The sequence below is a fragment of the Deltaproteobacteria bacterium HGW-Deltaproteobacteria-4 genome (assembly GCA_002841765.1).
Taxonomy (GTDB): domain Bacteria; phylum Desulfobacterota; class Desulfuromonadia; order Desulfuromonadales; family UBA2197; genus UBA2197.
On record PHAV01000009.1, the window covers coordinates 1 to 115,343 of the forward strand.

Here is a 115,343-nt window from a genome sequence, read left to right on the forward strand (position 1 = left end):
TGGAAATCGGCACTCAATCAGTTTACGATCATCTTCGGCGACAGGATGCCGACTTATTAACCGACAAACCCATTTACACAAAATCCTTTACAGGCCCTAAGAAATACAGATCTACCTTCAACCCCTGTTGTAATTGCTTTATATCTTTCTGTATTCCCTTTCCTTGAAGATCAAGTTTCGAGCATTTCTTTTCTGCACTTGCTAGAAAAAATTGAACAACAACGTATTGGTAGCAAAGGAGGATCACCTCAAGAAGCGTTTTATAATAAGCAGCTGATCCTTGCTCAATTCGCACAAAAGTGCTTAATAAATAAACGTATATACTTAACTGAAGCTGAATCTCATAGTATAGTTGAAAATTTTTATAAAGAAAAATCTCTTAGGGTCGATGTTGAAAAATTCTTTAGAGATTTAATTTTATCAGGGCTGCTTCAAAAAAATGAAAATGGGTACGAATTTTCGCTATTTGTATTTTACGATTACTACATAGCAAAAGCTTGCGAGAAAGAAATATTGAAAGTTGAAGATGTTTACAATGAAATACATTGGTACATAAATTTAGGTCAAGCGATGGCTCTTCTTTCAGGTATGAAGAGGTCAAGTTTTTCACTTATTTCGAAAGTTATTAACGACCTCGAACCTCACTTCGTTGGTTTTGAGAACTTTGATCTTTCTAAGCTAGATGAATATATTAACCACCTTCTTTATAATCCTGCTGAAGACAAGAGCCCAGAAGAAATAATTGAAAAAGATCTCGAAAAAGAAATTAATTACGATGAAGACGATAAAAGTTTTCATGAGCAGAAATTACATTACAGGCAGCAAAGATTTGATATTGAAAAGTTAAATATAAATGCCGATAATCTTCAAAATATTAGTGTGAAATGTTTAGTATTAAAAACATTGTATAATTGTTTCAGAAATTTAGAAAATTTGCAAACGGAAGAGAAACTGGTTGTTTTAGATAATATTCTAGATTTTCATATAAGCTGCAATATAAGTATGATTGATTTTTATAAAGAACTAGTTGGTGATGAAGATTTTGATTCACTTATCGCATACCTGACAACTATCGGCGGAGTAAATTTTTTCTCAAAAAATATTGGAAGTCAAAGCTTAGAAATTCTAATCCGTCAATTTATTAACTCAACTCAGAACGACTTCAAAAAATTGTTACTCGTATTATTATATGGAGATTTGCGACTGCCTAGATATGGACAAATAATTGAAACGTTTATAAATGAAACAACTTCACGTGCCGGTGTAGAAATACTTTATTACAAGATTAGGGGACTAATTACATCTCATAACAGCCTTACAATACCGAAATCTCTTATTTCTGCGTTTAGATCTGCATTCCAAAAGCGAGAAAACACATGGTCTTCAGCTAAAAAAGGCACTAACATTAATGATAGATTTGTTAAAGTACTGCAAGCTGCAAAAAAGGATCATCTAATTGCTTACAATAGTGAGGCACACTTGATCACTCTTAACAAAATTGACTAAAAAGTGAGTCTATGGTGTCAGAGCTACACGGCCTGTTGCGAGTCTGTAAATTGAACTGTGTATCTGTTCCATGAGAGAGTAGGGGAATTTCCCGCTCAGGAGCAGAGACGATGGCGATCAAACCAGACCAATTGGACGAACTTTTAACCGACTGCAAGACCCCCGATGATGTCGACAAGCTCTATTCGCAGTTGCTGAGAGGAGCAAGGGGGACGTTCTTTGCTAATTTGCTAACTTCACCCCCGTAATACCCAGAGGCACAAAAGAGCTCAGTCTAGAATGGCGATAGTTTAAGGACGCGCAGCAACGGCAACCCCTCGTATTTGGCAGGGCACCCAATTCCGGGGACATCAAACAAAATAGCCCTTTGTTTTTAATCTGACCCGGTCCTTCCCACTATTTCCTACTATAAAAAAACCGCCCGGATGGCTGCTGCCGTCGGGCGGTTCGTTCGTCAACTGTGAATATCCGGCATGACCCCTCTGCCGTTATCCCGCCAAAATCGCATTGATCTTCTCCATGACTTCATCTAGAACCGCTTTCGCAACTTTCCCCTGCTTTTCCGCCCTCCGTACCTGCCAATCGAGACTCTTCACCTGATCGGCCAAAATAACCCCGCGGATCTTGGCAATCCCGGCTACGGCGACCTCAAAGGGATAGCCCTTCACCTGCGAAGTGATCGGGCAGCAGAGCATCAGGCCGGTCTTGCCGTTATATTTCGCCGGAGAGAGGACGAAAGCCGGTCGACGCCCGGCTTGTTCATGTCCGGCCTGCGGGTCAAAATCGAGCCAGACCACATCGCCCCTTTCCGGAATATAACCCGCCGGGCTCACCACTGCTCCCTCCCGACCGATTTGCCGGTCGCAACCTCGGCATGAAGATTCTCCGTCGTCACTCCGGCCAGGAGGCTGTCGAGAGAGAGCCCCTCTTTTCTGGCTGACTTGATAATGATCAAATTATCTTCCCGGACGATTTCGATCGATGAATCAGCTTCAATGCCGCACTCCTCTGCGAGTCCTTTCGGTAAGCGAACTGCCAGGCTGTTGCCCCACTTCTGCGCTTTAGCAAACATTTTTCACCTCAACTTTCCCGACTTTCGCTACGGAGAATATCCCAGTGAAGAAAAGTGTAGCATTGTAGACACATTGTATCAACAGATAATTCACAACCAAAGCGCAGCTGCGGTGAACCCGTTGCGTCCACGACGTTGAAGCTATAGAATCCCCACCGACACCTCAAAAAACATGCTAAACTCACCGCAATTCCCAAGGAGTCAACCAATGAAAATCGTCATCGATCCGACCAAGTGCAAGGGGAGCGGCGAGTGCATCAAGGTCTGTCCGCAGAAGGCCATCACCAAAGTAAACGGCATTGCCATCCTCGACGAATCGCGCTGCGATTTTGACGGGCTTTGCATCCCCGCCTGCCCGCACTCCGCCATCAGCTTCGAAGAGTAAGGAGTTCGATCCGTCAGGACGGACGGGTCGAACCCCGGAAACGGAGAACCGATGAAGGCATGGCAGCCCAATCAATTCCCCTACATCAAGAAGCTCACCCCTGACTACGAGCGCGCAATCACGCAGCTGCCGCTCCTCAACATCGACTCACTCCTCATCCCCTCCCCTTACATCGACTACGACCACAGCTTCGTCTGGGACGAAAAACAGTACAACGTTGCGCGCTAACTCGCTTAAATCCGGGAGTTCTACCCCTCCCGCTTCTTCCGCCCCTTCCCTGCCTCTATCTTGACTTTGACGCCTTCTTCATGCTACTTGCACGGCTACAAATCAGTCCTTTTTCAGGAGCCCGTCATGAATAAAAAACTCTACATCCCCGGTCCGGTGCAGATTGCTCCCGACGTTTATGAAGCGATGTGCGCACCGATGATCGGCCACCGCATGAAGGAATACGCAGTGGTGCATAGAAGCGTTACCGATCAGCTCAAGGCCCTGCTCAACACGACGGAGCCGGTCTTCCTGTCGACCTCCAGCGCTTTTGGCATCATGGAGGGGGCGGTGCGCAATCTCGTACAGAAGCGCTGTGCCAACTTCAGCAACGGCGCCTTCAGTGCCAAGTGGCACGACGTCACCAAACGCTGTGGCCTGGAGGCCGATCACTTTGCCGCCGAATGGGGGCAGCCGGTGACGGCGGCGATGGTCGACAGCGCCCTGGCGACCGGCAAATACGACGCCATGACCCTGGTCCACAACGAAACCTCCACCGGCGTCCTGTCACCGCTGGCCGAGATTGCGGCGGTGATGAAGAAATATCCCGAGGTCTCTTTTATCGTCGATACGGTGTCATCGATGACGGCGGTCCCCATCGACTTCACCGCCCTGGGGATGGATGTTTGTCTCGCCGGGGTGCAAAAGGCCTTTGGCCTTCCCCCCGGACTGGCGGTCTGTGCCGTCTCGCGCCGCGCTCTCGACAAGGCCAAAACCACCCCGAACCGCGGATACTACTTCGACTTTATCGAGTTTGAGGAGAACGACCGCAAGGATAACACCCCGAGCACGCCGGCGATCAGCCTGATCTTTGCTCTCGATCATCAACTCAAGAAGATCTTCGCAGAAGGGTTGGAAAACCGCTACGCCCGCCATCAGGCCATGGCCACAGCAACCCGCGCCTGGGCTCTGCACCACGGCTTCACCCTCTTTGCCGCGGCGGATGCTCAATCTGTAACTCTGACCTGTATCCGTAACGACGATTGCACCGATCTTGAGAAACTAAAAAAGCTGGCGGCAGCCCGTGGTTATGCCATCGATAACGGTTATGGCAAGATCAAGAATCTGACCTTCCGTATTGCCCACATGGCTGATTACACCATGAGGGACATGACCGAGATCTTTACCGTTCTTGACGAGCTCCTCCCCGCGGCCCGAAACTAAATTCCAAAGAGAAGAAACCAAGACAAGACACAGAAAAGGCGACCCGCAAGGGTCGCCTTTTCTGTTGTAAACGTTTCTTTGTTATTATTTAGTGGCCGCGACGGTTTGTTTGCTCCGCCACCTGGATACGAACCAGGGCACGCTCCAGAGAGGCTTCCATCTGGGAAAACTCGACATCTTCCGGCGACAAGGATTTCATCGCTTGCTCTGCCCGGCTCAGGGCTTCTTTTGCCCGCGCCAAATCGATCTGGTCGGCGGCTTCGGCCGTCTCAACCAAGACTGTCACCTTGTCATTCTCGACTTCGACGTAGCCCCAGTTGACCGCCACATGAAAAAGATCACTCCCTATGCGATAGGTGAGTTCACCAATCTTGAGGGTGGTGAGCAACGGCGTATGTCCCGGGAGAATACCAAACTCACCCATAGAACCCGGCGCCGTAACTTCATCTACATCTACGGCCAGAACCTGTTTATAAGGCGTGACCATTTCCAATCTCAGCATTTCAGCCATGTACGTGATCCTTTATCGCAGCGGGGGATTAAACCCGCGCTTGTGATAATTTAGGCCGCGAGCTTGCGGGCCTTTTCCAGGGCCTCTTCGATGGTACCGACCATGTAGAAAGCCTGCTCGGGGATGTCGTCATATTTGCCGGCAACGATCTCTTTGAAACCGAGGATGGTATCCTTGAGCTCGACATATTTCCCCGGTGAACCGGTAAAGACCTCGGCAACATGGAACGGCTGGGACAGGAACTTCTGGATTTTACGGGCGCGGGAAACGACCAAACGGTCTTCTTCGGAGAGCTCGTCCATCCCGAGGATAGCGATGATGTCCTGAAGATCCTTGTACTTCTGCAGAACATACTGGACCGAGCGTGCAACCGCGTAGTGCTCATCGCCGATGACCAGGGGATCAAGAATACGGCTGGTGGAGTCGAGGGGGTCAACCGCCGGATAGATACCGAGCTCGGCAATCTGGCGGGAAAGAACGGTCGTCGCATCCAGGTGGGCAAAGGCGGTGGCCGGCGCCGGGTCGGTCAAGTCGTCAGCCGGGACGTAAATCGCCTGGACGGAAGTGATCGAACCTTTGTTGGTGGTGGTGATGCGCTCCTGCAGCTCGCCCATCTCGGTGGAGAGGGTCGGCTGGTAACCGACCGCCGAAGGGATACGGCCAAGGAGAGCCGAAACTTCCGAACCGGCCTGGGTGAAGCGGAAGATGTTGTCAACGAAGAAGAGGACGTCCTGGCCTTCGGCATCGCGGAAGTACTCGGCGACGGTCAGACCGGAAAGGGCGACGCGGGCGCGGGCTCCGGGGGGCTCGTTCATCTGCCCGTAGATCAGGGCGGTCTTGTCGAGAACGCCGGAATCCTTCATCTCATGCCAAAGGTCATTCCCTTCGCGGGTCCGTTCACCAACGCCGGCAAAGACCGAGAAGCCACCGTGCTGCTTGGCGATGTTATTGATCAGCTCCATGATCAGAACCGTCTTGCCGACGCCGGCGCCGCCAAAGAGGCCGATCTTGCCGCCGCGGGAATAAGGAGCGAGAAGGTCGACGACCTTGATGCCGGTCTCGAAGGCTTCAATTTTAGTCGACTGATCGACGAACTCTGGAGCGGGGCGATGAATCTCCCAGGTCTCATCCGTGACGACCGGACCAGCCTCGTCAACCGGCTCGCCGACGACATTGAGGATACGGCCGAGAGTACCGCGACCGACGGGCATGGAGATCTGCTTGCCGGTGTCGATAACGTCCTGACCACGAACAAGACCATCGGTCGAATCCATCGCGATGCAACGCACGGTATTTTCACCGAGGTGCTGGGCAACCTCGACAATCAGGTTCCATTCGGTCGAACCGAGGGAAGGGTTGGTCACTTTCAGAGCGTAGTAAATCTCCGGAAGCTTGCCAGCTTCGAACTCAACGTCGATAACTGGACCGATAACCTGGGTAATTTTTCCTTTATTCATGATAAAGCGTTCCTCCTTTGTCCCACCCGCGCACGGGCGTGAGTCAACGTTTGTTTACTTAATCGATTCGGCGCCGGAGATGATCTCCATAAGCTCTTTAGTTATTGCAGCCTGGCGTGCACGGTTGTAGATCAGGGTCAACTTGCCGATCATCTCGGACGCATTCTTGCTGGCGCTGTCCATGGCACTCATGCGGGCGCCATGTTCACTGGCCGACGATTCGAGCAAGCCGCGGAAGATCTGGACCTCGACATTCTTGGGAAGAATCGCGGCCAGAACTTCACTCCGCCCCGGCTCGTACAGGTACTCGGCAACATGCGTGTCTTCTTCAACCGTCATCGGCACCACCGGCAGGAGCTGATTGATCGTCACCACCTGGGTCATGGCACTCTGGAACGCATTAAAGATAAAAAAGACGGCATCATAGGTCTCGGCCGTGTACTGGCTGACGACCTCTTCGCCGATCAGCTGCGCAGTCGCGTAGGTGATTTTACCGGTAACATTTTCGTAGACCTTAACAATGTTCATGCCGGCACGATGGCGCAGATAATCACGCCCTTTCTTACCGATGATCATCAGGTCGTAATTGTCGAAACCCTGCTCGTTGGCGCGAATAAAGCGCTCGGCGGCTTTGGAGACGTTACCGTTGTAACCACCGCACAGGCCGCGATCCGAGGTCAGCAATACGACCAGAGCCCGACCCTTGCCCCGCTCCATGAGGAGGGGGTGGGCCTGCGCTTCTTCACGCAGCGCCAGAGAGCCTAGCACCTGCTGCAACTTATGTGCGTAGGGACGGGCAGCGACCACGGCGTCCTGGGCCCGGCGCAGCTTAGCCGCCGAGACCATCTTCATCGCCTTGGTGATCTGTCGGGTATTTTTAACCGACACGATCCGTTTTTTTATTGTTTTAAGATTTGCCATCGTTCCGATCCCTCAAGGTATTGGGCTTAGGCGACAAACTGCCCCTTGAAATCCTCCAGGGCGGCCTTCAACCGGGCTTCGATGTCCGCGTCAATTGCTTTCTTCTGGTTGATATCAGAAAGGATAGCGGCATGCTGTGCGTCCATGAAGGAGACCAACTCTTGCTCGTAACGGCCAACCGACGTCACCGGATACTGATCAAGATAGCCGTTGTTGGCGGCATAAATAACCAGAACCTGCTTCTCGATCGGCAGCGGACGATACTGCGGCTGCTTGAGGATCTCGACGAGACGGGCGCCGCGATTGAGCTGACGCTGGGTGGCGGCGTCGAGGTCGGAACCGAACTGGGCAAAAGCGGCCATCTCGCGATACTGGGCAAGGGCGAGACGGAGGGTACCGGCCACCTGCTTCATCGCCTTGACCTGAGCTGAACCGCCGACGCGGGAGACCGAGAGGCCGACGTTGATCGCCGGACGGACACCGGAGTAGAAAAGGTCGGTTTCGAGGAAGATCTGACCGTCGGTGATGGAGATAACGTTGGTCGGGATGTAAGCAGAAACGTCGCCGGCCTGGGTCTCGATGACCGGCAGGGCGGTGATACTGCCGTTGCCGAGCTCGTCGTTGAGCTTGCAGGCGCGCTCTAGGAGACGGCTGTGCAGATAGAAGACGTCGCCGGGGTAAGCTTCACGTCCGGGCGGACGACGGAGGAGGAGCGAAAGCTGGCGATAAGCGACGGCCTGCTTGGAAAGATCGTCATAGATGATCAGCGCATGGCGGCCGCTGTCGCGGAAGAACTCGGCCATGGTGACGCCGGTGTAGGGGGAGATAAACTGCAGCGGCGCCGGGTCGGAAGCGGTGGCGGCAACAACGATGGTGTAATCCATGGCGCCGTAATGCTTGAGCTTGTCGACAACCTGAGCCACCGTCGAACGCTTCTGACCGATAGCGACATAAACGCAGATAACGTTCTGCCCCTTCTGGTTGATAATGGTGTCAAGGGCAACGGCGGTCTTGCCGGTCTGGCGGTCGCCGATGATCAGTTCGCGCTGGCCGCGGCCGATCGGGACCATGGCGTCGATCGCCTTGAGGCCGGTCTGCATCGGCTCATGCACCGATTTACGGGCGACGATACCGGGGGCTTTAACTTCGACCTGACGGTAGGTGTCGGTCTTGATCTCGCCGAGACCGTCGATGGGGTTACCGATACCGTCGACAACGCGACCGATGAGAGCTTCACCGACCGGAACCTGGACGATACGCTCGGTCCGCTTGACGGTGTCGCCTTCTTTGATGTGGTGGGATTCGCCAAGGATGGCGGCACCGACGTTATCTTCTTCAAGGTTGAGGACCATCCCCATGGTGTTGCCGGGGAATTCGAGGAGCTCACCGGACATCGCCTTGTCGAGGCCGTAGATACGGGCGATACCGTCACCGACCGAGATGATCGTTCCGGTTTCGCTGACCTCGACTTCGCGCCCGAAGTTTTCGATCTGCTGCTTGATAATTGCGCTAATTTCTTCGGCTCTGATTTCCATGGACTTGATCACCCCTTATTTAGAGTTTCTTCAATACGTTTAAGTTGAGTGCGAATACTGCCATCATAAACCTTACCGGCAAACTCCGTCTTCAAGCCGCCGAGGAGGGCGGGATCGACCTGCACTGCCAGCTCGACGCGCTTGCCGGTCTTGCCCTCCAGCCCTTGCCGGATCAACGCCAGCTCAGGGGCGGAAAGTTCGGCCGCCGAGGAGACCTTGGCGCGGAGAAGACCGGAGAGCTCATCGGCAAACTGCCGATAGTTGCTTTCGATCAGACCGATATATTTCATCCGGTTTTTGGCGACGAGCAGGCCGATAAAATGACGCATGCCGATGGAGAGCTGCATCTTTTCGGCAAGATCACCCATGATCGCCGACTTCTTTTCCACCGGCAAAGTCGGACTTTCCAGAAGCAGACGCAGCATGTCGTTCTCGCTTACAGTCGTACTGACCTGGGCAAGCTCATCTCCGTACTGCTCTACCAGCTTCTGCTCGGCGCTGATTTCCACCAGGGCGCGAGCATATCTACGCGAGAGGGCGCTGATGCTCAATGGAGTTCTCCTACCTTGGACACATATTCATCGACCAGACGTGCCTGGTCGCCAGCTGTCATCTGTTTCTTCAGCAACTCTTCGGCGAGAGTGATGGCGAGACGGCTCGCTTCCTGCCGCAGTTCGGTGCGGGCGCGGAGGATTTCGCTCTCGGCGGTCTTTTCCGCCTCAGCGGTAATCTTCTGGGCCATCTCCCTGGCATTGGCCAGGATCCGCTCCCGTTCCAATTCCCCTTCACGACGAATCGACAGACTCATCTCTTCGATCTCGGCCGCAGCCTTGCTCAATTTGCTGTCGTATTCGGCAAACTTGGCTTCCGCTGCTTCGCGCGCTGCCACGGCATCGCTCAGCGCTTTTTCGATACCTTCACGGCGCCCGGCCAAGCCATTACGAATCGGCTTGGTCAGAAAATAGACGAGAAGACCGATCATCAAAGCAAAGTCGAGAATACGCCAGGCGAAATCTTTGGCAACGGCGCCGCTGTCAGCGTGACCGTCCCCTCCGGCAGCACAGGCAACGCCCGCCGAAAGCGCGACCAGAACCAACGCCGCCGCTATCCGCCCGATTCTTTTGTCTTGCAGATTCGCCATTATAGAGCCCTCCCGAGAATACGCGAGGCAACCTGGGTCGCAATGGCATCAACATCACTGCGCAGCGCCGTCCGGGCTGAGTCAGCCTCTGCCGCCACACGCACCTTTAATTGCTGCAGCTTCTCTGTTGCCACCTGACGAGCAGCGCCGAGAATCTCGGCCTCCTCTTGACTGGCAGCCGCGCGCAGAGTCGCCCGCTCTTCATTCCCTTTGACCCGCGCTGCCTGCAACCGTTCCTGGTAGCTGGTCATCTTCTCGTCGATCTGCTGCTGCAGACCGCGCGCGTGCCCGTGATCGCCCTCAATTGTCTCTTTACGCTTGGCCAGAACCGCGCGCAACGGGCGGTAAAGCACCGTATTGAGGATGTAGAGCAGAAGCAGGAAGTTGAAGATCTGTAGTCCTAATGTCCAATCAACTTTGATCACCGATACACCTCGAATCTGTCAGTCTGTACCACCAAACCGGAGAAGAACTCCCCGAGCAGGGCCCTAAAGCGGTGCATAGCTAACACAGCGCCTGTCTCTTGTCAAGAAAGTTTCTTCTGCGACTTGTCGAAAAAAGGGGGGATTGACCGGCGAAAATGTTGATTTCCTGCGGGTCTTCATCGGTGGCGACCACATTAAAATCTGCGGCTAAAGGGCGCTTTTCACTGGCTGGGAGGCTTTAAATACTTCTCATCCGCGGCCTGCTCGACCAAGCGGTAGATTTCCGCCAGCGGCCGCTTTGTCGCTTCCGCCAGGGTGCGACAGCTCTCAAATTCAGGAGTGACCCGCAGCAACTCCTCCCCGTCAAAGATCAATTTCACCACCGCGTCGCCGCAATCCGTCATGACTACCCCGGCTTCGCGGCGCAGCTTGAGCCGTTCGCATTCGGAAAAGCGCACACCGATGGCGCTGCTTTCGCGGAGGATGAGGCGGGCGAGCTGCTTCTGCTCCGCCGGCCGGGAAACAACGGTGAGGCGCGTGCCGGGACGGTTCTTCTTCATCTGCAGCGGACTGTAACCGACATCGAGGGCACCGGCGGCGAAAAGGCGCTCGCTCAGGTAGCCGAGGAGCTCGGGGCTGGAATCGTCGAGATGGGTTTCGATCACCGTCACCTTGTCGCGCCCGTCCGTACTGGCGACGCGGCCAAGGCAGCCGCGCAGCAGATTGGGACGATCGTTGGAGTCGCGGCTGCCGACACCGTAACCGACCTGCTCCAGAGTCATGGCCGGGAAGGCACCGAAGCTGGCAACTTCAGCAATAATCGCCGCGCCGGTCGGCGTGATGAGTTCACTGTCGCTATCGTCGGGGCGCTGTGGCCAGCCGCGCAGCAACTCCAGTGTCGCCGGCGCCGGCAGGGGATAGCGGCCGTGCGCGCTCTGCACTATCCCGGTCGCAAAGGGGAGAGCGCCGCAGACAATCCGCTCCGCGTGCAGGGCGACCAGTCCGGCAGCAACACCGACAATATCAATGACCGAATCGAGGGCGCCGACTTCGTGGAAGTGGACCTCTGCCACGGCAACGCCGTGTACCTTCCCTTCTGCCTCGGCGAGACGATGGAAGATCCGCCGCGCCAGTTCGCACACCGGTGCAGCTAAAGACGAGGTGGCGAGCATCTGATCAATGTCGCGCCAGGAACGGTGATGGTGCTCTTCGTCGACAGCAACCAGGGCGCGGCAGCCTTCGATGCCGCAACGCTTTTCCCGCTGCCAGGCGAGACGCCAGCCATTCAGGGGGAGGCAGCGCAACTGCGCTTCGATCTGGCCGGGTTCGACGCCGAGGTCGACGAGGAGGCCGAGAAACATATCGCCGGAGGCGCCGGAGAAGGGGTCGAGGTAAAGGATCATGCGGTGCTCTCCCCCCGGTTGATGCGGGTGGCGGCATACGCCGCGCCGAAACCGTTGTCGATATTGACGACTGTCACCCCGCCGGCGCAGGAGTTGAGCATGCCGAGGAGAGCGGCGATTCCGCCGAAGGCAGCGCCGTAACCGACCGAGGTCGGCACGGCTATGATCGGTGCCGGCACCAGACCGCCAACCACCGAGGGGAGCGCTCCCTCCATGCCGGCGACGACGATGATCACCGCTGCCTGGCGCAACTTTTCGCTGTGAGCAAAGAGGCGGTGAATGCCGGCGACGCCGACATCGCTGAGCTCATCGACCTGGTTGCCGAAGAGGCGAGCGGTAATCGCCGCTTCCTTCGCCACCGGAAGATCGGAGGTTCCGGCGCAAACCACCAGCACCGTCCCCCGCCCGGTCGCAACAAGCGGCTGCTGGAGGACAACAAAGGTGCGCGCCAGGGGGTCGTATTCCCCCTGCGGATAAGCCGCTTGCAGGATGCCCCCCTTCTCCGCGGAGAGGCGGGTGGACAGGACATTGCCGCCATGCGCGATCATCCGGCCGACAATGGTCAGCAATTGCTCGGAGGTCTTCCCCTCGCCGTAAACGACCTCGGGGAGGCCCTGACGCAGGGTGCGGTGATGGTCGATCATCGCCACCCCGGCATCCTCGAAAGGGAGATTGCGCAGCTGAATGAGGGCAGCGTCGACATCGCAGACGCCGGTGCTGACGGCGGTGAGAAGGTCCTTGAGCTGTTCTGGGTGCATGGCGGCACTCCTCGTTATTGCTTTTCCGGGCCACGCGGGCGACCCACCGGGTCACCCCTACGGGGACAGATCAACGTTGTAGGGGCGACCCGGTGGGTCGCCCGCTTATTTCCTCACGCCGGTTCCAGCCCCGCAAATTTAAGCAGCAGCTTCTTCGGGCCGACGGAGTTAAACCAGACCGTCACTTTGCAGCTCTCGCCGCTCCCTTCGATGCGTCGCACCACCCCGACGCCGAACTTGAGATGGCGCACCTTGCTGCCGATGCGCAGCCCTTCTTCGGCTTCAGCGACGTGACGCACCGAATCGCTGAACTCCTCGGCTTCTTCCACCGCCGGCAGCGGCTGATCGAAGAGGGAGGCGAGATTGTGCCCGGCCTGCTTGTGCAGCGGTGATTGTCGCCGCCCACGCTCGATGACGCTGATCGGGATATCGCTGAGAAAGGAGCTTGGCGGATTAAACTGGTAATCGCCAAAGACACGGCGCTTGCGGGCATGGACGAGGTAAAGCTTCTCCATCGCCCGGGTCATGCCGACGTAACAAAGGCGACGCTCCTCTTCGAGCTCTTCACGCGACTCGCTGGAGCGCGCCAGCGGGAAGAGCCCTTCTTCCATCCCGGCCATAAAGACCACCGGATATTCGAGCCCCTTGGCAGCATGGACCGTCATCAGTGTCACCCGGTCGAGGCTGCCGTCGTAGCTGTCGAGATCGGTGACCAGGGCGACATCTTCGAGGTAATCGACCAGTGTCTTCTCCTGGGCAAAGCGCTCCTCCATGCCGGTGAGGAGCTGCTGCAGGTTGTCAAGGCGATCTTTCGCTTCTTCGCTCCGCTCGGAGAGGAGGGCCGGGCCGTAGCCGCTCTCCTCAATGATGATGCTGGTCAGCTGCGGATAAGGGAAGTCCGCCAGCTTCGTCCGGAAGGATTCGATCAGGGTGATAAAGGCCTGTACCTTGCCACCGCTGCGGCCAAGCTCACCACGCTGCAGCGCCAATTGGCAGGCGGGAAAGAAGCCGCCGGCTTCATCCTGGAGAGCGGCGATGCGCTCCACTGTCGTTGTACCGATCCCCCGCGCCGGGACATTGATAATCCGCCGCGCCGCCAGGGAATCGCTGGGGTTAATGAGAAGGCGCAGGTAAGCAAGGATATCCTTGATCTCCATGCGGCTGTAGAACTTGACGCCGCCGAACATGACATAAGGAAGGCGCTCCCGCACCAGCGCTTCTTCCAGGGAGCGCGACTGGGCATTGATGCGGTAAAGAACGGCAATATCGCGGAGATGGCGGCCGGAAATCCGCAGCTTATTGATCTCGCCCGCGATAAAACGCGCCTCTTCGAGATCATCAGGGAGGGGCTCGATGATGATCGGATCCCCGGTCGGGTTCTCCGTCCACAGGCTCTTCCCCTTGCGCCCGACATTGCGGGCGACGACCGCCCCGGCGGCAGCGAGGATGTTGCGGGTCGAACGGTAATTCTGCTCTAAACGGATGGTGACGCTGCCGGGATAATCGACTTCGAAGTTGAGGATGTTGCCAACCTCGGCCCCGCGCCAGCGGTAGATCGACTGATCGTCGTCGCCGACGACGCAGAGGTTATGATGGCGGGCGGCGAGGAGACGGACGAGCTGATACTGGATGGAGTTGGTATCCTGGAATTCATCGACGAGCAGGTAGTGAAAACGCTCCTGCCAGCGACCGAGAATCTCGGGATGAGTTTTAAAGAGATTGACGGTGAGGAGGATGAGATCACCAAAATCGAGGGCATTGGCCTGCTTCATCCGCGCCTGATAAAGCTCGTAGACCTTGGCGACCTGCTCGCCGTAAAAGTCGCTGCGATCAAAATCCGCCGGGAGGAGGCCGCGGTTCTTGGCACTGTCGATTGCTTGTGCCGCTCCCCGCGCCTTGAGGGTGCGCTCGCTGATATTGAGCTCAGTCAGAACCTCCTTGAGGAGGCGCTCCTGATCCTGATCGTCACAGATGGTAAAGTTGCTTTGATAGCCAAGAGCACTGATCTCGCGCCGCAGGATGCGCACGCAGGCGGCATGGAAGGTACTCACCCAGAGTTCGTCCGTCCCGACTAACTGCTGCACGCGCCGCTTCATCTCTGCTGCCGCCTTGTTGGTAAAGGTGACGGCGAGGATGCGCCAGGGCTCGACCCCCTGGACACGGATGAGGTGGGCGATGCGCTGGGTTAGGGTGCGGGTCTTCCCCGAACCGGCGCCGGCGAGGATAAGGAGCGGCCCGGCGCCGTGCAACACCGCCTGGCGCTGCTCCGGATTAAGGCCGGCGGTGAGTTCAGCAGTAGTCATGTTGTCTCTCTTCCAGCGAACGGGCCATCAGCGCCCGATTATAAGCAGAGATCATATCCCGGCGCGAGATGATGCCGACCAGGCGCTTGCCGGTGAGGTCGTCGACGACCGGCAGCTGTTCGATATTCCGATAACCGATCTTCTGCATCGCCTGATCGAGGTTGTCTTCTTCGAGCACCGTCGTCACCTCCAGGGTCGCTAACTCCTTGACGACGACGATATCCATGAGCTCCTGCTCGAAGACCACTCCCATGAAGTCCTGCACCGAAAGGATACCGGTCAACTCGCCATCGCTATTGACCAGGGGGAAATTGGTCGACCTGGTGGTGCTGAGATATTCGGTGAACTGGCGCAGGGTCATCCCCTCAGGGATCGACTCGACGGTGGCGGTCATGGCGTCCCTGACAGTGAGGGATTTCATGATGTTCTGCTCTTTGCCGGCACGTAGATCGATCCCGGCTCGCGCCAGATCTTCGGTCTCCAGGCTCTCCTTGTTAAACTGACGACTGATCGTGGTGCCGATCACGCAGGTGATCATGATCGGCACTATAACATGATAGGAAGAGGTAATCTCGAAGAGGAGGAAGATCGCCGTCATCGGCGCATGCGTCGCCGCCGAGAGGAAGGCCCCCATGCCGATCAGGGCATAAGTGCCGGGGGAGGAGGCGAGATGCGGGAAGAGCGCGCGGGCGCCATGACCGAAAGTGCCGCCGATTACCGCGCCGATAAAGAGAGAGGGGGCAAAGAGACCGCCGGGGAGACCGGAACCGATGGTAACCGAAGTCGCGACCGCCTTGATCAGGACCAGCCCGACCAGCACCAGCCAAATCCCCTCGCCATGCAGGACAGCTTCGATAAATTCGTAGCCGTTACCGAAGACCTGGGGAAAGCCGACGCCGATGATCCCGACCAGCATCCCGCCCAACACCGGCTTGGCTAACATTGGCAGGCGCAGGGCGGAAAAGGCATCCTTGATGCGGAAGTGGAGCTTGATGAAAGCGGCGGCGAGACAGCCGACAATGACGCCAAGGCCGGCATACAGGAGCATATCCCAGGGGGACTGGACGATATAATCCGGAATAACAAAGGCCGGGGCATTGCCGAGGAGGGCGCGGGAAACGACAGTACTCATGCCGCTGGCGATGACGATCGAGGTAAAGCTCGACATCTCGAAAGTGGAAAGGAGAACGATCTCATGGGCAAAGAAGACCCCGGCAATCGGGGCATTGAAGGTCGCCGCCACCCCGCCGGAGACACCGCAGGCGAGCATCGTCTTCAAGCGGTCGCCACTCATGCCGAAGAACTGCCCGGTCTGGCTGCCGATCGCCCCGCCGATCTGGGCAATCGGTCCTTCCTGTCCGGCCGAACCGCCGGTGCCGATGGTGATGGCGCTGGCCATGCCGCGGGTGAGGATGGTGCGGAGCGGCACCTTGCCGCCGCCGAGATTGACCTGGGCGAGAAAACGGGAGAAGCCGAACTGGAGATCCTTTTTAAAGTAGATCCAGAAGGGAATCATCAACAGTCCGCCGACCATCGGGAAGAGGATGGCGAGGAGACGCCCTTCCCACAGCCCGGCACTGTCAAGACCAAGGAGCCGCCCCCCCTGAAGCACCACCAGCCAGTTGAAGAATTCGATGAGTCTTTGAAAGGCATAATTGCTCAGACCGGAGAGGAGACCGATGACGACGGCAATCGTCGTCATGAAGGTATTTTCGCTGACCTTGAGGCGGCTGAGGAGGCGCAAGGCCTGGCGTTGCAGGCGCAGGAAGGTGCGGCGCGGGCGCAGCATTTGTCTCTTGAGATCGAATAAATTCGGGATATTTGTCATCGTTGCGCCTTTTTTCTGCCTGTGACTTACGGCTGAAAGAGCTCCATCTGCTCCCCCGGCCGGGTGCGACGCCGGTTGGGGGCGGCTTCGACGCTGGTCAAAAAGCCGGTGGGAATTTCTTTGAGAAAGCGCGAAGGGATCGACGGACCACTGCTGCGACTGGCAGCAGTGGAGAGGATCGCCTGATTTCTGGCGCGGGTGAGACCGACGTAGAAGAGGCGGCGCTCCTCCTCGATGTCGTTGTTGCCGCTCAGGGTGGCGGGGAGGAGTCCTTCTTCGAGGCCGGGGAGAAAGACCACCGGGAATTCGAGCCCCTTGGCGGCGTGCAGAGTCAACAGCGCCACCGCCTCACTGCCGGCATCGTAGATAGTGCCGCCGGCGTTGCGCCGCAGATAGTCGGCAAAGGTATTGATGTCACGGCCAAAAGTGCCGGCAAGGTCAAGGAAGCGCCGCAGCTGCGGATCATCAACCGCGCCGGACAGGAAAGTGCGGTGCCCCTCCAGGGCCGTGGCGATGCCGAACTGGCGGGCCTGGGCGACAAAGAGGGGGACGAGATCACTGAGCTCGGCAATTTTCCGGGCGATGACGGTTGGCAATTCCAGGGTGCGGGCGATGGTGAAGAAGTCGCCGGCCAGGGGGAAGGCGGCCGCTACTTTGTCAATATCAGCAGCTGTCAGGGTGCCGAGGGAGCGCAGCAAGGCGAGACCATCGCTGATCGGGCCGTCGCCGCTTGCCATTTGCAGAAAGTGATAAAGGCCAATCAGCGACGGCGCCATATAGAAAGGGGGAACGCCGACCTGCTGGCAGGGGATGCCGCGGCGCTCCAGAGCGGTGAGGAGCGGTTCGGCCTGACGGCGCGAGCGGACAAGGATGGCGATCTCGGCAAAGGAGTGGCCGCGCCCCCCCTCCTCCCCGCCCCGTCCGCTGTAAAGGGAGAAGCTCTCGATGCCGCCGACGAGTTCTTCGATGCGGCGGACGATGAACTCCGCCTCGGCAGCGGCGCTCGGCGTCGTCGCGACTTCGATAACACCGCTGTGACTCTCCTCTGCCTGCAGGACCAGCCCGCTCTTCTGGCGGTTGTGGCTGATCAGGGCGGCGGCGGCATCGACAATCGCCCCGGCACTGCGGTAGTTGCGAAAGAGCTGCAGCCGCGTCGTCTCCGGGGCGCGGCTGAAGTCGAAGAAGAAGCCGGGATCGCTGCCGCGAAAGCCGTAGATCGACTGGTCGGGGTCGCCAATGGCGAAGATGCGACAGGTCTCGCCAAGGCGGCGGACCAGCTCGTACTGACCGGCATCGAGATCCTGGAATTCGTCGACAAAGAGCTGCAGCACGGTTTCGCGCACCTCATCGTCAAAGTCGCTGTTGCGCTCAAGCTCCGCCAGAAAGGTCGGGATGACGCCGTCGAGATCGATGGCCCCAAGCTGCACCAGTTCGGCAAGATAACTTTGCAGATCGGGGTGCGGCAGGGCCGGAGCGTTGGCCGCCCAGGCGCTGAAGTGTTCACTGATCGCCGTCGCCAGGGTCTGGTGCTCCTGACGGCGGCGCTCCGGGAAGAGGGCGTAGAGCAGACGGAGACGCTCGGCCGGTCCGACGACCAAAAGCTGCGGCTTCTCGCGGCGCAGCCATTCGAGACAAAAGGCGTGGAAGGTGCCGACAAAGAGATCTTCGGCGTCCCGTCCGGCCTGCGCCACCAGCCGTGCGCGCAGCTCTTCCGCCGCCCGGTTGGTGAAGGTGATCGCCCAGAGGGTCGCCGGATCGGCACCGGCCTTGAGCAGAGCCCCGAGACGTTCGACCAGAGTGTAGGTCTTGCCGGTGCCGGGGCCGGCGGCAACCAAAACGTGGCGACTGCTGCAATGGATCGCCACCTGCTGCTCCAGGTTCGGCCCGGCCGGGGCGACGGCCGCTGCGGCGGCGAGAGTGGGCAGAGGCGGCGCCACGAACGGTTCGGGGAGCGGCTTCTTCTTACGCCGCGGCCGGGGGGGATCGTCCCCGAAGAGGGAACTCTGACCGGCAAGTTTTTCAAGCTCACCTTCGGCAAAGACGCGGATGACGCCGAATTCGCCGTCATAACCGGCTTGGCGGATCACCTCACCGCGACGCATCCGTTGTACCGCTTCGCCGAGGAGGGGCGACCATTCGGCCAGCGCCGCTACCGGCGTGTGGAGAAGGAGTTCAAACTCGGCTCCAAAGCGGTTGATCGCCTGCCCGTACTGGCCCTGCGTCTCTTTGGCAGTCGATCCGAGGCCAAGGATTTCGCCAAGAATTTCCGGCAGAGGGATGAGGCTGTGAACAACCGGGGCCGTTGCGGCAAAGAGCGGCAGATCGCGGTCGGCGAGTTCGAGGACGCGGTTCTGCACGCCGATCGTCAACGGCTTGCCACAGACCGGACAGAGATTGTTGCGCTGCCGGGATTCGTGCGGGTCAAGGCAGATGTTGCAGGAACGATGACCGTCGGCGTGGTACTTCCCTTCTTCGGGAAAGAATTCGATCGTCCCGGCAAAAGTATCGCGGTGATTCGCCTTGAGGGCCGCGCGCAGGGAAAAGAAGTCGTAACCGGTGGTGAAGAGGTTGGCTTCGCGGCCGAGCTTCCCCGGGGAATGGCAGTCGGAGTTGGAGATCAGGGCAAAGCGGTCGAGGGCCGAGATCGTCCGGTTCATCGCCGGATCAGAGGAGAGACCGGTCTCCAGGGCAAAGATGTGCTCGCTGAGATCGTCGAAACATTCCTCGACCGAGTCGAAGCCGGAACGGGAACCGAACAGCGAGAACCACGGCGTCCAGATGTGGGCGGGGACGAGAAAGCCTTCCGGGGCGGCTTCGAGGACGATTTCAAGGAGATTGCGGGAGTCGAGACCAAGGATGGGGCGGCCGTCCGATTCGATATTGCCGATAGCGGCGAGACGGGTATTGATCCGCTCGGCGGCCGCAAAGTCGGGGACATAAAGGAGATTATGGACCTTGCGGGTGGCGCCTGCGCGCTTGTAGATGGAGCTCACCTCCGCCGAAAGGAGGAAGCGCACCGGCGTCTGCGGCGGGCGCACGCCAGGGAGGAGTTCGGGGATGCGGCTTTCGTCGCGCAGGCGGAAAAGGCCGGGCTCGGCCGGTTCGAGCTCTTCTTTCAAGCGGCGGAACCAGCCGGGGTGGGTAAAGTCACCGGTGCCGATGATCTGAATCCCCTTGATCCGCGCCCACGCCGCCAGACCGTAAAGGTTGCTGTCGGGGCTGGTGGCCCGGGAAAAGGGCGAATGGATGTGCAGATCGGCGATGTAATTCATTACTCCACGGTCACACTCTTGGCGAGGTTACGCGGCTGATCGACGTCGGTCCCCTTGAGGACGGCGACGTAGTAGGCAAGGAGCTGCAGCGGGATGGAAGTGAGGATCGGCATGAGCTCGTCACTGCTCGCCGGGACAAGGAGGATCGCTTCGGCTTTATCGGAAAGGTCGGCGACACCATCGGCGGTGGTGACAACGATCACCCGGCCGCCGCGCGCCCGCACCTCTTCGAGGTTGGAAACGACCTTCTCGAAGGTGGCATTCTTCGGGGCGATCACCACTACCGGCAGCTGCTCGTCGATCAGGGCGATCGGACCGTGCTTCATCTCGCCGGCAGGATAACCTTCGGCATGGATGTAAGAGATCTCCTTGAGCTTGAGGGCGCCTTCGAGGGCGATCGGATATTGATTGCCGCGGCCGAGGTAGAGGAAATCCCGGGCATTCATGAAGGCCTGCGCCACCTTTTCAATGTCGCTATTGAGCTCCAGAGTCTCTTCGATGAGGCGGGGGAGCTGCACCAGATCAAGGAGGAGGGCGCTGGCCTCAACCGTGCTCAGGGTGCCGCGCGCCCGGCCGAGACGGACGGCGAGAAGGGTGAGCGCAACGAGCTGGGTGGTAAAGGCCTTGGTCGAAGCGACGCCGATCTCCGGCCCAGCGTGGGTGTAAAGGGCACCGTCCGCTTCCCGGGCGATCGACGCTTCGACGACGTTGCAGAGGGCGAGAGTGCGTCCCCCCTTCCCCTTCGCTTCACGCAGGGCAGCAAGAGTATCAGCGGTCTCGCCGCTCTGGCTGATGAGGACGGTGAGACTTTGCGGCGTGACGATCGGATCGCGATAACGGAATTCACTGGCGATATCGACCTCCACCGGGATGCGCGCCAGCTTTTCGATCAGGAATTTGCCGACCAGCGCCGCATGCCAGGAGGTGCCGCAGGCAACAATATACAGGCGTTCGAGACTCTGCACATCGGCGTCCCCGAGGCGCAGGCCATCAAGAAAAGTGTCGCTCTGCTCATCGACAATCCGCCCGGCCAGGGTATCGGCGATGGAACGGGGCTGCTCATAAATCTCCTTGAGCATGAAATGGCGATACCCCCCCTTCTCCGCCATTGCCGGACTCCAGGTAATGGTCTTGGCGGCGCGCTCGACCAGGGTGCCGTCAAGGCGACTCATCTTCATCCCAGCTTCGCTGAAGACGACCATCTCACCATCTTCGAGAAAGATCATCTGCCGGGTGTGGGACAGAATTGCCGGGATGTCGGAAGCGACAAAGTATTCACCTGCGCCGAGGCCGACGACCAGGGGGGAGCCGACCTTGGCGGCAATAAGGAGATTTGGCTCCTGCTCGCAAAGGATGGCGACGGAAAAGGCGCCGCGCAGTTCGGTAAAAGCCGCCCGTACCGCGTCTTCAAACGAGCCAAGGGTTTTGTAACGCTCCTCAATGAGGTGGGCGATGACCTCGGTATCGGTCTCGGAAAGGAAAATATGCCCGCACCCTTGCAGCATCCCTTTGAGTTGCAGGTAATTTTCGATGATGCCGTTGTGGACGACGACGATGCCGCCGGCACAGTGGGGATGAGCATTGGTCTCGGAGGGGCGGCCGTGCGTTGCCCAGCGGGTATGACCGATGCCACGGTTGCCGTTGGCCGGCGCGGCCTGGAGAACTGTTTCAAGATTGATCAACTTCCCTTCGGCGCGGCGAATTTCGATCTTGCCGCCGTTGACGAGGGTGGCAATTCCTGCCGAGTCGTAGCCACGGTATTCGAGACGACGCAAGCCGTCGATAATGATGGGGGTGGCATTCTGCTGGCCGATATATCCGACAATACCGCACATGGGTGGTTATCCTTAAAAGGTCTTTTCTTCGCAGGGGCGCCCCTTGTGGGTGCCCTAAAAGCGGGCACCCACAAGGGGCGCCCCTACCAATGAATCATTTCTTCTGCTGCTTCGCTCGCTTCTTCGCCGCCCACCCCTCGATCACCCGCTGGTCCGTTCGCGACAGAGCCAGGGCATCGGGGGGGACATCCTTCGTGATCGTCGAACCGGCGGCGATAAGGCTGCCGCTGCCAATTGTCACCGGCGCAATAAATTGGGTATCGCTGCCGACGAAGACATCGTCGCCAATGGTCGTACGGTATTTGTTCACCCCGTCGTAATTGCAGGTGATGGTGCCGCAGCCGAAGTTGACCCGCTCGCCGACCTCAGCATCGCCGATATAGGTGAGGTGGCTCGCCTGGCTCTTCTTACCGAAGCGCGCCTTCTTGGTCTCGACAAAGTTGCCGATCTTGTTGTCGCCGAGGAGGATCGTCCCGGCACGGAGGTGGGCCATTGGACCGATGGCGCAGCCGACACCGATCTCGGAACCCTCGACAATCGATCCCGCTTTAATGTGGACTCCTTCAGCAATGCAGGAATCGGTGATCATCGCCCCCGGTTCAACGATGCAATTGCCAGCCACCTTTGTCGTCCCGCGTAGATGGACGCCGGGATGAATAATGGTGTCGGCGCCGATCGTGACGCCCGGTTCGATGTAAGTAGCAAACGGATCGACAATCGTCACCCCGGCGCGCTGATGCTGGCGATTAATCCGCTGCCGCAGCAAACCATCGGCTTCGGCGAGCTGGACTCGATCATTGATCCCCATCGCCTCCTCCCCTTCCGCCGCCGCCAGAGCGCAGACCTTCCTGCCGGCACTCCGGGCCAGCGCCAAAACATCGGTGAGGTAGTATTCGCCCTGGGCGTTGTTGCAGCCGACCTGACTCAGAGCCGTAAAGACAAAGGGAGCTGCAAAGCAGTAGATCCCGGTATTGATCTCCTGCAGAGCGCGAATCTCCGGGGTGGCATCCTTCTCTTCAACGATGGCGACAACCTCATCACCATCCCGCACCACCCGGCCATAACCATGGGGATTCTCCAGGGTGGCGGTGAGGACGGTGACACTTGCCCCCTGGCCATGATGATAATCGAGGAGCTGCGTAATCGTTGTCGCCCGCAGCAGCGGTACATCACCGCAGAGGAGGAGAATCGTGCCGCTGAAGTCGGCCAGGGCCGGCTGAGCGCAGAGGAGCGCATGGCCGGTGCCGAGCTGTTCGGCCTGCAGGGCAAAGGTGACGTTCTCCGCCGCCAGAGCGGTCTCCACTGCTTCGGCACCGTGGCCGACAACGAGGACCGTCGTCGTCGAGCCGAGTTGTCGGGCGAGTCGAACCGGATAGTGGATCAATGGTTCACCGCACAGGGGGTGGAGGACTTTCGACAATGCCGATTTCATCCGCGTCCCCTTGCCGGCGGCAAGAATGACCGTTGCCAGTGACTTCATATGTTCCCCTTAAAGCATACTTTGTGGACTGAGAAAGAAAAGATCTGACATTATCGATAAAAAGGGGGCTAGCGTCAATGAACTTTCTATTCAAAACTCGCACCGACAAGGGCGTTGTCCGTAAAAATCATTTTCTTTTCATGATGAAAACAAGTATAGTTTTTCGCTCTTTACAGGAGGGCCCCATGATCAAACGCGAGATTTTTGAACAGGAATTGAACCGGATCGAAGCCACAATCCGGGAGATCGATCAAAACTACGAAAAATATTTCGCCGGGATCGAACGCCGTCCGCCGGAAAAATTGCGTGAGGAGCTCGGTCTTGAAATCCGACGCCTTGCGAACCGTTATATCCCCCAGACCGATCTGCGCTATCGTTACCAGATGCTGGCAACCCGCTTTCACAGCTATTACGGCAACTGGGAGCGACTGATGAAGCAGATCGAGGAGGGGAAGTTTGTCCGCAAGCTGGAAAGACTCCGGGTCGGAAGCGCTCCCCCCGAAGTGACCCGCAAAGGAGAAGACATCACTCCGGCCCAGAGTGAAGCGGAACGGATCAGCGCCGAGATTGCCGCGATCAGCGGTAAGACACCGGATCGCCAGAAGATCGCCACCCTGCTGGCCGAACAGCGCGCCCAACTCAGCAGTCGCTTTACCGGTCGTGAATTCGAATTCATCGTCACCTGCGAAGACGGCAAACCAAAACTCAAAGCCCGCCCCAAGGGATAACCTCTTCATGACCGCACCACTCCCGGAGTTAATTGACATTTTCAGTGACGGCGCCTGTTCGGGTAATCCCGGACCGGGGGGCTGGGGGACGATCCTGCGCTGCGGTGACCACGAAAAAGAACTGGCCGGCTTTGCCGCCATGACCACCAACAACCGCATGGAGCTCTTTGCCGCCCTTTCCGGCTTAAAAGCCCTCAAACGTCCTTGCCGGGTGCGGGTGACGAGTGATTCCCAGTATCTCTGCAAAGGGATGACAACGTGGATCTTCAACTGGAAGAAGAAGGGCTGGAAGAACAGTAAAAAGGAGGAGGTCGTCAATCGCGACCTTTGGGAAGAACTCGATGAGCAGGCGCAGCGCCACCAGATCGAATGGGTCTGGGTGCGGGGGCATGACGGTCATGCCGAGAATGAACGCTGTGATGAACTGGCCCGCACCGCGATCGCCCGGGGCCTTGCCGCGGCAAAGTAAACCGCCCTTCTCTTTTGTAAAGAAGGGCGGCGTTTCTCTCAGCTATTCACGAACATAAGTATCGACATCCGTGGCGTGAACCATCCCCATCAAACGGGAATACTCCTCTTCGATCAACTGAAAATGATGATCGGTCGAGCGGGCATTCCACTCGTAGACTTTCTTCACCTCAGGATCAGCAATCTTCGCCGCCATAGCCCGCAATTGCTCGGCCAAGGCCTTCTCTTTATCGAGCGCCAGCAACATCGCCTTGCGCTCGGTAAAATCAGCGACCAGTTTGCCGACATTGGCAAAGGGGCCTTCGACGTCATCGCTCGTCGCGATAAAAGTCGTAAAATTATTTTCGTCGCCGCCCTCGGGATCGATTGCAAAGAAAGTATGGGCATGCTCCTTCTCTTCGCGGGCGAGAAGATTGAAAAAGTTTTTGGTCTTCTCATCCTGGCTTTGTCCAGCGCAGGCAAGATAAAAATTCATCGCATTCTTTTCTACCTTCATGGCGGTGTGAATCGCCGCAATCACCTCTTTAGTCATAATCATACTCTCCTTGTTGATGTTATTTTTTTGGTTTAAGGTCCATCCTTGCCGCTTTGGCATTAATTATACACGGATTTTCGGCAAAAGAAAGCGGATAAAAAAAGTAATAAATGACTGTGGGTGGGAGAAAAACCCGGAGCACCGGACTCTCAATACTTTAAATCGGGCCGGCAGTCCTTTCCCGGGTCTTGGTGATCTGCTGGAGAAAAACAATGATCCGCGCCGCCACCAGCGCCCGGCTATCGCGGTGAGAAGGGATCAGATGCCGCCCGGCGGGGGTCTCCGGCAGAGTAAAGAGCTCAACCGTCACCTCTGCCGAACGCACGCCGTTGGCGATCATCAAGGCGTTGCTCGTCGGAACGACTTCATCATGACTGGCGTGCAGAATCAGCAAGGGCTCGGTAATCTCTCCCAACTTTTCCGCAATAGGGTCGAGCCCTTGGATGAAACTGTGCAGCTGCGGCAGGAGGCGGACGCCACTGTAGCCCCCCCACGGCGCAATCTCTCTGGCAACAGGATTCTCAGCGGCTTTCGGCCAGCGCGGCCGGACATGTTTGAGGAAGCCGATCAGCGGCAGGCGCCAGTCGGCGGCCTCGGGAGGGAAGAAGCGATACAGATAAACCGGCGCCGCCAGAGTCACCACTCCGGCAAGATCGTAGCGCTGAGCGAGATGGAGAGCAAGGCTCCCCCCCATCGAATGGCCGATGACAACAACCCGCCGGCCCCGGCCGATCACCTCTTCGCAGGCCCGTTCGGCAGCCGCCCGCCAATCCGGAAAGAAGGTGCGGGAAAAATCGTCAATGCTGGTGGCGTGACCGGGGAGGGTGAGACGGATCACCTCGAACCCCTCAGTCTCCAGGGCCCGCGCCAACGGCTCCATCTCGACGGTTGAACCGGCAAAACCGTGAATAAGGAGACAGACGATCTTCTCCGCTACCGAGTTCGCCGCCATGACCTTCGCCGGGCACAGCACGATCAAAAAAAGAAGGAGGAATGGGATCCAACCCCGCGCTACTTGCGTCACAACATCCCTGCCCGCCATCATCCTGCCTTTCTCACGGCGATTTTTTTTGCCTTAACGCGCCGTTGCGGTTAAAATCCCCGCGTCGCCATACTTTAACCTGCCAGGAGGCTGAAATGTACTTCCCCGAATACCGTGCCCGCCGTTTGCGGCGCAATGACACGCTGCGCCGCATGGTGCGGGAAACTTTTTTGCGCCCCGAAGATCTCATCTATCCGATGTTCTCCGCCTACGGCAGTAACATCAAAAAAGAGATCGTCTCAATGCCCGGCATTTATCAGCAGTCGATCGAGCATATCGTCGCCGAAGCGCAGGAAGTTTACGATCTGGGAATTCCGGCGGTCATCCTCTTCGGGATCCCCAAGGTCAAGGATGCCGTCGGATCCGACGCCTACAGTGCGCACGGCATTATCCAGGAAACGATCCGGGCCATCAAGAAAGCGGTGCCGAAGCTGCTGGTGATTACCGACGTCTGCCTCTGTGAGTATACCGACCACGGTCACTGCGGCGTGATTGTCGATGGCGATGTCGACAATGACAGCACCCTCGATCTCCTCGCCAGGGAAGCTCTTTCCCACGCCCAGGCCGGCGCCGACATCGTTGCCCCTTCCGACATGATGGATGGCCGCGTCGCCGCGATTCGCGCCAGCCTCGACAGCAACGGTTTTTCCCAAATTCCAATCATGAGCTACGCGGTTAAATACGCCAGCGCTTATTACGGCCCCTTCCGGGACGCCGCCGAATCGACGCCGCAATTCGGTGACCGCCGCTCTTACCAGATGGATCCGGCCAACCGCCGCGAAGCCTTCCGCGAAGCCGCTCTTGATGTTGCCGAGTGCGCCGACTTCCTCATGGTCAAACCCGCCCTCGCCTACCTCGATATCCTCCGTGATATCAAGGAGCGCTTCGATCTGCCGCTGGTCGCTTATAACGTCTCCGGCGAATATTCGATGATCAAGGCCGCAGCCGCCAAGGGGTGGATCGACGAAGAGCGGGTGATGATGGAGACGCTGCTCGGCATGAAACGCGCCGGTGCCGACCTGATTATCACCTATCACGCCAAGGATGCGGCCCGGGTTCTCAAAGGCGCCTGATTTCCCCTCCCCCCCCCCCCCCCCCCCCCCCCCCCCCCCCCCCCCCGGCAGAAAGAGCTTTCCCGCCATCGCCAGCTGCGGCGGCGTACCGATCAGCAGCACCACATCCTCTTCTTGTAATTCCCAGACCGGATCAGGGTTGGGGATGACTTCCGCACCCCGACGGATCGCCAGCAAGGTTGCCCCGGAGCGGTTGCGGAGCGTCCCGGCGCCGAGAGTCTCACCCGCCAGAATCGACCCCGATGCAACGGTGAAGGTGCCGATCTCCGCACCGCTCAAAAAGCCGCTGATCTCCGCCGCAGGACTGTTGCTTTTGCTCAAAGTACGGAACATCTCATAGGAATCCTGGCGCACCGTCGACACACACTCTTCAATCTGGCTGTGCGGAATCAGATAACGCTTCAGCACCCGGGTAAAGATCTCGATGGAGGTTTCGAATTCCTCCGGAATGACATCGTTGGCACCAATCTCGTATAACGGCTCCATCTCGGCCAGATAGCGGGTGCGAACAACGATATGCAGACCGGGGTGGAGCTTGCGCGCCAGGGCGGCAACACGGCGACTGGCGGCCGCATCGGAGATGGCAATCACCAGGATCCGGGCTTTGGTTATCTGTACATGCTCCAGGACCTCGGGACTGGTCGCATCGCCAAAGACGATATGTGAACCACGCTTACGTTCGGTGGCAATGGTGTAGGGGTTGGCTTCGATCACTGCATAAGGGATGCTGTAAGCCTTCAGGACCTTGGCGAGATTCTTGCCATTGAGGCCGAAACCGACAATCACCACATGGTCCGCCATGCGAATCTTATGGCCGCCCTGCATCAGACCCCCCTTCCCCCGCACCAGTTTTCGGGGCAGAAAGCGGGTGACCTGCAACGCCACTGCCGGGCCGTATTTGAGGGCGACCGGGGTTAAAGCCATGGTCGCTACTGAGGCGGCGAGAAAGATCTGGTAAAGGTCATCAGGGAGGAGACCGCTCTTCACACCGGCCTGGGACAGGACAAAGGAGAACTCGCCGACCTGGGCCAGAGATAAACCGGCGACGATGGCAATCCGGGCAGGGATGCCGAGGAGGAGGATGGCGCCGCTGGCGACCACCCCCTTGATCAGGATGATCGCCAAAACCAGAACGATGATCAACACCGGTTTTTCAATGAAGATGCGCAGATCAAGGAGCATGCCGACGGAGATAAAGAAGAGGCTCATAAAGGCATCGCGAAAAGGGATAATATCCCCCAATGCTTGATGACTGTATTCCGATTCCGAGATCGCCAGACCGGCAATAAAAGCGCCGAGCGCCAGCGAAAGTCCGGCCAGGGAGGTGAGCCAGGCGGTACCGAAACCGACAAAGATGACCGTGAGGATAAATAGTTCGCGGCTGCGCGCCTTGACGACCTGATTGAAGATCCAGGGGACCGCATAACGCGCCCCGAAATGCGCCACCAGTACGACGCCGCCGGCGCGCAGCAGCATCAGTAAAATGTCACTCGCCCCCCCACCCTGACCGGCGAGGAAGGGGACCAGAAGCATCAACGGCACCACACACAGATCCTGAAAAATCAGGATCCCCAGGGCCGACTTGCCATGCGGCGAGTCGATGTCACCGGCATCCATCAACAACTTCATGAGGATGGCGGTACTGGAAAGGGCGAGGAGAAAACCGAAGAAGAGGGCTTGATTAAAGGGGAGAGAAAAAAGCATGCCGCCGGCGGCGACGAGGAGAATGGTGAGGACGACCTGCGCCCCTCCCCCCCAGAAGACCAAATGGCGAATACGCATCAGCTCGGTCAGGGAGAACTCGATACCGATGGTAAAGAGGAGGAGAACCACGCCGATTTCCGCCATCTGCTCGACATCATGGGTCGATTCAATCAGACGCAGGGCGTAGGGGCCGGCCAGTATCCCGGTGACGAGAAAACCGATAATCGACGGGATCATCAGTTTGCGGAAGAGGACCACCGTGATCAGGGCCAAGCCAAAGAGGATCTCCAGGTCTTTGAGAGCTTGAAATTCCATTTAATGACATACTCTTTCTCTAACAGCTCAACGGCGAAGGAGAAGTATCAGCGGTCGCGGCGCGGGACGACAACGATTCCGGACTCGGTCACCGTATAACCGCGGCGTTTGTCAGCTTCCAGGTCATAACCGATATCGCTGCCGTCGGGAATCGTCACCCCCTTATCGATAATCGCCTTCCTGATCCGGACGTGCCGGCCGATCGTAACATTTTCAAAGAGGATGGAATCTTCCACCAGACTGTAACTGTTCACCTTGCAAAGGGGCCCGAGGATAGAGCGCCGCACCGTGCTACCGCTGGTGATACAGCCGGCACAGACATAAGAATCGATATTGACGCCGCGCCGCTCTTCTTCATCAAAGACCGTCTTGGCCGGGGGATAATTCCCTTGATTGGTGAGGATCGGCCATTTGTAGTTGTAGAGATTCAGCTGCGGTGAAACATTGATCAGATCCATATTCGCTTCGTAATAAGACTCGATGGTCCCGACATCCTTCCAGTAACCGCGTTCTTCCGCCTTCATCCCGGGGATGACATTATCGTTGAGATTATAGGTATAGATGCGATCGCCTCCCGCCAGCATCATCGGAATGACATGTTTACCAAAGTCGAGATCTTCATACTTTTTCTTGCCTTCAAGGAGGACTTCTATCAGCTTTTTCGTGGAAAATATATAATTCCCCATCGAGGCAAAACAGGTATCCCGACCGGGAATCGGCTCGGGATTCGCAGGTTTTTCGTTAAAAGCCTCCACCCTGGCATCGTCATCTACCGATAAAATTCCGAAACGATCCGCATCCTCCATCGGAACTTCCAAGGCAGCGATAGTCAAATCCGCCCGATTCATCCGGTGAAAATGGATCATTTGTGCAATATCCATCTTGTAAATATGGTCGCCACCGAAAATTGCCACATAATCGGCGTCGGAGGATTCGACAAAGCGTAGATACTGGAGGATGGCGTCGGCTGTTCCTCGAAACCATTCTTCACTTTCACTGCTCGTCTCCGGCGAGATGGCAACGTAGAACTCACCGAGACCGGTCCATTTTCCCCAGGACTCACGAATATGTTTATTCAAAGAATAAGCGCGATACTGGGTGAGGATATAAACCTTTTTCAGCCCGGAATTAAAGAGGTTGGAAAGGACAAAATCGATAATCTTGTATTTACCACCAAAAGCCACACTCGGCTTGGCACGCCGGTTCGTCAGCGGACTGAGCCGTTCTCCCTTCCCGCCCGCCAGAACCATTGCAATGGTGTTGCGCCCGACATTATCCATTGAATACATAGCTGTCTCCTTGCAGGGATAAATAAAAAGTGGTCTACAGGCTTTTTATCATCTACGGTTTTATGCTACTTGGCAAGAGGGATTTAATCAAAGGATTTAATCAAAGGGAGCGGGGAGTATTGTTTGTGTGCGAGAAGAGAAAAGCCGCCACCTCACCGGGAGGGTGCGGTGGCGGCTTTTTATCAGTTTTACGGGGTCGAAGGGATGCCCGCTTCGCTCTTTTTCGATTTTTCAGCTGGCTTCATGATGACTTGACCGTTCCAGATAACGCCCTCTTCGATAATGAGACTGGGGGTTTCGACATCTCCATCAATCCGGGCGGGGGCACGCATTTCAACGCGGGAAACGGCCTTGATGCTCCCGCGGAGTTTGCCGCTGATAATCAGCGTCCCGACAATCACTTGCGCCTGAATATCGGCGGTCTCGCCGACGATCAAGGTATCACGCGAAGTGATCTCGCCGCGAAAAGCGCCATCAAGGCGGACAATTTCATCGAAGGCCATCTTCCCTTCAAAGTGACTGCCGGGACCGAGGAAGGCCTTGATCTCACCCTTTTCGAGGGCACTGTTCCGCTGTTTTGCATTATTGTCTTTGCGACCGAACATAGTTTTCTCCTTGAGCAAACGATAGCCAAAAGAATTACGAGCTGATTTTGAGTAGCTCCAGCAAACGGTCGAGATCCGGTGCCGAGTAATAAGCGATCTCAATCTTTCCACCCCGACCCTTCGGCAGGATTTTGACCTGAGTACCAAGCGCACGTTTCAGTTCGCTCGCAAGATGGAGAAGATCGGGATCTTTTTCGTTGGCCTGCTGACTGCGAAGCGGGGAGGCAACGCCGTTCTTCAAGCGTTTGACCAGTGTTTCAGTTTCGCGCACGGTCATGTTCTTCTTCAGCACATCATGGGCGGCGGTGGTGATCTGACTCGCATCTTCCAGAGAGAGGAGAGCCCGCGCCTGCCCCATGGAGAGCTTCGCTTCAATAACAAGATTGCGGACAACTGCGGGGAGGCGGAGCAAACGCAGGGCGTTGGCAACGGTGGAGCGCTCTTTACCGACCCGCTTGGCCACTTCTTCCTGGGAAAGATCAAAGGTTTCGATGAGGTTGCGATAGGCGTCGGCCTCCTCAATCGGATTAAGATCCTCGCGCTGGATATTCTCGATCAGCGCCATCTCCAGAGCAAAATCTTCACTGACATCTTTGATAACCACCGGAACTTCTAACAACCCGGCACGCTGCGAAGCCCGCCAACGCCGTTCGCCGGCAATAATCTGATAGTGGTCATCTACCCGGCGCACGACCAAGGGTTGAATGACCCCTTTTTCGCGAATCGAAGCGGCGAGTTCCTCAAGCTTGGCATCGGGGAAGGTTTTACGCGGCTGTTTATGGTTCGGTTTGATCTCTTCGATCGGACAGGAGAAATATTTACGCCCATCCTCCTGGATGGTTGTGTGCAGCAATGCCCCCATCCCTTTGCCGAGAGCGGTCTTTTTTATCATCTCTTTTCACCTTTAATGATCTCTTTAGCCAATTCGAGGTAAGCCGCCGCCCCCCGCGAAGAGATGTCGTAGAGCAGGACCGGCAGGCCGTGACTCGGCGCCTCGGACAAGCGGACATTACGGGGAACAACCGTCTCAAAAACCTGAGTCGTAAAGTGTTTACGCACTTCTTCGCTCACCTGTCGCGAAAGGTTGTTACGCGAATCATACATGGTCAGCAGAATACCGAGAAGCTCAAGCCGGGGGTTAATTTCGCGCTGTATCAACTGAATCGTCGTCATCAGCTGACTCATCCCTTCCATGGCGTAAAATTCACACTGTAGAGGAATCAAGACCGCGTCCGCCGCCGTCAGGGCATTGACCGTCAGCAGTCCCAGCGAGGGGGGGCAATCGATGATGATGTATTCGTAATCATTCTTGATTTCGGCGAGAGAGTTCTTGAGTTTCTGTTCACGCGCCAAGGCGGTGACCAGCTCAATTTCGGCGCCGACGAGATCAGTGTTGGCCGGGAGGACGTCAAGAAGCGCCAGGCTGGTGCGGACGAGAATCTCCCGCGCCGTCGCTTCGCCAATCAGGGCATGGTAGATGGTTCGTACCTGCGCCCCCTTTTCGATTCCCAGACCACTACAGGCATTGGCTTGCGGGTCCATATCGACCAAAAGGGTCTTTTTCTCGGCAACAGCCAGGGAGGCAGCAAGGTTAACGGCGGTGGTGGTCTTGCCGACTCCCCCCTTCTGGTTTGCAACGACAATGGTCTTAGCCATATTTGCCTCTGTCAGTAATTACATAAGGAGGGCAGTACGTTAACATAAACCCTCCTCACCGTTAAGAAAAAAGAGCTTCGCTCACAAAAGTTCAAGGATGATCAAGGTCCGCGCACCGTTCCCGCCGGGGAGATCAAGGTGATCGATCTTTTGTAAAGAAAACCCGGCACTCGTGAAAATTTTCTCCATTGCCATCACTTCCTTCTCCCCTTCCGGACCCTTCATGGCAATCAACCTGCCACCTGGCAGCAGAAAGGGGCGGGCAAGGCGGAGACAGTCAGGAAGAGAAGCAAAAGCCCGCGCCACCACCAGATTAAAATGACCGGCGAGAGCTGGCTCCTGTCCCAGGTCTTCGAGGCGACCATGCCGAGCGACAGCTCCGGTCAAAGCAAAGGTCCGGATCACATGCTTTTGAAAGGAGATTTTTTTTGCCACGGCATCGACACTGGTGAGGTTGAGCCCCGGCATGACCATCTTCAGTGGCAATCCGGGAAGCCCCCCGCCCGACCCCATATCGAGCAGAGTTTCATCACCGCGCAAATAAGGCAGCAGGGTCAAGGAATCGACCAGATGTTTTACCAGCGCTTCATCCCGGTTGGTGATGGCGGTCAGGTTGATACTTTGATTCCAGCGCAACAGTTCATCAAGAAATTGCAGCAATCGCTCTTCTTGACTTCTGTCGATCGTAATTCCCATCACGGCAAGAGCAGCTTGTAGCGTCATCTTCGGGTCGCCCTTTTCCTCTCCGTAACTAGCTGATATTTAAATGGAAAAAAAGAGGCTTCCAAATTTCGATTCTAAGCGCCTTTCTCTTCCCGGTGAAGGGGTGAGCTTACCCCGAAAAATGCGCTCTTTTTATCTTTTATGGAGAAGGACCGACAGGATGGCGATCGCCGCCGGGGTGACACCGGGAATCCGCGCCGCCTGACCAAGGTTGACCGGACGCACTGTTTCCAGCTTTTCGCGCACCTCGGTGGAGAGACTGGCCACCGCTTGATAATCAAAATCGACCGGGAGGGCTACGGACTCCATGCGCGCCAAACGCTGAATATCTTCGCGCTGGCGTTCGATGTAACCCTGATACTTGATCTGGATCTCGATTTGTTCATGCACCGCAGCACTGCCGAGGGCGAGCTCCGGCAGAAAACGGATCAGATCGTTCCAGGTAATTTCCGGACGACGCAGAAACTGCTCTAGGGTCGGAGCGTTTTGCAATCCCTGTAACTGATAATCTGCAAGGAGCTCGGGAGGATAACCCGAAGGGACGAGTCGCCTGGTCTTCAAGACTTCGAGTCCGGCCGCAATCGATTCTTGCTTCACCGTAAAATCGTGATAGGTCTCGGGAGCAATCAAGCCGACCTCATAACCGAACTTCCGCAGCCGGAGATCGGCATTATCTTCGCGCAAGAGAAGGCGATATTCCGCCCGGGACGTAAACATGCGATAAGGCTCACGCGTCCCCTGGGTGACAAGATCATCGATCATTACGCCGATATAGGCATCACCGCGTCCAAGAATCAAAGGCTCCCGCCCCTGCACCCGCAATGCCGCATTGATGCCGGCCATCAACCCCTGCGCCGCCGCTTCTTCGTAACCAGAGGTGCCGTTAATCTGCCCGGCATGATAAAGATTACGGATGAGCTTGGTCTCCAGGGAGGGCTTGATCTGAATCGGATCGACAAAATCATATTCGATGGCATAGGCCGGCCGCATGATTTCGACGCGCTCCAAACCGCTGAGCGAGCGATAAAAAGCCCACTGCACATCGATGGGAAGGGATGTCGACATCCCGGACGGATAGTATTCGACAGTCTCACGCCCTTCTGGCTCAATAAAGGTCTGGTGCCGCTCCTTTTCCGGGAAGCGCACCACCTTGTCCTCAATCGACGGACAGTAGCGGGGCCCCACCCCTTCGATAATCCCGGAATAAAGCGGGGAGCGATCAAGCCCTTTACGAATGATTTCATGGCTGCGCGGATTGGTGTAAGCAATGTAACAAGGAACCTGAGCCTGCTCAATCCTTGCTGTCGAGAAGGAGAAGGGCTGTGGGATAACATCACCAGGCTGCGCCTCGAGGCGCGAGAAATCGATGGTCCGCCCATCGAGACGCGCCGGTGTCCCGGTTTTGAGGCGGCCGACATTGAAACCGATTTCACGCAGCGAATCCGAAAGACCGATAGAAGGGAGATCGCCGGCCCGGCCGCCCGGATAATGCGTCAAGCCGATATGAATCAGCCCGCGCATAAATGTCCCGGTGGTGAGAATGACGGTCGACGCGCTGAAACGGACTCCGGTCTTGGTATCAACGCCGCAGACCGCCCCCTCTTCACAGTGGAGGGCCACGACTTCCATCTGTTTGAGATGGAGATTGTCGGTCTGCTCCAGAACCTTCTTCATCCGCAAGCGGTAAAGTTGTTTGTCCGCTTGTGCCCGCGAAGCGCGGACTGCCGGCCCTTTACGCATATTCAGGATACGGAACTGGATACCGGTAGCATCAATATTCTTGGCCATCTCGCCGCCAAGGGCGTCAATCTCGCGGACGAGATGGCCCTTAGCCTGTCCGCCAATCGACGGATTACAGGACATCAAAGCAATTGCATCAAGATTAATTGACAACATCAGCGTCTTCTGCCCCATGCGTGCCGCGGCCAAAGCGGCTTCGCAACCGGCATGGCCGGCGCCAACAACAATCACATCATAATGTTGGTCGTAAAGGATCACAGTTTTTTCCTGATAAGTACGATAATTATTTTACTTACAGCTGGTTAGCGTAAATGTTTCACGTGAAACAAACTATTTGCCGATACAAAAACGGCTAAAAATCCGATCAAGAATATCATCAGTCGTCGTCTCCCCGGTAATCGCTCCCAGGGCGGTCAGGACCGCACGCAATTCACAGGCAGCGAGTTCAAGAGGAGACCCATTTTGCACCAATCGTTCGAAAGAGACAAGCGCTTCCCGCGCCTGCAGCAGCGCCTCTTTGTGGCGGAGATCACAAATTAACGCCCCTTCCGCCATCTCTTCAGTCAGATCCGGGGCAAGTATTTCTTGAATTTTATCAGGTAGCAGATCAATTCCGGAATGATCGCGACAGGACACGAACAACTGCGGCAAGTCAGGCAGTGACGGAGTCACCGTACAAGGTAGATCAATTTTATTAGCGATCAGAAGGGTAGGAGTCTGCGCACAGCGCTGCAGGATCTCCTCATCGGCAGCGGTGAAACCGACCGAAGCGTCATAAACCAGCAGGACAAGATCGGCAAGGTCGAGCTTGGCAAAGGCTCGTTGCACGCCGAGTGTTTCAACAAGATCTTCACTGTCACGAATGCCGGCAGAATCGATAATACGGAAAGGAAGTCCGGACAGGACGATCGATTCCTCGATGGTGTCACGGGTCGTCCCGGGGAGAGATGAAACGATCGAACGCTCTTCCCCGACAAGGAGGTTCATCAAAGAACTCTTGCCGACATTCGGACGACCAAGGATGAGGAGAGAGGCACCGTCACGAACGATCCGCCCCTGCTCATAACTCATAATCAATCGCGTGAATTCCTGCTGCAAAAAGGTCGCGGTCACGGCGATTTGTCCTTCCTGTGCAGGGTCGATCTCATCTTCCGGAAAATCGACATAAGCTTCGATCAAGGCCAGGGTCTCCGTCACCTGATGACGCAGCGCTGTCACCAATCGGAAGATCCCGCCGTCGAGTTGCGCTACCGCCAGACGTCGCGAGGTTTCGCAGCGGGAATGGATTAAATCGACGACCGCTTCGGCCCGACTCAAATCGATCCGGCCATTTAAAAAGGCGCGACGTGTGAATTCGCCAGGGGGGGCAAGATGCAGTCCGCCCTGGATCAGGACGTCAAGAATACGACGTTGGATGATCCTTCCACCGTGACAATGAATCTCTCCGCAGTCTTCTCCAGTAAAGGAGTGCGGACCGGGGAAATAGACTGCCATGATTTCATCGACAACTTCACCTGCGGCATCGCGAAAATGACCGTGATAAAGGGTTCTGGCCTGCCATTCCTCCTTTTTTTGACTGCGTTGCACAAAGGTATTGAGCGTGACCAGGGTCAAAGGACCGCTGACGCGTAAAATAGCAATACCATATTCGCCGGGACCGGTGGCGATAGCAACGATCGTTTTATTTATATCCATGTATCATCTCAATCTACAAAAAGAGCCCTTCCGGTTGAAACGGAAGGGCTCGGAGTTCTCGGTAAAATTGACTCAGATTTTCTTCCGGTTAACGGAGAGTTGCTGGGCAATGGTTAAAACGTTATTGACCAGCCAGTAAACGACCAATCCGGACGGGAAGTTCAGAAAGAGGAAGGTAAAGACCACCGGCATGATCAAAAAAATCTTTTGCTGGATGGGGTCAAGTTGTGACGGTGTCAGTTTCTGCTGAATGAACATCGTCGCCCCCATAATCAGCGGGGTAATATAATAAGGATCTTTAACCGAAAGATCGGTCAGCCAGAAGATAAAGGGCGCGTGACGCAGTTCGATCATATTCATCAGCACTTGATACAGCGCAAAGAAGACCGGAATCTGCACAACCATTGGTAAACAACCGCCAAGGGGATTGACCCGATGCTCTTTGTAGAGAGTCATAATCTCTTTGTTGAGGGTGTCACGATCGCTCTTGTATTTTTCCCGCAGTTTCGTCATTTCCGGCTGCAGCGTTTGCATTGCCTTCATCGATTTGTAACTTTTATCGGTCAAAGGCCAGAAGATGATCTTGATCAGCACGGTGAGGAGAATGATCGCCCAGCCGTAATTACCAACATAATCGTAAAAGAATTTCAGCACATAAAAGAGTGGCTTTGCCAAAATCGCAAAAAAGCCGAGATCGACAGCTCTGACCAGTTCGTATCCGGTATCTTGAAGAATTTGATAATCAAGGGGTCCCAGATAACTGAAGTAGTTGAGAGAGACAACTCCTCCGGCAGGGATCAATAATAAAGGTGACTTAAAACGAGTTTCAACGATCGCGCCCTTTTTATGGATCGAAACATCGATCTTTTGTTGGTCCGCCGCCCCTACCGACTTAATAAAATATTTATTTTTAAATCCACTCCAGAGAACTTCATCTTTGTAATTCTTTTCCTCCTTCGACAGATCCGAGAGAGTATCAACCCGTAGTTTACTTCCGACAAGCGAAGCGGCAGCCGAGGTATCGTCAACAATATCACCGGTCAACGTTTGATCGGTATCCTCAAGCAGTGCCAGTGAAAGAGTCCCCTGCTTAGCCGCAGGGGAGGAATTTTGCACCTGGAGATCGACACCAACAGAATAAGTCTGTCCGTTAAACTTGTATGTTTTCAGCAGCGTTACACCGGAAGGGAGAAGAAACGAAAAACTGAGGCTCTTTTCTTCACTACCGCTGAGACGTAAAAATGTTTCGGCTTTATCAACGGAATAGAGAACGTGATCAGCGACAGAAAGGTCCCCTTCTCCGGTTAAAGCAAAGGTTCCACCTTGCGCAGCGGAGGTGACTAGATTGACTTCAGGAGAAGGATCATCGACTTTAGATCGATACTTCTTCAGGTAAAACTCTTTAAGACGCGCACCGCGCGTCGTGAGCACCGCCCGGTAGAAATCAGTTTCAACTGTGATCTCTTTTAGCTGAGCTGCCGGCACCTCCGTCGCTCCGGGGGTGGCTGAAGTCAAAGAACTATTTGTTATTTCTGGAGATAAAGGAGCGGCGGTAACAGCCTCGGAAGAATTTCCTGGTTGGACTGGAATAATTTGTGGCGTCGGGAAGAAGAAGGTATACCCTATCCAAAGCAACATCATTAAAGACAAAGCAACGAGCGTATTTTTATTTTCCATCTGCTTTATTGATCCTTTCTATTAACCTCAGGTTATACCGGATCATATCCACCCGGATGAAAAGGGTGACATTTTAAAATACGACGTAAAGAGAGCCAGAGACCACGCCATGGACCATAGCGTTTAATGGCTTGTAAAGCATATTCGGAACAGCTTGGATAAAAACGGCAGGCAGGAGCTGTCAGAGGGGAGACAAAACGCTGATACAAAATTATAAGGGATAACATCGCTTTTTGAATCATGACAAATTTACCAAAGCAGCGCTACGCAGACCCTTAAGGAGTTCTTCCTGACCTTGTTGTGAAGTCAATTGAGCAGCACCGGGACGTGCAAGGATAGAGAGATCAACCGAAGGAAGAAGAACATGACGAATAGACCGGAAAAATTCTTTTAATTGCCGCTTGCAGTGATTTCTTGCAACCGCATTGCCGACTTTGCGACTGACCGTGGTCCCCAGGCGCGCCGGACCATTGTCACGGATCATGTAATAAATGACAAAATGGGGCAGCGCAATGCGCCGCCCCTTACGAAAAAGCAACTGATAGATATTATGCTTGCGTATACGGCAGTCCTTGGGGAAGCTAAAATCCAAGGGCTGTTCTGTCTGCATATGTTTACTTGGTCGGAATCGTCACGACGAGTGCTTTACGTCCTCTGCTGCGACGACGCTTGATAACAAGCTGACCACCTTTTGTTGCCATGCGAGCACGAAAACCGTGGGTACGTTTTCTCCGAATTTTGCTGGGCTGATAAGTTCTTTTTGACATGATGCAACTACTCCTCACTACGGTAAAATGGGTGATGTTAAATTTGAATGGTAAGTTATAGTCACTCGCCAGAATAACGTCAAGAAAAAAATAACCTTGCCAGTTTCTATAGACTTTTGTTAGTCTGACGACTCCCAATTTCAGGTTTTTTTCATTTTTTTAATTGTTTACAATATCCACAGCTGTTTAAGAAGTTGTGGATATTTTAAGTTTTATTGGAAGTATATTCTATGCAGAATCTTTGGCGCGATACCTTAAATAAACTTGAAAATGATTTACCCCACCAAATATTTAATATCTGGATAAAACCGATTCGTTGTATCTCTATCAATGAAGAACAGATAATTATCGGCGTCCCCAATAAATTTTTCGGGGAATGGATCCGTGATCATTATTTTTCCACTCTGCAACAGGTTTTATCTAAAATCGGCGGAAAAAATTTTAAAATAAAGATAGAACTTCACGAAGGTTCTAAGAATAAAGAAAATGAAATCAAGATCCTGCCGGTCGAAGAAAAGAAACATCAGGTGGATGACAGTAAAATTAAAAATAACGTTAAAGCAAGTAATTTAAGCCCCTTATACACTTTCGATAAATTTGTATCCGGCACATCCAACCAATTTGCCTTCGCGGCCTGTCAAGCGGTTGCCAACGAACCGGCCAAATCTTACAACCCGCTGTTTATTTATGGGGGGGTTGGACTGGGAAAAACACATTTAATTAATGCTATCGGTCTGGAGATTACTAAAACCAAACCCAAGATGAATGTGATTTATTATACGGCTGAAAAATTTATCAATGAACTTATTAATTCTATCCGTTATCAAAAGATGGAAGAATTCCGTAAAAAATTTCGTTCGGCTGATGTCTTATTGATTGATGATGTGCAATTTATTGCCGGAAAAGAACGGACACAGGAAGAATTTTTCCATACATTCAATGCTTTGTATGAAGAAAATAAACAGATTGTTGTCACTTCCGATAAATTTCCGCGTGAGATCCCGGGGTTGGAAGAAAGGATCCGTTCCCGCTTTGAATGGGGTCTGATTGCTGATATCCAGGCTCCTGATAATGAAACCAAGATCGCTATTTTGCGGATGAAAGCAGAGCAGAACGGTCTTTCGATCCCGGAAGATGTCGCTTATTACCTGGCAAATTCTGTCAGCAGTAATATTCGTGAATTAGAAGGATATCTCGTTCGCATCGTTGCCTATGCGAATTTAATGTCTGTTCCGGTCACCGAAGCAACTGCGCGGGAAGTTTTAAAGCACATTTTAGTTGAAAAGAGCCGGGATATTTCGGTTGAAGAGATTCAAAAGACCGTTGCCACTTACTTTAATATCAAAGTCAGTGAGTTACGTTCAGCGAAAAGGGTTAAAAACCTGGTTCTTCCCCGCCAGATTGCCATGTATCTTTCCAGGCAGTTGACTTCATACTCTTTTCCTGACATTGGGGAAAAATTTGGCGGGAAAGATCATTCAACCATTATTTATGCCATCAAGAAGATGGAAAAACAGATGGAAGAGGATGTGCAACTCAAAACGTCTATAGAAAGTATCAGAGCAATGCTGGTTCGCTAAAAAATAAGTTATCCACGTTGCGAAAGAATTGCGATGCAGGTTGTGCACACTTTTATGAACAGTTTAACTTGTTGAAAAAAATGGTAAATTTAATCTTTTGTGTTTATCCACGCGACCTATTAATATGACTGTTTCTTTTAAAAATTTAAGGTCTTTTAGTAATAAGCGCAGTTAAGAGGAGGTAGAGATGCAATTTACTATCGAAAAAGAGGTTTTATTAAGAGGACTTGGCCGTATTCAGGGGATTGTTGAAAAGAAAACGACCCTGCCGGTGTTGTCGAATGTTCTTCTTGAAGCCAGTGACGGAGAGCTCTGTTTGACAGCAACCGATCTGGAAGTCGGTATGCGTTCAATTTATCCGGCACAAATACAAACCGAAGGACGTACGACAGTTTCAGCAAAAAAGTTTTATGAAATTGTCAAAGAACTTCCCGGTGGTGAAGTTTCCTTTCGTTCGCGGGATAATTCCTGGGTTGAAATTCGTAGCGGCAAGGCACTTTTTAATATTGTTGGTCTCCCTGCCGACGAATTTCCTCATTTCCCCAAACTGAACAAGAATGATCTCCTGCCCATGGATGGGCAGGAACTTTGTGAAATGATCGAAAAGACTTTTTTTTCAGTGTCAACGGATGAAAGTAAATATAATCTCGGCGGTATTTTTATGAAGGCGGTCGATGAAGACGGGCGCAAACTGTTGCGTATGGTCGCAACAGACGGCCATCGTCTTGCTCTGGTACAGCGTCCGATCAGTGTCGCTCCCGGAGTTGAATTAACGCGGGGAGTTATCCTGCCCCGTAAAGGGATCATCGAACTGCGGAAAATTGCCGAGGAGAGCAGCGGTACTATTTTTGTCGGTTTTATGGAAAATAATGTCGTGATTCAACGCGAGACAACAACCGTCGTCATGCGTTTGGTCGATGGCGAGTTTCCGGATTATAATCGGGTTATTCCGAAACAGCAGGGTTTTCAAGCAACGATCCGTTGTGATATTTTCCTCCATGCATTGCGGCGCATGGTGATCGTTTCGAGTGACAAGACCCGCGGTGTCAAATTGATTCTTAAACCCGGGATACTGGAAATTTCTTCATCAAACCCCGAGCTTGGTGAAGCACAGGAAGAAATTGAAGTCGAATATGATGGACCGGAAATTTCTCTTGGCTTTAACGCCCGTTACCTGATCGATATCCTCAACGCACAAAATGAATCCGCTATTTTTTTGCAGTTGCGTGATAACCTCTCCCCCGGGGTGCTGCAACCGGTCAAGGATGCCGACGCCCTCGCCGTCGTTATGCCGATGCGCTTATAGACGATCGTTGCCGCCGGCCAAGGAAGGCGATCACAACCGATGCGGATTGATAAACTTTATTTTGAACATTTTCGTAATTTAAAGACGCAACATGTTGACCCGAATGCCGGAATTAATATTATCTGGGGAGAAAACGGCCAGGGAAAAACGAATTTGTTGGAAGGGATTTACCTTTTTGCGCATTTGAAATCGTTTCGCGGCGCCGGAAATATTGATTTGATCCAGGCGCAATGGGATAATGCCCGGATTGCAGCCACTGTGAACCGCTCACAGGTCTCGCGACAACTGGAGTTGAAGATTCAGCCAGGCGGGCGGAGTTTTTTACTTGATGGCAAAAAACCCCGCCCTGTTGAAAGTCTGCTGGATGCATTACGCGCGATTCTCTTTTCCCCGGATGAACTTTATCCGCTCCGTACCCTCCCGGCAGCCCGACGCAGTTTAATCGATCGGGGGATTTTTCAACTCGATCCTTCCTATCTGGCGCAGGCGATACAGTATGAACGTGTTTTGAAACAAAGAAACCGTTTGTTACGGGAGCATGCCGGAGCGGATCTGATCCGTCCCTGGACAGTGAAATTGATTCAGTCCGGGGCAAAAATCCGCCAGGCCCGCCAGGTTTTTATTACGGAATTACAACCGCACTTACGCTCAGGGCACGAACTCCTCAGCGGCGAGCGGGAAGTTGTTGAACTCCTTTACCCGGTGGTTGCAGATAATCTTTTGCAACACGAAGAGCTGTTGGCAGTTGAACTGCAGGGGGGAGAATCGCGGGAAAACCGCCTCGGTTTGACCTGCGCCGGACCGCATCGCGATGATCCGGTCTTTGCGATGAATGGTGCGGCAGTGCGCCATGTTGCATCGCAAGGACAGTGGCGCACGCTGATTTTGAGTTTCAAAATTGCCTTGATGTATCTGTTGCAGGAACGCATCGACGCCTGGCCCGTCCTTCTTTTTGATGATATGTCGGCAGAACTCGACACGGCCCGGCAGGAAAGACTCTTTTCATTATTGACTGACTGTAAAGCGCAGGTCTTTGTGACCACAACCGATCTGCAACCCTTTTTGCGCTTTGGCCGTGCGGCGATTCATCCTTTGCACATGGCGGCCGGAGAGATTCAACCCGGATAAACACGCTCTTAACGACTTTTGGGGAAGACTTGATGATTCAGGAAAACGAAAACGACTACGGCGCTTCAAGTATCAAGGTTTTAGAAGGTCTGGCGGCAGTACGCAAGCGGCCGGCGATGTATATCGGTTCGACCGGACCGGCGGGATTGCACCACCTGGTTTATGAAGTGGTCGATAACTCCATCGACGAAGCCCTTGCCGGCCACTGCGATGAAGTCAACGTCACCATTCACCTCGATAATTCGATTACCGTTATCGATAACGGTCGCGGCATTCCGACTGACATGCACCCCACCGAAGGGAAATCGGCGGCCGAGGTCGTCATGACCGTTCTGCACGCCGGCGGCAAATTCGATAACGATTCCTACAAAGTCTCCGGCGGCCTGCACGGCGTCGGTGTTTCGGTCGTTAATGCCCTCTCCAAACGCCTCGAACTTGAAATCCGGCGCGACGGTAAAGTCTTTCGTCAATCCTATGCCGGCGGCGATCCCCTCAGTCCGCTCGAAGAGGTCGGTGAGACGAAAAATCGCGGCACCAAAATTACCTTTACCCCGGATGACGCGATCTTCGAATCGACCGAATACTCCTTCGATATTCTGTCGCAACGGCTCCGCGAGCTCTCTTTCCTCAATGCCGGCGTCAAGATCACCATTAACGACGAGCGCGAAGAAGGCAAAGAGCACATCTTTCATTATGAAGGGGGGATTATCTCCTTCGTCGAATATCTCAACAAGAACCGCTCCGCTCTCCACCCCAAGCCGATCTATTTTAAAGCAGAAAAGAGCGGCGTCGAGATGGAGGTCGCTCTCCAGTACAACGACTCCTACGACGAAAAAGTCTTTTCCTTTGCCAACAATATCAATACCCACGAAGGCGGGACGCATCTCATCGGTTTTCGTGCTGCCCTGACGCGGACGATGAACTCCTACGCCACCGCCAATGACCTGCTGAAAAAGGAGAAGGTGGCGGTCTCCGGCGAAGACCTGCGAGAAGGCCTCACCGCTGTTATCTCTGTCAAGATTCCCCAGCCGCAGTTTGAAGGGCAGACCAAGACCAAACTTGGCAACTCCGAGGTCAAGGGCTATGTCGAGTCGATGATGAATGAACGTCTCGCGGTCTTTCTCGAAGAGAATCCCAAGATCGCCCGCGAGATCATCGGCAAATCGATCGAAGCCGCCCGCGCCCGCGAAGCCGCCCGCCGTGCCCGGGAATTGACCCGGCGCAAAGGGGCTCTCGATATCTCCAGCCTCCCCGGCAAACTCGCCGATTGTCAGGAGCGCGACCCCGCCCTCTGCGAAATCTATCTGGTCGAGGGAGATTCCGCCGGCGGCAGTGCCAAGCAGGGACGCGACCGCAAGTTTCAGGCGATCCTCCCCCTGAAAGGCAAGATTCTCAACGTCGAGAAGGCCCGCTTTGATCGGATGATCTCTTCCCAGGAGATCGGCACGCTGATCACCGCTCTGGGGACCAGCATCGGCAAAGAAGATTTTGATGTGGCCAAGCTCCGCTACCACCGCATCATCATCATGACGGACGCCGACGTCGACGGCCAGCACATCCTCACCCTGCTCCTCACCTTCTTCTACCGGCAGATGGAAGAGATCATCAAGCGCGGTCACCTTTACATTGCCCAGCCGCCTCTGTATAAAGTCAAGCGCGGCAAGAAGGAGCTTTACCTCCTCAATGAAGCGGCGATGCAGAATTATCTCCTCGAAGAAGGGACCGAGGACACCATCCTCACCCTCGAACAGGGGAATAAGACCTACAGCGGAAAGCAGATCATTCCGTTCCTCAAGCAGATTGTCGAATACAAAACCATTCTTGACAACGTCGTCCGTAAAGGCTTGAGCGAAGAGTTGGTCCGCCTCTTTCTCCGTCTCGGGGTGCGGCCCGTCGAAGAGATGGAAGGGCTCATGCCCTTCTTCAGCAACCTTTCCAGTGTCTGGCCGGACAGTGATTGTCAGCAGCTCCCCGACAGCCGGATTGTCATACGTCACGGCAATCTCCGTCTCACCCTCGATCCTCAGACCCTGCGGATTCTCGCGTCCCACGAATATACCCTGCTCACCGCCAGTCACCGTAAAGTCCGCGAAATCTTTGGAAAAGGCGGCGTAACGGTGGTGTCGGAAGGGAAAGAACTGCTGCGGACTACGCATGGCCTTGATCTTCTCGCTTTTTATATGGAGAGTGCCAAGAAGGGACTGTCCATCCAGCGCTACAAAGGTCTCGGTGAGATGAATCCCGAGCAGCTCTGGGAAACGACGATGAACCCCGAAAACCGCACCCTGTTGCAGGTGAAGATCGAAGATGACATCGAGACCGACGGAATCTTTACGGTATTGATGGGCGATCAGGTCGAACCGCGCCGTAACTTTATTGAAATGAACGCCCTGAACGTCTCGAATCTGGATATTTAATCCCCCCGGCAGAAGGCGGGTTCCATCTCCGCCCTGCCAACTCATAGATGAGGTTGGAATGCTTGAACCGATCGTGAAAAAGACCGCCGTTAATATTGAAGACGAGATGAAGCGCTCCTACATGGATTACGCGATGAGCGTCATCATCGGCCGGGCGCTGCCGGATGTGCGTGACGGGCTGAAGCCGGTGCACCGCCGCTGCCTCTTTGCCATGCATGAAATGGGGAACGACTGGAACAAAGCTTACAAAAAGTCGGCCCGCGTCGTCGGTGACGTTATCGGTAAGTACCATCCGCATGGTGATACCGCCGCTTATGACACCATCGTCCGGATGGCCCAGGACTTTTCCCTGCGCTATCCCCTCGTTGATGGTCAGGGTAACTTCGGCTCGGTTGACGGCGACCGGCCGGCAGCGATGCGTTATACCGAAATTCGTATGGAACAGCTTGCCCACGAATTGCTCAACGATCTGGAAAAAGAGACCGTGGAGATGGGGCCGAACTACGACGGTTCGTTGTATGAGCCGCTGGTCTTCCCTGCCAAATTCCCCAATCTCCTGGTTAACGGTTCCTCCGGCATTGCCGTCGGCATGGCGACCAACATTCCTCCCCACAATCTCAATGAAGTCATCGACGGCATTATCGCCTACATCGCCAATCCGCTGATCACCGTCGATGAGTTGATCGCCATCATCCCCGGTCCCGACTTTCCGACCGCCGGCTTTATTTATGGACGCGAAGGGATCGTGCAGGGCTACCGCACCGGCCGCGGCATTGTGCAGATGCGCGCCCGCGCCTTTGTCGAGACCCAGAAGAAGAACGAACGCCAGTCGATCGTCGTCACCGAAATCCCTTATCAGGTCAACAAAGCCAATCTGATAACCAAGATTGCCGAGCTCGTCCGCGAAAAGAAGCTCGAAGGGATCTCCGACATTCGTGACGAATCGGACCGGGACGGCATGCGCATCGTCATCGATCTCAAGCGCGACGAAAACCCCCAGGTGCTCCTCAATCACCTGTATAAACAGACGCAGATGCAGACCTCTTTCGGCATCAACATGCTGGCGATTGTCGCCGGCCGCCCCAAGGTGCTGTCGATCCTTGACGCCATTGTTCACTTTGTTGATCACCGCAAAGAGATCGTCGTCCGCCGCACCATCTTCGAACTGAAGAAGGCCGAGGCCCGCGCCCATATCCTCGAAGGCTTGAAGATCGCCCTCGACTGGCTTGATGCGGTGATTGAATTAATTCGTGCCGCAAAGAATCCGGAAGAGGCCCGTCAGGGGCTGATCGCCGGCACCTTTGCCGATCCCGAGTGGCTGGCGAAGTTTGACATTGCCGTCCCCCTGGAGATGGAGAACCAGCGCCCGCAGCTCTCCGAGAAACAGGCCCAGGCCATCCTCGAAATGCGTCTGCAGCGCCTCACCGGTATGGAGCGCGATAAGATTCTCAATGAATACGGGGAAATTCAGCAGTTGATTGCCCGGCTCAAAGAAATTCTCGGTTCCGAGAGTGAAATTTACAAGATTATCATCAATGAACTGAACGAGATCAAAGCCAAGTTCGGCGATGTCCGCCGCACCCAGATTATCGATCTCAGCGCCGAAATCACCCTCGAAGATACCATTGTCGAAGAGGATATGGTGGTGACGATCAGCCACACCGGTTATATCAAGCGCAGCGCCAGCTCCCTGTACCGGGCGCAGCGCCGCGGCGGCAAAGGCAAGAGCGGGATGAAGACCAAAGAAGAGGATTTCGTTGAGCACCTCTTCGTCGCTTCGAGCAAAGATTACATGATGTTCTTTACCGATCTCGGCCGCGTTTACTGGCTCAAGGTCTATGAAATCCCCGAAGGGGGCCGGGCAACGCGGGGCAAAGCGATCGTCAATCTCCTCAATCTCCAGGCCGGCGAGAAGATCACTGCCATCCTTTCGGTCAAGGAATTCGATGACGAGCGCTATATCATGATGGCGACCCGTCAGGGGGTCGTCAAAAAGAGCCCGCTCAAAGAGTACAGCAATGTGCGGGTCGGCGGTATCATCGCCGTCAATCTCGACGAAGGCGACCGCCTCATCGCCGCCGCCCTTACCGATGGCAGGCAGCACGTTCTCCTGGCTTCGAAGAACGGCAAATCGATCCGTTTTGCGGAGGAAGATGCCCGTCCCATGGGCCGCGTTTCCCGCGGCGTGCGGGGGATGACCCTCGAAGGGGATGATGTCGTCATCGGCATGGAGATCATCAAAGCCGATGCCGAGAGTTCGACGATCTTTACCGTCACCGAAAACGGCTACGGCAAGCAGACCGAGCTCGCCGAATACCGCGTGCAGAGTCGGGCCGGTAAAGGGATTATTACCATCAAGACGACCGAGCGGAATGGTCATGTCGTCAACCTTATGCAGATGACTGACATCAACGATTTAATGCTGATCACCGATCAGGGCAAGATTCTGCGCGCCTCGGTCTCCCAGTTTTCCGTTATCGGCCGTAACACCCAGGGAGTGCGACTGATGGTCCTTGAACCGGGCGAACGGATTGTGGCGGTGGCGCGACTCGCAGAGAAGGACGAAGAGCATGATGGGGATGATGGATATCCGGAAGCTACAGAAGAAGCTGCTGAAGGAGGAGCTGAAACGCTCTAGGCAGAAATCCTTCTTCTGGCGACGCGGACTCCCCGGAGTACTACTGGTTCTGGTTCTGCTCTTCGGCGGACTCCTTTACTGGACCAACCGTATGGAGTCCGCCCTGGAAGAAGACTACAGCAAGGCCGCCCTGGCCATCAGCGAAAGGGATTACCAGCAGGCCCTCGATTATTATGAAGGGATTTACCGCCGCAATCCGACCTTCCACCTTGCTGGCCAGGCATTGTATCAGGGCGCGGAGATCAAAAATCTTTATCAAAAGCGCTATCCCGAGGCGCTCCTTGATTACCTGACGCTGCAGCAAAAGTATCCGGAGGAGTCCGCCCTGGTACGGGATTCCCAGGTTCGCATTGCAGAGATCTATAAAAACCGGCAGCGCGACTATCTGCGCGCTGCCGATGAATACCGTAAGGCTCTTGATCTCGGGGTGAAGAACCCCGATCAGATTCAATACGAAATCGCTGACAGTTACTTCCGGCAGGAAGCCTATCAGCAAGCCGTCGATGCCTTTGCCGAACTGCGGCAAAGTTACCCGCACAGCCCCCTGTTGGCGGAAGCGGGCTATCGGGTGGCAACAGTCTACTCCCTGCTTGGGGAGAGTGACGCGGCGATACAGGGCTTTCGCGAGGTGATGGGGCGTTGGCCGACCAGCCCTTATGCGATTGAAGCCCGCTTTGGTCTGGCGGTTGTTCTCGAAGAACGGGACAATTTTGCCGAAGCTTTAAGCCTGCTCCACTCCCTGCGGGGGGAGTACAGCAATGCCGAGGCCCTGGACAAAAAGATCGAGATGTTGGAGCTCCACATGAAGAAGAAGCAAAGGAGATAAAATGACAAAGATCTCCGTCGTCGGCGCCGGCAGCTGGGGGACCGCCCTGGCCAAGCTTTTGGCCCATAAAGGCTTTGCTGTCACCCTCTGGGCCTATGAAACCGACCTCGTCGAGCGGATGCGGGCGACCCAGTGCAACGACCTGTATCTCCCCGGCATCACCCTCCCCAAAAATCTGGAAATCAGTGCCGATCTCGTCGCCGCGGTGCAAGATCGCGATGTCGTCGTTCTCGTCCCCCCTTCGCAGGTCATGCGTCAAGTCGCGCTGCAGGCATCTCCCCACATCAAGGCGGGGACGTTGATCGTCTCGGCTTCCAAAGGGATAGAAAATGATACCCTGCTGCCGATGTCCGATCTCCTGCTGGAGACACTGCCGCCGCTGCTGCATGCGCGTCTCACTTTCCTTTCCGGTCCTTCCTTTGCACGGGAGGTCGCTATCGGCATGCCGACCGCCGTTGTCGCTGCTGCCCACCAGTCTGAAGCCGCCTGCGCAGCGCAGCAAATTTTCAGCAATGAAGTCTTCCGGGTTTACACCACCGACGATGTCATCGGCGTCGAACTCGGCGGCGCGGTCAAGAATGTCATCGCCCTGGCGGCCGGCGTCGTCGACGGTCTCGGCTTCGGCTACAATACCCGGGCTGCCCTGATCACCCGCGGACTGGCAGAGATGACTCGTCTCGGCCTCGCCATGGGAGCCCGCGCTGAAACCTTTGCCGGACTGGCCGGCATGGGCGACCTCGTCCTCACCTGTACCGGCGACCTTTCCCGCAATCGCTCGGTCGGTATCGAGCTCGGTAAAGGGCGCAAGATTGCGGCGATTCTTGACGGGATGAACGCTGTGGCAGAAGGCGTGCGCACCACCCTTTCGACCTGGCAACTCGCCAAACGCCTGCATGTTCCCATGCCGATAACCGAGCAGGTTTACCAGATTCTTTATGAAGACAAAGACCCCGGTCGAGCCGTGACCGAACTCATGCTGCGTGAGCTCAAAGACGAGCGCCACTGAAAAATTTCACGAGAAAGGATCAACAGGATGAAACGAGTCGTATTATTAATCCTCTTCCTCTGCGTCGCCGCGACCCCGGCTTTCGCCAAAGAAGTGGTGGTTATCGAAACCGGCAAAGGGGCGATCACCGTTGAGCTCGACGAGGTCAACGCACCGATTTCCGTAAAAAACTTCCTGGCTTATGTTGATCAGGGTTTCTATAAAGAGACGATTTTTCATCGCGTCATCCCCGGTTTCATGATTCAGGGCGGCGGGCTGACAGCCGAGCTGCAAACCCGTCCGCCGACCAATGCGCCGATCAAGAATGAAGCCGGCAACGGGCTGAAGAATCTGCGCGGCACGATCGCCATGGCCAGAACCGGGATTGTCGACAGCGCCACCAGTCAGTTTTTTATCAATCTGGTCGATAACAAATCTCTTGACCACCGCGACCAAAGTTCCTCCGGTTTTGGTTATGCCGTCTTTGGTAAGGTCGTTGGCGGCATGGATGTGGTCGACAAAATTGCCGCCACCCCCACCGGGCTGAAGAACCGTTTCAGTGATGTTCCGCTTGAAACCGTTGTCATCAAAGAGGTGCGGCGGGTGAAGAAGTAAGGCACCACCCCCCGACCCCCTCCTTGAATAAGGAGGGGGAGAAAAAGCAGCGCTTCATCGCCAGAAGGAGGCAGGAGTGCCCGGTCTCCGTATCATGACCTATAATGTCCGTGCGTTTTGCCACCATCGCGACGGTCTCGCCGCGGTCGAGGCAGTGATAGCGGCATCGGCTCCCGATATCGTCGCCTTGCAAGAGGTCGATAGCGGTGGCAACGACCTCCAGGCTCTTTCCCGGCGGCTCGGCATGCGTCTCTACGTCGCGCCGGGTCATTGCGGCAATGCCTTCCTGTCCTACTATCCCCTCCATCATCTGCAATCCTTTACCTTAAGCGATCAGGGCTGCTGCCTGCGTGCCGAACTCGATTTCGGGCAAAAACGCATGCACTTTTATAATGTCTGGATCGACGGGGCGCGGCAGCATAAAGAGCAGATCAATTCGCTCCTTGGCGACGACCTGCTCGGGGCCCAGCATCTCGGGGTTCCATCCTTGATTCTCGGTGATTTTGGCGATCATCGCCGTGGCGGGATCAACTGGGAGCTTTTTGTCGCTTTGCAGCGGGTCAGCCGACCCTTGGTGCACGGCACCTACCCCGCCTGGCTCCCCTTACTGGCGCGGGATCGCGCTTATATCCTCGGCGAACTCCAGGTTCTTGCCATTGAAGTAGTGCGCAATCGTCAGGCCCGGCAAGCCTCATCGCACCTGCCTTTACTCTTGACGGTCGAAATTACCGATTTACGCAAATATTTGAAAATTACCCCCTCATTTTCGACAAGAAAGCTCGAAATTGCAACAGGTTAGAACTCATTCTTCAGGTTGTGCATAACGTTGTGGATATTGTGGATAACTGTGGAAAACCCGGCATATGTTTACGGCGGGCAGCAGCCGCAGATTGAACGGAAAAGGGTTGTGCTCAGATAGCGGTCGCCGCGGTCAGGGAGGATGACGACGATGACGCCGCTGCTCAATCCCTGTGCCACCTGCAGGGCTCCGGCCACCGCCGCCCCGCTTGACATGCCGGCAAAGATTCCCTCCTCCACCGCCAGCAATCGCGCCCGTTCAAAAGCGTCCTCGTCGTCGATGGTCAGTTTGCCGTCGAGGCGATCCACATCGTAAATTTCCGGAACGATCGCTTCCTTCATATTTTTCAGCCCCTGAACTTTATGGCCGAGGCGCGGCTCGATGCCGACGACTTGAATCGCCGGATTGACTTCCTTGAGAAATTTCCCCGCCCCCATCAGGGTCCCTGATGTCCCCATCCCCGCCACAAAATGCGTCACCTTCCCCGCTGTCTGTTCCCAGATCTCCGGTCCCGTCGATTCAAAGTGCGCCAGGGGATTGGCGGGATTCGCGTACTGGTTCGGCATGTAGTAGCGCTGCGGATCAGCAGCCAGGATCTGGTGGGCAAGACGAATCGCTCCGTCCGTCCCTTCCTGTGCCGGTGACAGAACAACTTCGGCGCCGTAGGCTTCGAGAACACTGCGGCGTTCGACACTGACACAGGCCGGCATCGCCAGCTTGACCTTGTAGCCGCGTGATGCACCGATCATCGCCAGGGCGATACCGGTATTTCCCGACGTCGGTTCGAGAATGATCTTCTCCCGTGTCAGTTCACCGGACGCTTCGGCGTTGCGGATCATCCACCAGGCCGGCCGGTCCTTGATCGAACCGCCGGGGTTATTCCCTTCAAGCTTGGCGAGGATGTGGACCTGCGCCGGGAGCTGCAGACGTTGTAAGGCCACCAGGGGGGTACGGCCGATGGCGGCGGTCAGATCATGGAGAGTCTTCAGAGGCATAACGGGGTGAATCCTTCCGTTGGAAGTTGGCAAAGAGCGGCGGAAGTATAGCAGCCCCGGCAAGTGACCTCAACAGGGAAGTGTTGAGGAGAGTGAGCGGCCGACTTCGCCGGGAAAATCGACACTTGCATTTAATCTCTTATCTGGTAAATTTACAAAAATTAGCCGTTTCCAAGTAATGGGAAAAAAGGGACGTATTGACAGGATGAAATTATATGCTTGACATACTGTTTTGGTAATTGATAAATTTGCGACAAGTTTTAAAACGCAGTTCTTTTTTTGATCAATGACGAAAGAAAAATCGGGATGAAGTTAATCGATAAAATCGGACAAATCGGCAGTAAGTTCTACCTTGTCCCCATTTTCCTTCTTTTCAGCCTCTGTTTTACTGTGTCGCTCTTTGCTCTCCCGGTGAATGATCTTGCACCCGATTTCTCTCTGGCGCTCCTTGACGGCAAGAAGGTCTCTCTCAGTGATTATAAGGGGAAAGTGGTCATCCTTAAAATCGGCACCACCTGGTGTCCCGGTTGTCGGGATCAGGATCGGGAATTACAGAAGATCGATGCGTTTATCAGTGAGGCGGGGGTTACGCTCATTCAGGTCTTTGCCGATGACCCGGTTGACGCGATCAAAGCTTATCAGCGGCAATTCCCGATGAAAAGCCCGATGGTGACTCTGCTTGGCGATGCCAAAATGATGCGTGATTATGCGGTCTACGCCATTCCGCGCCTGATTATCCTTTCCCCGGAGCAAAAAGTTTTGAGTGATGCCACAGGAATGAGCGGAGAAAAAATTAAGGCGCGAATTTTGCAAAAATGATGAAAAATGTTTTATGGTCAGTATCGGCTGTCAGTTTATAAACGCCTGTTTTTTTGTTGGAAGTGTGCTGTTTTGTTTGTAATTATTCTTTGTCTCAAGTAGGGTATGCCGGTCATGGTTGTGGTTGTTCTGCAACAAAATAAAAAAGCAGTTTACAAAATCGCAACAACTGTCACCAACATGTAACTTGTTTGCTCATCATGATTGCGGTAGAAAAGTTTTTCCACTGTTTATGTTTATAGTGCCGCCGGTCGTCTTGAAAAACGCGGCGGAAACTCGATCAACCAATCACAGGAGGCAACAACATGAAGAAACAGATGAAATGGCTTCTCGCGGCTTTGGCTCTCGCAGCCCTCGCCACCCCGGCATTCGCCGTCACCGCTGACATGACCGGTACTCTGGCGGTGCGTGGCATCATGACCAACAACTTTGATGCCAATGATGACGCTCAGGATCATGGCAAATTCATGGATCAGCGCTTCCGTCTCTTCACCAGCGTTGCCGCCAACGAGAATGTCAAAGCTGTCCTCGGTCTGGAAGTTGACAATGTCATCGGTCGTACCGACAAGGCTGGTGCTTCCACAACTTACACTGTCGCTGGTACTGTTCCTGCTCCTACCACTCCTGGCACAATCACTATCCCCGGTGCGGCTGCCGGTAAAGACCTCGGCGCCATGGGGACCGACAAAACCGCCGCCCTCGAAATCAAGCACCTCTATCTTGACTTCAAGATTCCGAGCCTCGGCGCCAATGTTAAAGCCGGCTCGCAGCCCTTCAACTTCGGCCGTGGCATGGTCATCAACGATGACGCTGCCGGCCTCGTCTTCACCATGCCCTGTCCGGCAATTCCGGACAACAAGCTGGAGCTCTCCTGGATCAAGACCAGTGAGGCAACGTCTGCCAGCGGCGAGGATGATGGTGATTTCTACGGCGCCAAATACGCGATGAAAGTTGCCGGCATCGGCGTTGCCCCTTATGCCGGCTACTATACCGCCGGGGTTGGTGCTCTGACCAAGAGCGAAACTGATGCCGCCTTCTTTGGTGTCGATGTCGACGGCAAAGCCGGTCCTTTTGGCTATGCTTTGACCGCGATCTACAACAACTGGAACAACGCCACCACGGACGGCAGTTCGCTCTCCCTCTACGGTAAAGGCACCATGGCGATGGGTGACACCACGCTCAGCCTCGAAGCCGCCCGCATGGGTGACGATAAAAATGGCGGCAACTCCATGAGCCTGGCGCAAAATGCCGCGACCGGCCCGGTTGTCAATGTTTCGGAGATCACCACCGGCGGCATGTACACCTCCAACAGCTCTGGCGTTGCCAACATTGGCGGCGCTGCGACCCTCTACACCACCAACTGGCTGTATGTAAAAGCCGGCGTTGTGCAGAAGCTCAGCGATTCGATGAAAGTTTCTGCTTATCTTGCTCACATCGCCCAGGCCGAAGATTCCAGCCCGACTACTGATGCAAAAACCATCGGTCAGGAAATCGATGCCTACTTCGACTACACCATCGTCCCAGGTCTTGGCTTCAATGTTATGGCCGCCTACCTCCTCGCCGATGACGATATCAGTGCTACCGGCAATGCTGACAACGCGTACAAACTTGCTACCAGCTTGAACTACAAGTTCTAATTGTCGCCGCAAGGCGCATGTGCTACAAAAAGGCCGGGCATTTTGCCCGGCCTTTTTGCTTAAGGACGGGTGAGTCGGGGGTTTTTACTTCACCACCCCCCGGCCCCCTCCTTAAAAAAGGAGGGGGAGGTTATGCGAACTGCGTTGAAAATACCTTTAGAGGTTCCCTTTGGGAGCCTGAAGAGCTAAACTGCACTCCTCACCTTCTGGAGGCACCTATGTCAGTCAACGTCAAATTATCGGAAAGCCTGGTCGACCAGGCGCGGCGCACCGCCCAGATCCAGCACCGCTCCGTCCCCAAACAGATCGAATACTGGTCGCAAATTGGCAAGATCGCCGAGGAAAACCCTGACCTCCCCTTCGCCATGATTCGCGATATCCTGATCGCCGATCAAGAAGAGCCGGTCGGTGAATACCGGTTCGGCTGATGCGTTTACTTGTCACTCCAACTTTTGAGCGCACGGTCAAGAAACTGCATCCCCGGCAGAAAGCCGACCTCGATGCGGCCATTCGTGTTATTGCCAGCCATCCGGAATCCGGCGAAGCCAAGTGTGGCGACCTGATTAACGTCCGGGTTTATAAGTTTCGCCTGGTGAACCAGCTTTGCCTGCTGGCTTACCGTATCCTGGATGCCGAGAGCCTGAAACTTCTCGCCGTCGGCCCGCATGAGAACTTTTATCGCGACCTCAAGCGGGTCGAATGATTTGTAGGAGCAGGCTCTAGTCTGCGACGATCGCGAGCAGGAGATCACGAAGCGTTAAGCCTAAAAAGGCAATTAGCCGCTGATAAGTTCGGATAAAATCTGATAAAAGTTCATTGTGTTGACCCGTTATTTGTCTTTATCCGTAGTTATCCGCTTTTTTCAGCGGCCAAATGATTTTTCAGTTTAAATTCCCCTTCAACTTCGGAGATTTTATGTTGCGTACTTTACTCCTCCTCTTGCTCCTCCCGGTCGCTGCGACGGCCACGGTCCTCCCGGAAAAGCTGGCAACGGACTTCGCCCCCATCGACGGCGTTGTCGTGCTGGCAACGCCGGAGCAGGTCCTGATCGATCGTGATGCCGCCAGTGGCATCGTCGTTGGGGACCTCTTTGCCATCCTGACGCCGGGCGCGCCGATTTTTCATCCGACCAGCGGGGCCATCCTCGGCACCAGCCAAAGCGTCACCGGTTGGCTGCGGGTGGCCGGGGTGCGCAGTGGCTACAGTGAGGCAACGTTGCTGCCGGCAAGTGCCATGGCGACGATCGGGGCTAAAATCAGCCGCTTTACCGAAGCCGAAGCGGTCTTTATCGATACGCCCGGCAGCGCCGCCGACCTTTATCCGCAGCTGCAGAGCGCCCTGCCGCAGGTGCGCTGGCTCGGCTACTTCCGCAGTCCGGCGGTGTTGCCAGCCTCGAGCCAGACGCCGCGCCTCCTCTTTACCGCCGCTGACAACACCCTCGAAGTGCGGGAAGAGCGCAGCGGCCTGTTGCGCCGTTATCCCCTGGCCCTTCCGGCCCCTGTCGCTGCGCCGGTGGTGAAAACGATTCCAGCAACCAGTTCCAGTGGTTACTGGAACGGTCCGGCGCAAAAGGGCGTGGCGCGCGCTCTGGAGATTGCCGATCTGGACGGTGACGGCCGCTTTGAAACGATCACCGCCACCCATCACGGCATCGAAATCGGCCGCTTTAGCGGCAAAGAGTATCAAAAGCTTGCCGAGCTCAACCTCGGCCTCAGTCACAACATTCTGGCTGTCGATGCCTTCGACAGTGACAGCGACGGTAAAATGGAGCTCTGGGTGACTGCCAACCGCGAGACCGAGCTCGATTCGCTGGTGCTGCTCTGGGATGGCAAGAGTCACATCAAGGCGGTCGCCGGACATTTGAACTGGTGGCTGCGGGCGCTCACCCTCCCCGGTGCCGGCCGTACTTTGCTGGCGCAGAAGATGGGGGCCGAAGACTTTAGCGGCGCGATCACGCAGATCGCCCTGCACAACGGTCAGATCAAGACGGCGCCGGCCGCCCTCCCCGCTCCTCTTTCGCTGTATGGCCTGGCGCGTCTCGGCACCCCGGACAATCCCCTGACGGTGCAGCTCAACGCCTACGACAATCTGGTTGTCCGGGCGGAGAATGGTGAAGTCCTGCAGGAGTCGGACGGAATCTACGGCGGCAGCGAAGCCTTTATCCCCCGACTCGATCCCCTGCGTCATAGCAGTAATGATGAAGTCCGTTATGTTTACCCGGCGCCGCGTTTGGAAGTGGTGGGGAGCAACACCTTCCTTGCTCCGGCCAATATCGGCTCGCGCACCTTCAAGCGGCATCGCCTCTTCAAGGAATCCCGTCTCGATCTTTTGCAGTGGGACGGCGCCCAGCTCCGCCCCCTCAGCAGCGGCCGCGTCGAAAGTGGTTATCTGGTCGATTACCGCTACGCCGATATCGACAATGACGGTCGCAAAGAGCTGGCGTCTCTCCTCGTCACCGCCCGTCCCGGCCTGACCGGCAAGGGGCGTTATCTGATCGTCGTCAATGAAACAGTCTTACCGGAGTAAAATATGATTATCCGCTCGACCGCCTTTATCAAGAGCGCCGTCAACCCCGAAGCCTATCCCGACCCGATTCTGCCGGAAGTCGCTTTTTGCGGGCGCAGCAACGTCGGCAAGTCGTCGTTGATCAACATCCTCGTCAACCGCAAAAGCCTGGTGCGCACCTCGTCGACGCCGGGGCGGACGCAGTTGATCAACTTCTTTACGGTCAATGACACTCTGAGCCTGGTCGATCTCCCCGGTTTCGGTTATGCCGAGGTGCCGCTGCCGGTAAAGAAGGCCTGGGGGCCGATGATGCGCACCTACTTTGAAGGGCGCCCGAGCCTTTGCGCCGTCATCCTCCTTTTCGATATCCGCCGCACCCCGCGCGAAGAAGAGCTGATGCTCATCGACTGGACACGGCAGTACGATATCCCTCTGATCCCGGTGGTGACCAAAGCCGACAAGATCACCAAGGGGCAGCGCGCCCAACATGTCAGGGATATCGCTGCAGCCAGCGGCATAAATGCCAGTGAGTTTACCCTCTTCTCGACGATCAGCCGCGAAGGGAAAGACGCGATCTGGGCTCGCATCGAAGCAGCAACGGCCGGCTTTGAGTTGTCGCGAGAGAAGGGGAGCGAGAGCAGCGAGGAAGTGGGCAAGCTGGAAGAGTAGGAGCGGGCTCCAGTCCGCGATCATCGCAGGCAGGTGCCTGCTCCCACAAACAATCACCAAACAAAAAGAGCGCAACCCGCCGTGGGTTGCGCTCTTTTTGTTTGGTATGAAGAAAAAATCAGGCGACCTTGAGGACAATCTTGCCGAAATGCTTGTCCTCTTCCATCATCTGCTGGGCAGCGACCACCTCTTCGATCGGGAAGACCTTTTCGATGATCGGGACGATGCTGCGATCGGCAAATTTGGGGAGGGCGGTCTTGATGAACTCGGCAGCAATTTCGCCTTTGTCCGCGACCGGCCGGGAGCGCAGCACCGAGCCGATGATCTGCTGGCGCTTGACCATCATCAGGGCGATGTTGAGCTCGGCCTTGATGCCGCTGATCACGCCGATACTGACCATCCGGCCGGCATAACCGAGGGAGTTCATGTTTGGTGCCAGATACTTGGCGCCAACATGGTCGAGGATGACATCGACCCCCTTCTTGGCAGTGAACTCCTTGATGACCTCGGTGAAGTCGGGGGTGGTGGTGTAATCGATGACGAGATCGACGCCGAGAGCTTTAACCCGCTCGATCTTGCTCGGGTGGGCGGTGACAATGATCTTGCACGTCGGTGTCAAAGCTTTGACGAGTTGGATAGCTGCAGTGTTGACGCCGCCGCCGCCGCCGTGCAGTAAGACGGTGTTGCCATCCTTCAGGCCGCCGATGATAAAGACGTTGAGAAAGGCGGTGATGTACGACTCGCAGACGCAGGCTGCTTCTTCAAAACTCATCGTCGCCGGGATGGGGATGAGATGACTGGCGTAAGCGACGGCATATTCGGCATAACCGCCACCACCGACCAACGTCATCACCCGGTCACCGACCTGACAGTTGCTGACTCCGGTGCCGAGTTCGGCGACGGTGCCGGCAACTTCGAGGCCGAGGATGGGGGAATCCCCCGGCGGCGGCGGATAGTTGCCGGCACGCTGCACGAGATCCGGGCGATTGATCGAGGTGGCGACGACCTTGATCAGAACCTGTCCTTCTTTGACCATCGGTTGTTCGGCTTCGCCGACGGACAAAACTTCTACTCCACCGAATCCGCTCATGAGGACTGCTTTCATGCTGATCTCCTTTTGAATGATTTATTGGGGCAATCGGGGCGCGCGATAAAAGTCACCACCCCTAACCCCTCCTTAACAAAGGAGGGGGACTATAAGCTTTAAGCTCCCCTTCTTATTCAAGGAGGGGCTGGGGGTGGTCGAATTTAGTTCTTCTCCTCCCGCGGTTTCTGCCCGCTGCGGACAAAACGATAACCTCTCCCCCGCTCGGTGAGAAAATGGACGGGGCGCGACGGGTCGAGCTCGAAATATTTCCGCAGCCGCACAATAAAGTTGTCGAGAGTGCGGGTTTCACTGTCCGGTGACACCCCCCAGACCGATTCGAGAAGTTCGGGGCGGGTCAAGGTTTCTCCTTCGCGGCTGAAGAAGATCTGCAGCATGCGCACTTCCAGTTCGGTGAGTTCGACGGCCCCGTGTGCGGTCTTGGCGCGGCGGCCGCGAAAATCGACCTCATTGGCACCAAAGGCGTAGCGCTCGGTCGTCCCTGCTTCCGGGCGATACCATTCGGAGCGGCGCAGCATCCCCTGCACACGCAACAGGAATTCGGAGAGGTTGAAGGGTTTGGTCATATAGTCGTCAGCGCCGAGTTCGAGGCCGCGGACCCGGTCATCTTCATTGCCGCGGGCAGTGAGGATCAGAATCGGCAGGCGTTTATTCCTTTCCCGAATCTGTTGGCAAATGCGCAGTCCGTCCATATCCGGCAGCATGAGATCGAGGACGACCAGAGAGAAACGACCGGTTTCGAGAGCGGCCAAGGCCGCTGTCCCGGTCTCGACATGAAGAACTTCGAAACCGTCGGCTTCGAGGTTGAAGAGTATCCCCTGGGCAATATGGGTTTCATCCTCCACCAAAAGGATCTGGGGTCGGTTCATGCGTTGCTCTCCGGGGAGTTGAGGGGAAGGCGGATGTGGACGGCGCAGCCCTGCCCGACCCCGGCGCTCTCCATCCAGACTTTACCTTGATGATGGCGAACCACGGTCTGGACAATAAAGAGACCAAGACCGCTGCCGCGAATATTTTCATCTTTGCGCCGGGCGCGATAGAACATATCAAAGACCTTGCTGATCTCTTTACGCTCCAGACCTCGCCCGCAATCGGCGACAACGAGGTGGGCAAAATGGCCGTCCCGTTTGAGGGAGACGGTGATGTTCGGTGAGTCGTCGGAATAAAGGACGGCATTCTCGACCAGATTGCGCAGCGTCGTCTCCAGGGCTTCGGTTTCGCCGAGAATCTTCAGGCCCTCTTCGATATCGAGCGTCATCACCCCGGCCCGCGGCAGTGAATACTGGCGGGGGCGAAGATAGCCGCTGACCAGGACCGAGAGATCGATCGGCACCAGGTGGAGCCGGGTGTCGCGCTGTTCAAGGCGATTGGTGGCGAGGAGGTTGTCGATGAGGCCGCCGAGACGTTCAGTATCGCTGAGCATGGTGTCGATAAAGATCTCAAGTTTTTCCGCTGGCGGGCGGCGCAAGCGGATCGTTTCGAGATGAAGACGCAGCGAAGCGAGGGGGGATTTGAGTTCGTGGGTGACCTGGGCGACAAAATTCTTCTGGGCCTGATTGAGGGCGACCTGCCGGCGCCAGAGATGATGAATGACATAAACGCTGACAAGGAGGAGAGCGAGAAGAAAGAGTCCTTCGACGAGAATGAACCAGTCGGCTCCGGAAGGGAGGACGACCGGGCCGTACTTCTGCGCCAGCTTACCGAGGCGCCGCTGGTTGCGGACAAACCAGATGATCCAGGATGCGACCAATCCGACCCAGAGAATCTGGATGGCGATGATCATCATCAGTGGCGTATAAAGGGAGCGAAAGAGGCTGTTCATAGGACTTTTTACCATTGTCGCCGTTTACCGGCAAGAACGAAGTTTTACAGAACTATTACATTAAGAAGAAAAACTCCGTGGTAATCTCGTAAGGATAATAAGCAGCCCTTGCGAGGAACCCCGAATGAAAGCATTAAAAATTGGTCAATATACTCTCCGCTTCCCCCTGATTCAGGGGGGGATGGGCGTACGCGTTTCCGGCGGCAGTCTCGCCGGCCATGTCGCCCGTTGCGGCGGCGTCGGTCTGATCGCCACCGCCGGTCTCGGTCTCAACAGTCGTCACTTTGACGGGCGCAATTTTTTCACCGCCGACCCCGCCGCCCTGCGCGACGAATTCGCCAAAGCCTACGCCATCGCCCCGGACGGGATCGTTGGTGCCAACTGCATGGTCGCCGTCACTAATTACGACACCATGGTGCGCGTCGCTTGCGAAGCTGGCGCCAAGGTGATTGTCAGTGGCGCCGGACTCCCTCTTAACCTCCCCGCCCTCACCGCCGATTTTCCGCAGGTGGCGCTGGTGCCGATCGTCTCCTCCTTGAAGGCGGCAGAACTGATCGCCCGTAAATGGCACAAGGCCTATAATCGTCTGCCCGATGCCGTTGTCGTCGAAGATCCCGATACCGCCGGCGGTCACCTCGGTGAAAAGATGGAGAAGATCGGCAGCGGCGAATACGATCAGTATGCCACCGTCCGTAGCGTCAAGGACTATTTCCGCACTGATTGGCAGGTCGAGATGCCGGTCATTGCCGCCGGCGGCATCTGGGACAGGGCGGATCTTCTCCATGCCCTGGCCGAAGGGGCTGACGGCGTACAGATGGCGAGCCGTTTTGTGACGACCGTCGAATGTGACGCGGCCGATGCGTTCAAGCAGGCCTATATCAATTGCAAAAAAGAGGATATCGGTCTGATCATGAGCCCGGCCGGTCTGCCGGGGCGCGCGATTATCCCCAATTTCCACAAGGTGCGCGAACGCGACGTGACGCTGGGACAACGCTGCCCCTCTGGCTGTCTGAAAAAGTGCGCCTACAAAGAGACGCGGGAGCGTTTCTGTATTGTTCACGCCCTTGATCGCGCCCAGCGTGGCGATGTCGAGACCGGCCTGGTCTTTTGCGGCACCAATGCCTGGCGCGCCGACCATATCGGTACGGTCGCCGAGATCTTTGCCGAGCTCTTTGATCTCCCCGTCGAGAAGATTGAGGAAAAAGAAGTTTCTGAGGATTGCTGCGCCGGATGAAAAAAAGCTGAAAAAGTAATTTATCCTTGACAGGCTCAAGTTGTCTACATAGACTGACCACTCAATTTTTGGGCCTATAGCTCAGTTGGTAGAGCCACCGGCTCATAACCGGTTTGTCCCAGGTTCGAGCCCTGGTGGGCCCACCATCTTTACCCAAGGTAACTCATGAGTCGAACTGTACCGCTGCAGAAGACATATTTAACCTAGTCATAAAAGAGAGTGCAACTGCTACCCGCAAGTTGCACTCTCTCTTTTTGGGCAGCATGAAACGACGAAATCCCGCCCGCATACAAGACCTCATCGGCCTTATTCACACCGACTACCCCCCTTCTCTGGCTGAGGATTGGGACAATGTCGGACTGCAAGTCGGGGATCCAACTGCCCCGCTCGAGCGTGTTCTGATTGCTCTCGACGTCACCGCAGCGACCCTCTCCGAAGCACAATCACTTAATGTTCAGGCCATTGTCAGCCATCATCCTCTGATTTTCCGTCCCCTGAAAAATATCAGCGCCCTCGACCCGAACAGTCGCCTGTTGATGCAGGCGATTTCTGCCAATCTTGCCATCATCGCTGCTCACACCAATCTTGATTGCGGCGCCGACGGACTCAATGACTGGCTTGCTGCCAAGATCGGAATCCAGGAGATTCTGCCGCTGCAGGGCGCGACTCTCCCCCTGTATAAACTGGTTGTTTATGTCCCGGTCGGGCATGAAGAGACGGTGGAGAGCGCCCTCTTTGCCGCCGGCGCCGGGACGATCGGGGCTTACGATCACTGTTCCTTTGCCAGTGTCGGCACCGGACGTTTCCGTCCCGGCGCCACCAGCACCCCTTTTATCGGCACTCCGGGGGAAGAAAGTACGCCGGCGGAGATCCGTATCGAGACCATCGTCTCCGCCGAGCGCGTCGCCAAAGTCGTCGATAAAATGCATAAAGTCCACCCTTATGAAGAGCCGGCTTACGACCTGTTCCTGCTGCAAAACCGCCGTAACGACCTCGGCCTGGGCCGCATCGGCCGGCTGCCGCAAGCGTTGCCGCTGCACGATTATGCCCGGCAGATCAGTGCTGCTTTAGGGACAAACTCCCTTCGTCTGGTCGGCGATCCGCAACGGCTGGTCCGGAAAGTGGCGTGTTGCGGCGGCAGCGGCGCGTCCCTGATCTTTGACGCGCAGCGGCAGGGGGCAGATCTGCTGGTGACCGGAGATATCAAGTACCATGATGCCCGCAATGCCCTTGACCTCGGCCTTGCTCTGATTGACGCCGGTCACTTTGCCACTGAAGTGTTGATGGTGGCGGGCTTGGCAAAAAAATTACGAGCTGCTGCCCATAGGCGCCAGCTCCCCGTGGAGTTTATCGAATCTGCATCCGGACAAGATCCGTTTTTATCTATCTAACCCGTAACCGGGTACGCTACGAACACCAGCCCAGGAGGAAAATGTGCAAGAAAAATTGATCATTCTCAAAAATCTTCAAGATCTTGATCAGGAATTGAACGATGTCCGCCGGCAACTAGCGGTTCTCGAGAATGAGGCCGGGGAGTTGACGGCCGAGCGGGTGCGCGTTGAGGGGATGGTTGCGACCCTTGGCGAAGATCTTGCCACCCTGGAGAGCGAACTGGCGGAACTCGATTGCGCCCTCTCTGTCGAACAGGACAACGTCGTCAAGGCGGAAGGCCGGCTGCCGGCGATCAAAACGCAGAAAGAGTATGTCGCGGTTCTCAAGGAGATCGATACGGCCAAGAAGGTCAATAAGGAGATTCAGGACCGGACCAAAAGTAAAAACGAAGAGATCGCTGCCCTTGCTGCCGAGAAGGCGGAGAAGGATGCCGAACTCGCTGCCGTTGCCGAGCGCACAACAGAGCGGATCTCCCTGATTCAGGCGCAAATCGACGAAATCAAGGCGAATACCAGCGCCCGTGAAGCACAGCGCAAAGAACTTTTCGGGCAAATCCCGCCATCGCTGGGCAAGCGTTATCAGGTGCTCATCGAGCGGCGGCACGGGGTTGCCGTCGTCCCTGCCCAGAAGGGGGCCTGTACCGGCTGCAATATGCTGTTGCCGCCGCAGCTCTATAATAATCTCTACACCACCCGGGAGATTCTCAGCTGCCCCTTGTGCAGCCGCCTCCTTTATATCGGCGAAGCTTGAGTGTTTTTTTATAAAAAGATGGCTGGAGAAGGACAGACGATCGCCGGTTCCGTAAGGGACGGGAGGAAAGTCCGGGCTCCACAGGGCAGGATGGTCCTTAACGGGGACCGGGGGCGACCCCAGGGAAAGTGCCACAGAGAGAAGACCGCCCGCTCGATTTCGATCTGCGGGTAAGGGTGAAAGGGTGAGGTAAGAGCTCACCAGTTTCGGCGGTGACGTCGAAAGCTCGGTAAACCCCATCCGGAGCAAGACCAAATAGGGGAGCGTTTGAGGACGGCCCGTCCGAAGCTCCCGGGTACGGTTGCTTGAGGCTGTCGGCAACGACAGTCCTAGAGGAATGATCGTCACTGCGTTGCGGGTAACGGCATCACAGAACAGAACCCGGCTTACGGCCTTCTCCGGCCATCTTTTTTAACGTGTCTGCGCGGCACGGTACGGTTATGGATTGTCAGAACATGAATCAAGCTGTTGCCAGCCCTGAACAGCGCTGGAGTCAGATTATTGACTCCCTGCGCAGTGAAGTCGCCATCCTTGACGAGAGCGAGAGAGCATGGATCTCTGCCCGTCTGGCGGCGATCGCCTTGCTCCAGGAAGAGTTGCACGATTGTGTACGGGGGTGTGGCAGCGAAGCCCTGTGCGCCTGCTGCCCGGAGCATTGCTGCGGTCAGGGAAAGAATCATCCCGGCCTGGCGAATATCCTCTTCTACCTTTTGGCCGGAGAGGAGCTCCCTGCGGATTTCAGCGCGCCCTGCCCGCAGCTCGGACCGGCCGGCTGTCTCTTCCCGCCGGCGCGGCGGCCCTTTAATTGCATAACCTTCAATTGTGAGCAGGTAGAAGAGAAGTTGCCCGCAGCACAGCGGCAACGCCTGGCGACGCTGGAAACGGCGCTGCGGGCCCTTTACGAAAGTTTTGCGAGCCGCTATGCCGGGGCGGGTCCGCAGGGGCTGCTGATTCGTGCCGAGACCCTCGGTGCGGCCCCCTTTCTCCGGCGCTGCGATTAAATCCACACCAAGGAGAGCTGATGGACATCCATTTTGATCGGAGTAATGGTGTTATCGATGAACAGATCGATGCGCTGATCGCCCAGGTTGGACTTGCCGGCACGCAAGCGCAGTCGAGTCGGATGGTGCGCGAGATGATCCTTTCGGCGTTAAAGGCGGGACAGGAGATCGCCTACCCCGCCGATCTCAAACTGATGCGCACGACGATGAAAGAGATGCGCTTTACCGCAAAAGTCTTCGGTCCGCACCGCAGCCGCCGCAAGGTGACGATCTTCGGTTCGGCGCGCACCGAGAGGACGGATCCGATCTACCAGAAATGTCTCGATTTTTCCCGCCTGCTCGCCGAGCGCAACTACATGGTGATTACCGGTGGCGGCGGTGGAATCATGCAAGCGGGGAATGAGGGAGCCGGGGCGGAAAATTCCTTTGCCATCAATATTTCTCTCCCCTTCGAACAAAGCACCAATCCGGTCATGGTCAACAGTCCGAATGTGATCACCTATAAATATTTCTTTAATCGTAAAGTCGCTTTTCTCAAAGAGGCGGATGCCGTCGCCCTCTTTCCCGGCGGTTTTGGCACCCTTGATGAAGCGATGGAGACCCTGACCCTGATTCAGACCGGCAAAAACCCGCCGATCCCTTTGGTTCTGGTCGATGATGATCATGGCGGCTACTGGGAGAACCTCTTCAGCTTCATGCGTAACACCCTGCTCAAACGCGGTCTGATCTCCGGTGAAGATTTTGGTCTCTTTACCCTGACCCGCAGCCCAGAGGAAGCGGTGCAGGTCATTGATGATTTTTATCGGGTCTACCACTCCAGTCGTTACATTGGCGAAGATCTGGTTATCCGCACGACCAAAGAGCTGTCCGCACAGGAAGTCGATATTCTTCAGAGCGAATTCAGCGAGATTCTGTCGCCCGGTCAGCGCATCCGCACCTCGTCCGTGGCTCTGGCAAAAGAGAGCGATCAGCCCGATCTTCTCCTCATTCCGCGCTTGATCGTCCCCTTTAATCATCGCAATTTCGGACTGTTGATTGCCTTTATCCGCCGCATCAACTCCTTTTGAGTTGAAGAAATTTGCTCCTTTCCATCCAGAAAAATTGTCCTGCGCCGCTGAACATGCTAATGATTCAAGGGCTGATCAGCGCTATTCTCGAGGTTAGAGCATGAATGGAATTGCCAACCGCACCATCCGGCGTTGTGACTACCTCCCCCCGAACTATCGGGTTGAGAGCGTTGAGCTGACCTTTACCCTCGGCGAGGAAACGACTCTGGTGGTGTCGCGTCTGCGGCTGCAGCGCACCCCGCAGGCGACTGCCACAGCGCTGACCCTGCTCGGCCGCAATCTCGAACTTTTGGCTCTGCGCCGCGATGGCAGCAATCTGGATCCGGCCGCTTATCAGCGCGATGCGGAGACTCTGGTGATTCACGACTGTCCGGCCGCCTTCACCCTGGAGATCGAGACAGCAATCCATCCGCAAGCCAATACCGCCCTTGAAGGTCTTTATCTGTCGAGCGGCCGCTTCTGTACCCAGTGCGAAGCCGAAGGCTTCCGCCGCATCACCTACTTCCCTGATCGTCCCGACATCCTGTCCCGCTATTCTGTGACCCTCATTGCCGACCGTCAGCGCTATCCCGTCCTGCTCAGTAACGGCAATCTTCTGGAGAGCGGCGAACTCAGCGACGGACAGCACTTTGCCCGCTGGGTCGATCCCTTTCCCAAGCCTTCTTATCTCTTCGCTCTCGTCGCCGGCGACCTGGCCGCCCTGGTCGACACCTTTGTCACCCGGAGTGGACGGAGTGTCGATCTGCGCATCTATGCCGAAGCCGCCAACATCGACAAATGTGCGCATGCCATGGCCAGCCTCAAGGAGGCGATGCGCTGGGATGAAGAGGTCTACGGCCTCGAATACGACCTCGATATCTACATGATCGTTGCGGTCGGTGATTTCAACATGGGGGCGATGGAGAATAAAGGACTCAATATCTTCAACGCCCGCTACGTCCTCGCCTGTCCGGAGACCGCCACCGATGCCGATTACCAGTCGATTCGCGAGGTCATCGGCCACGAATATTTTCACAACTGGACCGGCAACCGCGTTACCTGCCGCGACTGGTTTCAACTCTCCCTCAAGGAAGGGCTCACCGTCTTCCGCGACCAGAACTTCTCGGCGGATCTCGGTTCGCGGGCGGTGAAGCGGATTCAGGATGTCCGCACCCTGCGCGCTTCCCAGTTCCTTGAAGACGGCGGACCGATGGCGCATCCGGTGCGCCCGGAGTCGTACGAAGAGATCAACAATTTTTACACGGCGACGGTCTACAACAAGGGGGCGGAAGTGATCGGCATGTACCGCACCCTCCTCGGCGCGGAGCTTTTTCACGCCGGCGTCACCCTGTATCTTTCCCGCCACGATGGTGAAGCGGCGACAATCGACGATTTTCTCCGGGCCATGGAGGAGGTTTCGGGCCGCGATCTCCAGCAGTTCAGCCGCTGGTACACTCAGGCCGGTACGCCGCTGGTCGCGGTGACGCGTCTCTATGATTCGCAGCGCTACCGCTTGACCCTGACCTTCCGCCAAAGCCTGGCGTCGACCCCCGGTCAACCCGAAAAAGAGCTGCTCCATCTCCCCATCACCATCGGTCTGATCGGTCCGCAGGGGGAGGAACTTCCGGTGTGCTGTGACGGTGAAGAACTGCGGCCGGCCGGAAGCCGCGTCATCGAGCTGCAAACGGCGGAAGCGGTGCTGGAACTTGTCGATGTGCCGCCCGGAACCCTTCCTTCTCTGCTGCGCGGTTTCTCGGCACCGGTGCGGCTGCACGATGATCTCGATGAAAGTGAGCGCGCTTTTCTCCTGGCGCACGACAGCGACAGCTTCTGCCGCTGGGAAGCCGGACAGCAACTCTTCACGGATCTGCTGTTGCGCCATGCCGCGGAAAGCGATCCATCCTTGCGGGTTCTGCCCCAGACCCACGCGGTCGCTTATCAGCGTCTCCTCCTCGACCATCATGGCGATCCGGCGCTACGCGCTTTAGCCCTGACCTTACCGACGGTCACCACCCTTCTTGACCTGCAGCTCCCGGCGGAGCCCCTGGCTCTGCACGATGCCCGGCAAGGCTTGCGGATTGCCCTGGCCGAACCGTTGATTGCCGAATTGTGGTGTCTCTATGAAGGATTACAGGAGTGTTCCCCTTATACGCCGGACGGAGCGGCTGTCGGGCGGCGGAGTCTGAAGAATACCGCTCTTGCCATGCTCGCCCGCTGCGATCGCCAGGGGGCAGCCCAGGCTTGTCACCAGCAGTTTTTGGCGGCCGGAAACATGACCGACCGTCTCGCGGCCCTGGCGATCCTTGTCGATGAAGATCTGCCCGGCCACGATGACGCCCTGGCGGAGTTTCACCAACGCTGGCAGCATGATCCCCTGGTTCTCGACAAATGGTTTACTTTGCAGGCGCTGGCGGGCAGCGAAGAGGTCTTCAGTGATCTTCTGCGCCTGCGCGCCCATCCGGATTTCACTTTGCGCAACCCCAACCGGGTGCGTTCCCTGCTCGGTGCTTTTGCTCACAGCAACCCCGGCCGTTTTCATCGCAGCGACGGGCAGGGCTATGAGTTTATCGCCGGCGAAGTCCTAGCTCTTGACCGTTTGAATCCACAGATTGCCACGCGCCTGGCGAGCTCTCTGAGCCGCTGGCGGACCCTCGCTGAACCGTATGGCAGCGCCATGCATCAATCTTTGCAAAGCCTGGCCCGGGCGGGGACGCTGTCCCGTGATCTTGGCGAACTGGTGAGCAAGAGTCTTCGGGAGGAGTTATGAGTACGGCGTTGTTGATTGTCGGCTACGGGGATATCGGCCAGCGCGTTGCTGCCCTCGCGCTGGCAGCGGGGCGGACGGTTTCAGTTCTGGTGCGTTCCAGCGAGAAAGCCGCGGCACTGCGGGCCGACGGAATTGCCGCCGTCTTAGGTGATCTGGACGACACCGCCGCTCCGGTCCGGGAGCTGCATCCTGCCGGGACAACGGTTCTCTACACTGTCCCGCCGCCGGGAGGTGGTGAGTACGATGTCCGTCTGCGTGTCCTGCTCGCTTCCATCGAGCCGGGACAGGAGCCGGAAAAAATTGTTTATCTCAGCACCACCGGTGTCTACGGCGATCAGCAGGGGGCGCTGGTCACTGAAGAGACGCCGACCAAAGCCACCACCAGCCGTGCCCGGCGCCGGCTTGATGCCGAAAGTCTCCTCCTTTCCTGGGGCCGCAATCGGGGTGTGAAGATCGTCACCCTTCGGGTTTCCGGGATTTACGGCGCTAATCGTTTGCCGCTCAATCGTCTCCGGGAGGGGGCACCGGTGCTGCGCAGCGAAGAGTCCCCCTTTAGTAACCGCATTCACGCCGACGATCTTTCCCGTCTTTGCCTCGTGGCTGCCGATCAGGGGGAAGATGGCGAGATTATCAACATCTGCGACGGCGAGACCTCGACCATGACGGACTATTTCAACGCCGTTGCCGATGCTTTTTCCCTCCCCCGGCCGCCGCAGGTGACGATGGCGCAAGCCAAAGAGTGTATGCCCCCCTTGCTCCTGTCCTACTTTAGTGAATCGCGCCGTCTCGATAACCGTCGTATGCGCGAGCGTCTCGGGGGGGAGCTCCTTTATCCTGATCTTGCCAGCGGCCTTGCTGCCTGTAAAAAGGATCTCGTATGACGAGGGAAAACGTCACCTCCCGCAATAGTGGAATGCTCGCCGCCCTGCGCCGGCGTAATGACGAGCTGGAGACAATGGTTGAGCTCGGCAAGGCCCTCACCGCCACCCTGGATCTGAATGAAGTTCTCAATGCGGTCATGACCAGCGTTTGCCAGACGATCAAGGCGAGCACCTGGTCTCTGCTCCTCCTCGACGAAAGGAGTCAGGAACTGATCTTTGAAGTTGTTGTCTCGCCGGCGGCGGAGCGGCTGAAAGGGAAGCGGCTTCCCGCCGGACAGGGGATCGCCGGCTGGGTTGCTACGCACGGCCAGGCCCTGTTGCTGCAGGATGTGCAGCAGGATGGGCGTTTTTGCGCCGAGAATGATCGGGACAACTTTTTTGCCACCCGCTCTATCGCCTGCGTCCCCCTCAGGAGCGCTGACTGCACCCTTGGCGTCATCGAGCTGATCAACCCTTTCGATGAAGGGTTTGTCGAAGACGACCTGCTTCTGCTTGCCACCATTGCCGATTTTGCCGCCATTGCCATTGAAAACGCCCGTAACTATCAACGGATCCAGCAGTTGGTGATCACCGACGATCTCACCGGTCTTTATAATTCCCGGCACATGGCCAGGCTTATCGAGATTGAGGTCGAGCGTGCCGGTCGTTACAATAAGGAACTCTCCCTGGTCTTTATTGATCTCGACTTCTTCAAAACTATCAACGATACCCATGGCCACCTCATCGGCAGTCTGCTGCTCGGCGAATTCGGGGATTTCCTCCGGGATCATATTCGCAAGATAGACTTTGCCGCCCGCTATGGCGGCGATGAGTTTGTACTGATCCTCCCCGAGACCACCAAGGCCGGCGCCTTGATTCTTTGCAACCATCTCCTTGTGGCTCTGCGTCAGCATCATTTTCTTGTCAACACCAACCTCCCCCCGGCGCAGCTCACTGCCAGTCTCGGTATTGCCACCTTCCCGGAAGATGCCACCAACAAGGATGATCTCGTTGCCAAAGCCGACCAAGCGATGTATGTCGTCAAGGCGAACTCGCGCGACGCTGTGCACTGCGCCTGAGCTGTGGCCGTTGAGTTGCAAGTCGGGTTGCCAGCAGCAAACATAGGCGATGACTCCGGGATGCTGTGTCAATGCCGAGAGGCAAAGGTGCCGTTAATCCTTGTTCAATGCCTGCAGCCATTGTCGGATTGATCGCCATGGCCCAATTCCTTGATCAGCGGACCGCCGCTGCAACCCGTGCACACCAGTTGAATGGTCGTATGGTTGATATGAAAACGTTCCTGCAATTGATGTTCAATGCGGTGCAGTAATTCCGCCCGGTTTGCCTCGCTCTCCGGGGTTATCTCCAGATGGGCCGAGAAGGCCGTGATGTGAGAACAGATGGACCAGAGATTGACATGATGGAGATCGATAACCCCGTCGATGGTGCGCAGGTAATCCGCGACCTGGCCCACGCTCAGCCCGCGGGGCGCCCCTTCCATGAGGATGTGAATAGCATCCCGCAGCACCCGCCCCGCCCCCACCAGTATCAGTAATCCGATGGCGATGGAGATGATCGGATCGGCCTGATACCAGCCGGTAAAGTGCATCAACAGCGCTCCGGCAATCACCCCCACCGATGCCGCCGCATCCCCCAGAACATGGAGAAAAGCGCTACGCACGTTCAGGTCGTCCCGGGCGTGGCCGTGCAGACCTTTAGCCGCCAGCAGATTGGCAATCAGTCCGAATACGGCAATGACCAGCATCGGCATGGTCTTCACCTCTTCGGGGGACAAGAACCGCTTGCCCCCTTCGTAAAGGATCAGCAATGCCATCAGTAGAACTGTCAAGCCATTGAGCAAGGCCGCCAACACCTCGGCCCGGTGCCAGCCGTAGGAGTGTCTGCCACTGACCGGTTGTGCAGCGAGTTTGATCGCCCCCAAAGAGAGGAGGAGGGCAAAGAGATCGAGAAAGACATGACCGGCGTCGGAGAGGAGTGCCAGTGAATTGGACCAGAGGCCGCCGGCAATCTCCGCCACCAGAGTCAGGGCGGTGAGGATAATGGCAAAGAGGAGGCGTTTACTGATGCTCTGGTCTATGACTGACATGCAAAAGTCTCCTCATGCTTAAGTTCTCTTGTAAGTGCAAAAAAGGGTATGCATCGCAACATGATCTTATGGTCAGCTTGCAAAAAACAATTTCTTTTTACCGTTTGTTGATTTCTCCCGGCAGACTGCAAAGGACACCTCGCCGCCGCGATCCCTTTCTCCCCTTGACCTGGGTCAAGGGACAGAAAATAAGGATCGCCTATACTCGTGACGACAAAATCGCGCTTGACCATTCACACTTCATCCCCTGCGTCCTGGTTTTCACTGCCGAAAAAGGATAACTATGCGATTCGTAACCTGGAGAAACCTCTGTGTTGGACTATTGTTGCTCTTCGTCTTTCCGGCCGGAGCATGGGCTATTCCCGCCATCACCTGTCACTGTTTTACCGACCGTTCCTATGATCCGGGCCGGCCCACCGGGGCCGACCCTTATTTTCTGGCAACGACTCAAAACGCCTTTTTCGCGGCCGTCTTTGGTGTGGAGAAGAAATCGATTGTCGTCAAGAAACAGCAAGGGGCGGCGGCCGATGACCTCTGGATTGCTTACTGGTTCGCCGCCCAATCTGGAGTTGATCCGGAAAAGCTGATGCAAGAACGTAAAGACAAGGGTTCCTGGCGACCAGTCGCCACTTCGTTGACGATGCCGGGAGAGCGGTTAACGGCAGCCTTGAAGACAGAAGTCTCAGACGAAGAACTGGCGGTTGCGGTGGTCGACGAACTGTTATTGCGCTTTCGTCTTCATGGCAAAGAAGAACTGGCAGGCCTGCGGCAGGCCGGAGCAACCAGCCAGGAGATGATTCTCGCGGCCTTGATCAGCGCCAAGAGCCGCCAACCGGTGAAGCAATTTTATCAGCAAATCAGAGAGGGAGGGACAAGCTGGGGGGAGTTGCTCCAGCGCGCCAGGATCGATCCGGCAAAAATACAGGTAGAGATGGCGACTCTGGTTCAGAAAAGCGTCACCTGAAATCAAGCCCTTTTTTCTTGATCTTCTCAAGCAGGGTGGTGCGATTCAGCCGGAGGAGGTGGGCAGCCTCTTTTTTGTTGCCATTTGTGAGCTGCAGTGCCTTGCGAATCAGCTTTTCTTCAAGATCGCGAATAGTGCTATCAAAGTCGATACCGTCTGGACCGATATGGATTTCCTCCCTGAGCGCAGGAAGATCTGGAGTCAACAGCGGCCTTGGTAGCGCGGCATATTTTTCAGGGAGATCATTGAGTCCGACCGTACGTCCTCCGTAAAGGACGACGAGTCTCTGCATAAGATTTTCCAGCTCACGAACGTTCCCCGGCCAGGGGTAAGCGCGTAAGGCGGCCAGCGCTTCGGGTGTAAAGCCTTGCAGGCGAGCGGTGCGGTTGCGATTAAAGATCTGAGCGAATTTATCGAGTAGCAGAGGAATGTCCCCCTGGCGTTCACGGAGCGGCGCCAGGGTCAGGGGGATGACGCTCAGGCGGTAGTAAAGATCTTCGCGAAAATTTCCGGCAGCAACCTGGGCTTCGAGGTCACGGTGGGTGGCGGCGATAATTCTGACATCGACCGAAACCGGCTCGAGACCTCCGACCGGCACAAAGGTGCGATCCTGAATGACTCGCAGCAACTTGGCCTGAAGATTTGGCTGCATATCACCAATTTCATCAAGAAAGAGGGTGCCGCCATCGGCATACTGGATGTGGCCGATCTTGGTGAGCAGGGCACCGGTAAAGGCCCCCTTGCGGTAGCCGAAGAGTTCACTTTCAAGGAGATCTTCCGGAATAGCGGCACAGTTGATCGGGACGAAATTTTTCAGGCTGCGATGACTGTGGGCGTGCAACGCCCGCGCGACCAGTTCTTTGCCGGTACCACTCTCTCCCTGAATGAGCACGGTGCTGCTATCTTCCGCCAATTTGCCGATGAGTTCGTAAACCTCCTCCATCTGCGACGATTTACCGATGATGCCATAAAATCCGTCGGATTTGCGGACCTTGGCGCCACGCTTCTCCTGATGAAAGAGGAGATCGTAAAAGTAGAGGGCGCGAGCGGTAACGATAACTGCTTCGGTGAAATTGTAAGGGGAGTTGATGTAACAGAAGGCCCCGGCCCGCAGGACTTCGGCAATCTTCTCCTGGTCGCCGAGGGGGACGACCGGCAAGACATGCACCTGACCGTGATGACTCAGGACGAATTTATGCAAGGAGAGCCCTTCGTGCAGAGGAAGGTCAAGACCGATGATCAGAACACAGACCGCACCCCCGGCCAGGATCTCTGCCGCTTCGCCAGGACTGCCAACGGCATGGACAACGCAATCAATCTCCTTGCGCAACCTTCCCGCCAACTCTTCGCGTTGCGACGCAGAGTGCTCAACGAGTAGCACGCTACGCAATTTATCATTCATTGATGGTCGACCCCCTATAAGGCATTGCAGCCTCTCTCCAGGTCCGCTGGAAATAGTATTCCCTCACATAACTGCATATTTCGAAGCTTTTACTAAATAAATTTCAAAATATCTTTGTCTTCTCACCATACGGGCGCGAGATTTTCTTCATTGATATAGCTGCGAATAGCCTCAATCGATTCCGTGCTGAGATCGAGGAACTGGACCCCCATCCCGGTCGGCAGATTTGGGTTCCGGATCATATCAGGGTGATTCACCCAGGCAACACTGGCTTTGCAGCGGATAGCGATGTTGCGATGTGGCAGGACAAACTCTACGATCAGCGGCGTCCCCTCCGCCATCAGATTCACGGTTTCGAGGAATACCCCACCGGTACTCAGGTTGAGAGTGTACTCTGAAAGGAGCTGGCTGCCATTCGGACCGAAATTAACCCGCATCCGTGCTATATACCTGGGGAGTGCTCGTACCTGAATATTGAGATTTTTTTTAGTGATGACGATCAACTCTTCACGGTTGATCGGTTTACGGATCACATCGTCACAGCCGGCCTGCCGGCACCTCTCCAGATCCTCTTCTCTCCCCTCATCCGTGACTATGACCACCGGGATATGCATTGAATTGACATCGGCCTTGATCCGGCGACAACACTCTTCACCACTGATCTCCGGAAGATTAAAGTCAAGAAAGACGATGTCCGGACAGGAGGAAGCGACGACCTCTAACACTTCCTTCCCGGTATATGCAGTCCTCAGCTCAAAGTTGTCCCTGAGGAAAAAGGTTTTTTCCATACCGACAAAAAAGAGTGTCGCATCAGCGAATAAGATAATTTTCTTTTCCACGGCTTGTCTCCTGTGACCTCTGATTTACAGAGCATGCGTAGAACTTCTATGATAATGATCGGAATCGTGCCCCAATAAGTCGGCAGATTTTGTTATTTCACAAACTAAATCTGCACCTGCCCAGCTGAAGTTCATGGATATTTTTACATAAATTATCGGGAATCTCCAGCAGGTTCTTTCCCGACCGAATCAAAAGCCGGCCGGTCATGAATGGAAATCAAGGCCGCAACGACGCGAGGATCGAACTGTGTCCCGACTTTATTGCGGATTTCATTGACCCCTTCCGCCTTGGTCATCTGCGCTTTGTAAGGTCGGGCCGAGACGATGGCGTCATACGCATCGGCAACACAAAGGATTCTCCCCAGAAAAGGAATCTCTTCACCGACGAGACCATCCGGGTAGCCATAACCGTCCATCCGTTCGTGGTGGCTCCTTATGCAGGGAAGAAAGACCTGAAATTTTTGGATGGGGGAGAGAATCGCGACAGCGTTGCCAGGATGCTTCTTGATAAGCTCAAACTCGGCATCCGTCAAGGGATCGACCTTGTTAAGGACGTCGTCATAGGTACCAATCTTACCAATATCATGCAATAACGCTGAGATACTGAGCAGTTCGCGCTGCGCCTCACTTAACCCGAGTTCCTGGGCGAGCAGCAGACTGTAATCCCTGACCCGGAGAGAATGACCCTTCGTCCAGGGACTCTTGGCATCGAGGGCATTGACAAAGCTCAGGATAAGGCTGTCGATAATCTCGATGAGTTCACTCTCGGCGAGATTTTTAATACGCATTTCGTTCAGGTATCGGGTTTTGTATTGAAAGAGTCTGCGCCAGACAGCGTAACCGATAATGCTGGAAATAAGGGGGGAGAAGAAGAGCAGGAGGGTGTACTGGGCACTGACATTCCCCCCGGATGAGGTGATGAGGGTAACGATATCCTGATTGGTTTGGGTATAATTATTATAAAGAAAGCCGAACAGGACCACCCACCCCAAAAATGCGATCATCAACGGAACATAAAAATCGAAATCATTTTTAGAGATCGACAAATCCATAACACTCCTATCTTCGATGAAGCCGGGATCTTGCGACTGTCTTCATCGAACGCAAGATAAGGAACCATCTTGCGGTGTCCCCGTAGTTTTAATCTACTGGATATTTCTATGTAATTTTTTTTAGCAAAAAAAATTTCAGATAAATATATTAGAAATATTGCCAGCTACATGTCAAGTAGAATCAATCTGAAACCATCAGAGATGTGGCCGTCTCGTCATCATCGGGACAGCGCTGCAGGCAAGGTGAAACGAAAACAGCAGCCGTGCCCTCTTCCTTGTGACTCCAGCCAGATTCGGCCTTGATAAAGTTCCACGATCTTTTTCGCCAGCGTCAGCCCCAGACCAGTGCCGTCACTGCCGGGATTGAGCTGGGCAAAGAGTCTAAAGATCCGCTCAGCGTGTTCCGGTTCTATTCCCATGCCATTATCGCAGACGAAAAAAACTGTTTCTCTTTCCAGTTCCTCCACCCCGATCTCGATCCGCAGTTGCGGTTGATCGCCACGATACTTGATGGCGTTTTCAATGAGATTTTGCCAGATCTGTCCCAGCTGCAAGAGATCTCCACGCAGTTGCAGGGGAGAAGCGTCGGTGACGATAGCGGTCTGTTGCTGCCGGAGGGAACCGGCCAGCGTAGCCAAACAGTCGTCGATCAAGGTTTTAAGTTGAACCGTCTCCGCCGGGTTGTCAATGCGGCCGATCTGGGACAGTCGCAAAAGGGCGGCAAGCAAGCGCTCCATCTTGTCGGCGGCACCTTGGATATAAGCCATGTCCTTGTCGATCAGTTCGGTATGGTTGGCAGCGATATCCTGCCGCAGCAGAGCCAGGAAGGATTTGACTGTGATTAAAGGACTTTTCAGGTCGTGAGAAACGATATAGGCGAACTGCTCCAGTTCCTCGTTCTTCTGCTGCAGGGCGGCTTCGGCGGCTTTGCGCTCGCTGAGCCGCTTGGCCACTTGTCGGCGTAATGTCCAGGACCATAACGTAATCAGCGCCAGAACGATGAGCAACGGGATCAGAACAATCGCAGAATACCGCAAGGCAACCCACAGGGTATGAGGAGGTTCCCGATAGTGCGTCAGCCATTTATCTTGAATGCGCTGGTATTCGCCATTGGCTTGCAATACTTGCAACCCTTCGCTGAACTTTGCCAGCAAGGCTTGCTGCCCGGCTTTTACGCTGTAGGCATACTTGCGCTCAAGCAGACTTTTCCGGCCGAGCTGCAGCCCTGCCCAAGCATTTTTTTCGATCAGAGACAGAGCGGGAATCCGTGCGACCAGTGCACAATCATGCTCCCCTTGCACCAATTCCCGCAGAGCTTCTTCCTGGGAATCGACTAGCGTCAGCAGCTCGGTCAGACCGAGGGCCCGCAGTTCTTCGACAATCACATCGCCGCGCTGCGCAATAATCCGCAAACCTGTCAACTCTTCATAAGAATTTGGCGCGGCGATCTCCCCGCGCCGGACCGCGCTCACATAATGGGTCACCAGGTGGGGCGGCCCAAAGTCGAAAATTCGGTCACGTTCCGGGGAATAGAAAATCCCCTGAATAATGTCGATCTCTCCCGCTTCCAACTGTTGCAGAACCGCGTGCCACGATCCAAGACGAATTTCGACATCAAGGCCGCTCTCCGTCGCTATGGCCCGGGTCAGTTCGCTAATGAACCCGGTGGGATTGCCGCGGTTATCGAGGTATTCATAAGGGGGAAAGGCAGCGTCCCCGCCGACGATCAAGCGTTGCCGGGCGGGTAATTGCAGAGCGGCAAACCACTTGGCGTGGAGGCGCTGATAAGTGCCGTCAGCGATGACCAGAGCCAAACCTTCGTTTAATACGGCAAGAGTCGCGCGGTCGCCCTCCTTAACCGCAAAACTGAAATCCTGGCGAAATCCTTCAATGGGGTGGTCAACGACCCGCAGGTTGGGGATTCCACCCTCCTGAATCAGGCGGAGCGCCACCAGCCTTTGCATGACAACAGCGTCATAGTCACCAGTGCTCAGAGCGTGCAGCGCTTCTTCAAAGGTTGGTGTGGTTATCAAGGTGATGCCACGCTCTTCTCGCCGCAGAAATTCTTCGGCATTGTCGCCTTGCATGACAGCAACTTTATGGCCGCGCAAGTCTTCCATGGTGCGGATGGTGCTATTATCAGCGCGCACAACGATAGCGCCATGCAGGGTCATGTAGGGAAAGGTAAAATCGAAGAGGGCTTCCCGTTCCGGAGTGCGCCCGACCAGTGGCAAAGCTTGAATCTCACCGGTTTCAAGCAAAGCTCTGACCTCGGACCAGGGTCCGGTGTGAAAGGACACGTCGCGGCCCATGGCCTTGAGGGCAGCCCGCAGCAATTCCACCGAAAAGCCATCGACCCGGCCGTCGGCAGTGACAATGCTGAAGGGGGGATAATCAATTTCCGCCGCGGACGTCACCGGCGGCTGCGCGCTAACCATCGGCGGGATGACAACCAGTGTCAGCAGAACCATGCTGAAGAGGAGGAAATATTGAAGCCTGCGTGTCATGCCCGTACTCCGAAGAAGTAAAAAGTGCCACCGTCGTGGTCGGTCTTCATTGAGCGCAACAGCGCCGCCGGCAACGGGTAGATCTAGGCATCGATAGTCATCTGCCTGCCACTGCGCAGCAGGGCGGCAAACTCCCCGGCCGGCAGGGGCTTGCTGAAGAGATACCCTTGAAACATGTTACAGTCACAGCCGGAAAGGAATTTCAGCTGCTCAAGAGTCTCTACCCCCTCGGCGACAGCGGTCAGACCCAGGTTGTGGGCAATATCGATGATACTGGCAACGACGGAAGCGCCACTGGGATCAGTGGCGACATCGTTGATGAAGGAGCGGTCAATCTTCAGACTGTCGACCGGAAAACTGCGCAGATAGTTGAGGCTGGAATAGCCGGTGCCAAAGTCGTCAAGACTCAGGCGCACACCCATCTCCTTGAGGGCACGCATGGTCTCTTCTGCCCCGGCAGGATCATCCATGACCATGCTTTCGGTGAGTTCCAGCTCCAGCAAGCACGGTTCAAGTCCGGTCTCCTGCAGAATTTCTCTGACGACCTGCGGCAAATCCCCGCGGCGAAATTGCCGCGCCGAAAGGTTGACAGCAACACCGAGGGCCGGCAAGCCCATCTCCTGCCAGACTCTGGCCTGCTGACACGCTTCCTTCATGACCCAGGCGCCGAGGGGCACAATCAACCCTGTCTCTTCGGCCAAGGGGATAAAGTCAGCAGGGGAAACCATCCCCCGTTGCGGATGGTGCCAGCGGACCAGCGCTTCGCTACCGATGATACGACCGTTGAGCAGGTCGATCTTGGGCTGGTAGTGTAGACAGAATTCCTTCCGTTCCAAAGCATGTCGCAACTCGCCTTCGAGTTCCATCGTCTCCTGAATATGCTTATTCATCTCCGCAGCATAAAAACAGAAGTTGCTGCGGTCATCCCGTTTCGACCGATACATGGCGATGTCGGCATTACGAATCAGCATGGCGCCGTTATCGCTATCCTTGGGATAAAGGCTGATGCCAAGACTGGCAGTTATAATGATTTCCCGATGGCCGACCTGGTAAGGTCGGCTCAGATTGTCGAGGATTTTTCTCGCCACCAGGCCTACATCCTCGGCATCAGCCACCTCGGCGAGAAGAACGACAAATTCGTCCCCCCCCATTCGGGCCACGGTGTCCGCCTCACGCACATTTTGCAGCAGACGCTGGGCCACGGCGCACAGCACTTGATCGCCGAAGTCATGGCCAAGACTGTCGTTGATAACCTTGAAGCGGTCGAGGTCGACCAACAGGACAGCCACAAGGCGCCTGGAGCGATGGGCATAGTGAAGTGACTGCGCCAGGCGATCAAACAGCAAAGCCCGGTTGGCCAAACCGGTCAGATCATCATGAGTAGACAGGTGCTCCAGCTGTCTTTCGTAATTCTTGCGGGCAGTGATATCGACGTCCAGGCAGAAAAGCTCGGGGTCGCGGCCGGGCTTTTGCAAAATGACATAACTTGAATAGACTTCCACTTCTCTCCCCTCCTTGTGCCGAAGGCACATCTCGGAGGGAGGGGGGCCCTGACCGGTTGCCACCATCGTTTCCATGGCACTCTTGACCTCTGTGCGCATTGCCGGCGGGATGATCAGTTCCAGGATATTGCGCCCGATAGCTTCAGCTGCAGTGTAGCCATAAAACCTCTCGGAGGCATGATTCCAGTAGTGGACCGTCCCGTCCATGGCGTAGCCCTGGCAAGCGATGGTCGGCACCTTTTGGAGAAGAGTCCGGAAACGCTCCTCGCTTTCGTGCAGGGCGGACTCTATTTGTTGATGATCCTGGCGCAGCTTCCATTCCCGCAGAGCACTGTGCACGGTCTGGGGCATGCGGGCGAAGCCCTCGGTCGATTTGACCAGGTAATCGAAGGCGCCGGCTTTCATCGCCTCGACCGCCAACCCTTCATTGCCGTAGGCGGTCATGACCAGCAGCGGGAAGGCTCTCTCTGCTTCTGAGGCATTCAAGACATCAATGGCACAGCCATCGGGAAGATTTATGTCCATCAGCACGATATCAGGGGGATCAGCCACGATAGTCTGGCGATACTCTGCCAGGGTGGCGACGACCAGGATTCTCACCCGGTCCTCTTTGCTCCAGAGTGCCCGGGAGATTGCCTCGGCATGTGCTGCCTCATCTTCGACAATGAGGATGGTCGTCCTCCCGTTACTCATGCGTTACCTCTTTACCGTCGCTAGAGATTCGGTTCCACGCCAACCAGTAATAGCCGAGGACCGCCAGTAGCTCGGAAAATTTATTAAAATCAAAGGGTTTGACAAGATAGCTGTTGGCATGGCAATCATATGCCTTGGCAATATCCGTCTCGGCGGCCGAGGTTGTCAGAACCACTACCGGAATCCGGGCAAAGTCCGGGTCGTTCTTGACGGTTTTCAGCACCTGCAGACCATCGACCCGGGGCATGTGCAAGTCGAGGAGGATCAGGCCGGGCCGGGGCGAACGCTCCGGATCGCTGTAAGCATGACGGCGGTAAAGGTAATCGAGAGCGTCCTGCCCGTCAGCCACATGTTGCAGCTTGTTGGCAACGCGGGAACGCTCCATGTTTCTGCGCACAATTTCGGCATGAGCCGCATCGTCCTCGGCCAGCAAAATAACGATCGGTTCACCGTCCATTAATTATCTCCCGGTTTATTGATGGCGTCAGGCAGGGTAAAGCGGAAACAGCTTCCCGTCCCACCTCCTTCGGATTCGACCCAGATGCGCCCCTTGTTCAGCTCGACGATGCGTTTCACCAAGGCCAGGCCGAGCCCGGAACCCTCGACTTCGGGGTTAAGCTGATCGAAAAGAGCAAAGATCTTGTCGTGATAGCACGGATCGATCCCCACACCGTTATCACGAACATAAAAGACCGGCCCCTCTGCTGTTGACTCCAAGCCAATTTCAATCGTCAACAGGGTGTGAAGCGAGCGGTATTTAATCGCGTTATCGATAAGATTTTGCCAGATCTCGACCAGGCGCGACCGATCGCCGCAAAGGATCAAAGGGACATCGACAACCTGCACCTGCGCACGGTGCTCCGCAATGGGACCGGCCAGGATAAATATGGCTTCCCCGACCAACTGACGAAAAAGAATCGACTCCCTGACGGTTGTTATCCGGCCGATTTTAGCAAGGGAAAGGAGATCGGTCAACAACTGCTCCATCCTGTCGGTCGCCCTGTGCATGTAATCCAGGTCGCACCCGATCTTCTTCTGGTCACCTGTCTCCAGGTCTTTTTCCAGAAAACCAAGAAAGTTCTTTATCGTCACCACCGGGCTCTTCAAGTCGTGGGACACCGTATAGGTGAAGCGCTCTAGTTCGGCATTTTTTTCAATGAGTTGCTGCTCTTTCTGTTTACGCTCGGTGACATCTCGAAACATCCCGATGGAACAAGGCACCCCATCAAAATCAATACGGGCTGCATTAATGTCGGCAAGGAAGATAGTTCCATCCTTACAGCGACACGGAATATCTTCCGAGCTAACAACCTCTTGTCTGGCCATCGCTGCAAACGCCGCGAGAATCTGCGGGAGATCGGCGGCCGGATGAAGATCCTCAACCCCCAGTTCCAGTAACTCCTCCTCGGCATAACCCAGCATCTTGCAGATCATCGGATTGGCGTGTCTGATTCGTCTTGTTTTCAGATCGACGACCAGCAAGCCATCAGCATTGTGCTCAAACAAGGCGCGGTACTTGGCCTCCGATTGGCTCAACGCTCCCTGGCTCTTCTCCAGGGATGCGGCCATGGTGTTGAAAGCCCGGGAAAGAACTCCCAGTTCTCCGGGAAGGATTGTCAACTCACTGCGGACATGAAGATCCCCACGGGCAAAGTTACTGGCCGTGTCCACCAGACTGTTTATCGGCGCGACAAGAGTTTTTTTGCCGATCCGCCAGGAGAAGACAAATGCTGCGATTGTGGAAAAAAGCATGAACAAGAGATTTTTGATCAGGACTTTATTGGCGTCCTCAAGAACCTGAGCCTCGGGTATTCCTGCCCACACATACATGTAGGGCGGCTCAGCGGGGTTGAGCCGCACGGACTTAAAGGCCACAATTCTGAGGATGCCGTCGGAGCCCTGTACTGTCGCCACCCCTGTCTCCTCCCCCCCTCTAACCATCTCCCAGGCACGGGGAGCAATCGGACGGCCTACCGCGTTGGTCTTTTCTCTAGGGGGGTAATAAGACAGCCGGATCCCCTGATGGTCCGTTATGGACAAAAATGATCCTGCCGGCAAGGAGACCACCCCAAACAAATCGGCAAAAGAATCGAGCCCCTGTATCAGGGTTAAGACCAGCCGCGATTCTCCGGCTTTGTCGGTTACGGGATAGGCATAAGCGAAGCCTGGGGTATTCCCACCTATTCTGGTGACCAGATATTCCCCTACAGCCAGATCTTTTTTAGTTAATGCTTCCCGGAAATGCTTGCGGTCTGCCAGATTAATACTGCCAAAAGGTCGGGCTGAGGCAAAGACATCGCCATTGACATGCGCGGCTGTAATATTGAAATAGGCCGTGTTCCCTTCGCTGACGGCACGAAAGATTGCACTGCTTGCGGTGATGTCAAAATTCTGCACTACAGGCATCCAGGCGAGAACAGAGAGGGTCTGCCGCACAGATTCAAGGCGCCCCTGCTGCGTTTCGGACATGTTCTGGACAAGGAAAAGAACTTCGCGCCGGGCCGCATCGATGGCCTGACGGCGTTGATCCAGGCCGGCATAAAGAATGATGACCAAGGCCGGAAGAACCGCCAACGCCACAAGAAAAAAGAGTTTCTTTCTGATATAACCCATAAATTCAACCTTCCAGGTTCATATCAATGCAATATTTTCTTGCTCAAAAAATTTCATGTAGATATATTAAGAATATCATAATATGTCAAGGCGGATCACTTTTGCCCAACCCGTATCGCGAAAGGGAATGATGAACAAAATTGACATAGGTGAGCGGTTTCGCCAGGTGAGACTGAGCCACAATCTGACCCAGAAGGAATTTGCCGAATCGCTGGGCATTGCTCAGGGTTTTTTGAGCAGCGTCGAGCGGGGCAGAAAAGCCCCTTCAGCGACGCTGCTGATCGCCATGACGCATCTGTACCAGATCGATGCGCAGTGGCTCTCTTCAGGGGCGGGGGGGCTGGACGCCGGAATTTTGCCCGCGGCCAGATCTGGGGGAAAATCTTCTGTCCCCCTGACGCCGCTACTCCGACGAATTTCCCGGGAATTTCCACAAAAAGTCGATCCTGAGGATCTTCTGGGTTACATTTCGGTCCCCGGCAACCATCCGGACTGCTACGCTTTGGCGGCCTATGGCGATTTTATGGCCCCGAGCATCCAGGACAATGACCTGATCCTTTTCAGGGTGGGGGGGGAGATCAAGAGCGGCGATATTGCCCTGGTGAACAATAAGTGGGGCGACACCATTCTTCGCCGTTACCGCGTCCAGGCGGACGGGGAATGGTTTTCCCCTGATAACAGCGCATATAAACCTTTCCAGGCCCCTCTTTCCCAGGCGATTGCTGTCGTAACCAGTATTTGGCGACAGATAAAACCGTGACCTGCGGGTCGTCTGCTGTCACGAAGAAGTATGGTCAAATTTGCGTAATACCGCTAAGGCGGCTCCTTCCGAAGACGCTGGATTCTGACCGGTGATCAAATTGCCATCGTCGACAAAATAAGCACCCCAGTCTGCTCCTCTGGAATAATTTCCGCCAATTTTCTGCAATTCCTCTTCGAGCAGAAAAGGGACGATCTCCGTCAAACCGACAGCGGTTTCTTCCGAGTTCGAGAATCCGGTGACGGCTTTTCCCTGCACCAGTGGCGAACCATCCACTTTCCGGGCACGGAGGAGGACTGCCGGAGCGTGACAGACCGCTGCCACGGGTTTACCGAGGGCAAACATGATCTCGATGAGGTTGATCGAATGTTTATCCTCGACAAGATCCCAGAGCGGTCCGTGCCCGCCGGGGTAAAAAAGGGCATCGTAGACATCCGGAGAAACATCCCTCAGCCGCAGGGTCGTGGCTAAGGTTTTTTGTGCATCCTTGTCGGCGTTAAAACGTTCGGTAGACGCAGTTTGAAACTCTTTTGCGGCACTTTTTGGATCGAGAGGCGGTTGCCCCCCTTTCGGCGACGCAAGGATCACCTCAGCACCGGAATCTTTGAAACCATAGTAAGGGGCGGCAAATTCTTCCAACCAGAAACCAGTCTTTTCCCCGGTATTGCCCAACTCTTCGTGCGACGTCAGCACCATCAATATTTTCATGCCTCTTTCTCCTTGTGTTTGCCTTCACCCTGGTGACAATGATCAAGTTTATTGCGAAGGTTCTGCTTACTTCGTTTACAAATTTATCACTTTTTCGAAGTTTTACAATGGAGTGCGAGACCTTTGAATTCCCGTGTTTTTTCGATGTTTTTCTGCTACTATTATTAATTAGGCGCCAGCGAAAGTGATGCTGACGCTGGCGACAATCCAAGAACTGAGGGACTCATCGATCTCATGAGACCCCCTGCATCGGGCAAAAGGGGAGGGGAAAATCTGGTGAAAGAAAGCAAGGTTGAGCTATGAAAAAAAATGTGATTCTGGTCATCGACGATGACCAGAATTTGAATAAAACCCTTTTCGACATCCTCAATGCCAAGGGATATGAAACCTTCGTGGCAGGAGACGGTACGGAGGGTCTCGCTTTTCTGCAAAAAACCCCGGTCGACCTGGTCCTTACCGACCTTGGATTGCCGGACATGTCCGGCATCGACATCCTCAGCAAAGTCAAAGGCTTCTATCCGGCCACACAGGTCATCATCCTGACCGGCAGCGCCACCGTCGCTTCGGCGGTTGAGGCGACAAATTTCGGGGCCTTTTCGTATCTCCTGAAGCCGTATGATCTTGATCAGCTCCTTTTGCAAATCCAGCGGGCACTCGAAAAGCAAAGCGCCGAAAAAGAGCTGAGCATCTCTCGACAGATGCTCGTCGATGTGACTCAGGGGATCAAGGAGAATATCCTCCTCATCGGCAATGATCACAGGATCTTGTGGGCCAACCGGGCCGCGGTGGTGCACACCGGCCTGAAGATGGAGGAGATCGTTGGGCAGTGTTGCTTCACGGTTACCCATCATCGGCAATCCCCCTGTGAGCCTCCTGATCAACCCTGTCCTCTCAATGAATTACTGACAAAGGGTGAGTCCAAAATCGCGCAGCATGTTCATATCGGCAAGGATGGCAACAAGCAAGTTGTCGAAGTCATTATCTATCCGGTCAAGGACAGCGACGGAGAAACGACCGGGCTTGTTCATATCTCCCGGGATATCACCGAGCGCGCCCGGTTGGAGCAAGAGATCGCGGATAAGGTCACCGAACTGAAAGCTTCCCTTGCCCGCGTGAAACAGCTGGAAGGGATTCTTTCCATCTGCATGTATTGCAAGAAAATACGGGATGAAGGGGATCAGTGGCGCCAGATGGAGGAATACATTTCACAACATTCGGAAGCAGACTTCAGTCATGGCCTTTGCCCGGAATGCTTTCAACAACAGATGAGCGAATTTAAGGCGACGCAGGGAAAGTAAGTTAGCGCAACAAAGCAGAGTAGAGAGCGGGAGTATGCAGAACATATGAATAACGTTGCCGTTATATCCAGCATTCTGGTGCTGCTGGGGGCGCTCTTTATGGCTGCGGCCATTGCCCAGGGACGAAAAATCCGGGCGGAGGTTCCGGCCGAACTGCAGCGAAAATGGCGTATTATCATCACCTTCATGTTTTTCTTCCTGACCGGTTATTTGCTCTTCACCGCTGTTCTTCTCGGCAATCTCAAGTTGCCTAACGAACTGGTAGCGAGTCCGATCTTTCTTGGCGGCGCAATCTTTGTATTCATCGTGGTCAGTCTCACCCGAAGCACCATCACCCGATTGAAACAGGACGAACAGGAGATCCGCCGGTTGAACGTAGAATTGAGACAAAAAATTGTGCAACTCCAGGAGGCTCAGGAAGATCTGGTGCGCAAGGAAAAACTCTCCATCCTCGGTCAGCTCTCCGGAAGTGTCGGGCACGAACTTCGCAATCCCCTTGGGGTGATGAGCAATGCTGTCTACTTTCTTAAGATGGTCCTGGCCGGTGCCGACAAAACCGTACAGGAGTATCTCGATATCATCAAAAAGGAGATCGACAACTCCCTGCGGATTATCACCGACCTCCTCGACTTCGCCCGGACCAGACCGCCGCAGCGGCAGTCCATCAGCGCTGAAGAACTGATCCGGCAAAACCTGGAGAGTTGCCGCATGCCCGAGAATGTTTTGGTCACGCTCGATATCTCGGCGGCGATGCCGATCCTGAGAGTCGACCCGCCACAGATCGGGCAGGTGCTGACGAACTTGATTGCCAATGCCGTGCAGGCGATGCCGGACGGCGGTGTTGTGCAGGTCGCAGCGCGACAAATATTGCATGATGACGTGAGGACGGTGAATTCCGATCCAAAGGCTAAAAGTCAAAACTCAAAATTCTCCGGTGAATTTATCGAAATCTCTGTCACCGACAGCGGCGAGGGGATCACCCCGGAGAATATGCCGCAGCTCTTCCAGCCGCTCTTCTCCACCAAGATCAAGGGGATCGGTTTGGGACTCGTTGTCTGTAAAAACCTGATAGAGGCTAACGGCGGGAGGATTAAAGTGGCGAGCGAGCCGGGGAAGAGAACGACCTTTACGGTGGTCCTCCCGGTCGAGAGTGGAAACATATGAGCGAAAAACGAAAGATTCTGGTCGTCGACGATGACCGGCGCATGCTCCGAACCATCTGCGACATTTTGCGGGTCAAGGGGTATGAGGCCGTGCCGGCCTCCCGGGGGGAAGAGGCTGTGCAGGCCGTGCAGGGAGAAATGTTCGACTGCGTGCTGATGGATCTCAAGATGCCGGGAATTGACGGAGTTACGACCTTGAAGTTGATCAAGGACATCTCTCCTGACACTCCGGTGGTGCTGATGAGCGCTTACGCCAGTAACGAACAGATGGCTGCTGCGAAGTTGCATGGCGCAGCTTCAATTCTTACCAAGCCGATCGACTTCCAGCAGTTCCTTGCCTATCTCTCGCTGCTCAGAAAAAAGAGTAGTATTCTCATTGTCGATGACGATCCGGAGTTCTCCCGGAGGCTCAAGGAGTTCCTCCCGTCCAGCGACTATCATGTCAAGACCGAGGAAGATACGGCAAAGGTGCTCAGCCACATGGAGCATGCGTACCAACTGCTCATCATCCTTGATCTCAAGCCAGCTAATGGCGACGGGCTGGACATCCTCAAGAAGGTTTGCGCCCGCTATCCCGGAAAGCCGGTCGTTTTGGTCGCCGGCGATCGAAACGAGATGTCGACCGTTATCGAGCAGGGGATGGAGATGGGCGCTTACGCCTGTCTTTATAAACCGTTCGCGGTGGAAACACTGGTCGGGCTCATCAAGGATATCAGCCGTCGCAAGCACAATGTCCTCCTCGGTGAACCGTTTCAATGGGGGGGTGAGATGATGAAACCCTACCCGGTCATCCCCCACCTCTCGGCACACCTGGCATAAACAGCGTGCCGTATCCCGTTCTTGCCGCTCTTTTTCACTTCGTACATTAAATTATCGGCCAGGGTAATGATCTCGTCCACGGTGTTGGGAGCAACGGTGCAGGTGAGTACCCCGATACTGAAGGTCACCGACAGGTTCTGCTGTAATATACTGAGGTGCAGTTGCTGTCGTATTTTGTGAATAGCAACGAGCGCCGCCTGCTCATCGCTATTGGTGAGGAGGATGGCGAACTCGTCGCCGCCCAGCCGTGCCACAACATCCGTTCTGCGAAGATTATCAGATATGGTCGCCACCACCGTTTGCAGCAGGAAATCTCCCGCGCTATGGCCACGGGTGTCATTTATTTCCTTGAAATTATCGAGGTCAATGTAGGCAAGGGTGAAAGGTTGATCCTGTCTGCGCAGGCGGTAGATTTCATTTGTCGCAACATCGAGAAAAACTTTTCTGTTCACGGCGCCGGTCAGGTGGTCGATGCGTGACAGGGCCCGTTCATTCTCCAGCAACTGCCGCAATTTGGCGAGGAGAAGGGCGACAACGAGAAAAAAAGCAAAGGCTGAGCCGTTCATCCAGATCAGCAGGGAGAGCGTTTCCGGAAAAGAGGCGAGTATCGATATCTTGATCGCCACGCAGGCGATGGCAATAGCAACGGCGGCATTCCTGCCGGCAAACCAGGCAACGAACGCTACCGGCAAAAGGTAAAAGAAATTTAGCGGGTAATCTGTCCCGATATATAGATCAGAATAAAAATCAATCGCTCCGAGGAACAGCGCGCAGAAAAGACCGACAAGGACATTAAATGCTCTGCCCTTTCGATCGAGGAATTCACAGTATTTGACGGCCATGTTTCGGATGGGCATCTGCAATCCATTATAAAGTGATTTACCAAATTTAAAATCCTACATCATGTCAATTAATTACAACAAGAAAATTAATATTCAGACAGACGAAGGACTCTTTCATCCCATCTCCCGCATCGTCGTGGCCAGTTTGTCGAGATCGACGCGGCGTTCGAAGAGGGGACGGGGATCGTCGGCGTAGGCGGCGAGTTGCTCTTCGAAGACCGGCTTCTCCTTCTGATAGAAGATGCCGAGGCGTAGCGGGTCGTCTTCGCAGGCGAGGGCAAAGGCCTGCACCCGGTCGCCCGGGTCGTGCTCGGCCGGCAGTGCGGTCGTGTGCGCCTCGAACCACTGATAAGTGTTGAGCTTGTTGAAGGTCACGCAGGGTTGCAACAGATCGACGAGGGCGTAGCCACGGTGCTGGATCGCCGCTTTGAGGATGGCGCGAGTCTCTTCGGGGTGGCCGACATAAGCGCGGGCCACAAAGGAGGCATCGAGGGCGAGGGCGACGGCCAGCGGGTTGAACGGTTCGAGGCTGACGCCGTCAACCTGCAGTGGCGTCACCAGGCCGCGCGGACTGGTCGGCGAAGCCTGACCCTTGGTCAGGCCGTAGACCATGTTGTTGTGGACGATGTTGGTGAGGTCGGGGTTGCGGCGGATGCAGTGGAGGAAATGGTTTCCCCCTTCGCCATACATGTCGCCGTCGCCGCTCTCGGCGATTACTGTCAGCTTGCGATTGCTCGCCTTGATCGCGGTCGCCGGCGGCAGGGCGCGGCCGTGCAGACCGTTGAAGTAGTGAAGGTTGAGATATTGCGGGAGCTTGGCGGCTTGACCGATTCCGGAAACAAAGACGATCTGCTGCGGGTCGAGTTGCAACTCTGCCAGGGTGGCGCTGACCAGCTTGAGGATGCCGTAATTACCGCAGCCCGGACACCAGGCAATATCGCAGCCATTCCGCAGATAAGGATTTTCGTTCATATCCCCACCTCCTTCCGGATTAATGCCACCACCTCAGCAACGCTAAAGCCGAGGCCGTTATATTTGTGCCATTCCTTGTGAACTTTGCAAGCATTCTCGGCGCGGAGGAGGCGGGCGAACTGGCCGGTCGCATTGTTCTCGATGACGATAATCTCCGTCGCCTGCTGAAGATGCTCAAGAAGCGCCGGCGACAGCGGGTAGACTTGCTGACAATGGAGATAAGCGGTTGCCTGGGGCTGGAGTTGTGCCAGCGCTTCGGCGACTGCGGCGTGGGTTGAACCCCAGCCGACGATCAGCCGCCGGTAGTCAGCCGGCCCGAAAAGTTTCGGAGGGATGGCGTAATCCTCCTGCAGTCGGCGCATTTTGGCGAGGCGTTTGTCAACCATGGCGATCCGCACATCAAAATCCTCGGTGATCCGGCCGTCGGCGTCGTGCTCATCACTGTCGACGCAGACCCGCCCCTTGCCGAAGCCGGGAATGCCTCGGTGCGAAACACCATCCAGGCCGGGAGCATAGCGCTGGTAGTTGATCGGAGTGGCGATAATTCGCGATTGCGGTGCAAATTCCGGTAGGACAAAAGGGTCGAGATCGTACAGGGTATCAAGGAGGTACTGATCGGTGAGAACGAAGACCGGCGCCTGAGCCGCATCAGCCATGGTGAAGGCATGGGCGGCACAGGCAAAGGCCTCTTCCGGCGAACCGGGGGCAAGGATGGCGCGGGGGAATTCACCATGCCCGGCATAACGGGTGATCTCCAGATCCCCCTGTTCGCTGCGGGTCGGCAGGCCGGTCCCCGGACCGGGGCGTTGCGCCAGATGGATGACCAGCGGCGATTCGATGACGCCGGCCAGACTCAAACCTTCCGCCATCAGATCGAAACCGCCGCCGGAGGTGCTGACCAGCGCCCGACCGCCGGCATACCAGGAGCCGAGGGCCATGTTGATGGCGCTGATCTCGTCCTCGGCCTGCTCGACGACAACCCCGTGGCTGTGCGCCTGTTTGGCGAGATGGATGAGCAGCCCGGTGGAAGGCGACATCGGGTAAGAGGAGATGAAGTTACAGCCGCCGGCCAGCGCCCCCAGGGCCACGGACTGGGAACCATCGAGGATAAGACGACCGGGCCTGGCCTCCGCCAACGGCAGCGAACAGCGGCCAATCGTCTCGGTCCCTTCCTCCCAGCCGAGGCGGGCCGCAGCGTAATTTTTGTTCAGGATCGCAGGGTCGGTAAAAGTCCGCATCAGTGCTCCCTCCAGCGGCGAAAGATTCCAACCGATGATCCGGGCAAGGTAACCGCAGACAATACTATTTGCGTAAATCGCCCCGCCGATCTCTTTGCTCAGCTCCTGCAGCGGCAGGGGGAGGATGCCGAGGTCCTCTGCGAAGAGCTGCGGGTCGCCGATCCGCAACGTTTCTGACCCACAGCGACCCCGCAGGCGCGGTAGAGCGTCGCGATCAAGGAGGACACAAAGGTCGAGGGTGCCGCTCAAAGCCCGGACCGGGGTAGTGGCGGCACGCAGGGTCACGGAATTGCTGCCGCCACGGATACGTGACATGAACTCGCTTTCAGCCACCACGTGCAAGCCGCCATTCATGAACATTCGCGCCAGAATCTGCGCGATCGTCTGCAATCCCTGACCGGCCTCGCCGCCGAGGACCAGATTGATTTCGCTGCCGTTTACTCTGCTCATGCCTCACTCTCCTTTTCTACGCCATCACTCATCCCCCACCATTATAATCGATCAAATGCAAAGTGCACCGTTACTGCCAATAAAATGCCTCAAGTCAAAATGTCGACACAGCCCTTCCTGATCAGTCGTTATTGCCTTCCCTGCCCATAGCCCGCTGTTTTGCTCCATCTCGCTTAAGCCTGCGTCGCGCGTCTTCCCTTTCATCCCTCCTGTCGCGTCAAAACGATGACTCGAAATCGATCCGACAAACTGATTTAATCAACATTCAATAGTAATTACATATATTTAAACAAATGGCACACCTATCGCAATGGCCTATATTAACAGCGGCCCCGACAGCCGGGAAAGGCAGGTAGTCATGACCAGAAAAAATCTCTTCAGCATCGGCCTCATGATCATCAGCCTGCTCTATGCCGGTCTTGTACAAGAAGCGACGGCCAGCAACAAAGCCAGTCTTCGGGTCAATGCCATGGTATCGCCCTGGTTCAAAGCCCAGGCCATTCAGCAGGCCGGCAGTTATCAGGTGACTCTTGAGGACATTAAAAAAGGATATACCGATCTCACCGCAGCCGTCACCGTCCAGTTTCAGACAAACATCATCCAGGGCAAGGTTCTGTTGCAAGTTGCCAATAACGGCGCCGAACAGGTATTGGTCAAGCAGGCAGGGACAGCCAGCGATCAACTCGTTATTGCTGCCATCGCCGGCAGCCAGCAGGAAGAGCGTTCCTATGACCTGCGGGTTCTCCTCACTCCCGACGTAGTCGTCGGCACCTATCCTCTTCATCTTTCCATGCAGACCACAATCCTTTAAGCGGAGCATTTTGACCGCCCCTCTCCCATTCACCATCCGAAAGCCTTCAACCATCCCTTCTTTTGATGCACCTCATCAAGGCAGCAAACGACTCCCACCGAGTCCCGCTATCATCTTGCCGTCGCAAACGGGTTTAACCGGCTCACTTATAATTTATCAGCTTTTGCATTTTTTATATTTTCTTGTTGACTTCTGCAAAAAAATAGACTTATGGTAGGGCTACTTCACGATAATAGCAAAGTCAGAGTAATCTGATGACGCAAAGCTACGGATCCTACCATTACAGAGGATAGCCGGGCTGCCGAAGGAAGAGAGAGAAAATTCCAACTCATCTTCGGTATTTATCGAAGATGAGTTTTTTGTTTTTCAGCGCAACACTGTCGTTTATGGGCATATCGCCCCAGAGTCAATTAGTAGACAAGAAACATCTACCTGAAAGGAACCTTACCAATGAAAAAGATTCTCGTCCTCGCAGCCGCAATCGCACTGGTCTCTTCAACCGCCTTCGCCGCCGGCACCGCCACCTTGACTGTCACGGCCAATGTCACCGCTACCTGCGCCATCACCGGCGGCACCCTGGGCTTCGGCGCCCTTGATCCCCTGGTCGGGGGCGCGGTCGGCCCGGTCGCTGCAAGCGGAGTACAAGTGACCTGCAGCAACGGCACCGCTTTCACCGTCAGCGACGATGCCTCTACTAAACCCCTCGTCAACGGGGCCAGCACCATTCCCTTTACCTTGGGTCATACGGGCTCAGGAACGGGGACCGGCACAGCTGTTGCCTACGCAATTACCGGTAATATTGCTGCTGGTACTTATGCGACCGCTTTGGCCGGGGCCTACACCTCCAACGTGATTCTGTCTGTTACCCCCTAACCGCTTGCCAAATCGACTCCGGGGGAGAGGAGCAATGCTCCCCTCCCCGGAGTTCTTTGCGAGTTCATCATTGCTAACTGAAAGGTGAGTATGAGAGCGATCCTGGCTTATTTTTTTATGACTGCCTCGATCCTCCTGTCACTGCCCATGGAGGGGTGGGGCGCCGACGTTGGCGCCCTGTCCGTCTCGGCGACAGTCCTCACCAAGAGTAATTGTAAATTTTCCACCACCACCGGGGACTTGATCTTCGGGACGATCGATTCTGGCGGTACAGCGGATGTTTCTGCCAGCGCGACCCTCATTTTTCGCTGTAACGGCAGTGCGCCGATTGCTTCTTATCTACTTAGCGACAATGATGGTCTCAATACCAACAAGATGGCGCACACCACCCTTGCCGGAAACTTCCTCCCCTACGAATTGAGCTACACCCCCACCACGGGCTCCGTGCCACGCGGTGATCCTGTAACTCTTTCCATCACCGGCACGGTGCGCAGTAGCGACTATCGAGCAGCGATGGCCGGTGCCTACAGCGATACGGTGATTCTGTCGATTCTCCCCTGAAGGACGATATCGGAGGTTTTTCTTGAATCTTGTTGCGATCCCGACTAGATTAGAACGCATGAGCTCCTATCGTACTCCGACATTCCTCCTTTTTCTCTTTCTTCTTTTCACCCTCCTTCGCCCCCTGCCTGCGGCGGCAGACGGCTGGCGGGTGATTCCGATCCTCCTCAACTTCGATCAAAAGACCCGCAGCGGCGTGATCACTCTCTACAACGAAGGAGAGAACAAGATCTCCCTGCAGGTCAAATCTTATACATGGTCTCAGGATAGCGACGGCAAGGATCAGTACCAAGAGGATGCCGAGCTGGTCTTCTTCCCGCGCCTTCTGACGATCGAGCCCGGCAAAAGTCAGGTGCTGCGCGTCGGCATGCAAATCCCGGCGACCAGCAGCGAAAAGACCTATCGTCTCTTTATCGAAGAGATTCCCGAAGCACGCAAGGCCGACCAGGGAGCGACGATCGCCATTACTCTCCGGTTCGGCATACCGATCTATGTTGCCCCTCTCAAGAGCGAACCCCGCGGTGAGTTCACCGAGGCGACCCTGGACAAGGGGCAGATAGTAACCGTCATCAAAAATACCGGTAACGTCCATTTTCGTATCCAGTCGGTGCAGTTGATCGCTAAAGATGCGAACGGCGCCGAAGTCCTGCGCCGGAAGATCGACGGTTGGTATCTACTGAGCGGCGCCTCCCGCCCTTATCTCTTTACCCTGCCGCCGGAAGAATGTCGCCAAGCCGCCACCCTCGAAATCCTGGCAGACACCGATCGTGAAGATATCGCTACGGCGATCAAAGTCGACCCGCAGGCCTGTAACCCCTGAGGAATCCCTGCTCTTCCCCCATCCCCGTGCCCCGTTGGCGGGCGCTCGTGGCAAGAGAGTTGACATTGCAGCGCTTCGTTCTCCTCCTCTTCTTAATCCTGATACCCGCATCCCTCCATGCCGAATTAATGGTGATCCAGATCAGTGTTAACGGGGTGACGCGGGGAGAGTTTTTTGTGGAACGGGAAGGCTCGGGGAACTTCCTGCTACCGATTGATGATCTCCCTTCCCTCGGGCTGCTGATCGATCCGAAATCGACTACAATTATTGGCAATACCAGCTACTTTTTCCTGACCGAATTTCCCGAAATCTCCGTAGATTTTGACGAAGGCCAGCTGGCCCTGTCCTTGACCTCCCCACCGCAGTATCTCCCCGCCTCCGTCATCGACTTATCTCGTCAAAAGCAGAGACAGGTGCAACGCCCAATGGAGACCAGCGCCTTTATCAATTACCTCCTCGATTTTGCAACCGATTCCCGCATGGAAGGGAGCAGCGGTGGTTTGGCCGGTGAAGTCGGTTTTCGGCGCCGCAATCTCCTCTTTTTGAGCGGTCACCGCTACGAAGTTTCTAGTGAAGAGTCGCGCTTCGTCCGGCAGATGACCAGCGCCACCTGGGAATGGCGGGACGAATTGCGCCGCCTCATTGTCGGTGACGCCATCACGCCGGCCGGTCTCCTTGTCCCCGCAGTGCGCTTCGGAGGGTTGACGGTCAGTCGCAATTTCGATCTCGATCCCGCTTTCATCCAGTATCCAACCTTTGATTATGCCGGGTCGATTGCCGGCCCGGGGGAGATCGATATTTACCAGAACGGCTTCAAGCTGCGGACCGAAAAGCTGCAACCGGGGACGTTCCAGCTCGAAAATCTGACCGGCGCCCCGGGGTATGGCGACATCGAGCTGATACTACGCGATCAGTTCGGTCGCGAAACCCGTTTGAGCTCCCCTTATTACCTGACGGATCAACTCCTCAAACCGGGGCTTCAGGAATACAGCTACAGTGCCGGTCTGCGCCGTGACGGCTACGGCAGCAGTGAAGATCATTACAGCTCAGCGGCCCTGCTCGGCATGCATCGTTATGGCTGGAACCGGCGGCTGACGCTCGGCTACTCCCTCCAGGCCGGAGACGGGCTGTTCATGGTCTCTCCCCACCTCGATGTCCTCGCCGGAACGAGCGGAATCATCAGTCTGGCGGTGGGGGGAAACACGGGCAATGCAAGTGGTGGCGCTGGTCTGCTGCGTTACGCCTTCAATCGCCGCCCCTTCAGCACCAGTTTCGAATATCAGTACGTTACTGATGGATGGCAGACATTATCCGAAACAACAACGACCGGAGCAGCGCTGCAGCAGCAGATACGGGGGACGATCGGCTGGGGAAGCCTGGCCGCCGGTTCGTTAACAATCAATGCCGCGCAGCGGGACTTCTACAACGGAACGACGCAGACCAGTCTCGGAGCGATTTATGGCCGCCGCCTCTTCAACATGGTGAGCTGCAATCTTTTTATTCAACAGACCCGCGATGAAAACAGCAATTTGTCGGCCTTCGCCATCCTGACCTATTCACCGCCAAACCGTCCCCAGACAGCGCTGCGCCTTGAAAAGCAGCCGGGGAGTGCAAGCCAGTCGGTCGATGTCCAGCGCAACGCCCCCGCCGGTGCCGGATATGGTTATCTGGCAACGGCAGGGCATCGCAGTGGGGACTCCGGCAGTGCGTCATATCTCGACGCCTCCGGGGAACATCGCAGCCGCTATCTTAACATCCGGGGGCGGGGCTATTTCGAGGGGGGCGACAGCGGTTCGGCCACGGCTTTTTCTCTGGGGGCAGCCGGGGCACTGACCTGGGTTGGCGGGCACATTAAGCCTTCGCGCCCGGTCGATGACAGCTTTACCCTGGTCCGGGTCGGAACGTTGCCGGAGGTAAAAGTCTATCGCAATGGCGAAGAGGTCGGGCGTACGGACGAGAATGGCCTGGCTCTTATTCCCGGCCTCACTTCTTACTTCGATAACCGCATCTCGATTGACGATACGGATATCCCTATCGATCATCGCATCACCAGCGTCGAGTATTACCTTTCCCCCCCGGCCCGGAGTGGCTCCTGTGTCGATTTTGATGTGGTGCGCAGTCAACCGGTCACCGGACATCTTTATCTCCGGCGCGGAGAGGACAGCCAGCCGGTTGAATTCCGCGAGGTCGAACTGCTGAACGCCGCAGGGCAAAGTTTGACCATACCGACCGGACGCGGCGGGGAATTCTATTTTACCCCCGATGACTTTCATGCCGCAGGCGGGACAAAGACGAAAATGAAGGGCTGCGAAGCGTTAATTAAACCGAAGGAAGGCGTCGCGCTCTCACCCCGCTATCGGGCCACCTTGTGGATCGATGACAAAGAACGCACTTTTGACCTTGAAGTTCCGGTCAGCGATGAACTATTTATCGACATGGGAAAGATTACCGTCGATGCCGAGCAGATGCAATAACTGTTCCATTGGCAAAAGGAGATTGTCATGCCAGCCCTTAGATTTTTTATTTTTCTGGTAGTCGGGTGCTTGAGTCTGATCGCTACCCCCGCCTGGTCGGCGGCGTGCCGGGTGAATGTGACGCCTCTGAGCTTCGGTTTTTACGATATATTTTTGCCGACAGCCAAAATGGCAACGGCCCAGGTGACGATCATCTGTAATCACAAAGGAGATTCGCCGGCAACCGTGCAGCTCACGCTCTCTGCCGGAAGTTCCGGCAATTTCGGCCAGCGGGGAATGATGGGGAGTGCCGGCGGAGCCCCTCTTTTCTACAATATCTACATCAGTGCCGGATTGTCGGAAGTGATCGGCGATGGTAGCAGTGGTTCGACAGCGCCCTCCTCGCTGGTGGACAGGACCGCCCCCTGGGTCGTCACGCTTTACGGCAGCATCCCCCCGCGGCAACCCGTCCTGGTCGGCACCTATACCGACAGCCTGATCGCTACCATCTATTACTGAAGAAGCTTTCCCTTCGCCTGCAGCCGTTTGTGCAAAGAACCGGGCGAGTAAAAAGAGTCTCTTGACGGGGCCGCTTTGGCGGATAGACTTGCAGACAGCGACCCTGAGATTTTTCGCAACGGAGGCTGACATGAATATTTTCGACTTCGCGATCAAGATGGAGCAGGACGGCAAAATTTATTACGAAAAACTGGCGAAAGACGCCACTCTCCCCGGTTTGCAGACGATCTTTGCCCGATTGGCTGAGGATGAGCAGAAACATTACGATACTTTTGTGGCTTTGCGGGACGGAGGGAAGAACTTTGCCATGGCCGATTCGACGGTTCTTGAATTCTCGAAAAACGTTTTTGCGGCGTTGCCAAAGGAGTCAGGCGAGGCGGTAAAGGATGACCTTGACAGCTATCGTCACGCCATGCAGCTCGAAGCCGAGAGTTTTCGTCTTTACGAAAGCGCGGCGAAATCGGAAGAGGAGGAAGGGCCAAAACGACTGTTACTGAAGATCGCTGCTGAAGAACACAAGCATTTCCAGATTCTCGAAAATATCTATTCCTTCGCCAACGCCCCCAACCAGTATCTGGCCTGGGGCGAATTCAGCAATCTCGACGAATTCCGCAACTTCGGACGCAAGATCGATCGTTAGCCAACCTCAAGCCGACAAAGGAGAAGGACGATGGGAACTCACTATATTATCGATGAATGTATCGCTTGCGGGGCATGTGTGGACGTTTGTCCGGTGGCGGCGATAAGTGAAGGTACGCCGATCTATATTATCGATAAGGAGGTGTGCATCGATTGTGGCGCCTGCGATGAAGTCTGTCCGGTGCAGGCGATTAAATGGGAAACAACGGCATAACGGCTCGATTTTTTGATGTTGGCGAAGATCCAGAGGCAGCGCTCGCACCTCCCCGGCGGAACGGTTGTCGATATCGCTTGACTTTCAACATGCCGGCAGGCATCCTTTTTTCCTTATAAAGAGGAGTAGCTACCGGCCGCCGACCAGGCCGGCTCCAGGCCCGTCAATCCGGTGAAAACCCGGGCTGGAGACGATTCAAATCGTCAGCGAGATCTTTATCCAGGGCATTGTGCATGCCGGGATAAAGATCTTTTTTTTTACCCTCGGCGACAAGTTCAAGACCGAAAATCTTTCCATGGCGATCTGAGCCGTAAACGCAGAAACTGAGGAGTCAACATGCTCAAACAGTACAAGAATCTCGTGCTCTTTTCCGCGCTGTTAGTGGCCCTTCCCTTCTTCTCCTTTTTGATCAGCTTTTACACGGACTGGCTCTTTTTCGTCGAGACCGGCTTCCCCGCGGTCTTCACCACGACCCTGTATGCGAAAATCGGCGCCGGCGTCTTCTTTGCAGCGCTCCTCTTCATCTTTGCCCAGATCAATCTTTTCTTCGCTAACAAAGCGGCTTTCCCTTATGCCGGCACCTACATCGTCGTCGGCAGCGCCCGCTTGCTGCGCAGCGAAATCCTGCGCTTTGTCACCCCCCTTGGCCTGCTGGTCAGCGTTGCGTTGGCTCTTTTAGTCGGACAGTGGGGGGCGATGCAGTGGGAACAAGTCCTCCTCTTTAGCAACCGCGCCAGCGTCGGCACCATCGATCCGGTTCTGGGCAAGGATCTCGGTTTTTATCTCTTTAGCCTGCCGCTGCTGGAGATGCTCAAGAGCTTTGCCACCCTTTTGCTGCTGGCAACAGCCCTGATCAGCGTTGTCACCTACTATCTGCGCGGCGGCATCACCTTGACCGAGCAGGGGCTAGCCATCGACGCTGCAGTTCGCCGCCATCTTGCCGTCCTGGTTGGCATCTTCTTCTGCGTAGTCGCGGCCGGCTTTTATCTTGAAAGCTTCCGCCTGCTCTTTTCCAATAACGGCAATTTTTATGGCGCCAGTTATGTCGATGTCAATTCCCGCCTCCTCACCTACCAGATTCTGACTTTTCTCACCCCGCTGGCAGGGATCATGCTGGCGTTCGGCGGCTGGAAAGGGTCCTGGCGCCAGGCGCTGCTGCCGCTGATTCTTGTCATCGCTGTTTATGTGATCGGCATCCGCCTTTATCCCGGTGTCCTCAATAAATTCAAGGTTGCCCCCAACGAATTGGCCCTTGAGACCCCTTATATCCAGCACAATATTAAGTCGACCCGCTTCGGCTATGATCTCGAAAAGATTGAAACCATCCCCTTCGATGTCGATACCAAACTGACGGCGGCGGATATCGCCAACAATGACGCCACGATCAAGAACATCCGCCTTTGGGATCATGGGCCGCTGCTCAAGACCTACAGCCAGCTGCAGCAGATCCGGACCTATTACAAATTTTTTGATGTCGATAATGATCGTTACACCGTCAACGGTCAGTACACCCAGGTCATGCTTTCGCCGCGCGAGCTTTCCTACGCCGATCTCCCCAGTAAGAACTGGATCAACGAACGCCTCATCTTCACCCATGGCAACGGCATTACCTTCGGGCCGGTCAGCCGCATCAGCAAGGAAGGGCTGCCGGAGTTTTTCGTCAAGGATATCCCTGCGGTCAGTCTCGCCGACGTTAAGGTCACCCGCCCGGAGATCTATTTCGGCGAACTCTCCAACGATTACGTGATCGTCAAGACCAAGGTGCCGGAGTTCAGTTATCCGACCGCCACCGGCAACATCAACACTACCTACGCCGGCCAGGGCGGGGTGGTGATCGATTCGATGCTGAAAAAAGCCCTTTTCGCCGCGAAATTCAAGACCGAAAAGATCCTGCTGTCGACCGATATCACCGCAGGGAGCCGCATTATCTACAACCGCAACATCAATGAGCGGGTTAAAATCATTGCCCCTTTCCTCCGTTTCGATGGCGACCCCTACATGGTCGTAGACGAAGCCGGGCGGTTAAAGTGGATTGTCGATGCCTACACCTTCTCGGATCGCCTCCCTTATTCCCAGCCGCTCCGAGGGGGGATCAATTACCTGCGCAACTCGGTCAAGGCGGTGGTCGATGCTTATGACGGCTCTATCGACTTTTATATCAGCGACCCGGACGATGTGCTGATCAAGGTCTACAGCCAAATCTTCCCGGAACTCTTCCAGCCGATGGCGGCCATGCCTGCCGATCTGCGCCAGCATATCCGCTACCCGCATCAGTACCTGCAGATGCAGGCCTCGATGTTCTCCGCTTACCACATGACCGACCCCAAGGTCTTCTACAACAAGGAGAATCTTTGGGAGATTCCCGCCCTCGGCGACAAGCCGATGGAGCCTTACTACACGATTATGAAGCTGCCGGGCGAAGCAAAGGAAGAGTACATCCTGCTCCTCCCCTTTACCCCTTCGAAACGCGACAACCTCGCGGCCTGGCTCACCGCCCGCTGCGACGGGGAGAATTACGGGAAGATCATGGCTTATACCTTCCCGCGTGACCGTTTGATCTACGGCCCGAAACAGATCGACGCCCGTATCAATCAGGATTCCTTTATCTCGCAGCAGCTCTCCCTCTGGAGCCAGCGCGGCTCCGACGTTATCCGCGGCAGTCTGCTGGTCATCCCGATCGAAAAGTCGCTCCTGTATGTCCAGCCCCTCTTCCTTGCTGCCGACAAAGCCGGCTTGCCGGAACTAAAGCGGGTCATCGTCTCCTTTGACGATCAGGTGGTCATGGAAGAGAATCTCGAACTCGCCCTGCAACGCCTCTTCGGGGCGGAAATGTCCCCGGCCATCGCCGCCACTCCGGGTGGCAAGGTCGATCTAAGCGCCGCGCCGACCGACCTGGCCAAGGAAGCGATGAGCATTTTTGAACGGGCGATCAATCTGCAACGCCAGGGAAACTGGGCCGGTTACGGCGAGGAAGTGAAAAAACTCGGGGAGGTCCTGCAGCAGATGGCCAGGTAGACGCTCAAGAAGCAACCGATCTTCTCCTCCCCGGCGACAGGGTTTTTCAGCTTCCTGCCGCCGGGGATATTTTTTAAGTCAGCACTGGCAACTCACCCGCAACATATTGAGGTTCCATCAAATATTGTGGCCAGAAAACCCTTCCTCCTCCCCGTCGCTTCACCTTCCTAAAAGCTAACCACCTGTTAATAAAACTTAAACTTGAGATCTAGTGCGGTCTTTATTCTTGGCAGGCCACTTGCTAATACATTAAACCGTGACGTCCGTCGTCATCTACTGGAATATTTGCAAAATGGGATGTTGTTGCTAAACTTTCACCACTTAGCCCGAATCAAAGGAGATCACCATGAAAAACAGAGTTCGTTCCCTGACCTTTCTCACCATCTGTCTGCTCGCCACTGCTTCCTTCCTCGGCGGTTGTGCAACAACCGGCATGCAGCGCTCCGTCAAAGCTTCCAACTCCATCTAACAGGTCGACACTGAGATGAGGAAAATGGTTGCTCAGATTGATACCACGGCGGCATCCCTTGACGCTGTCCTCAGTCCCGGACAATCCGACCTGAAAAAATCCTTCACCAGCTATTCCGACAATGTCGTTGAGTTGGAGAAGACAGGGGATAAAGTTCTTAAGTACATGGCGGAAATGAAAGTAAACACCAAGGAATATTTTGCCGAGTGGGCAAAAGAAGGAAACACTTATACCAATCCCCGCCTCCGCGAACTCAGCGAAGAGCGCCAGAACAAACTAGCTGATATTTATGCTCAGGTCTCGGCCGCCAACGAAGGGGTCCAGGAGAGCTATCAGGCATACATAACCGACCTCAAAGAAATCCAGATGTATCTGTCTAACGATTTAACCCCGAACGGAATCGCATCTGTCACCCCCATCGCCCAAAAAAGTGTCCAGGATCTCGTGGACCTGAAAGCATCGCTGCGGCCGGTCATTTACGCTCTCGATGAAATCAAGGCTGAATTATATTCCGGCGGGAAGTAGGCCGGCAAAGCTTTCGACCATGTCGACCATAGCAAGTGGCAAATGAACCTACAATTTCCAAAGTGCTGAAAGGGAAGAAGATCATGAAAAAACTACAGCGCACATTACAATTTCTGGTCTGCATCGGATTGCTCACCGCATTTCTGGGATGCGCATCCACACAAACAACACAAAGTACCGGCGAATTTGTTGATGACTCCGTGATCACGACCAAGGTAAAAGCGGCAATATTCAATGAGCCGACCCTGAAAACGTTTCAAATCAATGTCAAGACCTACAAAAGAGTCGTTCAGTTAAGTGGCTTTGTCGATTCGGCGCAGAGCGTGTCCAAAGCAGGCGAGGTTGCCAAGGCCGTTGAGGGTGTTGCCTCCGTGGAAAACGACCTGGTAGTAAAATAGTGAAGAGCATTCATGTGAATTGAACGTTGCAACGGCAGGAAGCTGGATTCCTGACCGCAACTCATTACGGAGGATGTATGTTGTGGACCATCTGTGTAATTCTGATCGTGCTTTGGTTGCTTGGAATCGTTACATCATATACCATGGGCGGCTTGATCCACATTTTGCTGGTCATTGCCGTTATCGTGGTGCTGGTACGGATCATTCAAGGAAGAAGGATTCTTTAGGTCGGGAAATTCCGGCATAGACCCGTTTGGCTGAATAAAAATGGCGCCTCGCGAGGCGCCATTTTTTGCGCAGGAATTGACAGGCTTTGAGGTGAACCATTCATGAAAATTCCCTTCGTTCCAGCTTTGCTTCTGGTTTTTCTCCTGGCCGGCTGCGCAGCAAAAGCTCTCCCGCCGGTGGCGTTCAAGATTCCGACCCGGACCATTGATTACCAGAAGGAGGTCAAGCCGCTTCTCGACAAACGCTGCACGGTTTGTCACTCCTGCTACAATTCCCCCTGCCAACTTAAACTGGATTCCTTTGAGGGGGCGGACCGCGGCGCTACCAAGGAGGCGGTTTATAATTCCTCCCGGCTCACGGCCATGGACCCGACCCGTCTCTTTACCGATGCGCAGACCACCGCCCAGTGGCGCCAGAAAAAATTCTTCAGTGTTACCGAGAGCACCGTTGCCAATGGTTTGAATGACTCGCTCATGATGCAGATGCTGTCCCATAAGATGAAAAACCCGAAAAGTGTGGGGGAGTACCTGTCGGAATCGGACGATCTGAGCTGCGCGGAAAATGGCAAAGAGCTGGGTGGCTACCTGGAAAAGCATCCGAACAATGGGATGCCCTTTGGTTTCCCCCCGCTCAAGCAGGAGGAGTTCGACCTCATCGCCGGCTGGCTGGTCCAGGGCGCCAAGGGTCCCGATGCCGCCGCGCAGGCGGAACTGACGTCGCCGCAAGCCAGCGATGCGCAGGCCATCCTGCAGTGGGAAGACTTTCTCAATCAGGACGATGCCAAACATGCCATGACCGCCCGCTACCTCTACGAGCATCTCTTTTTGGCGCACGTGAAGTTCGGCACCCCGACCAACGAGTTTTATGAACTGGTCCGCTCCAGGACGGCTCCCGGCCTGCCTCTGGATCTGATTGCCAGCGTTCGCCCCTATGACGATCCCGGCGTCCCGCAGGTCTATTATCGCTTTCGCAAGATTCACTCCACCATCGTCTACAAAACCCATATGGTCTTCAATCTGGACGACGCCCAACTGCAGCGTTTCAACGAGCTCTTTATCGCGCCGGAGTGGCTGCAGCCGCCGCATCGCATGGGCTATGACGCGAAGTTGAGCGCCAATCCCTTTGTCGCCTTCGAGCAGATCCCGCCGCGGGCGCGCTATCAATTCCTGCTCGACAATGCCTACTACATCATCATGTCCTTCATCCACGGCCCGGTCTGCAAGGGGCAGATCGCCCTCAATGTCATCGATGACCATTTCTGGATCATGTTCGTCGACCCGGAGCATGATCTGAGCGTGACTTATCCCGGTTTCCTCAAGATGAACAGCGACAAGCTGCGGATGCCCATCGAGCAGGGGAGCGACCTGCGCGCCTTCTCGGCGCTCACCGATGACCACCGTGAGTCGGCGGTGGCGTTCTACCGGGCCCGGCAGGATCTCTATGCGGCCTTGAACTTTGCCGGCCTCGGCTATGACGCCATCTGGAAGGGGAACCGGGCCGCCGATGCCCCGTTGCTCACCATCTATCGCCATTTCGAGAGTGCCTCGGTGCACAAGGGGGCTTTGGGCAATCTGCCGAAGACGATGTGGGTCATCGACTATCCCCTGCTGGAGCGGATCTATTACGCCCTCGTGGCCGGGTTTGATGTCTACGGCACGGCCGGTCACCAGTTGGTGACCCGGCTTTACATGGATGAGTTGCGCATCGAAGCGGAAAGTAATTTCCTGAATTTCCTTCCACCGGTGAGTCGCCAGGAGATCATGCAATCGTGGTATCAGGAGGTTAAACCCAAGAATATCGGCTACTATCCCTCCGCTTTGCCGACAAAAATATCCTATGTAACGGACGACCCGAAGCGAGAGTTCGTCGAGTATGTTGTCGACCGCCATCTCCTGCCGGCGAGCGGCGTCGCCTTCGATCCGGTGAATTACCTGCGCGCCGGGGGTGTTGATCCGCAGCTACCGGACAAATATGAAACAACCAATGACTATCTGCGAGCCTTTCGCGCTATTTCCCGGCCCGGGGCACCCTTTTTCACCATCGCCAATGATAGCAACGCCAATCTTGCCTTTGTGCGGGTACGACGGGCGCAGGGACGTGATGTCGCCTTTTCCATCGTTCTCAATCGTTGGCACGACAATGTCGCCTTCATGCGCGACGAGGAGGATCGCCTTGATCCGTCAAGGGACAGCGCCGACTTCATTGATGGTCTCATCGGTTGCTACCCGAACTATTTCTTTGATGTGCAAGAGGAGGAGTTCCCCGATTTCATCGCTCTTCTTAGCCATTTTGATAACAGTCCCGAAGAGCTGGCACGCTTGGCCCGCTATGGCGTGAACCGGGCGGACGAGCGTTTATGGGCAACTTATGACTGGTTTCAGCAACGCTTTAATGAAGACGAGCCGGTGCAGGGCGGGCTCCTGGATTTGAACCGTTACTACTACCGCGTCCGTTAGAGGAGCGCGAAGGAAGGTAGGGAAGATGTTCCACTGGATGAGAAATCATAATCGTGAAGAGATAAGACGGCGCCCCTTCCGCCCCGAGTGGGAGGCCTTCTTGCGCACGAACGTGGCCCACTACTGCGCGCTAACGGATGGCGAACGCGACGAACTCCTCGCGCTGATCCAGGTCTTTCTGGCAGAGAAGAACTGGGAAGGGTGCGGCGGCCTCGACCTCACCGATGAGATCCGCGTCACCATTGCCGCTCAGGCATGCCTGCTCCTTCTCGGGCTCCCTCACGATTACTATCGCAACGTCGAATCGATCCTTGTCTACCCCTCCACCGTTGTCATTCCTGAACATCAACCCGGTGTTTTCGAGCGTGTCGACAGCCCGGTGGAAGCCAATGTCCCCATTCTCGGCCAGGCCATCGCCCGGGGGCCGGTGATCCTCGTCTGGGACGCCGTCCTGCACGGAGCGCGTCACCCCGGTCAGGGTCACAACGTCGTTTACCATGAATTTGCTCATAAGCTCGACATGCTTGACGGCACCGCCGACGGCACCCCCCCTCTCGTCGACCATGACCAGCTTGCTGAGTGGGTGGAAGTGTGCTCCCGGGAATTCCTTCGGTTGCGTGATCTCGCCGGGCAGGGGCAAAAAACTTTCCTCGACGCCTACGCGGCCAGGAACGAGGCCGAGTTCTTTGCCGTGGCAACCGAAGAGTTCTTCGCTCGCCCCCTCGCTCTCCAGAAGCACTCCCCCGATCTTTATCGCGTCCTTGGCGCTTACTACCGTCAAGATCCGGCCGAACGCGTGCATCGCGTCTGCCCTCCGGAAGAGTGAGTCAGAATCAGGAGTCCTGGCCGTTCACTTCTTAGCCAAAGGGGATACAATCATGAATAAACGCACTGAGTACGTCGAGAAACTCTCGGCCCAGATGGTTGAATGGGATGTCCAGATCGAGCGACTGCATCGATTTCATTCTTTCGCCTGAGAATATTGCTAAAAAGATCATAGAAATTGGCGCACGGGAGCCGAAGGCGGAGTGAGCTTGTGACACAGGCGGGACTAAAGGGTCGGTCCAAGCTGCCGTTGCAGCCTCAACTGGTTTTTATGCTCTGAGGTCTTGAAGGCGAGGTAGTCCTGCTTGTCCAGTTCAAAGAGCTGCTCTTTGTAGCGGGCGGTAAGATCGTACCAGTTATTAATCCGCCGGCTGAAAAGACTTTTTTCGGGGGAGGGCATCGTCGTCATAAAGGACTGGATCGCGAAATAGTAGCGGACAGCATTCCGTTCGGTTGCGCCCCGCGGCCCGCCGATATGGATGTCCTTGCCATTTTTATCTGTTCCGGTCACCGTGAACCCGACCTTGTCCTGGCCAAGGGTGGAAAAATAAGCCTTGCCCGCCAGGCGCAGCGCCAGACTTTCGTTGTATTCATAGCTGACGTGAACAAAAGTCCTGTCCTTGGACAGGGGGAGAGCCTCGAACCTCATTCTGTGGTTCTCTGTACCGAAAGGGCCATCCTCGGCATTGAGCATAATATCCAGATACGTCTGCTCCTGCACCACGTTCTGAAAATGGTAAAGAACCTGATGCGCTTCTTCCGGAGTTTGATAGAATTTGCGGCCGAAGTAAAAGGTCAGCAGCTTGTTACCCGGCTCTTCCCGGAAAGTACAGGCCTTGACATTGGGGTGCAGGGAGACGATGCCGCACCAGTTGGCCGGAACCTGAAGAGCGTTGACAACGCTGCTAAAGGGAGAATCAAAGATCCCGTAGACATCCACATGCACTCGATTGTTTTTCGCAAAAGAAGTGAGAAAGAGCGGAAGACCGAAACTGCTCGTCTCCAACTTGGCGATGTTCCGCTGATACGTGTCGAGCAGAATCCCGCCCTGCCCGGGCTTCACGACAGCGGCGGCTGAACCGGCCGAGAAATGAATCGCCGCGGCAGCCAGAAACAGGAAGATTTTCGGCAGGGTTCCAATCTTGATCATCGTTTCACTTTCCTCATTTCCCCTACTTTACAACCAGCGCACGAACAAACTGACAAACCACTCCCTGGTTCGGGGGAGCAACGGCCGTTTTTTCCACTCTTCCCAGTGAATCTGCTTTGAATTCAGCAGATCCCCGTTAAACATCTGTTCCATTTCGCCGGCAAATTCCTTACTCAGGATAATCGCATTGACCTCGTTGTTATTGAGCAGGCTTAAGTAATCCATGTTGGTCGAGCCGACCGTTGCCCAGACACTGTCGATGACCGCGGTTTTGGCGTGCAGCAGGGAATTACTGTGCTCATACAGCTGCACCCCCGCCCGCAACAGTTTGGAATAGTAAGATCTCTGGGCATGTAAGGCCAACAGCGAATCGGTGATGCCGGGGAGGATGACCTTGACGTCAACACCGCGCCGGGCCGCATCAGTCAGGGCCTTGATGATCTGCTCGTCCGGAAAAAAATAGGAATTGGTCAGGTGAATCGACTTCTCGGCTAAAGAAATAGCCAACACATAGACAATAAAAGGAACCCGGTTGCTTTCTCCCGGTGTGCTGCCGATCACACGGACCAAGGCGCTCCCCTCTTCTTGCGGAGCCGGAAAATAGTCCCGCAGGGCGGGCTTCGCTTCCCGCTGCATCATCCAGGTGTCAAGAAAGAGTTTCTGCAATTCCGCCACAGCCGGGCCTTCAATTTGCACGTCGGTGTCACGCCAGTGGATCGGTATTTTTTCGTTTTTTCCCCGATTGAAAGGCGTACTCGAATAAACATTGCTGATGTTGATCCCGCCGAGAATGGCGACTTTGCCGTCGACGATCAAAATCTTGCGGTGGTCCCGGTGGGGACTCAACCCCCATTTTTTCCCAACCGTCAGGGGATTCACCGGATTGAAGGCGACCACCTGGATTCCTTCGTCACGCAGTCGCTGAAAAAAAGCATCGGGCGTCAGCATGCTGCCGAGGCTGTCGTAGATGATATGGACCTGAACCCCTTGCCGCTGTTTTTTCAGCAACAGATCAGCAAATTGGTGGCCAATTTCACCATCTTCGATGATGTAGCTTTCCAGGTTGATGTGGTCTTTGGCGCTTTCCAGGGCCTTGAACATGGCGGCATAGGTTGCCTGACCATCAGCGAGGAGAGAAACTTTGTTCCCCCCGGTCAAGGGGCTTTCAGTGATCGATTCGACAACGGTTGTATGGCGTTCGAGAATCTTCATCGGTTCGACCGAATGCTGCAACCGCTCCATGAGCGCCTTGCTTTGCCGGGGCGACAGCTCCCCTCGGGCGGAAGTTATCGGCCGGAGTTTTTGTGCGGCAGGCGCCTCATCAATCATCGTTGAGACGTCCGGCAAGGTGGTGCAGCCGTTGCCGAGAATCAATAGTGAGACCAGTAGAAGTGACAAGAGTCTTGGTTTGATGATGGCCACTTGATTCCTCCCCAGTGGAAATCGATCGTTCAGTTCATTAATCTTCAGGCTTTACATAAGCCAGCGTCTTTTCATCAACAGATAAGAACAGAAGAAAGTAAGGAGCCCGACGCAAAGCAGGCTGATCCATTCCAGAGACAGATTAGCGATGTGCCCATCGTTGAGCAGGATATTTTTAATCGGATCGTAAAGCTGATAGGACGGTAAAAAAGTCGCAATGGATGTTAACTTTTGTGAAAAATCGGATAATGCCGACGGGATCAGATGGGGGAGATAGAATAAAACGCCCAGAGTTCTGGCGCTCGCCTGATTACGGCATAAAAAGCCGAGAAAGATGCCGTAAGAGCTGAAGCAGAAGCTGCCAACCAGGATAAATGCGATATAACTCGGGACGTTGCCCGTCTCGAAGTTACACATCACTTGCAAAATAATAACGGCGGTGAGGATCAGAACCATCCCGGAGAGGACCTTGGCAATCAGCCACTCAACTTCGCGCATCGGTGTTTGTAAAAGGGCAATCAGTAACTTTTTTTCTTTTTCTTCGGCAACTTGCGCCGGCATGATAATAAATCCGACAAGAAGAACCAGCATGAGAATCCAGGTTGGCAGTGTTTGTCTCTGAATCCCCCCTTCCTGCAGGGACTGAATATCGGCAATCCAGTTGATGCTCTTTCCTTCGACCATATTCTGTAATGCTGAAAAAGTTTCGACAATGGAAAGGGCCTGTAGCGATCCTTTTTCCAAAACGATCAGGATCAATCCATTCTCTTTGTTTTCGGCCGGCAGTAGCAGTCCGTCCAACCTCTTTTCCTTGACCCAGCTTTTACCTTCTTCTTCGCTGGAAACACGGGAGACGGTAAAGACTCCATCAGCCGAGGTAATGGTTTGGAGAATGACCGGAGAATAGGTTGCGTTTTGAATAAGCCCTATTCTTACTTTTTGAATGTCGGTCGGCGCACTGTCGACCAGTTTTAAAGAGAAAAAGACAAAGAGCGGGATGAAAATTATCAGAAATATCGTCTTGTTTTTAAAGGCGATGGCTAAATCATTCAACGTTAACGTTATGATATTTTTCATCATAATAGACACAACTTTTCATAAACTTCCGATTGGAAATATTCCCGGGGCGGACCATCAAAGACCAGGCTTCCTTGATGGAGCATAATGACACGAGTGGCCAGAGTCTTGATCTCTTCCGGGCGATGGGAGGTAAAGATGATCGTTTTCCCGGCGGCATGAAACGCTTTAATCATTCGGTAGATCTCTTTGGTCATCTCAAAGTCGAGACCCGAGGTCGGTTCATCAAAAAGCAGGATCGGGGGATCGGCTAACAGAGTGCGGCCGATACTGACCCTTTGCCTTAACCCTTTGGATAAGATCTGCACCCTGTTTTTACGGAAATTGAGCAGATCGAATTCATGGAGGATTTCTTCGATCCGTAAAAAGGGGACCTGAAAAAGACGGGCAAATATTTTCAGATTGTATTCAACGGAAAAAAATTCGAAAAGATTCGGAACTTCCGGGACAAAACCGATCTTCCTCGATACTGCCAGCCGGTTTTTCAGATCGATCCCGTCGACGATCACCTCTCCGCTATCGGGAAGATGCCAACTGGACAGCATCTTTAACAACGTCGATTTTCCTGCACCATTGTGGCCAATGATGGCAATCAACTCCCCCTTTTCGACCGTCAGGTTGATCGGCAGAAGACCTCTTCCTTCATCGTAAACTTTGGTAAGATTATGAACCTCTATCAGCACGGGATCTCTCCATCTTTCACTTCAGCAGGTAGTAATAGATTACGCTCCGGAGAGTGGAATAGTTGCCCTGCTCTCCGGAGCGCACCATCGTAACTGACAAGGTCCTGCTGCAACCCCATGATCAAGTCAGTCTCATAATAACGATCACCAAAATGACCACAACCAATACCGCAATAATGAATCCCATTGTTTTACTCCTTTCCACTACCGATGTTTACCATCGCAAACCGGCAGTCATTATAAATTCCCTGACTTTTTCAGGGTTCTGGAAGTAGCGAATCAAGTCAGGCACAAAATCCTCTTCTTTGTTCCTTTATAAATAACGCCAACTTCACAAAACACAAGACCAGTCCTCTTATTCTGTTATGTAGGGATATCGCAACGAACGTGCCGGAGGGGAACAGCGTCCACCTAAAACGCAACCGACTGATTATAAAGGTAGAAATTGAAAAATAACGGGTGATGTGGAAATGAATCCGTCAAAAAAATCTGTCACGGCTAGCGCAACTGTTATATTTGACGGGAGAGGTCACTCCAGTGTGAAGAAGAAGGTTGCGCCCCTGCCCTGTTCACTCTCGGCCCAGACCCGCCCGCCATGACGTTTGACAATCCGTTCCACAGTAGCCAAGCCGATGCCGTGCCCCTCGACGTCCGTCCCGGGGAGGCGCTGAAAAGGAACGAACAGCTTATCGGCCAAAGCCATCTCGAAGCCCGGCCCATTGTCCCGGACAAAATAGACCGGTTTGCTTTCTCTCTCCGCGACTCCGAATTCGATAACTGCCCCCTCCTGATTGCCGGCAAACTTCCAGGCGTTGCCGAGAAGATTATCGAGGAGCGCCCATAACAGCCCTGCATCACCGATGGCATCGATCCCGCTGGCGATTTGAAATGTAACCAGACGCTCTGGCTCGGCGGCTTTCAGTCCTTTGGCTACCTCGTCGGCAACCTGGCTCAGGTCAACTTTTTCCTGGCTCATGGCGACACGGGTGACACAGGAGAATTTGAGGAGGGTATCGATGAGCTGGTGCATCTGCCGGGAGCCTTCATACATCTCATGGATGTATCGCAAGCTCTCCGCATCGAGTTGGTTGCGACACAGGTCGCGGAGGACTTGACAATAGCCGCTAATGACCGTCAACGGCCGGCGCAGATCATGGGAAACGGTGTAGTTGAATGCCTCCAGCTCAATGTTCGCGGCTGCCAGTTCGGCGACGTGAGTGTCAAGATCGGTACTTAGAATTGCGAGCTTCTCTTCCATTTTCCGGCGACCGGAAATATCGATGAGTACCGCGCGGCACTCCTGCCCAGAAGCGCTCACCACAGCTTCGATCTGCACATAGAGTCGAGACCTCCCCGCTGCCGTGAGCGGCACCTCGCAAGACTCCTTACCGGGACGGATAAAGACTTTGCCGAGAAATTCCGCGAAGAGGGGTCGGGCTTCCTGAGCGACGAACAGTCCAAAATTCCAGCCGGCTAACCGGGAGCGTTCCATCCCGAGGAAGCCGGCCGCTGTGAGGCTGGCGGCACGGACGACTCCGGCGCAGTCGAGGGTGACATAGCCGACCGGGGCGAAATCGTAAAGGTCGGTGTAGGTTCCAAGCACCTGTTCGACTTCGTCCCGAGCCTGACGGAGCTCGGCATTTTGTATCTCCAGTTCGAGCTGGTGAACCTGCAACTTGTGCAGGAGTCGCGCTGTCTCATCCCCGGTTTTGGGGAGATCCTCTTTTGTCAGCTGTTTATCGGCGCGACGGAGTTGCACAACCGCAGGCATTTTCCCATTGTCGATGGCCATGGCAACTCTCCCGCACCAATCAGCTTTATGATGTTAATGTTTTCCGCGATGATGGCCACCATGGTCTCCGCCACCAGGACGATAGCCGACTGGTTCTACCCAGATGCACCCCGACAATGTCGAGGCGATCATCAACAGAATGGTGAGTTTAAGTAAAAGTGATTTTTTCATTAGGAAATTTTCCTTTCGGTGTTTGTTGCGGGGAGAAGATGAAGCGGCGGATGTACTGAAATGATAGTTTACAACTAGCGTGCCAGTGCTGTGGCACAGGCATCAATAGCGCAACAATATGATTATAAAGGTAATATTTGAAGCTAGGCGGGGAAGGGGGGAATAGAGTCTGGCAACGGAATCCGCCACACCTGACATAACCGTTATATCTGACGGCTAGCTTGCCATTCGGTGAAAGGTCATGTACACAGTGGGTCAGGCGCACACAACCGCGCAGGCGAAGAGTTTATTCGCCACACTCTTTTTCGTGGAGCCTTTCCCGCAGGCGGGCGTTGATCACCGGCGCCAAAGGAGAGGAGGAGAATGATCACCAGTGGCGCATCGAAATACCAGCCCAGGAAGCTCACCTGCGTTTGCTGGGAATTTTCTACCGCAAAATATGCCATCACCGCCGAAACGACAATGGCTGCTATCAGTGCAAATTTCAAGATCGACCTCCTGAATTTTCACTAAGAATCCGGTTATGAATCGTGCCGCCGGCGGCGAGAGCGCTGGCTTCTTCCCATCGGTGCGGATGGATGAGAACGAGCATAGAGCCCCGCGGAAGTTCCGATGATTGGCCACCTAAGACAGCAAAAAGCATGGCCCCATTCGGGGCCATGCTTGTCACAGACCGTCAGTTCACTATTTAATTTACAAACGGATAAACATCGGTCAACCCGAGGAGGTCGGTAAAGAGCAGGACGAGAAAGATAAAGACCAGAGCGCCGACCAGACCACCGACACCGAAATCAGCCGCAGCCGGCAGGGAATCGATATTCTGCGCCAGCTTCATCACTTCCTGATCGGTCAAACTGTTCACCCGGACTAACGCTTCCTCAGCGGTAACGCCATGGCCCTGCAGGGCGGCGCCGATATCTTCACGGGCCAGAAGCGTGGCGAGACGGGCACGACTGGCGTCCACCTCCTGGGCACTCACCATCGTCGCGCTCTCAACCAGAGCCGCATTGGCGAGGGGAACGGCAATCGTATGGAAGGACATGAGCATGATCAATAGCAGCGCGGTTTTTTGAAAGAAACGGGATAAATACATGGCAAGATCTCCTTGGTTGGGTGATAACAAAATCGCGACGGGTTAAAGCTCTTCACTTAGACGCAGGAAATCAAAGTCTGAAGCCGATAGCGGCTGTCGTAACAAAACCGTCCAGCTCGATATGCTGGCCGCCGAAGGAAGGCTCGGCCCACAAATATTTCCCTTCCAGACCGACAAACAGGTTGTCCTGTAAATTAAAATTTACACCGGCACCGGCGTGTAAGCCGTAGGTAATTTCTGTCGAGCCTTCTACGTCACCGCTGTTGTCATTCACGTCGAGATCGGAGATGTACGCGCCGATTCCGAACAACCCATAAGGCTCGATCCACCCGAGCGGGAGAAGAATCTTCCCGGTGGCGAGGAGCGGCACAACTGTCAGCTTTGTTTCACCGGGTGACGCCAGCGGAGAACCTTCGCTCTCAAAATAGCCGACACCAAATTCAACGGCCAGAATCGGCAGGATGTAGTGACCGACAGCGACCTCGCCGGCAAACCCGCTCTTGCTGTCGATGTGTTCCCGGTCACCGGCATTGAAATTGTCCAGGTCGTAAGATGAACTGGGTGAATAGATGCCGCCCTTGAGCGCCAGATAATTCCCCTCACCGGCTGCCGCTTTTGCCTGAGGGGTGAAGCCGATCAACGCGCCGGCAAGAACAAGAAGTAAAACTGTTGTTTTTTTCATAACGTCTCCTTGAGGTGTGGTTAACTCCCTATTACTCGACGATCATCCGATTCTCTACAGCCTTGACGCCGTTGACGTCGTTCGCAAGTTTCGTCGCCAGATCCATTTCTGCGATGTTGCGAGCCTTGCCCTGCAAAGTCACCACGCCATCCTTCGTTGTGACTTTGGTGTTGAGGGCACTGGTCGAGCGGTGATACAGCAGGGTCATCTTGACCTGGGCGGTGAGGGAAGAGTCATCGATCTTGTCGCCTATGGAGCGGTTCTCTTCGGCAACCCCGGCCACGGTCATTTCATTCACGACGTCTTTAACTCCCTCGATATCCTTGACATATTCTGTTGTCAGCTCTCTTTGTGCCGGACTG

At 55.3% G+C, this 115,343-nt stretch carries 103 protein-coding genes, 1 tRNA gene, 1 other RNA gene, 1 pseudogene and 1 riboswitch (1 of these 107 running past the window's edge); of the genes and pseudogenes, 51 read left to right on the plus strand and 55 right to left on the minus strand.

Annotation, left to right across the window (positions count from 1 at the left end; translation table 11 throughout):
• Window positions 1-198 precede the first annotated feature (198 nt).
• Window positions 199-1,506, plus strand: a complete 1,308-nt coding sequence (locus CVU69_07260) for a hypothetical protein (GenBank protein PKN12279.1) — start codon at window positions 199-201, stop codon at window positions 1,504-1,506.
• 488 nt (window positions 1,507-1,994) lie between these two features.
• On the opposite strand, the gene CVU69_07265 is transcribed toward CVU69_07260, so the two are convergent.
• A complete protein-coding gene (locus CVU69_07265) occupies window positions 1,995-2,339 on the minus strand; it encodes an mRNA-degrading endonuclease (protein ID PKN12280.1) in 345 nt (114 codons plus the stop codon).
• A complete protein-coding gene (locus CVU69_07270) occupies window positions 2,336-2,578 on the minus strand; it encodes an AbrB/MazE/SpoVT family DNA-binding domain-containing protein (protein PKN12281.1) in 243 nt (80 codons plus the stop codon). The genes CVU69_07265 and CVU69_07270 overlap by 4 nt, the downstream gene beginning before the upstream one ends.
• Window positions 2,579-2,786: 208 nt before the next feature.
• Between CVU69_07270 and CVU69_07275 the strand changes: the two genes are divergently transcribed.
• Together CVU69_07275 and CVU69_07280 are read left to right on the plus strand one after the other, a co-directional pair.
• Window positions 2,787-2,963, plus strand: coding sequence for a ferredoxin (locus tag CVU69_07275; protein PKN12282.1), 177 nt, complete (start codon window positions 2,787-2,789; stop codon window positions 2,961-2,963).
• Window positions 2,964-3,317: 354 nt separating this feature from the next.
• Entirely contained in the window at window positions 3,318-4,394 is a 1,077-nt protein-coding gene (locus CVU69_07280; protein PKN12283.1) for an aminotransferase, read from the plus strand.
• Between the two features lie 88 nt (window positions 4,395-4,482).
• On the opposite strand, the gene atpC is transcribed toward CVU69_07280, so the two are convergent.
• From atpC to glmU, 14 genes are all read right to left on the minus strand, one after another.
• Window positions 4,483-4,905 carry an ATP synthase F1 subunit epsilon gene (gene atpC / locus CVU69_07285; protein ID PKN12284.1) on the minus strand — a complete coding sequence of 141 codons (423 nt, stop codon included), beginning with the start codon at window positions 4,903-4,905 and terminating at the stop codon, window positions 4,483-4,485.
• A 50-nt stretch (window positions 4,906-4,955) separates the two neighbouring features.
• Complete coding sequence (gene atpD, locus CVU69_07290; protein ID PKN12285.1) at window positions 4,956-6,362, minus strand: F0F1 ATP synthase subunit beta; 1,407 nt, start codon at window positions 6,360-6,362, stop codon at window positions 4,956-4,958.
• Window positions 6,363-6,416: 54 nt separating this feature from the next.
• Window positions 6,417-7,283 (minus strand): ATP synthase F1 subunit gamma, encoded by an 867-nt coding sequence (atpG, locus tag CVU69_07295; protein ID PKN12286.1) that lies wholly within the window; start codon window positions 7,281-7,283, stop codon window positions 6,417-6,419.
• 26 nt (window positions 7,284-7,309) lie between these two features.
• The gene (locus tag CVU69_07300) at window positions 7,310-8,818 is read right to left on the minus strand and encodes a F0F1 ATP synthase subunit alpha (GenBank protein ID PKN12287.1); all 1,509 of its coding nucleotides are present in this window, start codon (window positions 8,816-8,818) and stop codon (window positions 7,310-7,312) included.
• An 8-nt stretch (window positions 8,819-8,826) separates the two neighbouring features.
• A complete protein-coding gene (gene atpH, locus CVU69_07305; GenBank protein ID PKN12288.1) occupies window positions 8,827-9,369 on the minus strand; it encodes an ATP synthase F1 subunit delta in 543 nt (180 codons plus the stop codon).
• On the minus strand, window positions 9,366-9,959 hold the full coding sequence (gene atpF / locus CVU69_07310; GenBank protein ID PKN12289.1) for an ATP synthase F0 subunit B: 594 nt from the start codon (window positions 9,957-9,959) through the stop codon (window positions 9,366-9,368). Before atpF ends, atpH begins: the two co-directional genes overlap by 4 nt.
• On the minus strand, window positions 9,959-10,399 hold the full coding sequence (locus CVU69_07315; protein PKN12290.1) for a hypothetical protein: 441 nt from the start codon (window positions 10,397-10,399) through the stop codon (window positions 9,959-9,961). The genes atpF and CVU69_07315 overlap by 1 nt, the downstream gene beginning before the upstream one ends.
• 206 nt (window positions 10,400-10,605) lie before the next feature.
• Window positions 10,606-11,787: a TIGR00299 family protein gene (locus CVU69_07320; protein ID PKN12291.1), complete on the minus strand. Its 1,182-nt coding sequence runs from the start codon at window positions 11,785-11,787 to the stop codon at window positions 10,606-10,608.
• Window positions 11,784-12,545 (minus strand): 1-(5-phosphoribosyl)-5-amino-4-imidazole-carboxylate carboxylase, encoded by a 762-nt coding sequence (locus tag CVU69_07325; GenBank protein ID PKN12292.1) that lies wholly within the window; start codon window positions 12,543-12,545, stop codon window positions 11,784-11,786. Before CVU69_07325 ends, CVU69_07320 begins: the two co-directional genes overlap by 4 nt.
• Before the next feature lie 113 nt (window positions 12,546-12,658).
• On the minus strand, window positions 12,659-14,848 hold the full coding sequence (locus CVU69_07330; GenBank protein ID PKN12293.1) for an ATP-dependent DNA helicase PcrA: 2,190 nt from the start codon (window positions 14,846-14,848) through the stop codon (window positions 12,659-12,661).
• Window positions 14,835-16,550 carry a chloride channel protein gene (locus tag CVU69_07335; protein PKN12447.1) on the minus strand — a complete coding sequence of 572 codons (1,716 nt, stop codon included), beginning with the start codon at window positions 16,548-16,550 and terminating at the stop codon, window positions 14,835-14,837. The genes CVU69_07330 and CVU69_07335 overlap by 14 nt, the downstream gene beginning before the upstream one ends.
• A 152-nt stretch (window positions 16,551-16,702) precedes the next feature.
• The gene (locus CVU69_07340) at window positions 16,703-19,948 is read right to left on the minus strand and encodes a DNA helicase II (GenBank protein ID PKN12294.1); all 3,246 of its coding nucleotides are present in this window, start codon (window positions 19,946-19,948) and stop codon (window positions 16,703-16,705) included.
• Window positions 19,948-21,783, minus strand: coding sequence for a glutamine--fructose-6-phosphate transaminase (isomerizing) (gene glmS / locus CVU69_07345; GenBank protein ID PKN12295.1), 1,836 nt, complete (start codon window positions 21,781-21,783; stop codon window positions 19,948-19,950). Before glmS ends, CVU69_07340 begins: the two co-directional genes overlap by 1 nt.
• Before the next feature lie 94 nt (window positions 21,784-21,877).
• Window positions 21,878-23,263, minus strand: coding sequence for a bifunctional UDP-N-acetylglucosamine diphosphorylase/glucosamine-1-phosphate N-acetyltransferase GlmU (gene glmU, locus CVU69_07350; protein PKN12296.1), 1,386 nt, complete (start codon window positions 23,261-23,263; stop codon window positions 21,878-21,880).
• A 185-nt stretch (window positions 23,264-23,448) separates the two neighbouring features.
• Between glmU and CVU69_07355 the strand changes: the two genes are divergently transcribed.
• Together CVU69_07355 and CVU69_07360 are read left to right on the plus strand one after the other, a co-directional pair.
• Window positions 23,449-23,991 carry a hypothetical protein gene (locus tag CVU69_07355; protein PKN12297.1) on the plus strand — a complete coding sequence of 181 codons (543 nt, stop codon included), beginning with the start codon at window positions 23,449-23,451 and terminating at the stop codon, window positions 23,989-23,991.
• A 7-nt stretch (window positions 23,992-23,998) separates the two neighbouring features.
• Window positions 23,999-24,460 (plus strand): ribonuclease HI, encoded by a 462-nt coding sequence (locus CVU69_07360; protein ID PKN12298.1) that lies wholly within the window; start codon window positions 23,999-24,001, stop codon window positions 24,458-24,460.
• Window positions 24,461-24,502: 42 nt separating this feature from the next.
• Here CVU69_07360 and CVU69_07365 read toward each other — a convergent pair whose 3' ends face one another.
• The gene (locus CVU69_07365) at window positions 24,503-25,054 is read right to left on the minus strand and encodes a hypothetical protein (GenBank protein PKN12299.1); all 552 of its coding nucleotides are present in this window, start codon (window positions 25,052-25,054) and stop codon (window positions 24,503-24,505) included.
• Between the two features lie 97 nt (window positions 25,055-25,151).
• Window positions 25,152-25,946 (minus strand): carboxylesterase, encoded by a 795-nt coding sequence (locus CVU69_07370; protein ID PKN12448.1) that lies wholly within the window; start codon window positions 25,944-25,946, stop codon window positions 25,152-25,154.
• 185 nt (window positions 25,947-26,131) lie between these two features.
• Between CVU69_07370 and CVU69_07375 the strand changes: the two genes are divergently transcribed.
• The gene (locus tag CVU69_07375; protein ID PKN12449.1) at window positions 26,132-27,109 is read left to right on the plus strand and encodes a porphobilinogen synthase; all 978 of its coding nucleotides are present in this window, start codon (window positions 26,132-26,134) and stop codon (window positions 27,107-27,109) included.
• Window positions 27,110-27,160: 51 nt separating this feature from the next.
• On the opposite strand, the pseudogene CVU69_07380 reads toward CVU69_07375, so the two are convergent.
• From CVU69_07380 to CVU69_07435, 12 genes and pseudogenes are all read right to left on the minus strand, one after another.
• Window positions 27,161-29,128: pseudogene (locus CVU69_07380) on the minus strand (sodium:proton exchanger).
• 47 nt (window positions 29,129-29,175) lie between these two features.
• A complete protein-coding gene (gene glgC / locus CVU69_07385; GenBank protein PKN12300.1) occupies window positions 29,176-30,417 on the minus strand; it encodes a glucose-1-phosphate adenylyltransferase in 1,242 nt (413 codons plus the stop codon).
• 188 nt (window positions 30,418-30,605) lie between these two features.
• Window positions 30,606-31,022 (minus strand): hypothetical protein, encoded by a 417-nt coding sequence (locus CVU69_07390; GenBank protein ID PKN12301.1) that lies wholly within the window; start codon window positions 31,020-31,022, stop codon window positions 30,606-30,608.
• Window positions 31,023-31,056: 34 nt separating this feature from the next.
• Complete coding sequence (locus tag CVU69_07395) at window positions 31,057-31,914, minus strand: chromosome partitioning protein ParB (GenBank protein PKN12302.1); 858 nt, start codon at window positions 31,912-31,914, stop codon at window positions 31,057-31,059.
• Complete coding sequence (locus tag CVU69_07400) at window positions 31,911-32,678, minus strand: chromosome partitioning protein ParA (protein ID PKN12303.1); 768 nt, start codon at window positions 32,676-32,678, stop codon at window positions 31,911-31,913. The genes CVU69_07395 and CVU69_07400 overlap by 4 nt, the downstream gene beginning before the upstream one ends.
• 81 nt (window positions 32,679-32,759) lie before the next feature.
• Window positions 32,760-33,401: a 16S rRNA (guanine(527)-N(7))-methyltransferase RsmG gene (locus CVU69_07405; GenBank protein PKN12304.1), complete on the minus strand. Its 642-nt coding sequence runs from the start codon at window positions 33,399-33,401 to the stop codon at window positions 32,760-32,762.
• Window positions 33,402-33,533: 132 nt separating this feature from the next.
• On the minus strand, window positions 33,534-35,399 hold the full coding sequence (locus CVU69_07410) for a tRNA uridine-5-carboxymethylaminomethyl(34) synthesis enzyme MnmG (GenBank protein ID PKN12305.1): 1,866 nt from the start codon (window positions 35,397-35,399) through the stop codon (window positions 33,534-33,536).
• A gap of 72 nt (window positions 35,400-35,471) precedes the next feature.
• Window positions 35,472-36,836 carry a tRNA uridine-5-carboxymethylaminomethyl(34) synthesis GTPase MnmE gene (locus CVU69_07415; protein PKN12306.1) on the minus strand — a complete coding sequence of 455 codons (1,365 nt, stop codon included), beginning with the start codon at window positions 36,834-36,836 and terminating at the stop codon, window positions 35,472-35,474.
• Window positions 36,837-36,908: 72 nt separating this feature from the next.
• A complete protein-coding gene (locus CVU69_07420) occupies window positions 36,909-38,513 on the minus strand; it encodes a protein translocase component YidC (GenBank protein ID PKN12307.1) in 1,605 nt (534 codons plus the stop codon).
• 32 nt (window positions 38,514-38,545) lie between these two features.
• Complete coding sequence (locus CVU69_07425; GenBank protein ID PKN12308.1) at window positions 38,546-38,755, minus strand: membrane protein insertion efficiency factor YidD; 210 nt, start codon at window positions 38,753-38,755, stop codon at window positions 38,546-38,548.
• Entirely contained in the window at window positions 38,752-39,123 is a 372-nt protein-coding gene (rnpA, locus tag CVU69_07430) for a ribonuclease P protein component (protein ID PKN12309.1), read from the minus strand. The genes CVU69_07425 and rnpA overlap by 4 nt, the downstream gene beginning before the upstream one ends.
• A 4-nt stretch (window positions 39,124-39,127) precedes the next feature.
• Window positions 39,128-39,280, minus strand: coding sequence for a 50S ribosomal protein L34 (locus CVU69_07435; GenBank protein PKN12310.1), 153 nt, complete (start codon window positions 39,278-39,280; stop codon window positions 39,128-39,130).
• 230 nt (window positions 39,281-39,510) lie between these two features.
• On the opposite strand from CVU69_07435, the gene CVU69_07440 reads away from it, so the two are divergent.
• From CVU69_07440 to CVU69_07480, 9 genes are all read left to right on the plus strand, one after another.
• Window positions 39,511-40,860: a chromosomal replication initiator protein DnaA gene (locus tag CVU69_07440; GenBank protein PKN12311.1), complete on the plus strand. Its 1,350-nt coding sequence runs from the start codon at window positions 39,511-39,513 to the stop codon at window positions 40,858-40,860.
• 187 nt (window positions 40,861-41,047) lie between these two features.
• Window positions 41,048-42,166, plus strand: coding sequence for a DNA polymerase III subunit beta (locus tag CVU69_07445; GenBank protein ID PKN12312.1), 1,119 nt, complete (start codon window positions 41,048-41,050; stop codon window positions 42,164-42,166).
• 39 nt (window positions 42,167-42,205) lie between these two features.
• Entirely contained in the window at window positions 42,206-43,294 is a 1,089-nt protein-coding gene (locus CVU69_07450; protein PKN12313.1) for a hypothetical protein, read from the plus strand.
• Window positions 43,295-43,326: 32 nt separating this feature from the next.
• Window positions 43,327-45,711, plus strand: coding sequence for a DNA topoisomerase (ATP-hydrolyzing) subunit B (gene gyrB / locus CVU69_07455; protein ID PKN12314.1), 2,385 nt, complete (start codon window positions 43,327-43,329; stop codon window positions 45,709-45,711).
• Window positions 45,712-45,769: 58 nt separating this feature from the next.
• Window positions 45,770-48,349 (plus strand): DNA gyrase subunit A, encoded by a 2,580-nt coding sequence (locus CVU69_07460; protein PKN12315.1) that lies wholly within the window; start codon window positions 45,770-45,772, stop codon window positions 48,347-48,349.
• Window positions 48,282-49,175 (plus strand): hypothetical protein, encoded by an 894-nt coding sequence (locus tag CVU69_07465; protein ID PKN12316.1) that lies wholly within the window; start codon window positions 48,282-48,284, stop codon window positions 49,173-49,175. Before CVU69_07460 ends, CVU69_07465 begins: the two co-directional genes overlap by 68 nt.
• Window position 49,176: 1 nt before the next feature.
• Window positions 49,177-50,181: a glycerol-3-phosphate dehydrogenase gene (gene gpsA / locus CVU69_07470; protein ID PKN12317.1), complete on the plus strand. Its 1,005-nt coding sequence runs from the start codon at window positions 49,177-49,179 to the stop codon at window positions 50,179-50,181.
• A 27-nt stretch (window positions 50,182-50,208) separates the two neighbouring features.
• Window positions 50,209-50,775 carry a cyclophilin gene (locus CVU69_07475; GenBank protein ID PKN12318.1) on the plus strand — a complete coding sequence of 189 codons (567 nt, stop codon included), beginning with the start codon at window positions 50,209-50,211 and terminating at the stop codon, window positions 50,773-50,775.
• 76 nt (window positions 50,776-50,851) lie between these two features.
• Window positions 50,852-51,574 (plus strand): hypothetical protein, encoded by a 723-nt coding sequence (locus tag CVU69_07480; GenBank protein PKN12319.1) that lies wholly within the window; start codon window positions 50,852-50,854, stop codon window positions 51,572-51,574.
• Window positions 51,575-51,642: 68 nt separating this feature from the next.
• Here the strand turns inward: CVU69_07480 and cysM are convergent, their stop codons facing one another.
• Window positions 51,643-52,569: a cysteine synthase B gene (gene cysM, locus CVU69_07485; GenBank protein ID PKN12320.1), complete on the minus strand. Its 927-nt coding sequence runs from the start codon at window positions 52,567-52,569 to the stop codon at window positions 51,643-51,645.
• Between the two features lie 306 nt (window positions 52,570-52,875).
• Between cysM and CVU69_07490 the strand changes: the two genes are divergently transcribed.
• The 6 genes from CVU69_07490 to CVU69_07515 all read left to right on the plus strand — a co-directional run bounded on the left by CVU69_07490 (window position 52,876) and on the right by CVU69_07515 (window position 58,199).
• Window positions 52,876-53,388, plus strand: coding sequence for a hypothetical protein (locus CVU69_07490; GenBank protein ID PKN12321.1), 513 nt, complete (start codon window positions 52,876-52,878; stop codon window positions 53,386-53,388).
• Window positions 53,389-53,693: 305 nt separating this feature from the next.
• Window positions 53,694-55,025 (plus strand): hypothetical protein, encoded by a 1,332-nt coding sequence (locus CVU69_07495; GenBank protein ID PKN12322.1) that lies wholly within the window; start codon window positions 53,694-53,696, stop codon window positions 55,023-55,025.
• 218 nt (window positions 55,026-55,243) lie between these two features.
• The gene (locus tag CVU69_07500; GenBank protein ID PKN12323.1) at window positions 55,244-55,453 is read left to right on the plus strand and encodes a hypothetical protein; all 210 of its coding nucleotides are present in this window, start codon (window positions 55,244-55,246) and stop codon (window positions 55,451-55,453) included.
• A complete protein-coding gene (locus tag CVU69_07505; GenBank protein ID PKN12324.1) occupies window positions 55,453-55,728 on the plus strand; it encodes an addiction module toxin RelE in 276 nt (91 codons plus the stop codon). Before CVU69_07500 ends, CVU69_07505 begins: the two co-directional genes overlap by 1 nt.
• 212 nt (window positions 55,729-55,940) lie before the next feature.
• Window positions 55,941-57,551, plus strand: coding sequence for a hypothetical protein (locus CVU69_07510; GenBank protein PKN12325.1), 1,611 nt, complete (start codon window positions 55,941-55,943; stop codon window positions 57,549-57,551).
• Window positions 57,552-57,554: 3 nt separating this feature from the next.
• Window positions 57,555-58,199, plus strand: coding sequence for a YihA family ribosome biogenesis GTP-binding protein (locus CVU69_07515; protein PKN12326.1), 645 nt, complete (start codon window positions 57,555-57,557; stop codon window positions 58,197-58,199).
• Window positions 58,200-58,317: 118 nt separating this feature from the next.
• Here CVU69_07515 and CVU69_07520 read toward each other — a convergent pair whose 3' ends face one another.
• The 3 genes from CVU69_07520 to CVU69_07530 form a co-directional block, all read right to left on the minus strand.
• Window positions 58,318-59,304 carry an NADPH:quinone oxidoreductase gene (locus CVU69_07520; GenBank protein PKN12327.1) on the minus strand — a complete coding sequence of 329 codons (987 nt, stop codon included), beginning with the start codon at window positions 59,302-59,304 and terminating at the stop codon, window positions 58,318-58,320.
• A gap of 143 nt (window positions 59,305-59,447) precedes the next feature.
• Window positions 59,448-60,173 (minus strand): DNA-binding response regulator, encoded by a 726-nt coding sequence (locus CVU69_07525; GenBank protein ID PKN12328.1) that lies wholly within the window; start codon window positions 60,171-60,173, stop codon window positions 59,448-59,450.
• Window positions 60,170-61,126: a sensor histidine kinase gene (locus CVU69_07530; GenBank protein PKN12329.1), complete on the minus strand. Its 957-nt coding sequence runs from the start codon at window positions 61,124-61,126 to the stop codon at window positions 60,170-60,172. The genes CVU69_07525 and CVU69_07530 overlap by 4 nt, the downstream gene beginning before the upstream one ends.
• 124 nt (window positions 61,127-61,250) lie before the next feature.
• Between CVU69_07530 and CVU69_07535 the strand changes: the two genes are divergently transcribed.
• The 10 genes from CVU69_07535 to CVU69_07580 all read left to right on the plus strand — a co-directional run bounded on the left by CVU69_07535 (window position 61,251) and on the right by CVU69_07580 (window position 71,255).
• Entirely contained in the window at window positions 61,251-62,360 is a 1,110-nt protein-coding gene (locus CVU69_07535) for a nitronate monooxygenase (GenBank protein PKN12330.1), read from the plus strand.
• 70 nt (window positions 62,361-62,430) lie between these two features.
• Window positions 62,431-62,506, plus strand: a tRNA-Met gene (locus CVU69_07540).
• Between the two features lie 117 nt (window positions 62,507-62,623).
• The gene (locus CVU69_07545; protein ID PKN12450.1) at window positions 62,624-63,751 is read left to right on the plus strand and encodes a Nif3-like dinuclear metal center hexameric protein; all 1,128 of its coding nucleotides are present in this window, start codon (window positions 62,624-62,626) and stop codon (window positions 63,749-63,751) included.
• A gap of 43 nt (window positions 63,752-63,794) precedes the next feature.
• Window positions 63,795-64,502 (plus strand): hypothetical protein, encoded by a 708-nt coding sequence (locus CVU69_07550; protein ID PKN12331.1) that lies wholly within the window; start codon window positions 63,795-63,797, stop codon window positions 64,500-64,502.
• Between the two features lie 24 nt (window positions 64,503-64,526).
• Window positions 64,527-64,906: RNase P RNA component class A (gene rnpB / locus CVU69_07555), an RNA gene on the plus strand.
• A gap of 51 nt (window positions 64,907-64,957) precedes the next feature.
• The gene (locus tag CVU69_07560) at window positions 64,958-65,503 is read left to right on the plus strand and encodes a hypothetical protein (protein PKN12332.1); all 546 of its coding nucleotides are present in this window, start codon (window positions 64,958-64,960) and stop codon (window positions 65,501-65,503) included.
• Window positions 65,504-65,523: 20 nt separating this feature from the next.
• Window positions 65,524-66,570 (plus strand): TIGR00730 family Rossman fold protein, encoded by a 1,047-nt coding sequence (locus CVU69_07565; protein PKN12333.1) that lies wholly within the window; start codon window positions 65,524-65,526, stop codon window positions 66,568-66,570.
• Window positions 66,571-66,670: 100 nt separating this feature from the next.
• Entirely contained in the window at window positions 66,671-69,316 is a 2,646-nt protein-coding gene (locus CVU69_07570; protein ID PKN12334.1) for an aminopeptidase N, read from the plus strand.
• Window positions 69,313-70,197 carry an NAD(P)-dependent oxidoreductase gene (locus CVU69_07575; GenBank protein PKN12335.1) on the plus strand — a complete coding sequence of 295 codons (885 nt, stop codon included), beginning with the start codon at window positions 69,313-69,315 and terminating at the stop codon, window positions 70,195-70,197. Before CVU69_07570 ends, CVU69_07575 begins: the two co-directional genes overlap by 4 nt.
• Window positions 70,194-71,255, plus strand: a complete 1,062-nt coding sequence (locus CVU69_07580; GenBank protein ID PKN12336.1) for a sensor domain-containing diguanylate cyclase — start codon at window positions 70,194-70,196, stop codon at window positions 71,253-71,255. Before CVU69_07575 ends, CVU69_07580 begins: the two co-directional genes overlap by 4 nt.
• 104 nt (window positions 71,256-71,359) lie before the next feature.
• On the opposite strand, the gene CVU69_07585 is transcribed toward CVU69_07580, so the two are convergent.
• Window positions 71,360-72,283 carry a cation transporter gene (locus CVU69_07585; protein ID PKN12337.1) on the minus strand — a complete coding sequence of 308 codons (924 nt, stop codon included), beginning with the start codon at window positions 72,281-72,283 and terminating at the stop codon, window positions 71,360-71,362.
• 68 nt (window positions 72,284-72,351) lie between these two features.
• On the opposite strand from CVU69_07585, the gene CVU69_07590 reads away from it, so the two are divergent.
• Window positions 72,352-72,564, plus strand: a complete 213-nt coding sequence (locus CVU69_07590) for a hypothetical protein (GenBank protein PKN12338.1) — start codon at window positions 72,352-72,354, stop codon at window positions 72,562-72,564.
• A 2-nt stretch (window positions 72,565-72,566) separates the two neighbouring features.
• Window positions 72,567-73,247 (plus strand): hypothetical protein, encoded by a 681-nt coding sequence (locus tag CVU69_07595; protein ID PKN12339.1) that lies wholly within the window; start codon window positions 72,567-72,569, stop codon window positions 73,245-73,247.
• Here the strand turns inward: CVU69_07595 and CVU69_07600 are convergent.
• The 7 genes from CVU69_07600 to CVU69_07630 form a co-directional block, all read right to left on the minus strand.
• Window positions 73,240-74,649: a sigma-54-dependent Fis family transcriptional regulator gene (locus CVU69_07600; protein PKN12340.1), complete on the minus strand. Its 1,410-nt coding sequence runs from the start codon at window positions 74,647-74,649 to the stop codon at window positions 73,240-73,242. The two genes, CVU69_07595 and CVU69_07600, sit on opposite strands and share 8 nt — an antisense overlap.
• A gap of 122 nt (window positions 74,650-74,771) precedes the next feature.
• The gene (locus CVU69_07605) at window positions 74,772-75,488 is read right to left on the minus strand and encodes a hypothetical protein (GenBank protein ID PKN12341.1); all 717 of its coding nucleotides are present in this window, start codon (window positions 75,486-75,488) and stop codon (window positions 74,772-74,774) included.
• 152 nt (window positions 75,489-75,640) lie between these two features.
• Complete coding sequence (locus tag CVU69_07610; protein PKN12342.1) at window positions 75,641-76,540, minus strand: hypothetical protein; 900 nt, start codon at window positions 76,538-76,540, stop codon at window positions 75,641-75,643.
• A gap of 218 nt (window positions 76,541-76,758) precedes the next feature.
• On the minus strand, window positions 76,759-79,047 hold the full coding sequence (locus CVU69_07615; protein ID PKN12343.1) for a hypothetical protein: 2,289 nt from the start codon (window positions 79,045-79,047) through the stop codon (window positions 76,759-76,761).
• Between the two features lie 83 nt (window positions 79,048-79,130).
• Window positions 79,131-81,242, minus strand: a complete 2,112-nt coding sequence (locus CVU69_07620) for a two-component system response regulator (GenBank protein PKN12344.1) — start codon at window positions 81,240-81,242, stop codon at window positions 79,131-79,133.
• Entirely contained in the window at window positions 81,235-81,699 is a 465-nt protein-coding gene (locus CVU69_07625) for a two-component system response regulator (GenBank protein ID PKN12345.1), read from the minus strand. The genes CVU69_07620 and CVU69_07625 overlap by 8 nt, the downstream gene beginning before the upstream one ends.
• A complete protein-coding gene (locus CVU69_07630) occupies window positions 81,699-83,855 on the minus strand; it encodes a hypothetical protein (GenBank protein ID PKN12346.1) in 2,157 nt (718 codons plus the stop codon). Before CVU69_07630 ends, CVU69_07625 begins: the two co-directional genes overlap by 1 nt.
• A gap of 127 nt (window positions 83,856-83,982) precedes the next feature.
• Here CVU69_07630 and CVU69_07635 point away from each other — a divergent pair, with 127 nt between their 5' ends.
• A complete protein-coding gene (locus tag CVU69_07635) occupies window positions 83,983-84,615 on the plus strand; it encodes a Cro/Cl family transcriptional regulator (GenBank protein ID PKN12347.1) in 633 nt (210 codons plus the stop codon).
• A gap of 18 nt (window positions 84,616-84,633) precedes the next feature.
• On the opposite strand, the gene CVU69_07640 is transcribed toward CVU69_07635, so the two are convergent.
• The gene (locus CVU69_07640) at window positions 84,634-85,323 is read right to left on the minus strand and encodes a type 1 glutamine amidotransferase domain-containing protein (protein ID PKN12348.1); all 690 of its coding nucleotides are present in this window, start codon (window positions 85,321-85,323) and stop codon (window positions 84,634-84,636) included.
• Window positions 85,324-85,622: 299 nt separating this feature from the next.
• Here CVU69_07640 and CVU69_07645 point away from each other — a divergent pair, with 299 nt between their 5' ends.
• Genes CVU69_07645 through CVU69_07655 form a run of 3 tightly spaced genes read left to right on the plus strand, consistent with a single transcriptional unit; the run spans window position 85,623 to window position 88,603 of the window.
• Window positions 85,623-86,621, plus strand: coding sequence for a hypothetical protein (locus CVU69_07645; protein PKN12349.1), 999 nt, complete (start codon window positions 85,623-85,625; stop codon window positions 86,619-86,621).
• 45 nt (window positions 86,622-86,666) lie between these two features.
• Window positions 86,667-87,785, plus strand: a complete 1,119-nt coding sequence (locus CVU69_07650; protein PKN12350.1) for a hypothetical protein — start codon at window positions 86,667-86,669, stop codon at window positions 87,783-87,785.
• Window positions 87,782-88,603, plus strand: a complete 822-nt coding sequence (locus CVU69_07655; GenBank protein ID PKN12351.1) for a response regulator — start codon at window positions 87,782-87,784, stop codon at window positions 88,601-88,603. The genes CVU69_07650 and CVU69_07655 overlap by 4 nt, the downstream gene beginning before the upstream one ends.
• Here the strand turns inward: CVU69_07655 and CVU69_07660 are convergent.
• The 3 genes from CVU69_07660 to CVU69_07670 form a co-directional block, all read right to left on the minus strand.
• Window positions 88,564-89,460, minus strand: coding sequence for a GGDEF domain-containing protein (locus CVU69_07660; GenBank protein ID PKN12352.1), 897 nt, complete (start codon window positions 89,458-89,460; stop codon window positions 88,564-88,566). The two genes, CVU69_07655 and CVU69_07660, sit on opposite strands and share 40 nt — an antisense overlap.
• A gap of 99 nt (window positions 89,461-89,559) precedes the next feature.
• Window positions 89,560-90,417 (minus strand): 2-oxoacid ferredoxin oxidoreductase, encoded by an 858-nt coding sequence (locus CVU69_07665; protein ID PKN12353.1) that lies wholly within the window; start codon window positions 90,415-90,417, stop codon window positions 89,560-89,562.
• Entirely contained in the window at window positions 90,414-92,105 is a 1,692-nt protein-coding gene (locus CVU69_07670) for a 2-oxoacid:acceptor oxidoreductase subunit alpha (protein ID PKN12354.1), read from the minus strand. The genes CVU69_07665 and CVU69_07670 overlap by 4 nt, the downstream gene beginning before the upstream one ends.
• A 358-nt stretch (window positions 92,106-92,463) precedes the next feature.
• Between CVU69_07670 and CVU69_07675 the strand changes: the two genes are divergently transcribed.
• The 14 genes from CVU69_07675 to CVU69_07740 all read left to right on the plus strand — a co-directional run bounded on the left by CVU69_07675 (window position 92,464) and on the right by CVU69_07740 (window position 107,063).
• Window positions 92,464-92,916 (plus strand): hypothetical protein, encoded by a 453-nt coding sequence (locus tag CVU69_07675; GenBank protein PKN12355.1) that lies wholly within the window; start codon window positions 92,464-92,466, stop codon window positions 92,914-92,916.
• A gap of 224 nt (window positions 92,917-93,140) precedes the next feature.
• Window positions 93,141-93,222, plus strand: a riboswitch (cyclic di-GMP riboswitch).
• A 144-nt stretch (window positions 93,223-93,366) separates the two neighbouring features.
• Window positions 93,367-93,789 (plus strand): hypothetical protein, encoded by a 423-nt coding sequence (locus CVU69_07680; protein PKN12356.1) that lies wholly within the window; start codon window positions 93,367-93,369, stop codon window positions 93,787-93,789.
• A gap of 90 nt (window positions 93,790-93,879) precedes the next feature.
• A complete protein-coding gene (locus CVU69_07685) occupies window positions 93,880-94,350 on the plus strand; it encodes a hypothetical protein (GenBank protein PKN12357.1) in 471 nt (156 codons plus the stop codon).
• A 58-nt stretch (window positions 94,351-94,408) separates the two neighbouring features.
• Entirely contained in the window at window positions 94,409-95,170 is a 762-nt protein-coding gene (locus CVU69_07690) for a hypothetical protein (protein PKN12358.1), read from the plus strand.
• Between the two features lie 65 nt (window positions 95,171-95,235).
• Window positions 95,236-97,644, plus strand: a complete 2,409-nt coding sequence (locus tag CVU69_07695; GenBank protein ID PKN12359.1) for a hypothetical protein — start codon at window positions 95,236-95,238, stop codon at window positions 97,642-97,644.
• A 27-nt stretch (window positions 97,645-97,671) separates the two neighbouring features.
• On the plus strand, window positions 97,672-98,142 hold the full coding sequence (locus CVU69_07700; protein ID PKN12360.1) for an SCPU domain-containing protein: 471 nt from the start codon (window positions 97,672-97,674) through the stop codon (window positions 98,140-98,142).
• A 130-nt stretch (window positions 98,143-98,272) separates the two neighbouring features.
• Window positions 98,273-98,782: a ferritin gene (locus CVU69_07705; protein PKN12361.1), complete on the plus strand. Its 510-nt coding sequence runs from the start codon at window positions 98,273-98,275 to the stop codon at window positions 98,780-98,782.
• 30 nt (window positions 98,783-98,812) lie between these two features.
• Window positions 98,813-98,995 carry a ferredoxin gene (locus CVU69_07710; GenBank protein PKN12362.1) on the plus strand — a complete coding sequence of 61 codons (183 nt, stop codon included), beginning with the start codon at window positions 98,813-98,815 and terminating at the stop codon, window positions 98,993-98,995.
• 336 nt (window positions 98,996-99,331) lie between these two features.
• The gene (locus CVU69_07715) at window positions 99,332-102,010 is read left to right on the plus strand and encodes a UPF0182 family protein (protein PKN12363.1); all 2,679 of its coding nucleotides are present in this window, start codon (window positions 99,332-99,334) and stop codon (window positions 102,008-102,010) included.
• Between the two features lie 493 nt (window positions 102,011-102,503).
• Window positions 102,504-103,004, plus strand: coding sequence for a hypothetical protein (locus CVU69_07720; protein PKN12364.1), 501 nt, complete (start codon window positions 102,504-102,506; stop codon window positions 103,002-103,004).
• An 83-nt stretch (window positions 103,005-103,087) separates the two neighbouring features.
• Window positions 103,088-103,402 (plus strand): transporter, encoded by a 315-nt coding sequence (locus tag CVU69_07725; protein PKN12365.1) that lies wholly within the window; start codon window positions 103,088-103,090, stop codon window positions 103,400-103,402.
• Between the two features lie 329 nt (window positions 103,403-103,731).
• Window positions 103,732-106,086, plus strand: coding sequence for a peptidylprolyl isomerase (locus CVU69_07730; protein PKN12366.1), 2,355 nt, complete (start codon window positions 103,732-103,734; stop codon window positions 106,084-106,086).
• A 25-nt stretch (window positions 106,087-106,111) separates the two neighbouring features.
• Window positions 106,112-106,912: a hypothetical protein gene (locus tag CVU69_07735; protein ID PKN12367.1), complete on the plus strand. Its 801-nt coding sequence runs from the start codon at window positions 106,112-106,114 to the stop codon at window positions 106,910-106,912.
• Complete coding sequence (locus tag CVU69_07740; GenBank protein PKN12368.1) at window positions 106,848-107,063, plus strand: hypothetical protein; 216 nt, start codon at window positions 106,848-106,850, stop codon at window positions 107,061-107,063. The genes CVU69_07735 and CVU69_07740 overlap by 65 nt, the downstream gene beginning before the upstream one ends.
• 74 nt (window positions 107,064-107,137) lie before the next feature.
• On the opposite strand, the gene CVU69_07745 is transcribed toward CVU69_07740, so the two are convergent.
• The 9 genes from CVU69_07745 to CVU69_07785 all read right to left on the minus strand — a co-directional run.
• Window positions 107,138-108,061 carry a hypothetical protein gene (locus CVU69_07745; protein ID PKN12369.1) on the minus strand — a complete coding sequence of 308 codons (924 nt, stop codon included), beginning with the start codon at window positions 108,059-108,061 and terminating at the stop codon, window positions 107,138-107,140.
• Between the two features lie 27 nt (window positions 108,062-108,088).
• Entirely contained in the window at window positions 108,089-109,390 is a 1,302-nt protein-coding gene (gene cls / locus CVU69_07750) for a cardiolipin synthase (protein PKN12451.1), read from the minus strand.
• Window positions 109,391-109,534: 144 nt separating this feature from the next.
• Window positions 109,535-110,563, minus strand: coding sequence for a hypothetical protein (locus tag CVU69_07755; GenBank protein ID PKN12370.1), 1,029 nt, complete (start codon window positions 110,561-110,563; stop codon window positions 109,535-109,537).
• Entirely contained in the window at window positions 110,560-111,243 is a 684-nt protein-coding gene (locus CVU69_07760; protein PKN12371.1) for a bacitracin ABC transporter ATP-binding protein, read from the minus strand. Before CVU69_07760 ends, CVU69_07755 begins: the two co-directional genes overlap by 4 nt.
• A gap of 529 nt (window positions 111,244-111,772) precedes the next feature.
• Window positions 111,773-113,035, minus strand: a complete 1,263-nt coding sequence (locus CVU69_07765) for a hypothetical protein (protein ID PKN12372.1) — start codon at window positions 113,033-113,035, stop codon at window positions 111,773-111,775.
• 410 nt (window positions 113,036-113,445) lie between these two features.
• Window positions 113,446-113,694: a hypothetical protein gene (locus CVU69_07770; protein PKN12373.1), complete on the minus strand. Its 249-nt coding sequence runs from the start codon at window positions 113,692-113,694 to the stop codon at window positions 113,446-113,448.
• Window positions 113,695-113,894: 200 nt separating this feature from the next.
• Entirely contained in the window at window positions 113,895-114,299 is a 405-nt protein-coding gene (locus CVU69_07775; GenBank protein PKN12374.1) for a hypothetical protein, read from the minus strand.
• 70 nt (window positions 114,300-114,369) lie between these two features.
• The gene (locus tag CVU69_07780) at window positions 114,370-114,981 is read right to left on the minus strand and encodes a hypothetical protein (GenBank protein ID PKN12375.1); all 612 of its coding nucleotides are present in this window, start codon (window positions 114,979-114,981) and stop codon (window positions 114,370-114,372) included.
• A 31-nt stretch (window positions 114,982-115,012) separates the two neighbouring features.
• Window positions 115,013-115,343 carry the 3' end of a transport-associated protein gene (locus tag CVU69_07785; GenBank protein ID PKN12376.1) on the minus strand. Its footprint extends 419 nt past the window's final position, so 331 of the gene's 750 nt are visible here — the last part of the coding sequence; its start codon lies beyond the right edge, outside the window; it ends in the stop codon at window positions 115,013-115,015.

Coding starts and splice junctions, on each gene's coding strand:
- CVU69_07270 (PKN12281.1), bottom strand. CDS start 2,578: ATGTTTGCTAAAGCGCAGAAGTGGGGCAACAGCCTGGCAGTTCGCTTA.
- CVU69_07275 (PKN12282.1), top strand. CDS start 2,787: ATGAAAATCGTCATCGATCCGACCAAGTGCAAGGGGAGCGGCGAGTGC.
- CVU69_07280 (PKN12283.1), top strand. CDS start 3,318: ATGAATAAAAAACTCTACATCCCCGGTCCGGTGCAGATTGCTCCCGAC.
- atpC (PKN12284.1), bottom strand. CDS start 4,905: ATGGCTGAAATGCTGAGATTGGAAATGGTCACGCCTTATAAACAGGTT.
- atpD (PKN12285.1), bottom strand. CDS start 6,362: ATGAATAAAGGAAAAATTACCCAGGTTATCGGTCCAGTTATCGACGTT.
- atpG (PKN12286.1), bottom strand. CDS start 7,283: ATGGCAAATCTTAAAACAATAAAAAAACGGATCGTGTCGGTTAAAAAT.
- CVU69_07300 (PKN12287.1), bottom strand. CDS start 8,818: ATGGAAATCAGAGCCGAAGAAATTAGCGCAATTATCAAGCAGCAGATC.
- atpF (PKN12289.1), bottom strand. CDS start 9,959: ATGGCGAATCTGCAAGACAAAAGAATCGGGCGGATAGCGGCGGCGTTG.
- CVU69_07320 (PKN12291.1), bottom strand. CDS start 11,787: ATGATCCTTTACCTCGACCCCTTCTCCGGCGCCTCCGGCGATATGTTT.
- CVU69_07325 (PKN12292.1), bottom strand. CDS start 12,545: ATGCACCCAGAACAGCTCAAGGACCTTCTCACCGCCGTCAGCACCGGC.
- CVU69_07330 (PKN12293.1), bottom strand. CDS start 14,848: ATGACTACTGCTGAACTCACCGCCGGCCTTAATCCGGAGCAGCGCCAG.
- CVU69_07335 (PKN12447.1), bottom strand. CDS start 16,550: ATGACGACGATTGCCGTCGTCATCGGTCTCCTCTCCGGTCTGAGCAAT.
- CVU69_07340 (PKN12294.1), bottom strand. CDS start 19,948: ATGAATTACATCGCCGATCTGCACATCCATTCGCCCTTTTCCCGGGCC.
- glmS (PKN12295.1), bottom strand. CDS start 21,783: ATGTGCGGTATTGTCGGATATATCGGCCAGCAGAATGCCACCCCCATC.
- glmU (PKN12296.1), bottom strand. CDS start 23,263: ATGAAGTCACTGGCAACGGTCATTCTTGCCGCCGGCAAGGGGACGCGG.
- CVU69_07355 (PKN12297.1), top strand. CDS start 23,449: ATGATCAAACGCGAGATTTTTGAACAGGAATTGAACCGGATCGAAGCC.
- CVU69_07360 (PKN12298.1), top strand. CDS start 23,999: ATGACCGCACCACTCCCGGAGTTAATTGACATTTTCAGTGACGGCGCC.
- CVU69_07365 (PKN12299.1), bottom strand. CDS start 25,054: ATGCCAAAGCGGCAAGGATGGACCTTAAACCAAAAAAATAACATCAAC.
- CVU69_07370 (PKN12448.1), bottom strand. CDS start 25,946: ATGGCGGCGAACTCGGTAGCGGAGAAGATCGTCTGTCTCCTTATTCAC.
- CVU69_07375 (PKN12449.1), top strand. CDS start 26,132: ATGTACTTCCCCGAATACCGTGCCCGCCGTTTGCGGCGCAATGACACG.
- glgC (PKN12300.1), bottom strand. CDS start 30,417: ATGTATTCAATGGATAATGTCGGGCGCAACACCATTGCAATGGTTCTG.
- CVU69_07390 (PKN12301.1), bottom strand. CDS start 31,022: ATGTTCGGTCGCAAAGACAATAATGCAAAACAGCGGAACAGTGCCCTC.
- CVU69_07395 (PKN12302.1), bottom strand. CDS start 31,914: ATGATAAAAAAGACCGCTCTCGGCAAAGGGATGGGGGCATTGCTGCAC.
- CVU69_07400 (PKN12303.1), bottom strand. CDS start 32,678: ATGGCTAAGACCATTGTCGTTGCAAACCAGAAGGGGGGAGTCGGCAAG.
- CVU69_07405 (PKN12304.1), bottom strand. CDS start 33,401: ATGACGCTACAAGCTGCTCTTGCCGTGATGGGAATTACGATCGACAGA.
- CVU69_07415 (PKN12306.1), bottom strand. CDS start 36,836: ATGGATATAAATAAAACGATCGTTGCTATCGCCACCGGTCCCGGCGAA.
- CVU69_07420 (PKN12307.1), bottom strand. CDS start 38,513: ATGGAAAATAAAAATACGCTCGTTGCTTTGTCTTTAATGATGTTGCTT.
- CVU69_07425 (PKN12308.1), bottom strand. CDS start 38,755: ATGATTCAAAAAGCGATGTTATCCCTTATAATTTTGTATCAGCGTTTT.
- rnpA (PKN12309.1), bottom strand. CDS start 39,123: ATGCAGACAGAACAGCCCTTGGATTTTAGCTTCCCCAAGGACTGCCGT.
- CVU69_07435 (PKN12310.1), bottom strand. CDS start 39,280: ATGTCAAAAAGAACTTATCAGCCCAGCAAAATTCGGAGAAAACGTACC.
- CVU69_07440 (PKN12311.1), top strand. CDS start 39,511: ATGCAGAATCTTTGGCGCGATACCTTAAATAAACTTGAAAATGATTTA.
- CVU69_07445 (PKN12312.1), top strand. CDS start 41,048: ATGCAATTTACTATCGAAAAAGAGGTTTTATTAAGAGGACTTGGCCGT.
- CVU69_07450 (PKN12313.1), top strand. CDS start 42,206: ATGCGGATTGATAAACTTTATTTTGAACATTTTCGTAATTTAAAGACG.
- gyrB (PKN12314.1), top strand. CDS start 43,327: ATGATTCAGGAAAACGAAAACGACTACGGCGCTTCAAGTATCAAGGTT.
- CVU69_07460 (PKN12315.1), top strand. CDS start 45,770: ATGCTTGAACCGATCGTGAAAAAGACCGCCGTTAATATTGAAGACGAG.
- CVU69_07465 (PKN12316.1), top strand. CDS start 48,282: ATGATGGGGATGATGGATATCCGGAAGCTACAGAAGAAGCTGCTGAAG.
- gpsA (PKN12317.1), top strand. CDS start 49,177: ATGACAAAGATCTCCGTCGTCGGCGCCGGCAGCTGGGGGACCGCCCTG.
- CVU69_07475 (PKN12318.1), top strand. CDS start 50,209: ATGAAACGAGTCGTATTATTAATCCTCTTCCTCTGCGTCGCCGCGACC.
- cysM (PKN12320.1), bottom strand. CDS start 52,569: ATGCCTCTGAAGACTCTCCATGATCTGACCGCCGCCATCGGCCGTACC.
- CVU69_07490 (PKN12321.1), top strand. CDS start 52,876: ATGAAGTTAATCGATAAAATCGGACAAATCGGCAGTAAGTTCTACCTT.
- CVU69_07495 (PKN12322.1), top strand. CDS start 53,694: ATGAAGAAACAGATGAAATGGCTTCTCGCGGCTTTGGCTCTCGCAGCC.
- CVU69_07500 (PKN12323.1), top strand. CDS start 55,244: ATGTCAGTCAACGTCAAATTATCGGAAAGCCTGGTCGACCAGGCGCGG.
- CVU69_07505 (PKN12324.1), top strand. CDS start 55,453: ATGCGTTTACTTGTCACTCCAACTTTTGAGCGCACGGTCAAGAAACTG.
- CVU69_07510 (PKN12325.1), top strand. CDS start 55,941: ATGTTGCGTACTTTACTCCTCCTCTTGCTCCTCCCGGTCGCTGCGACG.
- CVU69_07515 (PKN12326.1), top strand. CDS start 57,555: ATGATTATCCGCTCGACCGCCTTTATCAAGAGCGCCGTCAACCCCGAA.
- CVU69_07520 (PKN12327.1), bottom strand. CDS start 59,304: ATGAAAGCAGTCCTCATGAGCGGATTCGGTGGAGTAGAAGTTTTGTCC.
- CVU69_07525 (PKN12328.1), bottom strand. CDS start 60,173: ATGAACCGACCCCAGATCCTTTTGGTGGAGGATGAAACCCATATTGCC.
- CVU69_07530 (PKN12329.1), bottom strand. CDS start 61,126: ATGAACAGCCTCTTTCGCTCCCTTTATACGCCACTGATGATGATCATC.
- CVU69_07535 (PKN12330.1), top strand. CDS start 61,251: ATGAAAGCATTAAAAATTGGTCAATATACTCTCCGCTTCCCCCTGATT.
- CVU69_07545 (PKN12450.1), top strand. CDS start 62,624: ATGAAACGACGAAATCCCGCCCGCATACAAGACCTCATCGGCCTTATT.
- CVU69_07560 (PKN12332.1), top strand. CDS start 64,958: ATGAATCAAGCTGTTGCCAGCCCTGAACAGCGCTGGAGTCAGATTATT.
- CVU69_07565 (PKN12333.1), top strand. CDS start 65,524: ATGGACATCCATTTTGATCGGAGTAATGGTGTTATCGATGAACAGATC.
- CVU69_07570 (PKN12334.1), top strand. CDS start 66,671: ATGAATGGAATTGCCAACCGCACCATCCGGCGTTGTGACTACCTCCCC.
- CVU69_07575 (PKN12335.1), top strand. CDS start 69,313: ATGAGTACGGCGTTGTTGATTGTCGGCTACGGGGATATCGGCCAGCGC.
- CVU69_07580 (PKN12336.1), top strand. CDS start 70,194: ATGACGAGGGAAAACGTCACCTCCCGCAATAGTGGAATGCTCGCCGCC.
- CVU69_07585 (PKN12337.1), bottom strand. CDS start 72,283: ATGTCAGTCATAGACCAGAGCATCAGTAAACGCCTCCTCTTTGCCATT.
- CVU69_07590 (PKN12338.1), top strand. CDS start 72,352: ATGGTCAGCTTGCAAAAAACAATTTCTTTTTACCGTTTGTTGATTTCT.
- CVU69_07595 (PKN12339.1), top strand. CDS start 72,567: ATGCGATTCGTAACCTGGAGAAACCTCTGTGTTGGACTATTGTTGCTC.
- CVU69_07600 (PKN12340.1), bottom strand. CDS start 74,649: ATGAATGATAAATTGCGTAGCGTGCTACTCGTTGAGCACTCTGCGTCG.
- CVU69_07610 (PKN12342.1), bottom strand. CDS start 76,540: ATGGATTTGTCGATCTCTAAAAATGATTTCGATTTTTATGTTCCGTTG.
- CVU69_07615 (PKN12343.1), bottom strand. CDS start 79,047: ATGACACGCAGGCTTCAATATTTCCTCCTCTTCAGCATGGTTCTGCTG.
- CVU69_07620 (PKN12344.1), bottom strand. CDS start 81,242: ATGAGTAACGGGAGGACGACCATCCTCATTGTCGAAGATGAGGCAGCA.
- CVU69_07625 (PKN12345.1), bottom strand. CDS start 81,699: ATGGACGGTGAACCGATCGTTATTTTGCTGGCCGAGGACGATGCGGCT.
- CVU69_07630 (PKN12346.1), bottom strand. CDS start 83,855: ATGGGTTATATCAGAAAGAAACTCTTTTTTCTTGTGGCGTTGGCGGTT.
- CVU69_07635 (PKN12347.1), top strand. CDS start 83,983: ATGATGAACAAAATTGACATAGGTGAGCGGTTTCGCCAGGTGAGACTG.
- CVU69_07640 (PKN12348.1), bottom strand. CDS start 85,323: ATGAAAATATTGATGGTGCTGACGTCGCACGAAGAGTTGGGCAATACC.
- CVU69_07645 (PKN12349.1), top strand. CDS start 85,623: ATGAAAAAAAATGTGATTCTGGTCATCGACGATGACCAGAATTTGAAT.
- CVU69_07650 (PKN12350.1), top strand. CDS start 86,667: ATGAATAACGTTGCCGTTATATCCAGCATTCTGGTGCTGCTGGGGGCG.
- CVU69_07655 (PKN12351.1), top strand. CDS start 87,782: ATGAGCGAAAAACGAAAGATTCTGGTCGTCGACGATGACCGGCGCATG.
- CVU69_07660 (PKN12352.1), bottom strand. CDS start 89,460: ATGCCCATCCGAAACATGGCCGTCAAATACTGTGAATTCCTCGATCGA.
- CVU69_07665 (PKN12353.1), bottom strand. CDS start 90,417: ATGAACGAAAATCCTTATCTGCGGAATGGCTGCGATATTGCCTGGTGT.
- CVU69_07670 (PKN12354.1), bottom strand. CDS start 92,105: ATGAGCAGAGTAAACGGCAGCGAAATCAATCTGGTCCTCGGCGGCGAG.
- CVU69_07675 (PKN12355.1), top strand. CDS start 92,464: ATGACCAGAAAAAATCTCTTCAGCATCGGCCTCATGATCATCAGCCTG.
- CVU69_07680 (PKN12356.1), top strand. CDS start 93,367: ATGAAAAAGATTCTCGTCCTCGCAGCCGCAATCGCACTGGTCTCTTCA.
- CVU69_07685 (PKN12357.1), top strand. CDS start 93,880: ATGAGAGCGATCCTGGCTTATTTTTTTATGACTGCCTCGATCCTCCTG.
- CVU69_07690 (PKN12358.1), top strand. CDS start 94,409: ATGAGCTCCTATCGTACTCCGACATTCCTCCTTTTTCTCTTTCTTCTT.
- CVU69_07700 (PKN12360.1), top strand. CDS start 97,672: ATGCCAGCCCTTAGATTTTTTATTTTTCTGGTAGTCGGGTGCTTGAGT.
- CVU69_07705 (PKN12361.1), top strand. CDS start 98,273: ATGAATATTTTCGACTTCGCGATCAAGATGGAGCAGGACGGCAAAATT.
- CVU69_07710 (PKN12362.1), top strand. CDS start 98,813: ATGGGAACTCACTATATTATCGATGAATGTATCGCTTGCGGGGCATGT.
- CVU69_07715 (PKN12363.1), top strand. CDS start 99,332: ATGCTCAAACAGTACAAGAATCTCGTGCTCTTTTCCGCGCTGTTAGTG.
- CVU69_07720 (PKN12364.1), top strand. CDS start 102,504: ATGGTTGCTCAGATTGATACCACGGCGGCATCCCTTGACGCTGTCCTC.
- CVU69_07725 (PKN12365.1), top strand. CDS start 103,088: ATGAAAAAACTACAGCGCACATTACAATTTCTGGTCTGCATCGGATTG.
- CVU69_07730 (PKN12366.1), top strand. CDS start 103,732: ATGAAAATTCCCTTCGTTCCAGCTTTGCTTCTGGTTTTTCTCCTGGCC.
- CVU69_07735 (PKN12367.1), top strand. CDS start 106,112: ATGTTCCACTGGATGAGAAATCATAATCGTGAAGAGATAAGACGGCGC.
- CVU69_07745 (PKN12369.1), bottom strand. CDS start 108,061: ATGATCAAGATTGGAACCCTGCCGAAAATCTTCCTGTTTCTGGCTGCC.
- cls (PKN12451.1), bottom strand. CDS start 109,390: ATGATTGATGAGGCGCCTGCCGCACAAAAACTCCGGCCGATAACTTCC.
- CVU69_07755 (PKN12370.1), bottom strand. CDS start 110,563: ATGATGAAAAATATCATAACGTTAACGTTGAATGATTTAGCCATCGCC.
- CVU69_07765 (PKN12372.1), bottom strand. CDS start 113,035: ATGGCCATCGACAATGGGAAAATGCCTGCGGTTGTGCAACTCCGTCGC.
- CVU69_07775 (PKN12374.1), bottom strand. CDS start 114,299: ATGTATTTATCCCGTTTCTTTCAAAAAACCGCGCTGCTATTGATCATG.
- CVU69_07780 (PKN12375.1), bottom strand. CDS start 114,981: ATGAAAAAAACAACAGTTTTACTTCTTGTTCTTGCCGGCGCGTTGATC.